Origin of the sequence: Methylobacterium ajmalii (assembly GCF_036448855.1) — a bacterium.
In the GTDB taxonomy this organism is placed as follows: domain Bacteria; phylum Pseudomonadota; class Alphaproteobacteria; order Rhizobiales; family Beijerinckiaceae; genus Methylobacterium; species Methylobacterium ajmalii.
The window spans coordinates 221,073-334,622 of record NZ_JAZFXT010000026.1; the positions used below are offsets into that span (position 1 = coordinate 221,073).

Sequence of the window (113,550 nt, forward strand, 5' to 3'; positions counted from 1 at the left end):
TGCCGCATTGCGCCCGGCACAGCTCGACGAAGGGCCGCAGGTGGTCCTCGACCAGGCCGGCGAGCCCGTCGGCACGGCACGGCGCCGGACCGGGCCGGACCAGGAAGCGGGCCGGGCGGCCGGCCGCGTCGAGCTCGAGGTTCGTCGTCGCGAAGGCGAGCGGCAGCGGCCGGCGCAGGCGCACCAGGGCGGTCAGCACCGGGGTCGCGAGCGGCGCGAGGTAGAACTGGCTCCAGTACGAGACCAGCGCCCGCCGGTCGGTCGTGCCGGGCGCGACCCCGAGCCCGGCCTCGAAGGCCGACAGCGTCGCGTCGAACACCGCGGGATCGTGGAGCGCGGTGAGCGGCGTCCCCCCGGTGCCGTCGGCCACGCCCCCGCGATAGGTCTCCAGGGAGGCGGGCACGTGCGGTGCGACCTCGCCGATCATCGGATCCGCTCCCGGTCGGCCCGCAGGGTGCGGGCGATGGTGACGGCGAGCCAGGCGAGGGCCGCGGCGTAGAGCGGCAGCGTGGCGGCGAAGTAGCCCGGCCAGCCGGCCCAGCCGGCGAGCGCCGGGGCGGCGACGCGCAGGGGCATCGCCGCGAAGAAGGCGGCGCCGAACAGGAGCGCGTAGTCGGTGGCCGGCCGCGGCCCCTCCGACCAGCGGTAGATCATGTTGAACACCGGCACCCCGAGGAAGCCGCCGAAGACGAAGTTGAGGATCGTGGCGGCTACCGCCAGCCCCTCGGAGCGCAGGAGGCAGGCCGCCGCCATCAGCCCGCCGGCGGCCAGCACCCCGGCGCCGCCGAGGACGACCAGCCGCACGGTGCCGAAGCGGGCCGCCAGGCCCCCGGCCATCAGCGCCATCACGAGGTTGACCGCCGGCAGGACGGTGCCGGTGAGGAGGCCGACCCGGGTGAGCGGCACCCCGAGATCGAGGAGCGCGAGGGTGTTCGGCCCCCCGATGAGGTAGGCCGCCGCGAAATAGGCGCCGAGCGCCGCGATCCGCCCGGCGAGTGCCCGCAGGCGCGCGAGCGACCCCGCGTGCCGCTCCCGGCTGCCCCCGGCACCCTGCAGCCGCGCTTCCGGGTAGGCGAGGATCGGCAGGAGGCAGAGCGCGTCGAGGAGCGCGCAGGCCAGCACCGCCGCCCGCCAGCCGAGGACGTCGTAGGAGCCGACCAGCACGCCGACCCCGAGGATGCCGCCCAGCGACGCGCCGCAGAGCTTGGCCGAGGCGACGAAGGCCCGCCGCTCCGCCGGCACCGTCTCGACGACGAGGGCCTCCAGGGCGATGTCCATGGTGGCGACGCAGGCGCAGGCTGCGACCGCGAGCGCCAGCAGCGCCCCGAGCGGCCAGTGCTCGCCGAGGCTCAAGGCCGCCAGCAGACCCACCGTGAGCCCTTGCGCCGCCACGATCCAGCCGAGGCGCCGGCCGAGGAACGGCAGCCGCACCCGATCGAGCAGGACCGCCCACAGGAAGGTCAGCCCGACCGGCAGGTTGATGATCTGCAGGAGCCCGACCCCCGCGAGGTCGAGCCCGCGCGCCCGCAGGATCAGCGGCGCCCCGCCCGACAGGAAGCCGAGCGTGGCCCCGAAGGTCACGTACAGGCAGAAGAACGGGGCGAGCGGGCGCAGGGCCGCGAGGGTGCCCCGGGCCTCGCGGACCGCGAGGGAGTGCGTCACCGGAGGACGGCCACGATGCGCGCGGTCCCGGTGCGGCCGTACTTTGGAATCACACTAATTCTTATTTGGTTGCAGTTACTTGCAGCTTACGGGCGTGCGTCCTGCGCCGCAAGGGCGGCCGAACCGGGCGCGGTGCCGCGGACCGGCCGGGGGTGCGGCGCGCCGCATCGAAGGCGGGGCCGGCGCCGTTCGAGCCGCGGACGGTCGGATCCCGGACGGGGCTTTGGCCGAGGTCAGGGAGGCGCTCGTTCTGGGCGATCTTGAAGTCGGAGCGGCCGGCCACCGCCGTGATGAGCGGGGGCCCGACAAGGTGCGCGGTGTGCTCGTGGCCGCTCAGCGTGAGGGCGATGCCGCCCGTGCCGCCGGCGATCGAGTTGGCGCCGGGGCTACCGGCGCCCCGCACGGCGACCGCATAGGGTCATCGTTCGGGTTGCCGCTCGACGACGGGTATCCGCGGGCCGGAGGGCCTGAGAGGACGCGGTCCCCACCCCCGAGGGCGACGCAGGACCCGGGATCGACGGCACCGAGCGGGTGACGGGGCGGACGGGATCGGGCGATCATCGACCCGATGCGATCCGCCGGCATCCGCGCCCGGTCGGCGTGAGCCCGATCCCGGGTGATTCCGGTCCCCCAGGTCCGGGCCCTCCGCGGCATCGGCCGGCTCACGCCGCCTGGATGTTGTCCAGGAAGGTGTCGACCTCCTGCTTGACGGTGAGCGACTGAACGGCGAGCTCGGCGGCCGCCGCGAGCACCTGGGCGGCCGCGCTGCCGGTCTCGCCGGAGGAGGCCAGCACCCGGGCGACATTGGCCGACACGTCCTGGGTTCCGCGCGCCGCCTCGCCGGCATTGCGCGAGATCTCGGTCGTCGCCGCGGTCTGCTGGGTGACCGTCGTGGCGATCGTGCCGGAGATCTCGTTGATCGCGCCGATCGTCGTCCCGATCCGCCGGATCGCTTCCGCCGCCCGGGCGCTCGCGCCCTGGATCGCCGCGATCTGCCCCGAGATCTCCTCGGTCGCCCGAGCGGTCTGGCCGGCCAGCGTCTTCACCTCGGCGGCCACCACGGCGAAGCCGCGGCCGGCTTCCCCGGCCCGGGCGGCCTCGATCGTGGCGTTGAGCGCCAGCAGGTTGGTCTGGCCCGCGATCGACGCGATCGTCGTCACGGCCGCCCCGATCTGGTCCGCGGCCTCGCCCAGCGCCGCCATCGCTCCGCCGGTGGCCTCCGCCTCGTGGGCGGCATGGGCGGCGACCTCGTTGGAGCGCAGCACCTGACGCTCGATCTCCCGGAGGGACGCGACCATCTCCTCGGCGGCGGCCGCGACCGTCTGGACGTTGACGGAGGTCTCCTCCGCCGCGGCGCTCGAGGCGAGGGCCTGCCCGTTGGTGCCGTCGGCGACCTGCGTCATCACCCGGGCCGTCGAGTCGAGCTCGGTCGCGGCGGAGGTCACGATCTCGAGCGACTGAGCGACCTTGCGCTGGAAGTCGCGCACCAGTCCGTCCACGCGATCGGCCCGGCGCTGACGCGCCGATTGCTCGGCGGCGTTCTGGCTCTCGAGCTCGCGGCGGGCCAGCGCGTTGGCCTTGAACACGTCGAGGGCCCGCGCCAGGGCGCCGATCTCGTCCCGGCGCTCGCGGCCCTCGACCGCGACGGCGAGATCTCCGGCGGCGATCGCCTGGACGGAGCGGTCGAGCGTCAGCAGCGGCCGGCTGATCGAACGGCCGAGCCACAGGGCCGCGGCCACGCCGAGGGCGAGGGCGAGCATCGAGACGAGCGCACCCACGGTCTGGCTCTGCGCCACCGCCTGCTGCGCGGACTGGATCTGGCCGTTGCGCGACGCGAGCATCCGGGTGCGCAGGCTCGCCGCTGCCGTGCCGGCCTCGCCGGCCGTCCGGATCCACGTCGCCACGTTCCGGTCGAAGGCCTGGGCGGCGGTCGCGGCGGCGTCGCTCGTCGTCAGCAGCCGCTCGACCGCGGCCGGGAGACCCGACGCCAGCTCCCGTGCCGTCGCCCCGACCGGCGGACCGGCCTTGAGCTCCGCCATGCCGCGCCGGACGCGCTCCTGCTCGGCGGCCAGGATATCGGCCTCTCCGCTATTGGGCCGCTGAGCGTAGCGGCGGGCCGAGGCCGCGAGCGACTGCACGGCCTGCTGGAGCCGCAGGGCGACGTCGCTCGACGGATCGGCGGCGGCGGCCATCTGCGTCGTCAGGGTGTTGGTGAAGTTGGTCAGCCGGGCCGTCGCCGCGGTCAGGCCCCCCAGGCCGGCTTCCCGTTGGCGCGTGCTGGAGACGACCTCGTTGAAGTTCGCCTCGAGGGAGGCGATCTCGCGCTTCAGCGCCGCGGCATCGTCGCCGATCAGCGCCTCGACGCGCTCGAAGCGCTCGCGCAGGGCCTTGTAGGCGCCGCGCGCCGCCACGAGCTCGGCGCCGCCGGGCGCGCGCAGGTAGCGGGTTGCCTGCAGCTCGACATCGGCGACGCCGTTGGCGAATTCGGACAGGGCATCCGATGCCCCGGCCGCCGCCGCGACCTCCGACACGGCACCGCCGAGGCGGTGCAGGCCGAAGCCGTTGAAGGTCGTGATCCCGCACAGGAGCAGAAGGACGAGGCCGAAGCCGAGGTTGATGCGGCTTCCGATGGGCCTGTCGGCCACGCGGGCGAGGAAGGAGGGCATGGCGGGCAATTCCGATGGTCGGAGAGGGTCTGATCGGGCATGGTCCGTCGTACCGGACGGCCACGGTTGGACGCGCAGCGGGGCGCGCCCCCGCCGGGAGAGCGCCGGGCCACCCGGACGGGGGTGGGCTCCGACGACCCCGAGCGCTGCTCTAGGTCTCTGGGCTTGCCGCGTTTTCCATCGACGAACCGGCATCCGGGCCGTCGGAAAACGCTCTAGCTGCGGACGGCGCGAATCGCCTCGAGCAACGGCTTGCCGTATTCCGTCTCGAACTGGGCGTCGGCACCCCGGATGGCCGTGGCGAAAGCGGCACGGTCGACGTCGGCGATCACCGTCATGCCGCGCTTGCCCAGCTCGGCGGTCAGGCGCGCCTCGTTGCGGTCGCCCGTCTCCCGGGCGGCCTGGGTCGCGGCGCGGGCCGCGGCGCGAACCATCGTCCGCTCGTCCTCCGAGAGCAGGTCGTAGGCCTGTCGCGACATGATCAGCATCGCGGCCGAGTAGATGTGGCCGGTCAGGCTGAGATACTGCTGCACCCGATCGAAATTGGCGCCCGCGATGTTGCCGAGGGGGTTCTCCTGGCCCTGGAACTCACCCGCGCTGAGCGCGCCATAGAGATCCGGGAACGCCAGGGGCCGCGCATCGGCGCCGAGCGCCTTGAAGCCCGTGATCATCGCGACGGACTGGGGGACGCGGATCTTCAGGCCGGAGAGATCCTTCGGGGACCGGACGGGCACCGATGCGGTCGTCAGGTGACGCAGGCCGTTCTCGCTCCAGGCGAGGCCGACGAGGCCGCCGGCCTCGACTTCCATGAGGGCCTTCTGACCGACCGGGCCGTCGAGGACCGCCCGCGCGTGGGCGACGTCGCGGAACAGGAAGGGGATGTCGAACACGCCGAGCTTCGGGGCGACAATCGCGAAGCCGACACTCGACACGATGGAGAGTTCCAGGGCGTTCTTCGCCACGTCCTGCGTCGTCTCCAGCTCGCCGCCGGAGACGCCCGCCGGATAGATCTCGACCCGCAGGCGGCCGCCGGACGAGGCCGCGACCCGCTCGGCGAATACCGTGGCGCCCTGACCCGTCTGCGAGGCGAGGGCGTTGGTGATGACGAGCCGCATGACCTTGGCGCGCCCGGTGGCCCGAGCCGGCTTCGGCAGGCCGAGTGTCGACAGGTTTGCGCCGCAGCCGGCGAGGACATGCCTGCGGTTGATCACGTTCAATTTCCCCCAGCGTGGCTTCGGATCTTGTCCGCCGAACCGACACCACTTCACTATCGCAGGGTTAGTTAAAAACATCCGAAGATACAGATTCCGCCATTCGTCGACCTGCACCGGTCAGGGTTTCGCAGATGTCGGAGCTGTTCGGTGCGCCGCCATCGGTCGGGCACGGCCGCGAAACCGCTCGGCAGCGCCTCATGTCGTCTGCTTCGGACATGTCGGGTGCCGACCCGATGGTTCGACACGCAGCCATGACTGATGTCGCAGCGCAATCCTGAATTGAATAAACGCTCGGTCGCGCGCTATTCATGCCATGCGCCGCACAAGTCGCGCCGTCCGGAGTCGTACAGCGCCGCAAGAAGCCGCCCTCGATCGTCGCTCCGGTGACGAAGATTGCGTCGTCCGGGCCGGGACGGCGACCCGCCGCGGCGATCTCGTTCGGCCGTCCGGCGTGCCCACTGGGATGGCGTCGATGATGCGGCGCCGCTGCACCCCGCGCATCGATCTTCGTCGCGTCGACCGAAGCGCCGCGCCCGGCCAGCAGGCGAGCGACGGACGCGCCGATTCCCGGCGCGGACGTCGGGCTGGATCGGCCATCGGGCGACCTGCCGCGCGAGCGCGCCAGCCGCCTCTACAAGACGTGACTTGAGGACGTGACTTGAGGACGGGACTTGCCCCGCGGCGTCACGGCGCCGGATCGGCCCGGAACTGCGACGCCCCGTCCTCGGGCTCCCGGCAGCGGCAGGCCGGGCGGCACTCCGTCGTTGCGGGCTCGGCTGCGCCGCCGACGAGGAGGCCGGCGAGCAGCGCCTCCAGCTCCGCCATCCGGTAGGGCTTCTGCATCACCGGGGCGGCCTGGTAGGCCGGGTCGACGCCCCGGCGGCCGTAGCCGGTGGCGAACAGGAACGGCACGCCGGTCTGGCGCAGCAGGTCGGCGACCGGGTAGCTGCGGGCCTCGCCGAGATTGACGTCGAGCACCGCGAGGTCGAAGGGCTGGGTCCGGGCCTGGGCGAGGGCCTGCTCGAGGCGCATCGCCACCACCACCTCGCAGCCGAGGTCGAGCAGCATGTCCTCGGCCATCATGGCGACGAGGCTCTCGTCCTCCACCAGCAGGACCCGGCAGCCGGGCAGCCCGCTCATCGCGGCGCCCCGCCCGCCGGGTCGCGGCCCTGGACGAGGGCCTGGCCGTCCCAGCCCGGAGGCGTCAGCGGGATCCGCATGCAACAGATGACGCCGCCGGGCGCGTAGGCGATCTCGGCGCTGCCGCCGAATTCCAGCGGCACCTGGCGCTCGACCAGCCGCGAGCCGAAGCCCCGGCGGGCCGGCGGCGCGACCGCGGGGCCTCCGGCCTCGCGCCAGTCGAGATCGAGGCGCTGGCGCCCGTCCTCGCCGGCGGCGAGCGCCCAGCCCATGACGACGCGGCCCTCCGGGACCGACAGGGCCCCGTGCTGCAGGGCGTTGGCGGCCAGCTCGTGCAGCGCCATGCCGAGGCTCACCGCCACCTTCGGGTGCAGGCGGGCGTCGGGCCCGTCGAGCTGCAGCCGGTCGGCGGGCAGCGGGGCGAGCACCCGCTCGATCACGCCGCGCAGGCTGGCGCTCTCCCAGTTGTCCGCCACCAGCACGTCGTGGGCGGTGGAGAGGGCGGAGAGCCGCGCCTCGAACAGGTCGCGGGCCGCCCCCTCGGCGCGGCCGCGGAAGGTCTGCGCGGCGATCGACTGCACGGTGGCGAGCGTGTTCTTCACCCGGTGGTTCAGTTCGTCGATGAGCAGGCGCTGGCGCTCCGCCGCGGCCTTCTCCTCGCTGATGTCGCGCACCTCGATGATGGTGCCGATGACCTGCGCGGCGTCGTCCCGGATCGGGCTCGCGGTGAAGCCGACCGGATAGAAATGGCCGTCGCGGTGGACGAAGACCTCCTCGCCGCGCTCCTGGTTGTTCTCCGGGAAGGCACGGTCGATGGCGCATTCGTGCAGCGGGAAGGGGCGCCCGTCCGGGTAGGTGTGGTGCACGATGTCGTGCAGCGGGCAGTCCCGCGCCAGCACCTCGGTGAGGGTCCAGCCGGTCAGCTGCTCGGCCGCACGGTTCATGTAGATGCAGTGCTGCCGGTCATCCATCAGGAAGATCGACACCGAAGCGTTGTCGAGCACGGCGTTAAGACGCCGCTCGGTCTCGAACAGCTGGTCGCCCCGTCGCAGGGTCGGCAGCGCCGTCGCCGCCGCGGCCGGCGATCGAAGCGGCTGGCGCGCATCCGTCACAAGCCCACCTCTCGTCGCGCCAGCCGAGGACGCCGCGTATCGAATCGGCAAGTAGGGCGGCCGCGGCCCGCGGCAATCCGGCAGCGCCCCCTCATCTGGCATCCCGCAGGCGCGCGCCGGCCTCGCCGTAGCCGAGGACCGCCGCCGCCCGGTTGGCGATGCCCCGGCTCAGGGTCACCCATTCGAGGTCGTTGATCGCCTTCACCAGCCGCTCGCGCTCGGGCGGCTCGACCTCGTCCGAGGCGGTCTCGGCCAGGGTCACGGCGGCGATCAGCACCCGGTCGCGCTCGTCCTCGATGCGCGGATCTCGCTCGACATGGCCGCGCACGTCCTCGTCGAAGCGCTTGACCACCACCCAGGGCAGCGCCGCGGCGCTGCAGCCCTCCGGGTAGGCCCGCGCGATGGCGCGCGCGCCGGCGGCGGCCTCCCGGACGAGTGCGACGAGCTTGGCGGGCATGGCGGCTCCATGTCGGGTTGTGCGAGGCGCCAACCCGCGAGGGGGCGTCCCGGGTCCCTCCCGTCCACCGATTCGCCCTAACGCGCCAGCCGGTCCTCCGCGGCCTCCCGCGCCATCTCGTCGGCATCGGCCGGCAGCAGCGTGCGCTCCGCCGCCATGCGCTCGGCCGCCGCCCGCACGGCCGCCGCGTAGGCGCCCGCCTCCGGGTAGCGCTCCTCGAGCGACGGCCGCGGGTCGTCGGGGGCTCGCGCGGCCTTCGTCGCCGCGAAGGGCAGCACGCCGCCCTTCTGGTTGCACAGGGTCGCGGCGGCGCTGCCGCGGGTCGGGTTCCAGGCGGTGTAGGTCGCCCGCGGCGCCTCGATCAGCGGCAGCCGGATGCCCGCCAGGGTGTTGCCGTCCGGGTCGACCTTCGGCAGCAGAAGCGGGTAGGTGGCACGCACCACCGGCGGGTCGAGGGGGCCGGCCCCGGGCTCGACCCACTGGGCCGGATTGTAGAGGCCGGCATAGGGAAGGCCGGGGATCGGCGGGTAGAGATGGGCCGGGGCGCCGAGCGTGCCGTCGGCCCGCGAGGGGTAGCGGCTTTCCGGCGGCGCCACCCCGTCGGCGATCCAGGATTCGAGGGCGACGAGGAGCGCCCGCGACGCCGCCCCGGCATGGACCGGGCTCACCGGCAGGGCGCAGCCCGGATCGCTCGCGGTCTTGGCGTCGGGGGCGGCGAAGTGCGGCGCGCCGGTGACCATGTAGACCCGGACCTCCGGCGGCTGGGCGAGGTCGGCGCCGCGCGTGTCGGTGGTCACCAGCGCCCCGCGGGAGCCCCACAGCTCGTACTCGCTGTCGACATGCATCAGGCGCGGGCAGGTGCTGGTGATCCGGCAGCGCAGGAACAGGCCGTCGCGCTTGCCCGTCAGCGCGTCGGTCGTCGTCGCGTAGGCGAAGGGGAACTGGTCGGCCGGGTAGTAGCGGTCGAGATGCGGCCCGGGATTGCGGCCGGGCTGGGCGAAGCGGGCATTGGTGAAGCTGCGCCGGCTGCCGGCGATGTGCGGCATCATCCCGTCGAACACCATCCGGCCGTGCTCGTCCTCGTTCATGCCGAGGTAGAGCAGGTCGCGCAGCACCCGGCCCGATTGCGAGATGCCGAAGCCGACCGCCCGGTCGACGGTGCTGCGCCCGTCCGTTGCGAGCGGGTTCCGGTCGCTCGCGTCGTGGCGCAGGAAGGTCGCGACGTCGCGGATCGCCGCGAGGCCGAGGCCCGTCACCGCCGGGTCGCGGGCGGTGTAGATCAGCTCGTAGAGGGCGCTGGCGTCGAAGCCCTCGGGCCGGGTGATCGCGATGCGCGTCGGGCCGACGAACCGGAACGACAGGCCGGGGGGCGTCGCGCGCGGATCCTCGGGCCGCGCCCGCACGGTGAGGCGCGCCTTCGACGGGTCGAGGTCGGCGGCCGGCCAGGTCAGCGGCGCCTCGACCGGGGAGGTCGTGTTCTCGAAGCTCCACTCCTCGCGGGACGGCCCGGTGACCCCGGCCAGCACCGGCAGGCGGATGCCCATGGGAGCGCCCGCCTCGCCGTTCCCCGGCGCGATGTCGCCCTGCCAGCCGATCCAGGCCAGGGTGTAGCCCCGCGACAGCAGGAAGCCCCGGCCGGCATCCTCCGGCCGTTCCAGTCGGCCCGACGCCTCGGTCGAGGTGCCCTCGACCAGCGGGCCGATCAGCTTGCGGCCGCGATTGGGGATCTCGACGAGGAGCAGTCCGTTCGGCCGCTCGGGCCGCAGCAGCACCACGTCGGCGGTCGCCTCGACCTTGCCGTCCGGGTTGCGGGGCGCGAGCGCGATGTCGGCGATGACCGCGTTGCGCGGGTCGGCGGGATCGAGCGCGATGGTCGCCCGCCCGGTGATCTTCCGGGCCTGGCCGCGCTCGCCGAAGGCGCGGCCCTGGAAGGCCGGCGCCTCGGTCGCGACGGTCTCGAATCGCGTCACCTCCGCGGCGGCCGGGCCGGCGGCGAGGCCGCCCCCGAGAAGCGCCACGGTCGCGGCGCGCTTGATCCCCGTCATCACGGTCTCCCCCTCGCGGCGCCTCGTCCCGGGCGTCTGCCCGGCGAGCGTAGCGGCGGGACGCGCCGCTGTGAACCGTGTCAGGTCTTGTTCCCGCGACGCGCTCAGGCGGTCCCCGCCAGCACGGCCTCGAGGTAGTGCCGCGCGAAGCCCGGCATCCGGGCGGGGTCGAGATCCGCTTCCGTGCGCACGGCGACGATGCCGGACAGTTCCGGCTCCGCCTCGGCGGCGAGGTGGGCGGCGATCCGCGCCCGCACCTGCGCCTCGTCCTCGGCGAGCGGCACCGGGCGCAGGAGCGCCATCAGGCCGCCGTCGCGCACGATCACCCAGCCGGGCTCGGGCCCCTCCGGGGCGACGAGGCCGGTCTCCTCCCGCAACTCGCGCAGCGCGCTCGCCGCGAGGTCGACCCGGCCGTCGGGGGCGATGTCGGTCGGGTCCGGGGTGCCGCAGGGGAAGTAGACCCGCCCGGCGGCGGCGGTGTGCGGGCCCATCTCGCCGAGCAGGAAGGCGCCGTCCCGGGTGCGCGGCACCGCCGCCGCGAAGACGTTGAGGACCTCCCCGTCCGGGAACCCCCAGTCCTTCAGGGCGAGGAGGGCGGCGAACTCGGCCTCGAACAGGTCGAGGTCCAGAACTCCGTCGGCGAGCGTCCAGCGCCGCAGCAGCAGAACGGTGCCGTTGAACATCGCCGGGCGGGCCGCCCGGCGGCGCTCCCAATGCGCCGCGATGGCCGCCCGGTTGTCGCGGGCCCAGGCCCAGTCGTGCGCGACCATCCGGGCCGCGACCGCGCGGGCCGGCGTGAGGCTGACGCCGGTCACAGGTGCAGCACGCCCTCGGAGACCAGGACGGCGCCACCGCCGATCTCCGCCGCCCGCAGGGCGCCGTCCTCGATCGTGAGCTGGAGCAGGATCTCGCTCGGCCGGCCCATCTCGAACCCTTGCGCGATGCGGAGGTCGTGGGTGCCGCTCCCCAGGGGCTCGAACTGCATCAGGGCGCCGGCGAAGGCCGCCACCGCCCCGCCGGTCGCCGGGTCCTCGACGATGCCGGCGGCGGGCGCGAACATCCGGGCCCGGAAGTCGTGAGCGGGATCCCCGGTCTCGCCGGTATAGAGAAACACCTTGGCGCCGGGCCCGAGGGCCTCGGCCAGGGAGGCGGCGCTCGCCCGCGCCCGCGCGAGGGCGTCGAGGTTGCGCACCGGCACGAGGTGGAACGGCGTGCCGGCGCTGTAGCGGCTCGGCCGGTGGCGGGCGAATCCGATCTCGGCGGGCGACAGGCCGAGCGCCCCGGCGAGCGCCGTGGCGTCCGGCTCCTCGCCCCAGCTCTCCGGCAGGCGCGGCAGGCGAAAGCGCGCCCGGCCGCGCCCCTCGCCGGCCTCGACGACGCAGGGCACCACGCCGACCTCTTCCTCGAGCCCGAACGCCACCGCGTCGGCGACCTCCGCCCGCTCGTCGCTGAGCGCGAGCAGCACCGCGGTACCGACGGTCGGGTGGCCGGCGAAGGCGAGTTCCTGGGTGGGCGTGAAGATCCGCAGCCGTGCCCGGTGCCGGCTCTCGGCGGGCGGCATCACGAACACCGTCTCCGACAGGTTGAACTCCCGGGCGATGGCCTGCATCGCGGCCTCGTCCAGCCCCTCGGCGTCGAGCACGACCGCCAGCGGATTGCCGGCGAGCGCGGTCTCGGTGAACACGTCCAGGGTGGCGTAGCGGCGTGCGGGCATTGGACCATCCATCCGTCTGGCGGCATGGCGCGAGGCAGCACGGATCGGGGGGAGGGCGCAAGGGGAAGGCGCAAGGTCTGACGGCCGGAGATGATGCGCCGCCCCCGGATGGTGTAGGCGTGCGGGACGATCCGCCGGAGCGCCCTGCCATGCCCCAAGCCCTCACCCCCGAGACCGGCGCCCGCTTCGCCGCGCTCACCCTCGGCCACGTCACCCGGGAATACCCGAACAAGCCCGACCACACCCTGGCGGGCCCCGAGGACGCGCGCACGCCGGCCGCCCTGCACCCGGTGTTCCACGGCAGCTTCGACTGGCATTCCTGCGTCCACGGCTACTGGCTGCTCGCGCGGGTGCTGCGGCTCTTCCCCGAGGGACCGCAGGCCCCCGCGATCCGCGCCCTGTTCGACCGGCAGCTGACGCCCGAGAAGGTCGCGGGCGAGTGCGCCTACCTGGAGGCCCCGACCGCGCGGGGCTTCAAGCGGCCCTACGGCTGGGCCTGGGCGCTGAAGCTCGCCGACGAGCTGGCGCGCCTGCCCGAGCCGCGCTGGGCGCGGGCGCTCGCCCCGATGGCGGAGATCTTCGCCCGGCGCTTCCGGGACTTCCTGCCGCTCTCGCCCTACCCGGTTCGGGTCGGCACGCATTTCAACACCGCCTTCGGGCTGCGCATGGCGGCGGATTACGCCGACGGGACCGGGGACACGGCGCTGACCGACCTCCTGCGCGCCACCGCCCTGCGCTGGTACGGCGAGGATGCCGACTGCCCGGCCTGGGGCGAGCCGAGCGGCGACGACTTCCTGTCCTCCGCGCTGATCGAGGCCGAGTGCCTGCGCCGCCTGCTGCCAGCCGACGCGTTCGCGCCCTGGTTCGACCGCTTCCTGCCGCGCCTCGCCGAAAGCCGGCCCGAGACCCTGTTTCGGCCGGCCACCGTCACCGACCGCAGCGACGGCAAGATCGCCCATCTCGACGGGCTCAACCTCAGCCGGGCCTGGTGCCTGCGGGCGCTCGCCGGTGCGCTGCCGGACGGCGACCCGCGGAGTCCGGTCCTGCACGAGGCGGCCGAGGCGCACCTCGCCGCCGCCCTGCCGCACCTCGCCGACGACTACATGGGCGAGCACTGGCTCGCGAGCTTCGCGCTCCTGGCGCTGGAGGCGTGATCGCTCACACCGCCTCGACCGGGAAGGTGCGGCTCGGGGCCACGAACTCCTCCTGCGCCGCGACCGTCAGGATCTCGCGGGCGCCGGCCTCCTCGGTGCGCCGCAAGAGGCCGAAGATCGAGGCGGCGGAGGCGCCGAGCGCCTCCCCGGCCGAGCGGGTGCGGGCGTAGTGCACCAGGAACAGGGCGGCGGTGGCGTCGCCCGCGCCGTTGACGCCGAGCGAGAGCCGCGGCGTGCGCAGGCGCCAGAACCGGCCGGCCTCGCCGGCCAGCATGTCGATGCTGTCCCCGGGCGTCTCCTCGGTGTGGAGCGAGGTCACCAGCACCACCTTCGGGCCGCTCGCCTGCACGGCGGCGACGGCCGCCTTCGCGTCGGCCAGCGTCCGGGTCTCGATCCCGCTCAAGTAATCGAGCTCGAACTGGTTGGGGGTGATGATGTCGGCCGCCGGCACGGCATGGTCGCGCATGAATTCCGGGATGCCGGGCCGCACGAACACGCCGCGGCCGACATCGCCGATCACCGGGTCGCAGCAATAGAGGGCCGCGGGGTTGGCCGCCCGCACCCGCTCGACCGCCCTGAGGATCGCGGTGCCGATATCGGCCGAGCCCATGTAGCCCGACAGCACCCCGTCGCAGGTCGGCAGCACCCCGCGCTCGGCGATGCCCTCGACCAGCTCCTCGATCGCCGGCCCGTCGAACACCCGGCCGCGCCAGGCGCCGTAGCCGGTGTGATTGGAGAACTGCACCGTGTGCACGGCCCAGACCTCGACCCCGAGGCGCTGCATCGGGAAGACCGCCGAGGCGTTGCCGACATGGCCGTAGGCGACGTGGGACTGGATCGACAGGACGTTCATCGCGACGCGGGACCCTCGCAGGGGCGCCCTCGGCCGGGGCCGGGGCGCGAGGCCCGCACGATCCCTGGATCGGGCCCTCCTGGCAACCGCCCCGAGCGGGGGGATTTACCCAGCGCTCACCGTGCCGGGCCGAGAGGGCTCGGCAGGGCGGAACGTCCTCGTGGGCTCGCGACTTGTCCCGGCTGCCCGTTCCCTCAAGGTCAAGGTTCCGATGGACTTCGAGAGCTTGCGCACCACGGTGCTCGATTTCGTGCGCGACCACCAGGCCTGGGCGCCGGTGATCACCGGGATCATCGCCTTCTGCGAATCCCTGGCGGTGCTCTCGCTCCTGGTGCCGGCGACCGTGATCCTGATCGGCATCGGGGCGCTGATCGGCTCGGGCGCGATCCCGTTCCTGCCGGTGATGGTGGGCGCGGCGATCGGGGCGATCCTGGGGGACTGGGTCTCCTACGAGGTCGGCCGCTACTACAAGGACGGCGCCAAGCGGATGTGGCCGCTCGGCCGCTACCCCGAGATGGTGCAGAAGGGCGAGGCGTTCTGCCAGCGCTGGGGCGCCTGGGCGATCGTCGTCGGCCGCTTCATCGGCCCGGCCCGGGCGGTGGTGCCGCTCATCGCCGGCGTGGCCCTGCTGCCGCGGCTGCCGTTCTGGCTCGCCAACGTCTCCTCGGCCTTCCTGTGGGCCTTCGTCTGGCTCGCCCCGGGCGCCGGGCTGATCGACTGGCTGCGGCGCGCCTGACGCAGGGAACGGCGGCACCGGAGGACGGATCCCGCTTGCAACGACCTTGCCGATCGTCCGGACAATGACGGGGCATGCGGATCGCGACATCGATTCTTAGGACGACATCGCCCAAACCACGTCCGAGGATGAGCGAGAGAGACGACCCGGCGACCGGAAATGTCCGATCCGATGCCGCCCCGCCCGTTGCCGGGATCTCCGCTGCCGCGCCGGCCGGGGGATCCGGGCCACGACGTGTCGGAGCCCGCGCCGCGTGACCTCGCCTCGGCTCCTCACGAAACAGATCGTCGAATCCCGCCCGGGAGCCACCGGTTTTACCTTACATGAAGATAACCCCGGTAGGGTATCTACCGGCGGGTCCGGAGCAGTACGATGACCGAGCGGAGCGGATGTGGGCAATGCCGGAGCGGTGAACCGCTTCCCTTCGCCTTCACGATGGCCTTTCACCCCATCGTCGACATCGAGAGGAACGAGATCTGGGGTTACGAGGCGCTGGTGCGCGGCACCGAGGGCCAGGGCGCCGGTTACATCCTCGGCCAGGTCAACGACGACAACCGCTACCGCTTCGACCAGGCCTGCCGCACCAAGGCGATCGAGCTGGCCGGCGGGCTGTTTCCGGCCGGCGACGTGCGGCTGTCGATCAACTTCCTGCCGAACGCCGTCTACGAGCCGGCGGCCTGCATCCGGGCGACGCTCGAGGCGGCGCGGCGGATCGGGTTCTCGCACCGGCGGATCATGTTCGAGTTCACCGAGAACGAGCGCATGACCGACGTCGCCCACGTCCAGCGCATCGTCGCCGATTACCGCCAGCGCGGCTTCCTCACCGCGCTCGACGATTTCGGCGCCGGCTACGCGGGCCTCGGCCTGCTGGCCCGGTTCCAGCCCGACCTGATCAAGCTCGACATGGAGCTGATCCGCGGCATCGCCGATTCCCCGGCGCGCCGCGCGATCGTGTCGGGCGTGATCGGCATCGCCCGGACCCTCGGCGTCGCGGTGATCGCCGAGGGGATCGAGACGGAGGGCGAGCTTTCCGCCCTGCGGGAGGCCGGCATCACCCTGTTCCAGGGCTACCTGTTCGCCCGGCCCGCGGTGGCGGCCCTGCCGGAGCTGAGCCCGGCGGGGATGCAGCAGGCGGCGTGAGGCTCACGCCTCCAGGAGCGCGTCGATGTCGGCCGGCGTCAGCGCGCTCGTCGGGGTGCCGTCGTGGTCGAACAAAGCCTCGGCGAGCGCGCTCTTGCGGGCCTTGAGCGCCTCCATCTTCTCCTCAATGCTGCGCGCCGCGACGAGCCGGTGGACGAAGACCGGCTTGTCCTGGCCGATGCGGTGGGCGCGGTCGATCGCCTGGGCCTCCACCGCCGGGTTCCACCACGGGTCGTACAGGATCACCGTGTCGGCGCCGGTGAGGTTGAGGCCGGTGCCGCCGGCCTTGAGGCTGATCAGGAAGACCGGAACCTCGCCGGCCTCGAAGCGGGCGAGCACCGCCTCGCGCTTGCGGGTGCGCCCGGTCAGTTCGGCATGCGCGATGCCGGCCGCCGCCAGGCGCGGCTTGATCAGGTCGAGCATCGCGGTGAACTGCGAGAACACCAGCACCCGGCGCCCCTCGGCGACCAGCGCCTCGAGCAGCTCCTCCAGCCGTTCGAGCTTGGCCGAGGCGGCCTCGGCCGCGTGGTCGAGCTTCAGCAGGCGCGGGTCGCAGCAGGCCTGGCGCAGCTTGAGCAGGGCGTCGAGGACGACGATCCGGCTGCGCTCCCAGCCCTTGGCGGCGATCGCCTCGCGCACCCGGGCGTGCATCGCTAGGCGGATCGACTCGTAGAGGGCGCGCTGGGCCTCGCCCATCTCGACCTCCTCGGTGATCTCGGTCTTGGCCGGCAGGTCGCGGGCGACCTCCTCCTTGGTCCGGCGCAGCAGGAACGGCCGGATCCGCCGCGCCAGCAGCCGGCCGCGCTCGGCGTCGCCGTGCTTCTCGATCGGCGTGCGCCAGTCCCGCGCGAAGGTCCGGCGCTCGCCGAGGAGCCCCGGGCAGGCGAAGGAGAACAGCGACCAGAGCTCCGCCAGGTTGTTTTCCAGCGGCGTGCCCGAGAGGCAGAACCGGTGCCGGGCGGCGAGCGAGCGGATGATCTGGGTCGTCGCCGCGTCCGGGTTCTTGATCGTCTGGGCCTCGTCGAGGACCAGGAGGTGCCACTCCTGCGCGCCGAGCACCGCCTGGTCGCGGGCGACGAGGGGATAGGTGGTGAGCACGAGGTCGTGTTGGGGAATCGCGTCGAAATGCTCCCGGCGGCCGAGCCCGTGCAGGACCAGCACCGCGAGGCCGGGGGCGAAGCGCTCCGCCTCCCGGCGCCAGTTCGCCATCAGGCTCGTCGGCGCGACCACGAGGGCCGGCCGGTCGAGGCGCCCCTCGGCCTTCTCGCGGGCGATCAGCGCCAGCGCCTGGACGGTCTTGCCCAGCCCCATGTCGTCGGCGAGGATCCCGCCGAGGCCGGCCTCGCGCAGGAAGGCGAGCCAGGACAACCCCTCGGCCTGGTAGGGCCGCAGCTGCGCGCGGAAGCTCTCCGGCGGGGCGACCGGCGGGATGCCGCCCTCGGCGAGCAGCCGCCGGCCCATGGCGCGCAGGGCCTCGCCGCCGCGCCAGGCCACCCTCGCGGCCTGGCTCGCCCGCTCCAACGCCGCGATCGTGGCGGCGTCGACGAGGCCGAGCCTCAGGCGCCCGCCCTCGCCGGAGCCGCCCAGGCTCAGTTCGCGCAGGGCGAGCAGGATCGGCTTGAGCCGGGCCGCCGGCAGCGCCAGCACCCGCCCGTCGGGCAGCGGCACCATCACGGGCTCGGGCGAGGCCTCGTCGAGCGCCTCGATCGAGAAGTCGGGCCGGGCCAGCAGCGCGGCCACCGGCTCGGCGAGGGGGATGCGCTCGCCCTCGACCTCGATCCCCAGATCGAGTTCGAGCCAGTCGATCCCGGTGCTCTCGCGGATCGCGAACTCGACCGCCGCATCCGGGCGCAGCACCCGGTTGCGGAAGCTGCGATCGGCGCCGATCTCGAACCCCTCCGCCGCGAGGGCCGGCAGCGCCTCGGCCTGGATCGCGGTCCAGGCCTCCTCGCCGGCATCGGGCAGGAAGTCCCGGGCATGGGCCTGGTGCTGGGCGTGGCCGAGGGCCAGGGGCGTGCGGCGCTCCTGGAGCGGCGACAGGCCGTGGGCGAGGAGCCGCGCCACCGCCCGCTGCTCGGCCCGGGCGTCGCGCTCCACGACGTGGAGCCGCCCGCCGGCGAGCTTGCTCGGCCGCTGCCGCGGGTCGCCGAACGGCACCGCCACCGGACCGTAGCGGAACGAGAGCGCCGCGAGGCGCACCGGCACCGGCGGCCGGCCGTAGAAATACGGTGCCGGCGCCTCGATCTGGAACAGGCGCAGCACCGGCACCGGCGGCGTGTCGACGATTCGCTCCCGCGGCGGCTCCGGCAGGCGCAGGGCGAGGCCGGGCACCGCCGCGGCCAGCGCCGCGTTGAGCGCCTGCGCCGAGGCCGCGGGCACGGCCGGCGCCGCCAGGAGGGCGGCGGCGAGGTGGGGCGGCATCCCGACCTCGATCGGCCCGACGAGCCCGGCCTCCGGGTCGAGATAGGCCGGCGGCTGGGCGGCGAGCGCCAGGACCGTCGCATCGTCCGTCGCTTCGCAGATCTCTTGGTCTGTCCCTCGGCCCGTGCCGTCCCCGTCCGCGAGGCGCGGGTGGGGCGTCAGGGTCTCCTCGCCCTCGACCCAGTCGATCCGGCCGGGCCGGGGCGGGCCCGCCGCCAGGGCCGGTCCCAGCACGGTCCCGAACCGGGCCCGGCCGGTCGCCAGGACCCGCTCCAGGATCTCGGCGCCGGTGCGATCGAGCAGCGGATAGGCCGGCGGCGCCTCGCCCTCGGCCTCGCGCTCCCGCCCGGCGAGGGCCTTGAGGATGCGCAGATCCGATGGGCGCAGGTAGGCACTCGGGGTCGCCGCGTGGACGACGCCGTAGGGTTCGACCGGGCGGGCCTTGGCCGATAGCGCCCCGCTCTTCAGGATCCGGGCCTGCATCGGCGCGATGCCGAGGCGGGAGGCCGTACCGCCGCGGCCGGGCAGGGCCAGGAGGACGTAGATCAGGCGCCGGTCGATCTCGGGCGGAAACGCCTCGCTGCCGGTCCGGCGGGCGCGGTCGAGGCTCTGGATCCAGCGTTCCAGCTCCTCCGGCAGGGCCTCGGGGTCGGCGCAGTCCCGGAGCTGGAGCAGCCGGGCCGCCCGCGTCTCGGGGGTCGGCGGGGGCGGGGGGCGCAGGGCGGTGCCCCGGAACGCCCCGAGCAGCACCGCCGCGACGTGCCGGCAATTGGTGCGGTCCCGGCAGGTGCAGAGCCCGCGGATGACGGTATCGCGGCCCGTCCTCTCGATCTCGATCGAGACGTTGTACACTGTCTTTCCGCTGCGGCTCTCGACGTCGCCCTCGAGGTAGCCGTCCCCGTCCGTCTCGACGTCGAGCACCTGGCCGTTCGCCAGGTCGCCCGCGCCGTCGTGGAAGGAGGCGTGCCCGCAGTTGCGCAGGATGTCGCGTTCGGTGAATGAGAGCGTCCTGCGCATCGAAACGGTGATCGCCTCCGGCCTGCCGACGGCAAAGGTAGGGAGGCGGGCCGGCGCTGGGAACCGGGGGGCGGCCGGGCAGGCGGAATCGCCCGTGGGCGGCCGGCATGCGGAACGGATGGCTCCGCTTGCCGTTCCGGCACTCGACACCGTTTGGCGTGCAGGAGGGAACGAGCGTCTCATGACCGGACAGGCCCGATGAGCGACGAGCACCCCGTGACCGGCGAACCCGCGGCCCTCGCGCCCGCGCGCGAGACCCTGTTTCAGCCCGGCCGCACCTGCTGGTGCGTGGCGCGGGCCGAGCGGGTCGCCGTGATGGTCGATTCCGCCGAGTATTTCGCCCGGCTGGAGGAGGCCCTGCGCCAGGCGCAATCCTCGATCCTGATCGTCGGCTGGGACTTCGACGGGCGCATCCGCCTGCGCCACGACGCGTCCCCGGAGGAATCGCCCCCGCTCGGGCCGCTCCTGCGCGACCTCGCGGCGCGGCGGCCGGACCTCCAGGTGCGGGTGCTGGTCTGGAGCGTCGCCACCCTGCACGGGCCGGGCGCGGCTCTGCCGCTCCTGTTCGGGGCCGAGTGGGAATCCCATCCGCGGGTCGAGCTGCGCCTCGACACCCATCACCCGCTCTACGCCGCCCACCACCAGAAGCTCGTCTGCATCGACGACCGCATCGCGTTTGCGGGCGGCATCGACCTGACGGTCGGGCGCTGGGACACCCCGGCCCACGAAGCCGGCGACCCCTTGCGCACGAACCCCGACGGGGAACTCTATCCGCCGGTCCACGACCTGCAGATGGCGGTGGACGGCGAGGCCGCGGCGCGGCTCGGCGAGATCGCCCGCGAGCGCTGGCGCGCCGCGACCGGCGAGGTGCTGGAGCCCGTGCGCGGCGCCGCGCCGGTCTGGCCGCCGGATCTGGCGCCGCTCTTCACCGACATGCCCGTCGCCGTCGCCCGCACCATGCCGCTCCAGGGCGACGAGCCCTCGATCGAGGAGGCGGCGGCGCTCACCGCCGCGTCGCTCGCCGCCGCGCGGAAGACCCTCTACCTCGAGGCGCAGTACCTCACCGCCGACTTCGTCGCCGACGCGCTCGCCGCCCACCTCACGGCGGAGGAGGGGCCGGAGATCGTCGTGGTGATCACGCGCCGCTCGCACAACTTCACCGAGCGCGTCGCCATGGGCACGCCGCGCGACCGGGTGCTGCGCCGCCTGCGCGCGGTCGACCGCTTCGGGCGCCTGCTCGTCGCCTACCCGGTGGTGCCGGGTGCGCAGGGCGCCGACGAGACCGACGAGGCCGGGGATTGCGAGATCGAGGTCCACGCCAAGCTCGTCATCGTCGACGACGGGTTCCTGCGCATCGGCTCCTCGAACCTCAACAACCGCTCGGTCGCACTCGACACCGAGTGCGACCTCGCGGTCGAGGCCCGGACCCCCGAGGAGCGCCGGGCGATTCTGTCCTTGCGCGACCGCTTGGCGGCCGAGCATCTGGGCGTCGCGCCCGAGGTGCTGGCGGAGGCCGCCGAGCGGGACGGCCTGATCGCGGCGATCCGGCGCCACATGGGCGGTCCCCGCAGCCTGCGGGTCTGCGAGGTGCCGGAGGAGGAGGGCCTGCTCGACCCCCTGGTCAGCTCCGAGCTGCTCGACCCCGAGCGGCCGTTCGGGACGGGGTAGCGGCGCCCGCCCTCCCCGCATCCCGCCACCGGAACACCGCCTCGGTCGCCGCGAAGGCGACGAGGCCGAGCGCCAGCGGGATCAGGAAGTAGATGCACCGGAAGGCGATCAGCGGGCCGATGACGTCGGTCTTCGGCAGCAGGTGCACGACCACGCTCTCGATCACCCCGACGCCGCCGGGGACGTGGGTGATGAGCACCGCCGCGTTGGCGATGACGAAGACCGAGGCGACGGCGAGGTAGCCGACGTCGGAGACCGCCATGAGCACCTGGTGCAGGCAGGCCGAGACCAGGGCGAAGTTGACGGCCCCCAGGGCCACCTGCGCGGCGGCGAGCGGCAGCGGCGGCATCTCGATCGACCAGCGCCGGAAGGTGAGCGGCTTGCGCCACCAGGCGGCGAGGCCGAGATAGCCCGCGACGAAAGCCGCGCAGGCCAGCCCCGCCGCCAGGACGGCGCCGGTGCCGAGCCCCGTCACCTCCCGGGCGAGGCCCGGATGGACCAGCACCGCGACTGCGCCGAGCGCCATCAGGCCGACCGCCACGGTGACGCCGCAGAACAGGACCGCCTTGGCGACGTCCGCGGTGCCGAGCCCCCAGCGGGTGTAGAAGCGGTAGCGGATCGCCCCGCTGCTCAGGCCCGCGAACCCGATGCTGTGGCCGAGCGAGAGGCTGATGAAGGCGGCGAGCGCCACCCGCCGGTAGGGCAGGGGCGTGCCGGCGGCGCGCAAGGCCAGCCAGTCGATGCCGGTGAGGCAGAGATAGCTCGCGGCGGCAAAGCCTCCGGCCGCGAGGAGCCGGCTCGCCGGCACGGCCCGCACCGCATCGACGAGCTGGCCCGGGCTGTAGCCGGACAGCGTGCGGTAGAGCAGGTAGCCGCCGAGCACGACGCTGACGAGCGTGGCGAGGATGGTCCAGAACCGGCGCCGACCGGAGGTCTTGTCGCGCGTGTCGTGGTCGTGTGGGGTCGTCACGCGGGTTCCTCCCGGAGCGCGGTGTGGCGGGGCGCGACGGCGGGCGCGAGGTCGAGGTCGGCGACGAGGGGCAGGTGGTCGGAGGCGGTCCGGGCGAGCCGGCCCTGGACCCGGCGCACCTCCCGCACCGCGACGCCGCGGCTGACGAAGACGTGGTCGATGCGCAGGAGCGGCAGGCGGGCCGGGAAGGTCGGCCGGGCCCAGGCCCGGCGGACGCTGCCCTCCGCGTCGGGCACGCGCTCCGAGAGGCGGCGGTGGACGGCCGAGCCCGGCAGGGCGTTGAAGTCGCCGAGCAGCACCACGGGATCGCGGCAGGCCGGATCGCCGAGGAAGCGCGGGCCGAGGAGCGCGTCGGTCTGCGCCGCCCGCTCGTGCCGGCCGAGGCCGAGATGGGTCGTGACGACCTGCACCTCGGCGTCTCCGACGGCGACGGCCGCCCAGAGCGCGCCGCGCGGCTCGCGGCCGGCCCGTTCCGGCAGCCCCTCCGCCCGCACCAGCCGGCAGGGGAGGGCGGTCAGGATCGCGTCGCCGTAGAGCTCCTCCATCACCCGCAGCGCCGGGTGGAAGTGCGAGCGCATCCCGAGCCGGGCGGCGATCGCCTCCGCCTGGTCGATCCCGCCGGAGCGGGCGCGCCCGACATCGAGCTCCTGGAGCGCCACCACGTCGGCCCGGCAGGCGGCGATCACCGCGGCGATGCGCGCCGGGTCGATGCGGCCGTCGCCGCCGAGGCAGCGGCGGACGTTGTAGGTGAGGACGCGGAGCAACCGGGCGGGGCCTTCCGTAGCGGGCATTCCCCTCAACGGCCGAGCCTGCACCCGGTTTCGCCGGTACGGCCACGCTTTACGCCGCGGGCGTGCTCAGGCGATGGTCGGCACGATCCCGCCCTCGACCCGCAGGCTCGCGCCGTTGGTGGCGGCGGCGAGCGGGCTCGCCAGGTAGGCGACGAGGCCGGCGATCTCGTCGGGCTCGATCATCCGGGCGAGCAGCGAGAGCGGGCGGTGGACCCGGAAGAATTCTTCTTCGAGCGCCGCCGCCGGGGCGTCCGGATCGGAGGCGACGCTCTTCAGGAAGTCGACGATGCCCTCCGAGCGGGTCGGGCCGGGCAGCACGGAATTCACCGTCACGCCGGTGCCCCGCGTGCGCTGCGCCAGGCCCCGCGCGATGGTGAGCTGGGCGGTCTTCGACACCGCGTAGTGCAGCATGTCGGGCGGCGGCACGAGGCCGGATTCGCTCGACACGAACACGATCCGTCCGGAGTTCCGCGCCAGCATGCCGGGGAAGTAGGCCTGGGCGAGCCGCGCCCCCGAGACCACGTTGACCTCGAACAGGCGGTGCCAGTCCGCGTCGGTGATCGCCTCGAAGGCCTTCGATTCGTAGATGCCGAGGTTGTTGACGAGGATGTCCACCTCCGGCACCGCCGCGATCAGCGCCGCCGCGCCCTCGGCGGTCGCCGGGTCGGCCTGCACCGTGCGGGGCGGCGTCGCGCCGGGCTCGGCCGCGATCGATCGCGCCGCCGCGTCGAGCTTGTCCCGGTTGCGGCCGGGCAGCACCACCGTGGCGCCCTCCGCCGCCAGGCGGCGGGCGATGGCGAGCCCGATGCCCGCGGTGGCACCGGTGACGAGGGCGGTCCGGCCGCCGATCCTGAGGTCCATGGCTGTGGTCTCCGTGCAAGGAGACCCCGAGATGACGATGCCGGCGATTGATGACCAGCGCGCGGGCCGGCACGATACTCGTGCATCGGACGCACCAATGGACCGGCCATGGACAACCGCCTGGGCGAGATGGAGGCCTTCGTCGAGGTGGCGCGGCGCGCCAGCTTCGCGGCCGCCGCCAAGGCGCTGCGGCGCACGCCCTCGGCGGTGAGCCGGGCGGTGGCGCGGCTGGAGGCGCGCCTCGGCGTCGCCCTGATCCGGCGCACCACCCGGTCGATGACCCTGACGCCGGAGGGCGAGCTCTACCTGCGCCGGGCCGCCGAGCTGATCGCCGAGTTCGCCGCGATCGAGGACGGGTTCGGCCGCGAGGCCGCGGTGCCGACCGGCCTCCTGCGGGTCAACGCCTCGGTGCCGTTCGGCACGAAGGTGATCCTGCCGGTGCTGCCGCGCTTCCTCGCCGAGCATCCCAGGATGCGGGTCGACCTCGCCCTCACCGACGACGTGGTCGATCTCGTCGAGGCCCGGGCCGACGTGGCGATCCGCATCGGCCCCTTGCGCGACACGAGCCTGCGGGCCAGGCGCCTCGGCCGCAGCCGCCTCGCGGTGGTGGCCTCGCCGGCCTATCTCGCGCGGGCCGGCACGCCCGCCCATCCGGACGCCCTCGCCGACCACAACTGCCTCGCCTTCAGCTTCCGCCGCTCCCTCGACACCTGGCCGTTCCTCGTCGACGGGGCGGTGTCGCAGCGGCCGGTGCGCGGCAACTTCCTGGGCAATTCCGGCGAGGTGGTGCGGCGGATGGCGCTCGGCGGGGCGGGGCTCGCCCGCCTCGCCCGCTTCCACGTCGAGGACGATCTCCTGGCCGGCCGCCTCGTGCCGGTGCTGGAAGCCTTCAGCCCCGGCGACGCCGAGGACATCCACGCGCTCTATGCCGGGCAGGAGCGGCTGTCCCGGCGCATCCGCTGCTTCGTCGATTTCCTCGCCGCGCACGCCGCCCTGCGGGACTGACCGGCGGCGACCGCCGCGGACGCGGGGTCAAGGAATCGGGACGCCCGATCATGGAACCGGTCGGGTTGGCGCGGCACAACGCTTGCTCCATCCGGGGGACCCCCCTGCTGCCGCCTTGCCGCCGCGGAGTCGCGTTCGATGATGTCGTCCTGGTTCTCTCGCCTCGCCGCCGCCCTGCGCGGCCTGCTGCCCGGCCGGCCGCAGCCCGATCCCGGCACCTGGATCCTGCTCGGCGACGGGCGCGGCGTCTCGTGGTCGGGCGACGCAAAGGCGCCCGCCCTCACCGGCCCCACTCCTCCGCCTGCGCGGTGATCCATGCGCGGAACGAGGCCACCTTCGGGGCGTCGGTCTCGGTCGGCGTGACGAGGAAGAAGCCGTAGGGGCTCGCCACCTCGTCGGGGAAGGGCCGCACCAGGCCGGTCGCGCCCTGCCCGATGCCGGCGACGAGGTCGCCCCCGAGCACCCGCGTGGCGAGGCCGACCCCGCCGCCGGCGGTGGCGCATTGCAGCACCATGAAGGTGTGGGTGAAGCGGGGGCCGCGCGAGGCGTCGATGCCGGGAACCCCGGCGGCGGCGAGCCATTGCGGCCAGCCCACCGCCTCGAGGTCGATCGGGTCGTCGTCGTGCAGCAGGGTGTGGCGCGCCAGGTCCTCGGGCGTGCGCAGCGGCGGCGAGCCGTCGCGAAGATGCGGACTGCAGACCGGAAACACCACGTCGTGCATCAGGAGGTCGGAGCGTAGGCCCGGATAGCGGCCGCGCCCGTGCCGGATCGCCAGGTCCGCGTCGTCGCGGGCGAAATCGACCAGGCGGTTGTTGGCGACCACCCGCACGTCGAGGTCGGGATGCCGCGCGCGGAAGCTGCCGATGCGCGGGATCAGCCACAGGCTGGCGAAGGAATGGGTGGTGCTCACCGTGAGCACGTGGTCCCGGCCCAGGCGCTGCAGCCGGGCGCTCGCCTCGGCGAGCTGGTCCAGGACCTCGCCGGCGGCGGCCGCGAAGCGCTGGCCGGCCGGCGTCAGGGCGACGCCGCGGCTCGGCAGGCGGCGGAACAGGGGAAGGCCGAACCAGCCCTCCAGGATCTTCACCTGCTGGGCCACCGCTCCGGCGCTGACCCCGAGCTCGTCCCCGGCCTCGTGGAAGGTCGCGTGGCGCGAGGCGGCCTCGAAGGCCCGCACGGCGTTGAGCGGCGGCAGGCGGCGGCGGGGTCCGAGATCGAGAGCCATGGTGCAGATCTCCCGCTGGCCCAGATTTCCTGAGGCGAAGGACGAGGCGATCTGGTTTGCGCGCGCGGTGCCCGAAAGGCAATCTCTCCCTCACGAACCCGATCGTCCGACCTGGAGAGAGCCATGACGAGCCTCGTCGCTGGCCGAGGAAACCTGCGCCTCGTTCCCACCCTCCGCCTCGCGCCGGCGCGCCGGCGCGACCCCGTCGCGCTCATCGAACGGCTCGAGCTCTGGGCCGACCGCCGCCGCGAGCGCCGCGCCCTGATGGCCTGCCCCGACGGGCTCCTCAAGGATGTCGGCCTGTCGCGGGCCGACGCGATGCGCGAGGCGGACAAGCCGTTCTGGCGCGATTGAGCGCCGGGCGGATTGCACCGCAAGGACCGGGATGCCGCCGAGGCATCCCGTGCGCCAAGGTGGGGCGTCCTCGCCCGGAGAATCCGATGCAGACCGTCGCCAACCGCCCGATGACCCCCGCCGAATGGGGCCTGCTCCTCGGCCTCTCGGTCCTGTGGGGCGGCTCGTTCTTCTTCGTCGGGGTCGCTCTGTCGGCGCTGCCGCCCCTCACCCTGGTGGTCCTGCGCGTCGGCCTCGCGGCCGCGATCCTCGCCGCGGTGCTGCGGCTGGGGGGCCTGCCGATGCCGCGGGGTGCCGCGACCTGGCGCGCCTTCCTGGGGGCGGCCTTCCTCAACAACGCGGTGCCGTTCTGCCTCATCGCCTGGGGCCAGACCCACATCGCCTCGGGCCTCGCGGCGATCCTCAACGCCACGACGCCGCTCTTCGGCGTGGTGGTGGCGCATCTCCTCACCACCAACGAGCGCCTGACGGCCCACCGCCTCGCCGGCGTGCTGGCGGGTCTCGCAGGCGTCGCCGTGATGATCGGGCCCTCGCTGCTCGCCGGCCTCGGCGCGGAGTTCTTGGCTCAGGGCGCGATCCTGCTGGCGGCCCTCTCCTACGCCTTTGCCGGAATCTACGGGCGGCGGTTCAAGCGCATGGGCATCCCGCCGCTCGCGGCCGCCGCCGGCCAGGTGACGGCCGCGACCGCCCTGCTGCTGCCCGTCGCCCTCGTGGTCGACCGGCCCTGGACCCTGGCGCTGCCCCCCGTCCCGGTGGTCGCGGCGGTCGTCGGCCTCGCCGCGCTCTCGACCGCCTTGGCCTACGTGATCTTCTTCCGCCTGCTGGCGAGCGCAGGGGCGACGAACCTGATGCTCGTCACCTTCCTGATCCCGGTCTCGGCGCTCATCCTCGGCGCCCTGGTGCTGGGCGAGCCGGTGGTGGGACGCCAGCTCCTCGGCATGGCGCTGATCGGCGCCGGGCTGGTGGCGATCGACGGGCGCTTGCTGCACCGACGGAAGGCGGAGGCCGTGCCCGGGAGGTCGTGACCTCGGCTCCGCCGGACGCGGGCCCGCCGTCGGCGGGCGGGCCCGGCCAAACGCCGGATCAGGCGACGGGGGCCTGCGGCCGCAGGGCAGCGTAGCTCGTCATCAGGTTGCGATAGTCCGGGATGTGGTCGCCGAGCAGCGTCGCCAGTCCCTCGACGTCGCGGCGCCAGTCGCGGTGCAGCTCGCAGGCGGCCGCGAACCAGTTCACCAGCTGCACGCCCGCCGCCGACATCCGGTTCCACGCCCCGTCCCGCACCAGCGGGTTGAATGTGCCGGAGGCGTCCGTGACGGCGAAGACCTCGTAGCCCTCCGCGATCGCCGACAGGGCCACGAAGGCGACGCAGACCTCGGTGACGACGCCCGCGATGACGAGCTGCTTGCGCCCCGTCGCCTTCACGGCGGCGACGAAATCGGGGTTGTCCCAGGCGTTGATCTGGCCCGGGCGGGCGATGAACGGCGCGTCCGGGAACTTCGCCTTCAGCTCCGGCATGATCGGGCCGTTCGGGCCGTCCTCGAAGCTGGTGGTGAGGATGGTCGGGAGCTTGAAGTAGGCGGCGAGGTCGGCCACCGCCAGCACGTTGTTCTTGAACCGGTCGGGATCGATGTCGCGCACCAGCGACATCAGGCCGGCCTGGTGGTCGACCAGGAGGACGACGGCCTGGTCGAGGTCGAGGCGATTGTACGGCTTGCTCATGGTCGTCTCCATCGGGGCGCCCGGCGGCGCGGCGTCGATGGAGGCAGTGTGTCCGCGGTGTTTCTGTTTGAAAATAGAAACGATCGAAACCGATCGTTTTCAAGATGTCGATCATGGGCGGGAAGAGGCCGCCGCGCCGATCGTGAGCCGCCTCACGCCATGACGGGCACGTGCACGTCGATGATGGTGTCGGGCCGGTCGGGGGCGAAGCGGCCGTCGTAGAGCTCGAAATCCGGGCTGTCGGCCACCGCGAGCCGCAAGGCCGGGCTCGGCGGCGAGGCGCCGGGCCGCCCGCACCAGGCGGCGCGCGCGGACATGCGCCATCGGCGCGAGACCCATCCGGGCGGTGAACAGGCGCGAGAAGTGGTAGGGCAAGAGCCCCGCCCGGTCGGCGAGGCGCGCAAGCGTCAGGCGCTCGTCGAGCCGGCCCTCGATCCAGGCGAGGGTGTCGGCGACGAGGACGGGGGTGGGCGGTCGGTCCATGCCGGTCACCATGCCGGAGCCGAGCCCCGTCCGTCCTGACCGGTCTTGCGGGCGGCGCCCCGGCGGGCGTTCCCCCGAGACCGACTGTCGAGATCGCCCACGCTGTCGTAGGATGCGGCCGGGACGGCCGTCGTCGCGCGCGTCGCGGCGGCCCGCCCGGCGCGAATGCCCGCGCTCCGCCGAAACGGCCTGGCCCCATCGATCCTGACGCACCGCGCGGCCAACGCGCGGGCTCATCTCCGGGAGGACGCCCCTTCATGCCCGATATCGAGACCCGGGACCCCGCCGCGCTGTTCGCGCGCCTTCCGGCCGCCCTCGCAGCCGCCCTGAAGGCCCCGGCCTACGCCACGCACCTCGCCGGCATCGACCCCGCCGCCGTCACCGACCGCGCCGCGCTCGCCCGCCTGCCGGTGCTGCGCAAGGGTGAGATGCCGGCGCGCCAGCGCGAGGCCCTGCCCTTCGGCGGCTTCGTGCCGGGGGCGGCAGGCGGGTTTGCCCGCCTGTTCACCTCGCCGGGGCCGATCTTCGAGCCGCAGCGGTCGGGCGAGGATCCGTGGGGCGGCGCGCCCGCGCTCAGGGCCGCGGGTTTCCGGGCCGGCGAGGTCGTCCTCAACACCTTCGGCTACCACCTCACGCCGGGCGGCTTCATCTTCGACACCGCCGCCCGGGCGCTCGGCTGCGCGGTGATCCCGGCCGGGCCCGGCAACACCGAGCAGCAGCTCGACCTGATCGAGGCCTACCGGCCCGCCGGCTACGTCGGCACGCCGGACTTCCTCAAGGTGCTGCTCGATTCGGGCCAGACGGCCGGGCGGGACGTGTCGTCGCTCACCAAGGCGCTGGTCTCGGGCGCCGCCTTCCCGCCCTCGCTGCAGGCCGAGTTCCGGGAGCGCGGCATCGCCGCCGCCCAAGCCTACGCGACCGCCGATGTCGGCTTCATCGCCTACGAGACGCCGGGAGAGCCGGGTCTCCTCGTCGCCGACGGGCTGATCCTCGAGATCGTGCGCCCCGGCACCGGCGATCCGGTGCCAGAGGGCGAGGTCGGCGAGATCGTCGTCACGGTGCTCGACCTCGACCGGCCGCTGATCCGCTACGCGCTCGGCGACCTCACGGCGGCCCTGCCGGGCGGCGCCCGCATCCGCGGCTGGATGGGCCGGGCCGACCAGGCCGCCAAGGTGAAGGGCATGTTCGTGCGCCCCGAGCAGGTCGCCGAGATCGCCCGCCGCCACCCCGAGCTCGGCCGCCTGCGCCTGGTAGTGACCCGGGCCGGCGAGGCCGACGCCATGACGCTGCGGGCCGAGGCCGGGAGCACGGACACCGCCCTGGCGGAGGCGGTGTCCGAGACCCTGCGGGCGGTGACGAAGCTGCGCGGCACCGTCGAGGTCGTGGCCCCCGGCAGCCTGCCGAACGACGGCAAGGTCATCGCCGACGAGCGGCCGGTGGGCTGAGGGCAGGGGCGGCCGGGCTTGGACGGCCGCCGGGCTTGGGCGGCCGTCCACTCCCGCGTGGGGCGTCAGGCCGCCCGGACCTGGGCCAGGAAGCGATCGACCTCCGCCGAGATGGCCTCGGACTGGCGCGACAGATCGGAGGCCGAGGCGAGGACCCGGGAGGCGGCCGCTCCCGTCGCCTCGGCGGCGCCCGCCACCCCGGCGATGTTGCCGGTGACCTCGCCGGTGCCGTCCGCCGCCTGCGCGATGTTGCGGACGATCTCCTGGGTCGCCGCGCCCTGCTCCTCGACCGCCGCGGCGATCGAGGTCGCGACGCCGGAGATCTCCTCGATCCGCGCGGTGATCGTCCCGATCGCGCCGGCCGCCTGCCCGGTCGAGGCCTGGATCGCGGCGATCTGCGAGGTGATTTCTTCCGTCGCCTTCGCGGTCTGGCCGGCGAGCTCCTTCACTTCCGCGGCCACCACGGCAAAGCCGCGGCCGGCGGCCCCCGCGCGGGCGGCCTCGATGGTGGCGTTGAGCGCCAAGAGATTGGTCTGCGCGGCGATCGACGAGATCAGCCCGACGACGTCGCCGATGCGGGCGGTGGCCTCGGTCAGTGCCCGGACCTGATGGGCGGTCTGCCCGGCCTCCGCGACGGCGGATCGCGCCAGCCGGGCCGAGCTGTCGACCTGGCGGCCGATCTCCTGGACCGAGGCGCCGAGCTCCTCGGCCGCCACCGCCACGGTGCCGACATTCGACGAGGCCTGCTCGGCGGCGGTCGCCGCGGTGGTGGATTGCACGGCAGTCTCGCGGGCGGTCGCCGTCATGGTCTCGGCGGTGCCGCGCAGGTCCCGCACGGCGGTCGCCACGGTCCCGACCACGCCGGTGATCGCGTCCTCGAAGCCCCGGATCAGCGCGTCGAGCGCGGCGGCGCGGCGCATCCGCCGCAGCTCCTCGGCGTCGGTCTCGCCCCGCAGCCGCTCGCGCTCGATCGCGTTGTCGCGGAAGACCAGCACGGTGCGGGCCATCGCCCCGACCTCGTCGCGCCGCCCGGTCTCCGGCACCGCGAGGTCGGTGCGTCCCTCCGACAGCGCGGTCATCGCGGCGCGCAGGCGCTCCATCGGCCGCACGATCGAGCGGACGATCATCAGCGAGGCGCTGCCGAGGACGAGCACGATGACGAGGGCCGCGAGGGCGAGGCGCTCGGCCTGGGCGACGACCATCGCCCGCAGGTCGCTGACGTAGTCGCTGGTCCCGATGTAGAAATCGTAGGGCGCGTAGAGGCGGAAGAGCCCGATCTTCGGCACCGCCGCGGTCTCGCCCTCGGGAATCCAGGTGTAGCGGAAGGTCGCCGCGCCGTCGCGCCTGGCCCGCGGCATCACGTCCGCGACGTAGCGGAACCCCGTCGGGTCGGTCACGCCCATCAGGTTGCGGCCGACCACCTTGGCGGCTGGATGCGCGATCACCGTGCCGGCGCTGTCGTTCACGAACAGATAGTTGTCGCGCCCGTGCCGCATCGCCGCGATGTCGGCGAGCGCGGCCTCGCGGGCCGCAGCCTCGGTGATCTCGCCCTTGACCGCCTTCTGCCGGTAGCGCTCGACGAGGTTGGCGGCGGCCTCGGTGATGAGCGACAGGCGCTCGATGCGCTGCGCCAGCATCGCCTCGTACTGATGGTTGAGCGCGATCCCGCCCAAGGCGACCAGGCTCGTGGCGGCGAGCGCGATCAGCAGCGCGAACTTGCGGGGAAGGGTGAGCACGAACATGGGGCGGCCACTCCGGATCCGGACCCTGCCGGATGTCCGCCGGGAAATAGAGGTCGGGAAGTGAAGACCTGGTTTATATTGTTAGCTCTTGTGGCGACGTTCGGATGCTCGCCGAAATCTTGCCGCTGCGGCAGCCTATGCGGAGATGCGGTCGCCCGCGCGGTTCGGCGTCGCCGGCTGCACGGTCGATAGACGATGCGGCGGCCTACCCGACCCCGGCCCGCAGGGGCCCGCGTCGGCGCACCGGTACCGCGACGGGCTCCGCGACCTCGCCCTGCATCTCGCCATGGGCGAGCGCCTGCGTCTCGCCATGGGCGAGCGCCAGGACCATGCCGGTGAAGATCTGCTGCAGCCCGTCGGTCGAGAGGCGCCCGCCCGGCTTGTACCAGGTGCAGATGCCAGACAGCATCGCGAGGATGGCGAGCGTCGCCATGCGGGTATCGGCGAGGCGGAACTCGCCGGTGGCGCGGCCGTGGTCCAGGATGTCGCCGAGCTTGCGCTCGTAGTCGCGCCGCATCGCCACCACGGCGGCGAGGTTGTCGGGCTCGAGGCTGCGCAGCTCCGAGTAGCAGATGAACACCTCCTGAGGCCGCGCGACGTGGTAGGCGACGTGGAACTCGGTGAACCGGGTCAGTCGCGCTTCCGCGCTGCCCTCCGCCAGCAGCGCCGCATCGAGCGCGGCGTGCAGATCGAGCATGTGGCCGCGGATGAGGTCGAACAGGAATTCCTGCTTGTTGCGGAAGTAGTTGTAGAGCGAGCCCTGCTGGATGCCGACCTCGGCCGCGAGCTGGCGCAGGCTCATCGCGGCGTAGCCGTGGGTGGCGATGAGGCTGAGCCCCGCCCGCCGGATGGCCTCCTCGGTCCGCGGTCCCGACGAGCCTGCGATACGCGCCATGCTGCCCTTGATCCTGCCCTCGCGGGGCTGACCGCCCCTCGACTTTCGTCGCGCCAGTGTAGCACTTGACGCTCGGAAAAAAACAGTCGAACGTATTTTCAAGGCGAATGACCCGGACGCATACCGGGCATCCGCCACAGGCAGAGCGGCGCCGGACACGAGCGCGGCCGCCATCCCAGGGAGGGTCAGGCGTGGCGGAAACCCTTGCGGTTCGCCAGATCTCGTTGCGCTTCGGCGGCGTGAAGGCGCTGACGGATGTCAGCTTCGCGGTCGAGAAGGGCGAGCTCTTTTCGATCATCGGCCCCAACGGCGCCGGCAAGACCTCGATGATCAATTGCATCTCGGGCCGCTACAAGCCGTCCGAGGGCCAGATCCTGCTCGACGGCCGCGACATCACGAAGGCGACGCCGAACCAGCGCCCGAAGCTCGGCATCGGCCGGACCTTCCAGAACCTCGCGCTGTTCCACCACATGAGCGTGCTCGACAACATCCTGGTCGGGCGCCACCACCTGATGCGCAACAACTTCGTCACCGGCTCGCTCTACTGGCTGCCGGGGGTGCGGAGCGAGGAACTGGCGCATCGCCGCCGGGTGGAGGAGATCGTCGATTTCCTCGACCTCCAGGCCTACCGCAAGGCGCCGGCCGGCACCCTCTCCTACGGCTTGCGCAAGCGGGTGGAACTCGCCCGCGCCATGGCGCTCGAGCCCAAGCTGATCCTCCTCGACGAACCGATGGCCGGCATGAACCTCGAGGAGAAGGAGGACATGGCCCGCTACATCGTCGACCTCAACGAGGAGTTCGGCATGACCGTCGTGATGATCGAGCACGACATGGGCGTGGTCATGGACATCTCGCACCGCGTCATGGTGCTCGACTTCGGCCGCCGCATCGCGCTCGGCCGCCCCGAGGCGGTGCTCGCCGATCCGCACGTCCGCAAGGCCTATCTCGGCGAGGACGACGACGAGCCCGCAACCCTCGAACCCGCGAGGGCCGCGTCGTGACGACCGATTTCGCTGCGATCGCGCAAGCCGCCGACACCTTCCCGAAGCTGCTGCGCCGCAACGCCGCCGCGCATCCGGACGAGGTGGCTTTGCGCGAGAAGATCTTCGGGCTGTGGCGCCCGACGACGTGGGGCGAGTACCACGCCCGCACCCGCGCCTTCGCGCTCGGCCTGTCCGATCTCGGCATCGACGGCGGCGACGTGGTCGGGCTCATCGGCGACAACCGGCCCGACTGGGTGGCCGGCGAGATCGCCGCCCACGCTCTCGGCGCCCTGTCGCTCGGCCTCTACCGCGACGCGCTCGAGGACGAGGTCCAGTATCTGCTGGCCTTCTCCGAGGTGAAGGCGGTGATCGCCGAGGACGAGGAGCAGGTCGACAAGCTCCTCAACCTCGCCGATCAGGTGCCGAGCCTGCGCCACATCGTGTATTGCGACCCCCGCGGGATGCGCAAGTACGACGATCCCCGGCTGATCTCCGCCGCCGCGCTCGCCGCCCGCGGCGAGGCGATGCACGCGGCCGATCCCGGCCTCTACGACCGCATGGTCGACGCCACCGACGCCGAGGCGGTGGCGATCCTCTGCACCACCTCGGGCACCACGGCGCGGCCGAAGCTCGCGATGCTGAGCGGCGGGCGGGTCTTGCGCCACTGCGCCCGCTACCTCGCCGCCGACCCGAAGGGGCCGCAGGACGATTACGTCTCGGTGCTGCCGCTGCCCTGGATCATGGAGCAGGTCTACGCGCTCGGCCAGGCGCTCCTCTCTCGCATGAAGGTCAACTTCGTCGAGGATGCCGACACGCTCATGCACGATTTTCGGGAGATCGCCCCGACCTTCGTGCTCTTCGCCCCCCGGGTCTGGGAGGCGGTGGCCGCCGACGTGCGCGCCCGGATGATGGACGCCTCTCCCTTCAAGCGCGCCCTCTACGAGCGCGGCATGAAGATGGGGCTCGCGGCCCTCGACCAGGGCACGCACTCCGCGGCCGCCGAGGCCCTGCTGTTCCGGGCGCTCCGCGACCGGCTCGGCTTCACGCGGCTCACGTCCGCCGCGACCGGCGGCGCGGCGCTCGGCCCCGACACGTTCCGGTTCTTCCGCGCCATGGGCGTGCCCTTGCGCCAGCTCTACGGCCAGACCGAGACGCTCGGCGCCTACACCCTGCACCGGGGGAAGACGGTCGATTTCGACACGGTCGGCGTGCCGTTCGACGACAGCATCGAGATCCGGGTGCTCGACCCCGACCGTAACGGCATCGGCGAGGTGCTGGCGCGCCACGCCAACATGTTCCACGGCTACTACAAGGCCGGTCCCGACACCCCGAGCGACGTGCGCGACGGCTGGATGCACACCGGGGACGCCGGTTACGTCGACAGGAAGGGCGAGCTCGTCGTCATCGACCGGATCAAGGACCTCGCCGTCAACATCCACGGCGAACGCTTCTCGCCACAATACATCGAGAACAAGCTGAAGTTCTCGCCCTACGTGGCCGAGGCCGTGATCCTGGGCGCCGGGCGCGAGTACCTGGCGGCGCTGGTCTGCATCCGCTACGCGGTGGTGGCGAAGTGGGCCGAGAAGAACCACATCGCCTTCACGACCTATTCCGACCTCGCCTCGAAGCCTGCGGTGATCGAGCTGATCCGCCGTGAGGTCGAGAAGGTCAATGCCGGGCTCACCGACGTGCAGCGCGTCGCCAAGTTCGTGCTCCTCTACAAGGAGCTCGACGCCGACGACGGTGAATTGACCCGCACCCGCAAGGTCCGCCGCGGCGTGATCAACGAGAAATACGCCGACCTGATCGACACGATCTATGCCGGCGCGCCGAGCTACCGGGTCGATACGGTGATCCGGTTCCAGGACGGCACGACCCAGCGCATCCGCACCACCCTGCCGGTGATCGACCTCACGGCGGCCCCCGCCATCCTCGCCGCCGCCGAATAGGGCTCGCTTGAGAAGGGGCTCGCGCCCATGAACACCCATCTCCTGCTCCAGCTCGTGGTCAACGGGCTGATCGTCGGCGCCCTCTACGGCGTGGTCGCGATGAGCTTCGTGCTGATCTACAAGGCGAGCCAGGTCGTGAACTTCGCGCAGGGCGAGTTCTTGCTGATCGGCGCCTGGGTGTGCTGGTGGCTGCTCACCACCTACCAGCTGCCGTTCCTCGTCGGCATGGGGATCACCTTCGCGTTCATGCTGGTCTTCGGCATCGCCATCCAGGTCGTGGTGCTGAGACCCCTGATCGGCGAACCGATCATCTCGGTCATCATGGTGACGATCGGCCTGTCGATCTTCTTCCAGGCCCTGTGCAAGTGGCTGTTCGGCGTCTTCGCCCAGCCCTTCCCGCCGATCTTCCAGACCCAGTCGGTGTCGTTCCTCGGGCTCGAGATCCAGACCGTGTACCTGATGAGCCTCGGCATCTCGGTCGCCATGATGGCGGGCTTCGCCTGGTTCTTCCAGTACTCGAAGCACGGGCTCGCCATGCGGGCCACCGCCTTCAACCAGCAGGTGGCCCAATCCCTCGGCATCTCGGTGCGCAACGTCTTCGCGCTCGCCTGGGCGATCTCGGCGGTGGTGTCGTCGGTCGCCGGCATCGTGGTCGGCATCGTCAACGGCGTGTCGTCCGCCCTGTCGCTTTACGGCATCAAGGTGTTTCCGGCCGTCATCCTCGGCGGGCTCGACTCGGTCGTCGGCGCGGTCATCGGCGGCCTCGTGATCGGGGTGCTGGAGAACGTCGCGCAATACGTCGACGGCCAGTACCTGCACTGGGGCAACCTCTACGAGATCGTTCCCTTCTACGTCTTGGTGGTGATCCTGATGATCAAGCCCTACGGCCTGTTCGGCACCCGCGACATCGAGCGCGTCTGATGGCGACCCAGAGCCTGATCCCCGCCGGCGACTACCGCACCACGTACGCCGCCGACACCACCATCTTCCCCACCGCCGGCAGCCGCTACGCGGTCTGGGCGGGGCTGGCGCTGCTCTGCTGCGCCCCCCTGGTGCTGGACCGCTACTGGCTGAGCCTGCTGATCCAGATCGGCTACTTCGCGGTCGCGGCGTTGGGCCTCAACATCCTGGTCGGCTTCACCGGGCAGATCTCGATCGGGCACGCGGCCTTCTTCGGCTTCGGCGCCTTCGCCTCCGCCTGGCTGTCGAACAATTACGGGATTCCCGTCTTCTTCGCGATCCCGCTCGCCGGCGTGATGACGACCGCGGTCGGCCTGATCTTCGGCCTGCCGGCGGCCCGGCTCAAGGGCCTCTACCTCGCCATCGCGACGCTCGCGGCGCAGTACATCCTGCAGGACTTCTTCGCCCGGGCGAACTGGTTCACCGGGGGCGTCGCCGGTACGGCGGCGGACCCCTTCTCGATCCTCGGGTTCAGTTTCGACACCGACCACCGCTACTTCTACGTGGTGCTCGCCTACCTGGTGCTGACCTTCGTGCTCGCCACCAACCTGATGCGCTCCCGCGACGGCCGGGCGCTGGTGGCGGTGCGCGACCACTACCTCTCGGCGGAGATGATGGGGATCAACCTCACCCGCTACCGCACCCTGTCCTTCGGCCTCTCGGCCTTCTTCGCCGGCATCGGCGGCGCGCTCTACGCCCATTACCTCCAATTTGTCTCGGTCGAGGGCTTCGGCATCCTGCTCTCGATCCAGTTCCTCGGCATGATCATCATCGGGGGCCTCGGCTCGATCATGGGCACGCTGATGGGCACCGCCTTCATGGTGCTGGTGCCCGAAGCGATGGGCTGGATCACCGATGCGGTCCGCGGCTCCGCCCTCGATCGCGCGCTCTCGCTCAAGGACAACCTGTCCTTCCTGCGCGAGATGGCGATCGGGCTGGTGATCGTACTCTTCCTGATGTTCGAGCCCGACGGGCTCGCCCACCGCTGGCGCCAGATCAAGGCGTACTGGAAGCTGTATCCGTTCTCGCACTAGAGCGCTTCACGATCGCGTTGCAATCGCGAAGCTCTCTAAGTCATTGTTTTGTCGCGTTTTCTTCGACGAACTGGCATCACTTCGTCGGAAAATGCTCTAGACCTTGTCTTGACCTGGGGCGGCAGCGCCGTGAGCATCCCTCTTGTCCCACCCGCGACCTCATCCTGAGGTGCCGCGTAGCGGCCTCGAAGGAGGGCTCCAGCAAGCTTCGAGACATCTGGAGCTCTCCTTCGAGGCTCGCTTCGCTCGCACCTCAGGATGAGGTCGCGGGTGGGATAGGACCGATCAATCCGGTCCACGAATTCTGAATTCACCGACGAGGCTGGCGAACCAGCCCACCTACCGGAGGAAACATCACCCATGCTTCGCCTGTCCCTCGCCTCGGCCGCAATCCTCGCCCTGGCCGTGCCCGCCCTCGCCGCCGAGATCCCGATCGGCCACCTCGCCGACCAGAGCGGCGCCACCTCCGACGTCGGCGTGCCCTACGCGCAAGGGGTGGCCGATGCCCTCGCCTACGTGAACCGCAAGGGCGGCATCAAGGGCGAGAAGATGAACGTCGAGTCGGTCGATTACGGCTACCAGGTGCCGCGCGCCGTCGCGCTCTACAAGAAGTGGACCGGCGGACGCGACAAGGTCGCGGCGATCCAGGGCTGGGGCACCGCCGACACCGAGGCCCTCTCCGCCTTCGTCACCAAGGACGAGATCCCCTACATCTCCGGCTCCTACGCCGCGCAGGTCAGCGACCCGACCGGCGCCAGCGGCAAGGCCAAGGCGGCGCCCTACAACTTCTTCTACGGCCCGTCCTACTCGGATGCGCTTCGCGCCATGCTGATGTGGGCCGCCGACGACTGGAAGGCCAAGGGCAAGACCGGCAAGCCGAAATACGTCCACATGGGCGGCAACCACCCCTATCCGAACTCGCCCAAGGAAGCCGGCGAGGCGATGGCGAAGGACCTCGGCTTCGAGGTGCTGCCGGCGATCGTCTTCGCGCTCGCGCCCGGCGACTACACCGCGCAGTGCCTCACCGCCAAGAATGCGGGCGCGAACTACGCCTATCTCGGCAATACCGGCGGCTCGAACATCTCGCTCTTGAAGTCCTGCAAGTCGGTCGGCACCGACATCCAGTTCATGGGCAACGTCTGGGGCATGGACGAGAACGCCGCCAAGGCGGCCGGCGAAGCGGCGAACGGCGTCGTCTTCCCGGTCCGCACCGCCGCGGTGAGCGGCAGCACCGCGCCCGGCATGGCGATGGCGGCCGAGATCTCGAAGGTGTCGGACGCCGCCGGCACCGCCTACCGGCCGGTGCACTACTATACCGGCATCTGCGCCGCCCTCTACATGACCGAGGCCCTGGCCTGGGCCAAGGACAACGGGGGGCTTGCCGGCCCCAACGTCCGCAAGGGCTTCTACCAGAAGAAGGACTGGGTGCCGGCCGGGATGGAGGGTGTCTGCGTCCCCTCGACCTGGTCGCCCACCGACCATCGCGGGATGATGGAGGTGCACATCTACCGCGCCAAGGTCTCGGGCCCGACCGACGGTGCGCTGCCCGACCTGATCAAGGCCGGCACGATCAAGCTCGAGCCGGTCAAGACCGTGACGCTGCCGCGCAAGAGCGAGTGGCAGGGGTGGTGAGGACCGCCGCTGGCGGGTGATCCGCCCGTAAACCCTCCCACAACCCAAGTCGGGCTTGCCCGGCTTGGGCACTTGGATGCGGAACTCGGGCTTCCCCGAGTTCCGCGGGGGGAAGTTTCGACGTCGCATCTTGCTGAAACGAAAGCCTTCCGATGTCGCAGGTCATGACCCTGGAGCGCCCGACTTCCGACGCCGCGCCGGCTCCCCTCCTCAGCTTGCGCAACGTCGAGGTCGTCTACGACGACGTGATCCTGGTCCTGCGGGGCCTGAGCCTCGACGTGCCGGCGGGCTCGATCACGGCCTTGCTCGGGGCCAACGGCGCCGGCAAGTCGACCACGCTGAAGGCCATCTCGGGCCTGCTGCGCTCCGAGGACGGCGAGGTCACCCGCGGCGAGATCGTGTTCGACGGCGCCCGCATCGACGGCATCGAGCCCGACAGGATCGTGCGCCGCGGCATCTTCCAGGTGATGGAGGGCCGCCGCATCGTCTCCGACATGACGCCGATGGAGAATCTGCGCCTCGGCGCCTTCTCGCGCCGCGACCGCGAGGTCGGCCAGGATCTCGAACGGGTCCTGACCTACTTCCCGCGCCTCAAGGAGCGCACGGGGGCCGCCGGCTACCTCTCGGGCGGCGAGCAGCAGATGCTGGCGATCGGCCGCGCCCTGATGGCCCGCCCCCGCCTGATCCTGATGGACGAGCCCTCGATGGGCCTCTCGCCGCTCCTGGTGAAGGAGGTCTTTTCCATCATCCGCCAGATCAACCGCGACCTCGGCGTCACCATCCTGCTCGTCGAGCAGAACGCCCGCGCCGCCCTCTCGGTGGCCGATCGCGGCTACATCATGGAGCAGGGCAAGGTGGTGCTCGACGGCACGGTCGAGGAGCTGCGCACCAACGAGGACGTGAAGGAATTCTACCTCGGCGGCGCCGGCGACCAGCGCAAGAGCTTCCGCAACCTGAAGAGCTTCAAGCGGCGCAAGCGCTGGATCTGACGAGGCGTCCCCCCGGGTATCGCTCGGCGGCCCCGGGGGGCGGGGGAGACGGCGTGCGCCGCCTCACGCCTGCCGCGCCAGCAGCCGTTCCGCCCGGCGCAGGTGCGGCCGGTCGAACATCTCGCCGTCGATCCCGACGACGCCCATGCCGGGCGCCTGCGCGAAGGCGGCCACGACCTTGCGCGCCTGGGCGATCGCCGCGTCGGTCGGCGTGAAGGCGTCGTTGATCACCGCCACTTGCGCCGGATGGATCGCCATCTTGCCGGTGAACCCGTCGCGCCGGGCGGCGCGGCATTCGCGGGCGAGCCCATCGAGGTCGCGAAACAGGGCGTTGATGGTGTCGATCGCATCGACCTCGGCGGCGGCGGCCGCCATCAGGGTCAGGTTGCGGGCAAGCTGGAACGGCCCGGTCCAGGCGCCGTCCTCGCCCCGGTTGGTCTCGGCGCCGAGATCGGCCGAGAGATCCTCCGCCCCCCAGGTGACGCCGGAGAGCCGTCGGCTCGCCCCCGGCAGGCTCTGGAGCGCGAAGACGGCGCGCGCCGTCTCGGTGGCGATCGGCAGGATGCGGGTGGCGCCGTCGGGCAGCCCGTGTTCGGCCTCGTGGACGGCGAGGCGGGCGCCGAGCTGCGCCACGCTCGGGCCGCCCTCGGCCTTCGGCAGCATGATCCCGTCGGGCGCGTGCGGCATCACCGCGGCGAGGTCGTCCTCGGTGAGCCCGGTATCGAGGGCGTTGACGCGCACGTAGAGCTTCGGCCGGCCGGCGACCGCCCGCATCCGTGCGAGAAAGCCGGCGGCGACCTCGCGGGCCTTGCCCTTCTCGGGCAACGCGACCGAATCCTCGAGGTCGAGGATCAGGGCGTCGGCGCCGACCTCCAGACCCTTCTCCTGCTTGCGGGGCGAATCGCCGGGGACGAACAGCAGAGAGCGCATGACGAAAAGCCTATTCGATCTCGTTGACAGGTTTTATCCCACTCGCGACCTCATCCTGAGAGCCTGTTTGAGCGGGATCGTCTTTCGTAAAGCCGGACATAGCAGGACATATCCTGCTCACGACCTCATCCTGAGGTGTCAGTTCATCGGAGATGGACTGACCTCGAAGGAGGGTTCCAGGGATCGCCGAGGTTTCTGGAGGGCTCCTTCGAGGTCAGTCGATCTTCGATCGACCAACACCTCAGGATGAGGTGAGAGGGTAGGATATCCTTGGTTATCTTGATGTCAGCAATAGAAAAACGACTCCAACAGACTCTGAGGTGCGGGCGATCCATGATCGCCAGCACCTCCGGATGAGGTCGCGGGTGGGACGGACAATGGCAGGTGCGAGCCGAACCCGCGCTCAGGCCTCCGCGACCGGCCGCTTGCGCATCATCGCCTGGCGGCGGCACTCGGCCACCAGGATGCCGTCCTGGTTGTAGGCGCGGTGGACGAGGTCGACGATGCCGGCGGTGGGCCGCGAGCGCGATTCGCGCTTGGCGGCGACCTCCGTCGTCACGCTCACGGTGTCGCCCTCGAAGAGCGGGGCGGGAAAGCGCGTCTCGGTCATGCCGAGGTTGCCGATGGTGGTGCCGACGGTCGTGTCGTTGACCGAGATGCCGATCATCAGGCCGAGCGTGAACAGCGAGTTTATCAGCGGTTTGCCCCACTCGGTCTCGGTCGCGCAGAAATGCGCGTCGATGTGGAGCGGCTGCGGGTTCAGCGTCATGTTGGAAAACAGCATGTTGTCCATCTGCGTCACCGTGCGGGTGAGGCGATGGCGGAGCGTCGCGCCGACCTCGAAATCCTCGAAGTACAGCCCGCCGCGCGGGTGGGTCGAAGTCAGAATCGTGCTCACGCGGCGTCCTCCGTGGTCAGGGTGATCAGGCGGGCGCCCTCGGCGACCTGCTGGCCGGCCTCCGCGGCCACCTCGGCGACCGTGCCGTCGCGGGGGGCGGTGAGCGCGTGCTCCATCTTCATCGCCTCGACCACCGCGAGGCGCTGGCCACGCACCACGGTGTCGCCGGGGGCGACCAGCACGGCGACGACGCGGCCGTGCATCGGCGCCTTGATGGTGCCGCCCTGGTCGATGTGGTCGAGGTCGACCGCGAAGGGATCGGGGGGGGAGAGCGCGATCTGCCGGCCCTCGGCGAGGACCAGCACGCCGGGCGGCGCCTCCACCACCGTGACGTCATCGGGCTCGGGGCCGGCGGCGCCGTATTCTACCGCGAGGCCGGTCGGGCCCCAGTGCAGGGCGGCCTCGGCCGGCTCGCCCTCGAGCACGAACGGATAGGCCTGGCGACGAGCCTCGCCGAGCTGGAACCCGTCCGCCGCGTCCCAGGGCGAGCCGGTGCCGGCGGGGGCCTCCCGCGTCACCAGGGCGCGAAGTCCGGCCCGGATCGCGGCGTCGCGGTGCGGGCTCGGTGCCGTCAGGGTCGCGAGATCGCGGTCGATGAAGCCGGTGTCGAAGCGGCCTTCGCGAAAATCCTGCGACTCGGCCAGCGCCTTCAGGAAGGCGACGTTGGTCTTCGGCCCCGCCACCAGGGTGCGGCCGAGCGCGCCGGCCAGCCGGTCCAGTGCTTCGTCACGGGTGGCGCCGTGGGCGATCACCTTGGCGATCATCGGGTCGTAGAAAGGGGTCACCCGGTCGCCGGCGCGCACGCCGGTATCGACCCGGATGCCCTCGCCCGATGGAAGGGTGAGCGCCCGCAAGGGGCCCGTCGAGGGCAGGAAGCCGTGATCCGGATCCTCGGCGTAGAGCCGCGCCTCGACGGCGTGGCCGTGGATCGCGAGCTCCGCCTGATCGACCGGCAGCGCCTCGCCGGAGGCGACGCGGAACTGCCATTCGACGAGGTCGTGCCCGGTGATCGCCTCGGTCACCGGATGCTCGACCTGGAGCCGGGTGTTCATCTCCATGAACCAGAAGCCGTCGGGGCGCAGGCCCTCGCGGCCGTCGGCGATGAACTCGACCGTGCCGGCGCCGACATAGCCCACCGCCTTCGCCGCCTCGACGGCGGCCCGGCCCATCGCCGTTCGGACCTCGTCGGGCATGCCGGGGGCGGGCGCCTCCTCGATCACCTTCTGGTGGCGGCGCTGGAGCGAGCAATCGCGCTCGAACAGGTGGACGGCGTTGCCGTGAGAGTCGCAAAAAACCTGGATCTCGACGTGGCGCGGCGACAGGACGTACTTTTCGACCAGCACCCGCGGATCGCCGAACGCATTCTGGGCCTCGCGCTGCGCCGAGGCGAGGGCGTCGGAAAAGCCCTCCGGCCCCTCGACCCGGCGCATGCCCTTGCCGCCGCCGCCGGCCACCGCCTTGATCAGCACCGGATAGCCGATGGAAGCCGCTTCCGCAGCGAGGAAATCGGCCTCCTGGCGCGCGCCGTGATAGCCCGGCACCACCGGCACGCCGGCTTCCGCCACCAGCGCCTTCGCCGCATCCTTGAGGCCCATGGCGCGGATGGCGGAGGCCGGGGGGCCGACGAAGACGATGCCGGCCTCGGCGCAGGCGTCGGCGAAGTCCGGCCGCTCCGACAGGAAGCCGTAGCCCGGATGGATGCTCTCGGCCCCGCTCGCCCGGGCGGCTTCCAGGATGCGGTCGATGCGCAGGTACGAATCGGCGGCGGGGGCCGGGCCGAGCAGGAAGGCCTCGTCGGCGAGCGCGACGTGCATCGCGTCGCGGTCGGCCTCGGAATAGACCGCGATGGTGCGCATCCCGAGGGCCCGGGCGGTGCGGATCACCCGGCAGGCGATCTCGCCGCGATTGGCGACGAGGACGGAGGCGAGGCGGCGTGTGGTCATGCTGTCCTCACATCCGGAACAGGCCGAACCGGGTCTCCGGCACCGGCGCGTTGAGGCAGGCCGAGAGCGACAGGCCGAGCACCCGGCGCGTCTCCTCGGGCAGGATGATGCCGTCGTCCCACAGCCGCGCCGTGGCGTAGTAGGGCGAGCCCTCCTCCTCGAACCCGGCGCGGATCGGCGCCTTGAACGCCTCCTCCTCCTCCGGGCTCCAGGCGCCGCCCCCGGCCTCGATGTTGTCGCGCTTGACGGTGGCGAGCACGCTCGCCGCCTGCTCGGCGCCCATCACCGAGATGCGCGAGTTCGGCCAGGCGAACAGGAAGCGGGGCGAGTAGGCCCGGCCGCACATGCCGTAATTGCCGGCCCCGTACGAGCCGCCGACGATCACGGTGAGCTTCGGCACCGCGGCGGTGGCCACGGCGGTCACGAGCTTGGCGCCGTTCTTGGCGATGCCGCCGGCCTCGACCTCGCGCCCGACCATGAAGCCGGAAATGTTCTGGAGGAAGACCAGCGGGATGCGGCGCTGGCAGCACAGCTCGATGAAGTGCGCCCCTTTCAGCGCGCTCTCCGAGTACAGGATGCCGTTGTTGGCCAGGATCCCGACCGGCATGCCGTGCAGCCGGGCGAACCCCGTGACCAGCGTGGTGCCGTAGAGCCGCTTGAACTCGTCGAATTCCGAGCCGTCGATGAGGCGGGCGATGAGTTCGCGGGCGTCGTACTGCTTGCGCAGGTCCGTGGGCACCAGGGCGTCGAGGTCGCCCGCCCCGTAGGCCGGCTTGACCGAGGCCGCGATGTCGAGGTCGGGCCGCTTGACGGTGTTGAGCCCCCCGACGATGCGGCGCAGGATCGCGAGCGCGTGGGCATCGTCGGTGGCGTAATGGTCGGCGACGCCCGACAGCCGCGCGTGCACGTCGGCGCCGCCGAGGTCTTCCGCGCTCACCACCTCGCCGGTCGCGGCCTTCACGAGCGGCGGACCGCCGAGGAAGATCGTGCCCTGGCGGCGCACGATCACGCTCTCGTCCGACATCGCCGGCACGTAGGCGCCGCCGGCCGTGCACGACCCCATCACGCAGGCGATCTGCGGGATGCCGGCGGCCGACATCTGCGCCTGGTTGTAGAAGATCCGGCCGAAATGCTCGCGGTCGGGAAAGACCTCGGTCTGCTGCGGCAGGTTGGCGCCGCCGGAATCGACGAGGTAGAGGCAGGGCAGCCGGTTCTGGAGCGCGATCTCCTGCGCCCGCAGGTGCTTCTTGACCGTCAGCGGGTAGTAGGTGCCGCCCTTGATGGTGGCGTCGTTGCAGACCACCATCACCTCGCGGCCCGCCACCCGGCCGATGCCGGTGATGATTCCGGCGGCGTGGATGTCGTCGCCGTACATCCCGTTCGCGGCGAGCCCCCCGACCTCCAGGAACGGCGAGCCCGGATCGAGCAGGCGCAGGACCCGGTCGCGGGGCAGGAGCTTGCCGCGGGCGACGTGGCGCTCGCGGGCCCGCGCCGGCCCGCCCGCCGCGGCCGTGGCCCGGTGGCTCTTGAGGGCGGAGCGCAACTCGCTCCAGGCCGCGCGGTTCTGCTCCGCCGCCCCGGAGGTGAGGTCGGCGCTGGTGGGGATGACCGGCATCGGCTCGAACCTCAGGCGGACTTATTGAAGAGCTCGCGGCCGATCAGCATCCGGCGGATCTCGCTGGTACCGGCGCCGATCTCGTAGAGCTTGGCGTCACGCAGGAGCCGCCCGGTCGGGTAGTCGTTGATGTAGCCGTTGCCGCCGAGCAACTGGATCGCGTCGAGGGCGCATTGCGTCGCCCGCTCGGCGGCGTAGAGGATCGCGCCGGCCGCGTCCTCCCGGGTGGTCTCGCCGCGGTCGCAGGCCTGGGCCACCGCGTAGACGTAGGCCTTTGCGGCGTTGGTCGAGACGTACATGTCGGCGAGCTTGCCCTGGACGAGCTGGAACTCGCCGATCGCCTGGCCGAACTGCTTGCGCTCGTGGACGTAAGGGATGACCACGTCGAGGCAGGCCTGCATGATGCCGAGCGGCCCCGCCGCCAGCACCGCCCGCTCGTAGTCGAGGCCCGACATCAGCACGTTGACGCCGCGTCCGACCTGTCCGAGCACGTTTTCCTCCGGGACCTCGCACTCCTCGAAGACCAGCTCGCAGGTGTCCGAGCCGCGCATGCCGAGCTTGTCGAGCTTCTGGGCGGTGGAAAATCCCTTCATGCCCTTCTCGACCAGGAAGGCGGTGATGCCGCGGGGGCCCGCCGCCGGGTCGGTCTTGGCGTAGACCACCAGGGTCTCGGCGATGGGACCGTTGGTGATCCACATCTTGGAGCCGGTCAGCACGTAGCGGTCGCCCCGCTTCTCGGCGCGGGTGCGCATCGACACCACGTCCGAACCGGCCCCCGGCTCGGACATCGCGAGCGCGCCGACATGCTCGCCGGAGATGAGCTTGGGCAGGTATTTCCGCTTCTGCGCGTCCGAGCCGTTGCGGGTGATCTGGTTGACGCACAGGTTGGAGTGCGCGCCGTACGACAGGCCGACCGAGGCGGAGGCCCGCGACACCTCCTCCATCGCCACGCAATGGGCGAGGTAGCCGAGGCCCAGGCCCCCATACTCCTCCTCGACCGTGATGCCGTGGAGGCCGAGCGCCCCCATCTCGGGCCAGAGGTCGCGCGGGAAGGTGTTGGTGCGGTCGATCTCCTCGGCCCGCGGCGCGATCTTCTCCTGCGCGAAGCTGCGCACGCTGTCGCGGATCGCCTCGGCGGTCTCGCCCAGGCCGAAATTGAACTCACGCGCGGCGTTCGGGATCATCGGCGCCTCCTCCCATTTTCTCCATTCATACGAACGATCGTTTTTTAAGACAAGCGGGGAGAGAGCGAAGGACGGACGTGAGACGGATGGTCCGGCACAGCGCCCGACCGATCGGGCGAGCCGGGGTCGAGCGCTCCCAAACTCACAGGGTCATCCCGGTGCCGCGAGGCGGAATCCGGGATCCATATCCATCAATCATGCCGGAAGATGTGGAGCGGCCTTCGCCGGCTTCTCAAGCCTCGGCGGATATGGATCCCGGGCGCCCGCCTTCGGCGAGCCCCGGGACCACCTGGAGGATTTCGGAACCTGTTTGACTTGCGGCGACATAATCGCGAGGGGATTTTCTATCCTACCCTCCACCTCAGGATGAGGTTGCTGATGGGATAGAGTATATCTATCGGTCGATCAGGCTCTCAGAAAATCGGCACGACACCGAAGTCCGGTGTTCGTGATCGCTTACCCCCGCGCCACCGCCCGGGCGATCCGGCCGGCGCCCGGCCCCGCCGCCGCGGCGTGCGTCGCCGCCCTGGCCCGCGACGCCCGGTGGCTCGCATGGGTGATCGCGATGGCGAGCGCGTCCGCCGCGTCCGCCGTGTCGGCGGTGGCCTTGGGCAGGAGGAAGCGCACCATCGCGCCGACCTGGTCCTTCTCGGCGTGGCCGGCGCCGACCACGGTCTTCTTGACGAGGTTGGCGGCATATTCGGCCACCGGCAGGCCGGCGAGGGCCGGCACCAGCAGGGCGACGGCGCGGGCGTGGCCGAGCTTCAGGGTCGCCTGCGCGTCCTTGTTGACGAAGGTTTCTTCCACGGCGGCCTCGTCGGGGAGCATCGTGGCGACGACCTTGGTCAGGCCCTCGTGCAGGCTGCACAGGCGGGTGGCGAGGTCGTCGTCGCCGTTCGACGTCACGGTGCCGCTCGCCACGAAGGCGAGGCGGGTGCCCGTCACGGTGATCAGGCCCCAGCCGGTACGGCGCAGGCCCGGATCGATGCCCAGGATGCGGATCGGTTCGCTCATCGCCGCTCAGGTGTCCTTGCCGTGGATGCGGGCGGCGCCCGCATCATGCCGAAAAACCGTCCCGGCGCGAAGAGCGCCGGTCTCTAGCCGGGAAAACGCTGCGCCGCTAGCACGGGACGTTCCGTGAACATGCCTGAAGCACCCTTGCGCCCGAGACCTTGACGAATCGTAGCCGGGGGGTGCGTGGTGACCTTATGTCACTCGATCCCGCCGCCCTCCTGCCGCTCGACGCCCGGGCCGCCACCCTGTTCCTCGCCGCGCTCGTCGGCGGGCTGGTGCGCGGCTTCACCGGCTTCGGCTTCGCGATGGTGTTCGTGCCGGTGGCCGCCGCCGCCGTCGGACCGGCGGCGGCGGTGGGGCTGATCTGGGTGGTCGACGCGCCGTTCTCGCTGTGGTTCGGCGCCCGCTCCGCGCCGCGGGCGGTCTGGCGCGAGGTGGTGCCGCTCCTGATCGGCTCCACCCTCCTGCTGCCGGTCGGCGTCCAGCTCCTCACCCATCTCGATCCGGCGCTGACCCGCTGGATCACCGCTTGCGCCATCCTGCTGGCGCTCGCCGCGCTCGTCTCGGGTTGGCGCTACAAGGGGGAACCGTCGCTGCCGCTCTCGCTCGCGACGGGGGGCGCCTCGGGACTGGCGAGCGGCTTTGCCGCGCTCGGCGGCATGCCGCTCGCCGTGTTCTGGCTCGCCAGCCAGCGCGCCTCGGCGCGTCAGGTGCGCGACAACCTGATGGCCTATTTCGGCCTCTCGACCCTGGTCTCCGGCGTCGTCTTCACGGCCACCGGCGTCCTCACCGGCCCCCGCTTCGCGGAGGCGGTGCCGCTGCTCCTGCCCTACGGGGTCGGCCTCTGGATCGGCTCGCACGGCTTTCGCCATGCCTCCGACCGGACGTTCCGGGTGATCGCCTACGCGGTGATCCTGGTGGCGGTGTGCCTGGCGTTGCCGCTGCGCTAGACCACTTCACGATCGCATTGCGATCGTGAAGCTCTCTAAGTCATTGTTTTGTCGCATTTTTTTGCAACGAACCGGTTTCCGCTTCGTCGGAAGATGCGCTAGGCCTTGTCCCACCAGCCCTTCTCGGCGTGGAGCCCGTGCTGGCCGCGATAGGGGGCCACCTCCGGGCTCCGCCAGCCCTCGGTCAATTCGGGCGCCAGCCGGTAGACCTCGACGGCGAGCGGCCGGCAGACCTCGATCGGGTCGCGGGCGTCCGGCCCCCAGAGCGGCACCGAGAGGTCGCCGCCCGGGCAGGTCGAGAGGGCGCAGAGCAGGTCGATCTCGGCGAAGAATTCCAGGTAGTCGCCGGCTTTCGCCGGGCAGTCGCGCATGAAGTACAGGTCGTCGTGGTTGAGCCCGGTGACCTGGAACACGTTGAGCACGTCGTGGACGTCGAACTCGGTCAGGCCGAACGGCATCACCGCGCGGGTGAGGTTCGAGTGGCAGTGGAAGTGGAAGTCCTGGCCGGTCAGCAGCTTGTTGACGTAGGGGTCGCAGCGGGTGCCGAGCAGGTCGTGGACCCGGCCGCCGTATTCGTCGGTGCCGTAATGCGCCAGCGTGTCGGCCGTGATGGTGACGAGCGGGCGCAGGAACGGCAGGGTCGACCACAGCCGGTCGAAGGTCGTGACGTGGGCACCCTGGAGCTGGCGGGTGCGCGCCGCCCACAGCCGCTCGCGGGGATCGTGCCGGTTCCAGATGTTGAGGTCGCCGACCTGCGGCCCCTCCGGCGCGACGATCCGGAAGACGTGGCCCGCCGGCACGCTCCAGGCCCGCCCGGTACGGATCGGGACGGTGAACGCATCGACCAGGGTGCGCCCGCCGGTCTCGGTGGCGATCCGCTCGTAGAACGGCCGGTCGACCGACAGGGCCGAGCCCTCGCTGACCTGATAGGCGGCGGGGAAGTCCTTCATGCCGGGGGCTCCGGGTGGGTGTGACGCGTGCCAGGAGTGGCAGAGGTGGAGGGGTGGGGCAATCCGAGACGGGCGCGGGTTACCCCTCCCCCCTCTGCGGGGGAGGGTGGCTCCTGCCTCAGCAGGGGCCGGGAGAGGGGCAGCGCGACGCGGGTCCAGGGAGCGCCCGTCACCACGGTCACGACATCTCCGGAAGCGGCGTCCCCTCTCCCGGCCCCCGTTCGGGGGCCACCCTCCCCCGCAGAGGGGGGAGGGGATAACCCGTGCTCTTCTCGTCTCGAGTGTGCCCCGGATAGCCCTGCCGGCCGCGGGGAGAGGGAGAAGGGAGCCTACTCCGCCGCCGTCGCGAGCGGGGCGTCGTCGGTGCGGAACCGCGCCAGAAACGCCGTCTCCTCGTCCCGCACCGCCTCCAGGTTCCTCGCCTTCACCGGTCCGTAGCCGCGGATGCGCTGGGGCAGACCGGCCAAGCCGACCGCGGCCGCGTGGTTGGCGGGCGTGAGGTCGCGGGCGATCTCCGTGAGCCGCGCCTCGAAGTCCTGGACCAGCCGCCGCTCCTCGCGCCGCTCCCGCGTGTAGCCGAACGGGTCGAGGGCGGTGCCGCGCAGACGCTTCATCCGGGCCAGCATCCCGAAGGCCGTCATCATCCAGGGCCCGAAGGTCATCTTGCGCGGCCGGCCGGTGGCGGGGTCGCGACGGGCGAGGAGCGGGGGCGCGAGGTGGAACTCGTAGCGGAGGTCGTCGCCCTCGAAGGTGCGCTGGACTTGCGCCTGGAAGCTTCCGTCGATGTAGAGCCGCGCGACCTCGTACTCGTCCTTGTAGGCCATCAGCCGAAAGAGCGAGCGGGCGGCGGCGTCGGTCAGGGCCGACTGGCCGGGCACGATCGCGGCTTCCCGCACCCGCACGGCGGAAACAGCCTTGGCGTAGCGCTCGGCGTACGCCGCGTCCTGGTAGGCGGTCAGAAAGGCGACGCGCTTGGCGATCACCCCGTCGAGGTCCGGCGCCAGGTCCGGGGCCGGGGCCTCGACCGCCCGCATGGTCTCAGGCGAGGCCGCCGCGCGCCGGCCCCAGGCGAAGGCCGCGCGGTTCATCGCCACCGCCTCACGGTTGAGCTCGATCGCCTTCAGGAGCGCGTCCCGCGACAGCGGCACCCGCCCGCGCTGCCAGGCGAAGCCCAGCATGAACATGTTGGCGGCGAGCGCATTCCCCAGCACCGAGACGGCGAGGCTCGTCGCGTCGGTGAAGTCCGCGTGCTCCGCGCCCGCGGCCTCGCGGATCGCCCGCTTGATCCGCTCGGCCGGCAGGGAGAAGTCGGGCCGGCGGGTGAACTCGCCGGGCATCACCTCGGCGGTGTTGACGACGAGGTGGGTGCGGCCCTTCGCGATCGCCGACAGCACCTTGCGGTTGCCGCTGACCACGAGGTCGCAGCCGAGCACGAGGTCGGCCGCGCCCGCCCCGACCCGGATGGCGTGGATGTCCTCCTGGTGGTTGGCCAGCCGCACGTGGCTGAACACCGCGCCGCCCTTCTGGGCGAGGCCGGCCATGTCGATCATGCCGAGGCCCTTGCCCTCGAGATGCGCCGCCATGCCGAGGATCGCCCCGACCGTCACCACGCCGGTCCCGCCGACGCCGGTGACGATCAGGTTGTAGGTGCCGTCGATCGCAGGAATCGCCGGCTCGGGGATCCCCGCATCCGGCGACGCCTCGGTCGCGACCGGGACACTGGCCGGCTTGCTACGGGGCTTGGCGCCGTGCACCGTCACGAAGGACGGGCAAAAGCCCTTCACGCAGGAAAAGTCCTTGTTGCAGCTCGACTGGTCGATGCGGCGCTTGCGGCCGAACTCGGTCTCGACCGGCTGCACCGCGACGCAGTTCGACTGCACCGAGCAGTCGCCGCAGCCCTCGCAGACGAGTTCGTTGATGATCACCCGCTTGTCGGGGTCGGGATAGGCGTTGCGCTTGCGCCGCCGGCGCTTCTCGGAGGCGCAGGTCTGGTCGTAGATCATCACCGAGACGCCCGGCACGGCGGCGAGTTCGCGCTGGACCGCGTCCAGCTCGTCCCGGTGGTGGATGGTGAGCCCGTGCGGCCAGCTCACGGTCGAGGGGTACTTGTCCGGCTCGTCGGTGACGAGCGCGATGCGCTCCACGCCTTCCGCCCGCACCTGCGCGGCGATGCGGTCGACGGTGAGCCCGCCCTCGTGCGGCTGGCCGCCGGTCATGGCGACCGCGTCGTTGAACAGGATCTTGTAGGTGATCGTCGTTCCGGTATCGACGGCCCAGCGCAAAGCCAGCGATCCCGAATGGTTGTAGGTGCCGTCGCCGAGATTCTGGAAGACATGGCCACGCTTGGAAAAGGCGTTCTCGCCGATCCAGTTCGCGCCCTCGCCGCCCATCTGGGTGAAGCCGTCGGTCTCGCGGTCCATCCACTGCGCCATGTAGTGGCAGCCGATGCCCGCATAGGCCCGCATGCCGTCGGGCACCTTGGTCGAGGAATTGTGCGGGCAGCCGGCGCAGAAATGCGGGACCCGGGCCGCGATATCGACGGTCTGGGCCAACCGCTCCTGCGCGCCTTTGAGCCGCGCGACGCGGCCCGCGAGGTCGTCGTTGCGGTGGTAGCGCAGCAGGCGCTCGCCCAAAGCCACCGCGATGTCGTTGGGATCGAGCGCGCCCTTCACCGGGAAGAGCCAGTGGCCCGCTTCATCCCGCTTGCCGATGCAGACCGGCTGGTTGGCCGATCCGTACAGCTCCTCGCGCAGCTGCACCTCGATCAGCGAGCGCTTCTCCTCCACCACCATCACGAGGTCGAGGCCCTCGGCGAACTCCGCCAGTTCGCGCCGCGACAGCGGCCACGGGCAGGCGACCTTGTAGAGGCGCAAGCCCATGTCGTTGGCCTTGACCTCGTCGAGGCCGAGGTCGTCCATCGCCTGGCGCACGTCGAGATAGGATTTTCCGACCGTGATGATGCCGATCTTCGGCTGGCGCCCGCCCGAGAGCACGATCCGGTTGAGCCCGTTGGCGCGCACGAAGGCCATCATGGCGTCGCGCTTGAAGTCCTGGAGGCGGGCCTCCTGCTCCAGGATGCCGTCCGGCGTGCGGATGTTGAGCCCGCCCGGCGGCATCAGGAAGTCGTCGGGCAGCACGATCTTCACCCGGTCGAGGCGGGCGTCGACGCTCGCGGTCGATTCGATGTTCTCCTTGATGCACTTGAAGGCGACCCAGGTGCCGCAATAGCGGCTCATCGCGTAGCCGTAGAGCCCGTAATCCAGGATCTCCTGGACGCCGGCCGGGTTGAGGATCGGCGACATCACGTCGACGAAGTGGAACTCCGACTGGTGCGCGACGGTGGAGGATTCCGCCGTGTGGTCGTCGCCCATCAGCGCCAGCACGCCGCCGTGGCGCGAGGTGCCGGCCATGTTGGCGTGGCGGAAAACGTCGCCGGAGCGGTCGACGCCCGGGCCCTTGCCGTACCAGAGGCCAAAGACGCCGTCGTAGCGGCCCTCGCCGCGCATCTCGGCCTGCTGGGCGCCCCACAGGGCGGTGGCGGCCAGCTCCTCGTTGAGGCCGGGCTGGAAGACGATGCCGGCCTGGTCGAGCACCTTCTTGGCCCGCACCAGGTTCTGGTCGAGCCCGCCGATCGGCGAGCCGCGATAGCCCGACACGAAGCCCGCGGTGTTGAGCCCCGCCGCCCGGTCGCGGGCCTGCTGCATCAGCAGCATCCGGATCACGGCCTGGGTGCCGGTGACGAAGACCCGATCGCGGGAGAGGTCGTACTTGTCGTCGAGGTTGACCGACCGAAGGGACGGGGTGGTCGCGGGCGAACCCATCGCGTGTTCCTCCTCCTGGCGCGGTGGGGGCCGGTTCCTCCGGCCTCTCGGGACCACGCAAATATGGCAGCAAGGCTGACATTCGCGGCCGGCCCCGTCAACGCGGCCTGGAGGCATTCCAGACAGGCGACGTCCGCTCGCGCCGCCCGGGAGAGGGAGCGCCCGTCGCATGGCTCTCGCCCGGAGGCGCCAGGTTCGGCAGCCCGACAGAGATCCTGAGATATCCCGCCCTCCCACCTCGTCCCGAGGTGGGAGGGCGGGATAGTCTCGATTATTTTCTCAAAAAGGCTCTCATTGTAATCATCAATTCGGGAATCGCTACGATAGATGGATTTGGATTTCGTTAGATTGATATTCGATCGCCATCGCCTCAAGATAAAATCGACAAATGGCGAAAATCTCGAAATCGAGCCAGGCAGGCTCCGAGGTCCGATGCTCGCCGCGGGGGAGCCGGCCATCGAGCCGCCGATCACGGCCACGCCCGGTCGCGTCGTCCGCCCTGCCCATCCGCGGCTGTCTCCCGGCGCGGCGCACCCTCGACAGCGACCCCGCCGGCCGGTCCGGCCTTCGTCATATCATGTAGTCCTTGCGCAGCATGCAGTGGACGCCCTTGTGCTGGTTGACCGTCTGGGTCACCCGGAGGTCGGCGGCGATGCTGCACAGGGCGTAGGCCTCGTCGCGGGTGACGCCGACACGGCCGACCACGAGGTCGATCATCTCCCGCAGGGCGCGCTCGGCGCAACGGTCGAGGTCGGGGTCGAGGCCCATCGTGATCACGTGGGTCGGCGTCTCGGCCCGGGGATACGCGAGCGCCAGGTCCTGGCGCAGGACGAGTTCGAACGTCCCGGAGAGCGCCGTCTCGATCGCCGTGACGTTGACCTCGCCGTCGCCTTGCGCGCCGTGGCCGTCGCCGCAGGAAAAGAGCGCGCCCTCGGCGAGGACCGGCAGGAAGAGGGTGGTGCCGGCCACCAGCTCCTTGTTGTCGAGGTTGCCGCCGAAGGCACGCGGCACGATCGAGGTGCAGCGGCCCCAGGCCGGCGGCGGGGCCACCGCCATCACGCCGAAGAACGGCGCGAGCGGGATCTCGAGCCCCCACGGCATCCGGGCGGTCAGGCGCCCGCGGTCGAGCGGCAGGGTCATGTGGTGGAAGGCCGGGAAGTCGTCCGGCAGGGTGCCGGCGAGCGGCCGGTGCCGGTTGTAGCCCCAGTCCTGGCGCAGCGACACGTCGAGGATCCGCACCTCCAGCACGTCGCCGGGCCGCGCGCCCTCGATTGCCACCGGTCCCGTCAGGATGTGGCCCGAGGGGATGCCGGTCTCGGCGGCGTGGATCGCCCGCAGCTCCGGTGGCACGTGGAAGCCCTCCGGCGGCAGGGCGTCGGGCCCGCCCGAGACGGTCTCGATCGTCACCCGCTCGCCGCTGCGGATCGTCAGGACCGGCGGTACGGTCGCGTCGAGGTAACCCCAGCGGCAGGTCTCGGGCGAGGCGGGGAGGCGATGCGTCATGGCTCGGGATCCGGGATCGGCGGGCGCGGAAGGAGCAGCATCGCCCGGCGCCGGCGGCGCGTCGAGCGAGGCGGACCCGGAATCGCGCCGGGACGCGCCGCCGGCCGGCGCGGTCCGTCGGGAGGCCCGAGGGGCGAGGCCCCGGGGCCGCGCCGCCCCCCGGGCCGCATCGATCCCGCCACGCCTTCCTGTCGCCGCGTCCCGAGCGTACCCTCGCGGTCCCGAGACGCCGAAGGAGGATCCCGGTGCGCACCCTTGCGGCCCGACATGGTTTCGACGCGCAGGGCGCGGTCCGGGATCTCGCCATCACCATCGCGGACGGGCGGATCGCCGCCCTCGAGGCCGCGGCGGCTCCCGGAGCCGCGGCGGTTTCGGAGGACACCGTCGTCCTGCCGGCGCTCGCCAATGCCCACGACCATGCCCGGCCCCTGCGGCCGAGCTCTGTCGGCGGCTTCAACAAGCCGCTGGAGACCTGGCTCCACCGCCTGGCGCTCCTCGCGCCGGTCGATCCCTACCTGGCGACCCTGGCGCCCCTGGCCCGGGCGGCGCTCGGCGGCCAGGGCGCGGTGATGATCCATCAGGTCCGGCCGACGGGGCTGACCGACTATCCCACCGAGGCGGAGGCGATGGCCCGCGCCGCCCGCGACGTGGGGGTGCGCATCGCCCTCGGCATCGGCCTGCGCGACCGCAACCCTCTGGTCTACGGCGACCACGCCGCGGTGCTCGACGCTCTCGACCCGGCCACGCGGTCAGAGATCGAGTCGCGGTTCCTGAGTCCGATGGCGCCGCTCGCCGAGCAGCTCGCCCGGGTCGAGGCGACGGCGGACGCGGTCGGCGGACCGATGGTCGACGTGCAATACGCCCCGAACGGGCCGCAATGGGGCTCGGACGGGCTCTGGGAGGCGGTCGCCGAGGCCTCCGCCCGCACCGGTCGCCGGGTCACGACCCATCTGTTCGAGACCCGCTACCAGCGCGACTGGGCCGACCGGACCTATCCGGGCGGCCTCGTGCGGCGCTGGCGCGAGATCGGGCTGCTCTCGCCGCGGCTGACCCTCGCCCATTGCGTCCATGCGCGACCGGACGAGCTCGAGATGATCGCCGAGGCCGGCTGCGTGATCGCCGTCAACACCTCGTCCAATCTGGCGCTCCGCTCCGGGATCGCGCCGGTGGCCGAGATGGTGCGCCGCGGCTGCCGCGTGGCCCTCGGCCTCGACGGCCAGGCCTTCGACGAGGACGACGACGCCCTGCGCGAGCTGCGCCTGCTCTGGTCGCTGCATGGCGGCTGGGGCTTCGACGCCGAGATCGCGCCGCGCCGGGCCCTGGCGATGGCGCTGGAGACCGGCCGCATCGCGGTCGGCGCGCCTGAGGGCGGACGGATCGCGGTGGGCGCCCCCGCCGATCTCCTCGTCCTCGACCGCGCCGCGCTCGACGAGGACGCTCTGGCGGAGGTCGACCCCCTCGACCTGCTGTTCGCCCGTGCCACCAAGCGCCACGTCCGGGAGCTGATCGTCGCCGGGCGCACGGTCGTGCGGGACGGGGTCGTCCTCGGCGTCGACCTTGATGGCGCGCACCGGGCCCTGCGCGATGCCTGCCGGGCGGCGATGCCCGCGCGCGCGGGCCTCTGGCGGGCCATGCCGGGCTTCGAGGCGGCCGTTGCCGGCTATTACCGCCGCCTCGGCTGCTGCTGACGACCGGTGCGGGTCCGTGCCGCCGGCTCCCGCGCCCGGCATCGGAGCCCCGGGATCGCGGTCCGGTTGTGCGGTCGCCGATTTCTGCGTAAGTCGCCGGGCCCGCTCCGTTTCGGTCGAGGACGGGACGACGGATGACGGCGGCGGCACCCGCCCGGGTCGGGAGGCGGTGTGAGCGACGCGCGCGGATCCTCGGCGGATCGCAACGGGGAGGCCCGGGGAGCGGCCCTGATCTCGCGCCTCGTGGATGCCGTGTCGCTGCGCTCGGGCGGCTTCATCGTCACCCTCTACGGCGACGTCGTCGAGCCGCGCGGCGGCCGGCTGTGGATGGGCAACATCGTCGAGACCTGCCGGATGGTCGGCATCAGCGAGACGCTGGTGCGGACCGCGGTGTCGCGGCTCGTGGCCGCCGGGCAGCTCACCGGCGAGCGCCAGGGCCGGCGCAGCTTCTATCAGCTCACCGCGGCGGCGCGGCGCGAGTTCCTGTCGGCCGCCCGGACCCTGTTCGAGCCGCAGCCCGAGACCGGCTGGCTGCTCGTCTGGCTCGGGGCGGAGCCGGACGGCGAGGCAGGGCCGGCGCTGGAGCGGGCGGGCTTCGTCCGCCTCGGGCCGCAATGGCTGCTCGGGCCGGACCATCACCGGCCGGCGGATCCCGCCCTGGTGGTCTTCGAGGTCGGGCCGAAGGCCGACCGGGCGGCGGGGTCGCGGCTCGCGGACCTCGTCGCCGCGCATTGGGACCTCGCCGCCTTCGAGGCCGCCTACGCGGCCTTCCTGGCGACCTTCGCGGGCATCGACGAGGCGCTCGCGGCCGGGCTGTGCCCGACCGACGCCGAGGCGCTGCAACTGCGGCTGCTCCTCGTCCACGCCTACCGCCACGCGGCGCTCAGGGATGCGCGCCTGCCCGCCGCGACCCTGCCGCCCGACTGGAGCGGGCACCGCGCCCGCCGGCTCTTCGCCGACCTCTACCTGCGCCTCTCGCCCGCCGCCGACCGCTATGTCGGGCAGCATCTCCTGGCCGGCGACGGCCCGTTGCCCGCGCGAACGGCCGAGACCCTCGGGCGCACCGCCTCCCTGACCCGGGTCCGAGACGCCTGACCCGCCCTGCGGTACCGGCCGCCGCCCTTCGAGGCCGGATCGAAACATCACAATAAATCTGCAAAACCGCGTTGTGATGTGATGCTTTCGGTGGTAGGGACTGTCGCAGACGATCGGCCTCCATGGGCCGACGACAAGGGCCGCCGCGCCCGGGAGGACGGCTCGAAGCCCGATCGCGTCGGAGCACGCACCGGGCGGCGTTCGGAACCCCGTCACGGTCCGCAACCGGCAGGAGGGTCACGGCATGTACGCGCAGCTGGTGAAGACCGACAGCACCCATGTCCGCGGCCGCGACGAGATGTCGGCCGAGGAGCGCGCCTTCCAGGAGCGGATCGACCGCGGCGAGAAGATCGAGCCGAAGGAGTGGATGCCCGAGGGCTACCGCAAGACCCTGATCCGGCAGATCGGACAGCACGCCCATTCGGAGATCGTCGGGCAGTTGCCGGAGGGCAACTGGATCACCCGGGCGCCGACGCTGGAGCGCAAGGCGATCCTGCTCGCCAAGGTCCAGGACGAGGCCGGGCACGGCCTCTACCTCTACTGCGCCGCCGAGACGCTCGGCGTCAGCCGCGACGAGCTGATGGAACGGCTCCACGCCGGCACGATGAAGTACTCGTCGATCTTCAACTACCCGACCCTGACCTGGGCCGACATGGGCGCGGTGGGCTGGCTGGTCGACGGCGCGGCGATCATGAACCAGGTGCCGCTGCAGCGGACCTCCTACGGCCCCTACAGCCGGGCGATGATCCGGATCTGCAAGGAGGAGAGCTTCCACCAGCGCCAGGGCTACGACCTCATGATGAGGATGGCGCGCGGCACCCCGGCCCAGAAGCACATGGCGCAGGATGCCCTCAACCGGTTCTGGTACCCGGCGCTGATGATGTTCGGACCGTCCGACAAGGACTCGGTCCACTCGGCCCAGTCGATGGCCTGGAAGATCAAGATGAACACCAATGACGAGCTGCGCCAGAAGTTCGTCGACCAGACCGTGCCGCAGGCCGAGCATCTCGGCCTGACGGTCCCGGACGAGGGGCTGCGCTGGAACGAGGAGAAGGGCGGCTACGATTTCTCCGAGCCGGACTGGAACGAGTTCTACGAGGTCATCGCCGGCAACGGCCCGTGCAACCGCGAGCGGCTGGGCGCCCGGGTGAAGGCCTGGGAGGACGGCGCGTGGTTTCGCGACGGGCTCAAGGCCCATGCGGACAAGCAGGTGCGCCGCTCCGCCATGGCGGTGGCGGCCGAGTAGCCGGGCGCCCGGCACGAGCCGCCCCGCAACACGACATCCCGGGAGGATCGAGCATGTCCAGCGAATGGCCGTTATGGGAGATCTTCATCCGCGGTCAGCACGGCCTGAACCACCGCCACGTCGGCAGCCTGCACGCGCCCGACGCGGCGCTCGCGATCAAGAACGCCCGCGACGTCTACACGCGGCGCAACGAGGGCGTGAGCATCTGGGCGGTGCGGTCGAGCGACATCGTGGCGTCGAGCCCGAGCGACAAGGGCCCGCTGTTCGAGCCGGCCAACAGCAAGGTCTACCGGCACCCGACCTTCTACGACATCCCGGACGAAGTGGGGCATATGTGATGTCGTCCCTGCCCGACGTGATGACCAAGGACGCCGCCGCCCTCGCCGCGGCGGCCGCGGCCGGGGCTCACCCGGCTCCCGAGGCGGCCCGGGACGCCCCGCTGGCGCCGGCCCGCGCCGCGCTGTTCGAGTTCCTGACCCGGATGGGCGACAACACCCTGGTCCTCGGCCACCGCCTGTCGGAATGGTGCGGCCACGGCCCGGTGCTGGAGGAGGACATCGGCGTCGCCAACATCGCCCTCGACCTGATCGGCCAGACCCAGTTCTGGCTCGGCCTTGCCGGCGAGGTCGAGGGGAGGGGGCGCACCGCCGACGACCTCGCCTTCCTGCGCGACGTCTGGGACTTCCGCAACGTCCTCATGGTCGAGCTGCCGAACGGCGATTTCGGCCAGACGGTCATGCGCCAGTTCCTGTTCGACGCCTGGCACGTCGCGATGCTGCGCGCCCTGACCGCATCGTCGGAGCCGCGCGTCGCCGAGATCGCCGCGAAGGCGATCAAGGAGGCGCATTACCATCTCGAGAAGTCGGCCGACCTGGTCGTGCGGCTCGGCGACGGCACCGAGGAGAGCCATCGCCGGATGCAGGCGGCGCTCGACATCCTGTGGCCCTATGCGGGCGAGCTCTTCTTGAGCGACGCCGCGGACGCGACCCTGGCCGAGGCCGGCATCGCCCCCGATCCGGCCAGCCTGCGCGCCGCCTTCGACGCCGCGGTGCTGCCGGTCCTGGCCGAGGCGACGCTCGCGGTGCCGCCCGGGTCGTTCGCCCAGAAGGGCGGCCGCCGGGGCGTCCACACCGAGCATCTCGGGCGCATGCTGGCCGAGATGCAGTTCCTGCAGCGCGCCTATCCCGGCGCGACCTGGTAGGGCGCCATGCAGGCTCACGCCCGGCCGGCGCCCGACGAGATCCGCGGCTGGCTCGCCGCGGTGCCCGACCCCGAGATCCCGGTGATCTCGGTGGTCGATCTCGGCATCGTCCGCGATCTGACCTGGGACGGCGACACCCTGGTGGTCACGGTGACGCCGACCTATTCGGGCTGCCCCGCGACGGCCGCGATCAACGTCGCGATCGAGGTGGCGTTGCACGAGCATGGGATCGCGCGCGTGCGCATCGAGCGATCGCTGACGCCCCCTTGGACCAGCGACTGGATCGGCGAGGCCGCCCGGGAGAAGCTGCGGGCCTATGGCATCGCCCCGCCGATCGACGGGACGGCGGCGGACGGCCGGCTGCTCGGGCGGGTCGGCCGGCTCGCCGGCGGCTCGAACCTCGCGGTCGCCTGCCCGCGCTGCGGCTCGAACCGGACCGAGCGGGTCAGCCAGTTCGGCTCGACGCCCTGCAAGGCGAGCTGGCGCTGCACGGACTGCCTCGAGCCGTTCGACTACTTCAAGTGCATCTAAGCGGATTTCGCCGAAATGGTTGCCGGTTCGGCGCCGACAATCTGCGACGAAACAGGAACCTAAGCGGGCGAAGCGTTGGCCTGCCAACGCAAGTCTGCTCGGAGCGGCGCGTTCGAGCGCCGTTCCCGGCCTCGATTCGACAGCATGGTCCGCGACGACACGGTCTCGACGTCGGCGGACACTTCTCAAACCTGGGACGACCGGCGGTCATGGCACGCTTCTATCCCCTCGACGTCGCGGAGGTCCGGCGCGAAACCCGGGACGCGGTGGTCCTCACCCTCAGGCCCCGCGACGGCGATGCTGACGCCTTCGCGTTCACCCAAGGCCAGTACCTGACCTTCCGGCGCGCCTTCGACGGCGTCGAGTTGCGCCGCTCGTACTCGATCTGCGCCGGCCGGGACGAGGGGGCGCTCAAGGTCGGCATCAAGCGCGTCGAGGGCGGCGCGTTCTCGACCTGGGCCAACCAGGAGCTGAGGCCCGGCGACGTGCTCGAAGCCATGCCGCCGATGGGTACGTTCCACGCGCCGATCGAGCCGGAGGTCGCCAAGCACTATCTGGGATTTGCCGGCGGCAGCGGCATCACGCCCGTCCTGTCGATCCTCAAGACGGTGCTCGCCCGCGAGCCGCGCTCGCGCTTCACGCTGGTCTACGCCAACCGCCAGATCTCCTCGATCATGTTCCGCGAGGAGCTGGACGACCTCAAGAGCGCGCATCTCGGCCGGCTGTCGGTCGTCCACGTGCTCGAGAGCGAGACGCAGGAGATCGACCTCTTCACCGGGCGCGTCGACGCCGACAAATGCGCCGCGCTGTTCCGCCTCTGGATCGATGTCGGGTCGGTCGACACCGCCTTCATCTGCGGGCCGGAGCCGATGATGCTGGCGATTGCCGCGTCCCTGCGCGAGCACGGCCTGTCGGACGCGCAGATCAAGTTCGAGCTCTTCGCCTCGGGCCAGCCGGGCCGGGCCAGGGCGCGGGCGGCCGGGACGGCGGCATCGGCCGCGGAGGCCCAATGCGAGGCGACCGTGACCCTCGACGGTGCGACGCGCACCTTCCGGATGCCCAAGCAGGGCGAGAGCCTGCTCGACGCCGCGTTGGCGAACAGCCTGGACGCGCCCTACGCCTGCAAGGCCGGCGTCTGCTCGACCTGCCGCGCCAAGGTGCTGGAGGGCGAGGCCGAGATGATCACGAACCACGCGCTGGAAGATTACGAGGTGCGCCAGGGCTACATCCTGACCTGCCAGTGCTACCCGACGACGGACAGGCTGGTGGTCAGCTACGATCAATAGAGGCGGCGGGGAGGGTGCCCGGGGCCGAGGGCGACCGAGGCTTGCCGCCCGCAGGGCAGCGTCCCGGTCGACAGCAGGCCTGGTCTCCAGGTGCGAATCCGGGCCTCGAGGATCGCGCTTCGAGACGGCCGAGCGCGGCGGGCGCGTGCTCGGCCCGACCGGATCGACGGCTCGCCGCAGCGGCGTCTACTTCTCCACCCGGCTCGGGTTCTTCACCTGCCCGTAGACCACGCCGGCGAAACTGCCGATCGTCGTCGGCCAGTCGAGGCCGGTGGCCTTGTGGTCGGCCACCTGGCAGAAGGTGGCGGTCAGCCCGTTGACCAGGTCGGCCGAGCTCGCCTGCGGCGCGGCCTGGCGCAGGGCCGGCAGCAGGGCGCTCACCCGCGGCAGCATCTGCTCGGCCTTGAGGTCCTTGAGCTGGCCCGCCGCGTCGACGGTCTTCAGCGCCTCGACCAGCTTCGGGTTCGAGACGGTCTCGCACGGGGCGTTTCCGGCCAGCATGCTCTGGGTCTCGGCGCGCAGGCTCGCCACCTGGCCGGGCTCGGCGGTCGGCGGGGCCTCGTTGCCGAAGGTCTGGCGGACGTAGTTCGTCACCGCCGCCACGTCGGCATCGGTCATGCCGACGCCCACCGCCGGCATCGCCGCGTACTCGCCCTTGGCGTCGAGGCCGCCGAGAATCACCCGGATCACCGTCTCGGGTCCCTTGGCCAGCACCGCGCCGTTGCCGGCCAGCGCCGGGATCGCTCCGGGCTGGCCCTGGCCGTCCGGCCGGTGGCAGGCGACGCAGCGGTTGAGATAGACGTCCGCCCCCGGGGCCGAGGCCTGCTTGAAGTCGGACTTCACGTCGGGCGTATAGGTGGGCTTGGGCGCCAGCGTCTTGAGGTAGACCGCGATGGCGCGTACGTCCTCGTCGGTCATCTTGCTCAGGCTCTCCTCGATCACCTGCCGCATCGGCCCGGCGACCACGCCGGCCCGGCCGGGCGCCGCACCGGTCTTGAGGTAGGTGAAGAGCTGGTCCTCGCTCCACTTGCCCAGCCCCTCCTTGTCGTCGCCCGAGAGGTTGGGCGCGTACCAGCCGTCGATCGTGCCGCCCTCGAGGTAGCCGCTCCATTGCGAGGCGCCGACGAGCTTGCTGCCGTTGTGGCAGGCGCCGCAATGGCCGGGGCCTCCGACCAGGTAGGCGCCGCGGTTGACCTGTTCGCTCGCCTGCGGATCGGGCTTGAACCGCCCTTCGGTGAAGAAGGCGAGGCGCCAGGCGAGCAATCCCTCGCGGATGCTGAACGGGAAGGCGATGTCGGTCGGCTTGCGCGGCGCGTTCACCGGCTCAAGGGAGAACAGGTAGGCCTTGATCGCCTGCACGTCCTCGTCGCTCAGGCGGGTGTACCAGGGAAAGGGAAACGCCGGGTAGAGGTAGCTGCCGCTCTTGGTGATGCCCTGGTGCATCGCGCGCTTGAAGTCGTCGTCGCTCCAGCTGCCGATGCCGGTCTCCTTGTCGGGGGTGATGTTCGGGGTCGCGAGCTTGCCGATGCCGCCCGGGAAGTTGATGTAGAGCCCGCCCGCATAGGGCTTGCCCCCCGGCGCCGTGTGGCAGGCGACGCAGTCGCCGGCGGTGGCGAGATAGCGGCCCTTCTCGACGAGGTCGGAGCCGGCCGGCTGTGCCAGGGCCGCGCCGGCCGCGAGGCTGAGCGCGCCGGAGCCGGCAAGAGCGGTGAGCAGGCGGCGGGTGACGGGCTGGCGGCGCATCGGGGCTTCCTCCGGGGTTATGGGGCGGCGGAGCGCAACCGCAGCCAGAGATCGGCGACGTGGGCGGCGCCCGCCCCCGCGAGGGCGGCGGCGAGCCAGAATCCGGGAGCCCCGGCAAGGACGAGGCGCAGGGCGAGCATCAGGCAGGCCCCGGAGGCGAGATTGATCAGGAGGGCGGTCCGTCCCGGCCCGCGCCGCCACAGGGCGAGGTATCCGGCCTCCGCGGCGACGATCAGCAGCGCGACGTCGACGATGTGACCGCTGGTGAGGAGGTCAGGCACGCATCAATCCTCCTGCAGGCACCGAAGATGCGCAGTCGACCGGGAAGGTAACGTAGGTGACGACCGGTTCCAGCCCTGCAAACTCGAAAAACAGGGTGCGCGTTCACCGAAATCGCGTCGCGGTTCACGATGTCGCATCCGTCTCAATCGATCCCGTACGATCCGATTTTTCGCCAGCGAAGAACTCCGTCGAGGAGTGGACAGAACGAGGCCGGGCGGCCGACCCGCCGATGCTTGCGAGGTCCGATCAGAACGGTCCGTTCAGCCGCACGATCGACCGGTTGAGCAGGGCCGCGATGCCGACCCAGGCGAGGTAGGGCAGAAGCAGCGCCGCCCCGAGGCCGGAATGCCGCCCGACGACCACGATCAGCCCCAGCACCGACAGCCACAGGGCGGCGACCTCGACGAGCGCCCAGTCCGGCCGGCGCAGGCGGAAGAACACCCCGCTCCAGGCGATGTTGAGGAGACCGTTCACCCCGAAGGCGGCGATGAGCCAGGTCCGCTCGCGCCCGTCCGGGGCGGCGTTCCAGGCCAGGACCCCGGCGATGGCGGTGAGCGTGAAGATGGTGGTCCAGACCGGCCCGAACGCCCAGTCGGGCGGCTTCCAGGACGGGACCCGCAGGCTGCGGTACCAGGGACCGAGGGCGGTGAGCCACGCGCCGGCCGCCGCCACCACGATGGCGGCGAGCGCCGCCACGACGATCGGGGTCCAGCCCCCGCTCACGGCGACACCCAGCGGAAGAGATGCGCGAGGTCCTTGAAGAAGATCCGGGCATGCGCGGCGGGTTTGGCCCGCACCAGTTCCTTGTTCATGTAGGCGTCCCAGGTCAGCGACTGCACGTCGGGGTCGCGGCAGATGCTGACGAAGCGCTCGCGCAAGGCATCGTTGCGGTACCAGACCGACTGCATCAGCCGCAGGATCCAGAACACCCGGCCATGCGTCCGGAGGAAGCGGCGCCGCGCCTGGCCCAGGGCGCGGGGGTTGCCGGTGGCGAGGAAGTCGTGCGCGGCCTGCGCGGCGAGGCGCCCGCCGAACATCGCGTAGTAGATGCCCTCGCCCGAGGCCGGGGCGACGAGGCCGGCGGCGTCGCCGGTCAGCAGCACGTCGCGGCCGTTGTCGAAGCGCGCGAGCGGCTTGAGCGGCAGCGGCGCGCCCTCGCGCCGGATCGTCTCGCCGCGATCGAGCCCGGTCGCGGCGCGCAGGCGGCCGACCGCCCCGCGCAGCGAGAATCCCTTCCTCGCGCTGCCGGTGCCGATGCTCAGCGTGTCGCCGTGCGGAAAGATCCAGGCGTAGAAGTCCGGCGACAGGACGCCCTGATAGTAGACGTCGCAGCGCGTATCCTCGACGGCGCCGCCGGGCGGCGTGCGGACGATCTCGTGATAGGCGAAGACCTGCCGCATCCGGGCATGCGCGGGAACCTCCTGGCGGCCCACCGCCGAGTTGGCGCCGTCGGCCCCGATCACCAGGCGGGTGCGCAGGGACGCCTCCGCCCCGGCGGCGTCGCGGTACCGCACGGTCACCGGCCCGTCGCCGGCGCGGGAGAGGCGCAGGTAGGTGCCGGTCACCCGCTCGGCCCCGGCGAGCGCCGCGCGCACGCGCAACCACTCGTCGAACGGGCCGCGGTCGACCATGCCGACGAAGCCCTCGCCGACCGGCATGTCGACCGCGCGGTCCTTGGGCGAGACCATCCGGGCGGAGCGGATCTTCGCCACCAGGAGCTCGTCGGGAATCGCGAAGTCGCGGATCAGCCGGGGCGGGATCGCGCCGCCGCAGGGCTTGATGCGTCCGGCCCGGTCGAGCAGCACGACCCGGCGCCCGAGCCGCGCGAGGTCCGCCGCCGCCGTCGCCCCGGCCGGCCCGCCTCCCACCACCACCGCGTCGAGGATCGTCTCGTCCATGGCCGTGCCTCCCGTCCGGGCCGGCTCGCGGCCGGATCGTTTCGTGTCAGACGATTTCCGGCTGATCGCTTCGCGACGCGGAAATCGGCTTCGCTCAGACCGCGTGCCGCACCGACAAGCCTTCGAGCGGCCGCGGATCCCGGGCCGGACGGCCGATCCGGGCGGCGAGCCCGGCCGCGACGAGGAACAGGGCCGCCTCGGTGACGAACACCGTCGCGTAGGCCGGCACCACCGTGCCGAAGGCGAGGCGGGCGAGGTCGACGCCCGCCGCGCCCAGGAAGCCGCCGAGCCCGAAGGCGATGCCCTGGGCCGCGCCCCACACCCCCATCCGGGTGCCGTGGCGGCTCTCGCCGTCGGGAGCCCCGCCATGGCCGGCGAGCGCCATCATCGAGCCGATCGCCGCGACCGCGAACATGCCGTTGAACAGGCCGAGCCCGGCGACGCAGGTCCGCAGCGGCGCGCCCGGCCCCGCAAGGCCGCAGGCCGCGATGGCGGCGAGCGCCGCCGCCGAGCCGAGGCAGCCGGCGACGGTCCAGAGCCGCAGCGAGGCCAGCTTCCCGCGCCCGTTGGCGGTGACGAGCGCCACCAGGATCATGCCGGCGAGCACCCCGCCGTTCTGGAGACCCGAGAGCTTGGTGGTCGCCCCAGGCGAGAGCGCGAAGACGAGGCCGGCGAAAGGCTCGAGAATCAGTTCCTGCGCGCTGTAGGCGAGCATGGCCAGGAAGACGAACACCGTGAAGCGGCGCGCCTCCGGCTCGGCCCAGACCTCGGCCAGCACCCGGGCGAAGGGCCGTGCCGGCCCGGGCGGCTGCGGGGCCGCCGGGGCGCGGGCCGGCTCGACGCCCCACACCGCCGCGAGCGCGACCAGGAAGGCGATCAGCGACACGCTGCCCGAGACCGCGACGAGGCGCTCGCCCGAGAACGGGTCGAGGAGGTGCCCGGCGGTCGGCGCGGTGACGACGAAGCCGGCGATCATCATGATCCAGACGATCGTCGCGGCCGCGCCGCGGCGGTGGGGCGCGACGCCGGTGGAGAGCAGCACCAGGAGGGAGGTGCCGGCCGCCCCGACCCCGATGCCGACGGCGAGGAAGGACACGACGAGGACGACGAAGCCGAGCGCCGGCTGCCCGGCGACGAGCGCCGTGCCGAGGGCCGCCCCGAGCCCGCCGAGCGCCAGCAGCGCCATGCCGCCGACGATCCACGGCGTGCGGCGCCGGCCGAGATCCGAGCCGTAGCCCCAGCGCGGGCGCAAGATCTGCACGGCGTAGTGCAGCGCCACGAGCCCGCCGGGCAGGGCGGCGGGGAGTGCCAGTTCCACCACCATCACCCGGTTGAGGGTCGAGGTGATCAGCACCACGATGGCGCCGAGGGCGGTCTGGACGAGGCCGAGGCGCACGATGGTGCCCCAGCCGAAGCCGGTCGTCGCGCTCATGCGGCGCCTCCCTGCAGGGCGAGCGCCGCGGTGAGCATGCCGAGCACCGAGAGCAGCGTGCCGGTGCCGTTGTACCAGGCGGCCCACCGGTGCGGATCGGACAGGAAGCGGCGCATCAGGACGCCCTGGCCGGCGAGCAGGGCGGCGACGAGGGCGGCGTGCCAGGGCATTCCCCAGGCTGCCAGCGCCGCGACGACCACGACCTGCGGCGCCGCCATGACGAGGCAGGCGAGGCGGGCGGCGCGGCCGGCGCCGAGCTGGACCGGCAGCGAGCGGATGCCGGTGCGCCGGTCGCCCTCCATCGACTTGAAGTCGTTGAGGGTCATGATGCCGTGGGCGCCCAGGCTGTAGAGCGCGGCGACGAGCACGATCCGCCCGTCCGGCAGGGCGCCCGCCATCACGGCGGCGCCGGTGAACCAGGGCAGGCCCTCGTAGCAGAGGCCGCAGGCGGCGTTGCCCCACCAGCCGTTGCGCTTCAGCCGGAGCGGCGGCGCGCTGTAGGCCCAGGCGAGCGCCAGGCCGAACACGCCCGCGCCGAGCACCCAGGGACCGAGCAAGGCCGCGACGGCGAGCGACAGCAGCGTCCAGGCGAGCGCGACGAAGAGGCCCCAGCGGCCCGGCATGCGGCCCGAGGGGATCGGCCGGTCCGGCTCGTTGATGGCGTCGACGTGCCGGTCGAACCAGTCGTTCGCGGCCTGGCTGGTGGCGCAGACCAGGGGGCCGGCGAGCAGGATCCCGGCGAGGATCACCGGCCAGCGCCCCTGGACCGGGACGCCGGACGAGACCACCCCGCAGGCGAAGGCCCACATCGGGGCGAACCAGGTGATCGGCTTGAGCAGTTCGAGGAGCGCGCCCGGCTCCGGCACCGCCGACGGCTTTGCCAGGAGCGGCGGCTTCGGCAGGGGCTTGAGCAGGGGCTCGGTCGACATGCCGGGAGGGTGGAACCGCCCCGCGCGAGTGTCAAGCGGACTTTACACTTCCGGCCGTGCCGTCACGCAAGCGTGCGCGGCTCAGGCGTCGGCGTCGTCGGGTTCCTCGGAGCCGTCGAGGTCGCCGAGGCCGTAGCGGCGCATCTTGGCGTAGAAGCCCTGGCGGCTCAGGCCCAGCATCTCGGCCGCCGAGGCGCGGTTGTCGTGGGTGATGCGCAAAGCCGCCTCGATGCACAGCCGCTCGATCAGGTCGGTGGTCTCGCGCACCAGCGCCTTCATCGAGACGCGGCCGACGAGCTCGGTCATGTGCTCGACCGAGCGCGGCAGCTCGCGCCCGCCCGGCAGGCTCCCGGGCATCGCGGCGGCGACGCGCCGGGGCAGGCTGCGCAGGGTGAAGCCGAAGCAGGGCCGGTCGCCCCCCGGCACCGAGACCGCCGCGACCTCGACCTCGTCCACCGCCCCGAACTCGCCCCGCACCACGGTGGCGAAGTGGCGCACCGCGCCGTGCTCGGCGAGCGTCGTGAAGAGCGCCGCGATCTCGGTGCCCTCGCGCCCCAGCCAGCGATCGAGCGATTCGCCCTTGGCCTGGTGCTCGGTGGCGAGCTGGGCGAGGTCGAGGAAGGCGGCGTTGACCCCGATGATGCGACGGTCGCGGTCGGTGACGACGAAGCCCTCGGGCATCGCCTCGATCACGTCGAGCGCCCCGGAGCGCAGGGCCGCCGGGCTCTCGACCGGCGCGAGCGGGCTGAGGCGGACGAGAACGCTCGTCCCCGCCTCCTCGCGGAACAGGGTGGCGGAGACCCGCGCCTCGCCGCGCCGCTGGGCGAGCCGGGCGGCGAGGTCCTCGGCCTGGCCGGTCAGGCGCAGGCCGACGAGCAGCGCCTGGACGGCGCGGGCGCTCTCGGGCTCGAACAGGTCGACGAGGTCGCGCCCGACGACGCGCTTGACCGCCCGGCCGAGCAGGCGGGCGGCGGCCGGGTTGACCTCGCCGATGCGGCGGGTCGCGGCGTCGACGATCAGGATCGGCTCGCCGGCGAGCTGGAACAGCACCCGGTAGCGGGTCTCGGCACCGCGCAGGCGGGCGTAGTCGCGCTCGAGCGCCTGCTGCGAGTCCGTCAGCCGCTGCTGCAGGGCCGAGAGCGCCCGCAGGTCGCGGCCGATCACGATGATGCGGTCGTCGTCGGGCACCCGCAGGGCCGCGTAGCGGATCGGCACGTCGGCGCCGCCCTGCGCCGAGGGGTGGTTGACCTGGCGCCAGCGCGTGACGGCGCCGGGCTCCGCATCCTCGATCAGGCGCAGGACCTTGGGCCGGCTCTCCACCGTCACGGTATCGATCCAGCGCCGCCCGAGCCAGGTCTCGCCGGCCTCCTCGGACAGGCCGTCGGCTCCGAAGGCGGCGTCGCGGATCACCCCGTCGCCGTCGACCACGAGGGACACGTCGCTGGCGGCAGCGACGAGGCTGCCCGTCATCCGGGGATCGAGGCGGGAGACGGCATCTCGAAGCACCGCGAAAGATTCCTTCGCAGCAGGGCTCACGGGTCTGTTCAAGGGCCACCAAAACGCCGGACCGCACCGAACAGGTCTTTCAGCAGGCTCTAATCCGCAGATCAAGCAAGCTTTGCAAGATTCCGGGCGCCTGTCGCGCATCCTCGACAGCCGCGTCGGCGCCGACGAGCCGGATCCGGTCCGGCCGGCCGGCGAAGGCGGGGCCGCCGACGACCACCCGCAGGTCGCGGTTGCGCGAGGCGCGCCGCAGCACCGGGACCGCCAGCGCCAGGCGCTCGACGTGGACGTCGCAGGACAGCGACAGGCCGAGCACGTCGAACCATTCGGCGCGCAGCCGCTCGATCGCGTCGGTGAGGCAGGGCTCGAAGCTCGTCGCCACGTCCCAGCCGGTCTCGCCGAGGAAGTGGGCGGTCAGCGTCAGCCCGAAGGTGTGGGTCTCCCCGGGAGCGGGCGCGAGCAGGACCCGCCGGCTCGCCGGATCGACCGGCCGCGGATCGAGGCAGTGCGTCTCGAGGTCGTGGACGAGGCGGCGCAGGCGGGCCATCGCGGTCGTCACCTGGACGAAGTCGCAGACGTCCTCCTCCCACAGCCGGCCGATATGCCGGGCCGTGGGGGCGAGGAGCCCGGTCAGCACCTCCTCGAGGCTCATGCCCTCGTCGAGGAGGCGGCGGACCTCGGCCAGCACGTCCCGGTCCTCGGGCAGCAGCAGCAGGGTGCCGAGGCGGAGGATGTCGTCGGCCGCGCACGGGCGTGATGAGAGCCGGCGCACCGGGCGCTCGCCGCGATGGGCGAGCATCAGTCGCGGGATGATCTCGGCCTCGACGACCTCGGCGAGGTCGTCGCGCCACCGTAGCCTCCTGCGTACTCCCCCGGAGTTTACTTCGCAGGAAGGCCTGTCGTGAGAAGACCTGTCGTGGAAGGTCTGCTCGCGGGCACCCGTCCTACCGCTTGGCCTGGTGCCGTGCTGCGCTTGATCTCCCACCAGCACCTCCCCGATGCGCAGGAAAACCGGTTCTGCTCGACCTTGTATCGGGTTCTTCTACGCTGGGAGCGCCTTAGGTCGGGTGGCGTCATCCGCTTTCCTTGCAGGATACATCTCCGGCGTGCGGCTGCAAGGCACTTTCGCGAGAGGTTCCGAGGATTGTCACGATCACTAACTGTCAACTTAGGTTGACACTCCGGGCTCACCGGTCCTAGGCTTCCCTCATCGGCATCCGCGGTCAACGCGGGTCGGCCAGGAGGGCAGGCGCGATGGCGACGTCCACGGATCGGCCGTTTCTCTACAGCGAGGCCGAGCGCCGCCGCCGCGACGCCTCGCCCTGGACCCTGGTCCAGGGCGTGCTCGCCCCGCTGCAATTCGCGGTCTTCCTGGTGAGCCTCGCCCTGGTCTCGCGCACGCTGGCCACCGGCGAGGGCGTGGCGCTTGCCAACGCCTCGGTCGTCGCCAAGACCCTGGCGCTCTACGCCATCATGGTCACCGGCTCCCTGTGGGAGAAGGCGGTGTTCGGGCGCTACCTCTTCGCCCCGGCCTTCTACTGGGAGGACGTGGTGAGCATGCTGGTGCTGGCGCTCCACACCGCCTACCTGGTGGCGCTGGCCACCGGCGCGCTCGCCACCACCGGGCTGATGCTGCTCGCGCTCTCGGCCTACGCCACCTACCTGGTCAATGCCGGCCAGTTCCTGCTCAAGCTGCGGGCGGCCCGCCTGCAGGCACCCGCCTACGCGATGGGGGCGGCGCGATGACGGCGCTGGCGTCCGCTCACCCGTCCGCGGTCCCCTGCGGCCCCGAGATCCGCCACGAGCGCGGCCAGCGGGCGGTCTTCTGCGGGCTCACCGGCATCGTCTGGCTGCACCGCAAGATCCAGGACGCCTTCTTCCTGGTGGTCGGCTCGCGCACCTGCGCGCACCTGATCCAGTCGGCGGCGGGCGTCATGATCTTCGCCGAGCCGCGATTCGCCACCGCGATCATCGAGGAGCGTGACCTCGCCGGCCTCGCCGACGCGCACGAGGAGCTGGACCGCGTCGTGCGCCGCCTGCTGGAGCGCCGGCCCGACATCAGGCTCCTGTTCCTCGTCGGCTCCTGCCCCTCCGAGGTGATCAAGCTCGATCTCGGCCGGGCCGCGACGCGCCTCTCCGGCACCTTCGCGCCCGACGTGCGGGTCTTGAGCTACTCCGGCAGCGGCATCGAGACGACCTTCACCCAAGGGGAAGACGCCTGCCTCGCCGCCCTGGTGCCGGATCTGCCCCGGAGCCAGGATGCCTCTCTCCTCGTCGTCGGGGCGCTCGCCGACGTGGTCGAGGACCAGTTCGCGCGGCTCTTCGGCGATCTCGGCATCGGCAACGTCCGCTTCCTGCCCGGGCGCCGGGCGGCGGACCGGGCGCCGGTCGGCCCGAACACCCGCTACCTCCTCGCCCAGCCCTTCCTCACCGACACCGCCCGGGCGCTGGAGGATCGCGGTGCCGCCCGCATCCCGGCCCCGTTCCCGCTCGGCGCCGAGGGCACGACCCTGTGGCTCTCGGCCGCCGCCCGCGCGTTCGGGATCCCGTCCGCCCGCCTCGCCGCGGTCACCGAGGCCGGCCGCGCCCGCGCGGCGCGGGCGCTCGCGGCCCATCGCGACCGGCTCGCCGGCAAGCGGGTGTTCTTCTTCCCCGATTCGCAGCTCGAAGTGCCGCTCGCCCGCTTCCTGTCGCGGGAGATGGGCGCGGCGCTGATCGAGGTCGGCACGCCCTACCTGCATCGCGGCCACCTCGCCGAGGACCTGGCGCTCCTCCCCGACGGCACCCGGGTGACCGAGGGCCAGAGCCTCGACGACCAGCTCGACCGCTGCCGGGCGGCCCGGCCCGACCTGACGATCTGCGGGCTCGGCCTCGCCAACCCGCTCGAGGCCGAGGATCTGGCCACCAAGTGGTCGATCGAGCTCCTGTTCACCCCGATCCAGGGCTACGAGCAGGCCGGCGACCTCGCCGGGCTGTTCACCCGCCCCCTCGCGCGCCGCGCGCGGCTGGAGGGTTGACGCCATGCAGCTCACGCTCTGGACCTATGAGGGGCCTCCCCATATCGGCGCCATGCGGGTCGCCACCGCGATGCGGGGCCTGCACTACGTGCTGCACGCGCCGCAGGGCGACACCTATGCCGACCTGCTCTTCACCATGATCGAGCGGCACGGCGCCCGCCCGCCGGTGACCTACACCACCTTCCAGGCCCGCGACCTCGGGTCCGACACCGCCGAGATCTTCAAGCAGGCGGTCGCCGCCGCCTATGGCCGCTTCCGGCCCCAGGCGATGATCGTCGGCGCCTCCTGCACCGCCGAATTGTTGCAGGACGATCCGGGCGGGCTGTCGAAGGCGCTCGGCCTGCCGATCCCGGTGATCCCGCTGGAGCTGCCCGCCTACCAGAAGAAGGAGAACTGGGGGGCGTCGGAAACCTTCTATCGCCTCGTGCGCACGCTCGCCCCCGCCGCGCCCGCCCCGGCGCGGCCCAAGGCCAGCTGCAACATCCTCGGGCCGACCTCGCTCGGATTCCGCCACCGCGACGACCTGCGCGAGGTGCGCGGGCTGCTCGCCGAACTCGGCATCGCCGTCAACGTGGTGGCACCGCTCGGCGCCACGCCGGCCGATCTCGGGCGGCTCGGGCAGGCGGCCTTCAACGTCGTGCTCTATCCGGAGGTGGCGCGGGCCGCCGCGCAATGGCTGGAGCGGAGTCACGGCCAGCCCTTCGTCGAGACCGCACCGATCGGCGTGAAGGGCGCCACCGCCTTCGTCGAGGCGGTGGCGGCGCTCGCCAGTATCGACCCGGCGCCGGTCCTCGACGGCGAGGGCTCGCGCCTGACGTGGTACGCGCGCTCGGTCGATTCGACCTATCTCACGGGCAAGCGCGTCTTCGTCTTCGGCGACGCCACCCACGCCATCGCGGCGGCCCGGGTCGCCGCGCGCGAGATCGGCTTCTCCGTCGTCGGGCTCGGCACCTATTCGCGCGAATTCGCCCGCGAGGTCCGGGCGGAGGCCGCCGAGCACGGCATCGAGGCGCTGGTCACCGACGATTACCTCGCGGTCGAGGCGGCGATCGCCGCGGCGCAGCCGGAGCTGGTGCTCGGCACCCAGATGGAGCGCCACGTCGCCAAGCGGCTCGGCATCCCCTGCGCGGTGATCTCGGCGCCGATGCACGTCCAGGACGTGCCGGCCCGCCACGCCCCCCAGATGGGGTTCGAGGGCGCGAATGTGCTCTTCGACACCTTCGTCCACCCGCTGATGATGGGGCTGGAAGAGCACCTGCTGGCGATGTTCCGGGACGACCCGGAATTCCATGACGGCGTCGCCCCTTCAGATCTCGGCGGAGCGCCGCGCGAGGAGGCCGAGACCGCGGTCGTTGCCGCGCCTGTCACCGCCGCGACGCCGGTGGTCTGGTCGATCGAGGCCGAGCGCGAGCTGAAGAAGGTCCCGTTCTTCGTGCGGGGCAAGGCCCGCCACAACACCGAACGCTACGCCCGCGAACGGGCGCTCCCGCTCATCACCGTCGAGACCCTGTACGATGCCAAAGCGCATTTCAGCCGGTGACGGACCGGGCGCGCTGCCGGAGCTGCGCGTCGTCATCGTCACCCTCGACAACCACCTCGCCGGGGCGGTGGAGCGGGCGCGCCGGGTGCTGGCCGTGAGCGCGCCCGGCCTCGTCCTCGGCTTCCACGCCGCCGCCGAGTGGGAGACCGATCCGTCGGCCGTCGAGGCCTGCCGGGCCGACATCGCCCGGGCCGACATCGTGCTCTCGGCGATGCTGTTCATGGACGAGCACGTCCGGGCGGTGCTCCCCGCGCTGCTCGCTCGGCGCACCGAGTGCGACGCGATGGTGGGCTGCCTCTCGGCCGCCGAGGTGGTGCGCACCACCCGGATGAACCGCTTCGCCATGGACGGCTCGCAGCGCGGCGCGCTCGACTTCCTCAAGCGATTGCGCGGCAAGTCGGGGCCGGGCGGCACGCAAGGGAACGGTGCGCGCCAGATGGCGCTGATCCGCCAGATCCCCCGCATCCTGCGCTTCATCCCGGGCTCGGCCCAGGACGTGCGGGCGTACTTCCTGACGCTGCAATACTGGCTCGCCGGCTCGGACGAGAACGTCGTCAATCTCGTGCGCTTCCTCGCCGGCCGCTACGCCGCCGGCCCGCGCACCGCCTGGCGCCGGCACCTCACGGCGGCCGAGCCGCTGAGCTACCCCGAGACCGGCCTCTACCATCCGCGCCTGGCGGAGCGGGTGACCGAGCGCCTCGACCGGCTGCCGGCCTCCGGCAAGGCCGGCCGGGTCGGGCTCCTGCTGATGCGCTCCTACGTGCTCGCCGGCAACACGGCGCATTACGACGGGGCGATCGCGGCGTTGGAGGCCCGCGGGCTCAGCGTCGTGCCGGCCTTCGCCAGCGGGCTCGACAACCGTCCCGCAGTCGAAAAATTCTTCCTGCGCGACGGCCGGCCGGCGATCGATGCGCTGGTCTCGCTCACCGGTTTCTCCCTCGTCGGAGGCCCGGCCTACAACGACGCCGCCGCCGCGAGCGCGATGCTGGCGCGGCTCGACGTACCCTACCTCGCCGCGCAGGCGGTCGAGTTCCAGACCCTGGAGCAGTGGGAGGCCTCGGCCCGGGGCCTGTCGCCGGTCGAGGCGACCATGATGGTGGCGATCCCCGAACTCGACGGCGCCACCGCCCCGATGGTGTTCGGCGGCCGCGCCGCCGGGGGGAGCGAGTCCCGCGACATGGCGGTGCATCCCGAGCGAACCGCGCGCCTCGCCGAGCGGGTGGCGCGTCTCGTCTCGCTCCGGGCCCGCGCGCGTGCGGAGCGCAAGGTCGCGATCGTCCTGTTCAATTTCCCGCCGAATGCCGGCGCCACCGGCACCGCCGCCTTCCTGTCGGTCTGGGACTCGCTCCACCGCGTGCTCCAGGGCCTGAACGCGGACGGTTATTCCGTCGAGGTGCCCGAAAGCGTCGATGCGTTGCGCGCCCGGGTCCTGGAGGGCAACGCCGCCCGCTTCGGCACGCAGGCCAACGTCGCCCACCGCATCACGGCCGACGACCACGTCCGGCGCGAGGCGCATCTCGCCGAAATCGAGGCGCAGTGGGGCCCGGCGCCGGGCCGGCACCAGAGCGACGGTTCGACGATCCTGGTGCTCGGCGCACATTTCGGAAACGTCTTCGTCGGGGTGCAGCCGGCCTTCGGCTACGAGGGCGACCCGATGCGCCTGCTGTTCGAGCATGGCTTTGCCCCGACCCACGCCTTCTCGGCCTTCTACCGCTACCTGCGCGAGGACTTTTGTGCCGACGCGGTGCTGCATTTCGGCACCCACGGGGCGCTCGAATTCATGCCCGGCAAGCAGACCGGGCTGTCGGCCGCCTGCTGGCCCGAGCGGCTGATCGGGGCTCTTCCCAACGTCTACCTCTACGCCGCCAACAACCCGTCGGAGGGCACGCTGGCCAAGCGCCGGGCCGCCGCGACGCTGGTGAGCTACCTGACCCCGAGCCTCGCCCAGGCCGGGCTCTATCGCGGGCTGATCGACCTCAAGGCGTCGCTCGAGCGCCGCCGCGCCCTGCCGCCGGAAGAGGCCGCGGAGCGGGGCAAGCTCGCGGCGCTCATCCACGGCCAGGCACTCGCCCTCGACCTCGCCGCGGGCGACGGCTGGGGCGAGGACGCGGAAGCGCGCATCGCCGATCTCGCGGTCCGGCTGATCGAGCTCGAACACACCTTGATCCCGCATGGGCTGCACGTGGTCGGGCAGGGGACGCCGCCCGAGGAGCGCATCGACCTGCTCCTGGCGCTCGCCGAATCGGTCCACGGCCTCGCGCCGGATCGCGCCGGCATCGCACGGCTGGTGGCCGGTGCCACGCCGGAGGAGGCCGCCGGTCCCGGCGCCGCCGAGGCGACTCTTGCGGCCTTCCGGGCGCTCGCCGAGACCGACCGGCTGCTCGCCGAGGATCACGAGATCCCGGCCCTGCTGCGCGCCCTCGACGGCCGCTTCGTCGCCCCGGTGGCCGGCGGCGACGTGCTGCGCTCGCCCGCGATCCTGCCGACGGGGCGCAACCTGCACGGTTTCGATCCCTACCGGATCCCGAGCGCCTTCGCCCTCGCCGACGGAAGGGCCCAGGTCGAAAAGCTGCTCGCCCGTCATGCCGCCGATGGCGGCGCCTATCCGGAGAGCATCGCCCTGGTGCTGTGGGGCAGCGACAACCTGAAGAGCGAGGGCGCGCCGGTCGCCCAGGCGCTGGCGCTGATGGGTGCCCAGCCCCGCTTCGACGGCTACGGCCGGCTCTGCGGCGCGGTGCTGATCCCGCTCGAGGACCTTGGGCGCCCGCGCATCGACGTCGTCGCGACCCTGTCCGGCATCTTCCGCGATCTCCTGCCGCTCCAGACCAAGCTTTTGGCCGAGGCCGCCTGGCTCGCCGCCAGCGCCGACGAGCCGCAGGACATGAACTTCGTGCGCAAGCACGCGCTGGCGCACCAGGCGGCGCAGGGCATCGATCTCGAGACGGCGGCGCTCCGGGTCTTCAGCAACGCGGAGGGGGCCTACGGCGCCAACCTCAACCACCTCGTCGATTCCGGGCGCTGGGAGGACGAGACCGAGCTGTGCGAGACGTTCTCGCGCCGCAAGAGTTTCGCGTACGGGCGCGACGGCCGTCCGGAGCCCCGCCGTGCCCTGATGCAGGCGGTGCTGGCGGGGGTCGATCTCGCCTACCAGAACCTCGATTCGGTCGAGGTCGGCGTGACCAGCGTCGACCATTACTTCGACGGGCTCGGCGGCATGGCCCGCGCCGTGGCGAAGGCCCGGGGGACCTCGGTCCCCGTCTATATCAGCGACCAGACCCGCGGCGAGGGCCGGGTGCGCTCGCTCTCCGAGCAGGTCGCTCTGGAGACCCGCACCCGCATGCTCAACCCGAAATGGGTCGAGGGGATGCTGGGCCACGGCTACGAGGGCGTGCGCCAGATCGACCAGCACCTCACCAACACGGTCGGCTGGTCGGCCACCACCGATCAGGTCGCGCCCTGGATCTACCAGCGCATCACCGAGACCTACGTCCTCGACGAGGCGATGCGCGAGCGCATGGCGGCGCTCAACCCCGCCGCCTCGGCCAAGGTCGCCCACCGCCTGATCGAGGCGCATCGGCGCGGCTTCTGGACCCCAGACCCCGAGACCCGGGCCGCCCTCGACCGGGCCGAGGAGGCCCTCGAGGACCGGCTCGAAGGCATCACCGCGGAGGCTGCCGCATGAACATCGCGATCCGAAACCCCGTCCCCGCCCGACGGGAAGAGGGAAGCCTCCAGGTCGCCCTCGATCCGGACATCCGCATCGAGACCGCCAAGGTCTTCGCCGTCTACGGCAAGGGCGGCATCGGCAAGAGCACGACCTCGTCGAACCTCTCCGTCGCGTTCTCGAAGCTCGGCAAGCGCGTCCTGCAGATCGGCTGCGACCCCAAGCACGATTCGACCTTCACGCTGACGAAGCGCCTGGCGCCCACCGTCATCGATGCCCTGGAGGCGGTGCAGTTCCATTCGGAGGAACTGCGCGTCGAGGACTTCGTGGTCGAGGGATACAACGGCGTGCGCTGCGTCGAGGCGGGAGGCCCGCCGGCCGGCACCGGCTGCGGCGGCTACGTCGTCGGGCAGACGGTGAAGCTCCTGAAGGAGCACCACCTCCTGGAAGATACCGACGTGGTGATCTTCGACGTCCTCGGCGACGTCGTCTGCGGCGGCTTCGCCTCGCCGCTCCAGCACGCCGACCGGGCGCTGATCGTCACGGCGAACGACTTCGATTCGATCTTCGCGATGAACCGGATCGTCGCGGCGATCCACGCCAAGTCGAAGAATTACGGCGTGCGCCTCGGCGGCGTCATCGCCAACCGCTCGGCGAAGACCGACGAGATCGACCGCTTCAACGACGCGGTGGGCTTGAAGCGCCTGGCGCATTTCCAGGATCTCGACGTGGTGCGCCGCTCGCGCCTGAAGAAGGCGACGCTGTTCGAGATGGATCCCTCGCCGGAACTGCTCGCGGTGCAGGCCGAGTACCTGCAACTCGCCGAACAGCTCTGGGCCGGTGTCGATCCGCTTCCGGCGGTGCCGATGAAGGATCGGGACCTCTTCGAATTTCTCGGGTTCGACTGATGACCAGCTCCACCTACGCCGCTCGCCGGGCCCAGCTCGAAACCTATTTCGACCGCACCGCCGTCGAGGCCTGGGCGCGGCTGACCTCCGACGCGCCGGTGAGCCGCATCCGCGCCACCGTGCGCGCCGGCCGCGACGCGATGCGGGCCGAGCTCCTGTCCTGGCTGCCCGCCGACCTCTCGGGCCGGCGCCTGCTCGATGCCGGCTGCGGCACCGGGGCGCTCGCCGTCGAGGCGGCGCGGCGCGGCGCCGAGGTCGTGGCGGTGGACGTCTCGCCGAACCTCGTGGAACTGGCCCGCGAGCGCCATGCCGGCCTTCGGCTGTCCGGCCGGCTGCATTTCCAGGTCGGCGACATGCTCGACGACACGCTCGGGCGCTTCGACCACGTCGTGGCGATGGACTCGCTGATCCATTACCGCACCCCCGACATCGTCCGGGCGCTCGCTCGGCTGGCCCGCCGCACCGATACCTCGGTGCTGTTCACGGTGGCGCCGCGCACCCCGCTGCTCACCGTGATGCACGCCGCCGGCCGGCTCTTCCCCCGCGGCGACCGGGCGCCGGCGATCGAGCCGGTCGGGGAGGGGGCGCTGCGCCGCCGCGTCGCCGCCGAGCCGGGTCTTCAGGGCTTCGCCCTCGCCCGCAGCCGCCGGATCAACTTCGGCTTCTACCTCTCCAACGCCCTGGAGCTGGTGCGCCGATGAGCGCCGCCCGCCGCCTCGCCCGGGTGCTGGCCGATCTCGGGCCCCGCTACCTGCCCTTCGCGGATGCCGCGACGAAGGAGCTGCCGCTCGGCCGGCTCCTGCGCCTGTCGCTGTTCCAGGTCACGGTCGGGATGGCGGCGGTTTTGCTGATCGGCACCCTCAACCGGGTGATGATCGTCGAGCTCGACGTGCCGGCCTGGATCGTCGCCGTGATGCTGGCGCTGCCGCTGCTCGCCGCCCCGTTTCGCGCCCTGGTGGGCTTCCGCTCCGACACCCACCGCTCGGTGCTGGGCTGGCGGCGCGTCCCCTACCTGTGGTTCGGCACGCTGCTGCAATTCGGCGGCTTCGCGATCATGCCGTTCGCGCTCCTGATCCTGTCGGGGGACACGACCGGTCCGATCGTGATCGGGCAGGTGGCGGCGGCGCTCGCCTTCGTGCTCGTCGGCGCGGGCTTGCACACCACGCAGACGGTGGGGCTCGCTCTCGCCACCGATCTCGCACCCGCGTATGCCCGCCCGAAGGTCGTGGCGCTGCTCTGCGCCATGCTGCTCGCCGGCATGATGGCGAGCGCCGTGGTGTTCGGGCTGGCGCTGCACGACTTCTCGGCCATCCGCCTGATCCAGGTGATCCAGGGCGCGGCGCTGGCGACGCTCCTCCTCAACGGCATCGCCCTGTGGAAGCAGGAGCCGCGCGACACCTCCCGCAAGTCGGTGCCGGCGCGCCGCTTCGGCGAGGCCTGGGAGGCCTACGCGACCCAGCCGCAGGCGCGCCGCCGCCTCATCGCCACCGGCCTCGGCACGGCGGGGTTCAGCATGCAGGACATCCTGCTCGAGCCCTATGGCGGCCAGATCCTGCACCTGCCGGTCGCGGCGACCACCGCGCTCACCGCCGTACTCGCCGTCGGCGGCGGGATCGGGCTGCTGACGGCCGCGCGCTGGCTCAACCGCGGCGGCGATCCGTTCCGGGTCGCGGCGGCCGGCGCGGTCGTCGGCATCGCGGCCTTCTCGGCGGTGGTCTTCGCCGCCCCTCTCGGCTCCGGCGGGCTCTTCGCCTGCGGCGTCGCGCTGATCGGGCTGGGCGGCGGGCTCTTCGCCCACGGCACGCTGACCGCCTCGATGGCCGGGGCGGCCCCTGAGCAGTCCGGCCTCGCCCTCGGCGCCTGGGGGGCCGTCCAGGCGACGGCGGCCGGTGCGGCGATCGCCGCGAGCGGCATCCTGCGCGACGCGGGCTCGGCGCTCGCAGTCTCGGGCCGCCTCGGCGAGGCGATGTCCGAGGCCTCCACCGGCTACCTCGTCGTCTACCACATCGAGATCGGGCTCCTGTTCGCCACCCTGGTGGCGATCGGTCCGCTGGTGCGCCGGCCCGCTCTTCCCCCGCTCTCCGCCCGTCCGGCTCTGTCCTAGAAGGAGGCCGTCATGCCCAAGGGTGCCCTCACGAGCTATCTCGACGTCGCGCAAGTGGTGCTCTACGCGTTCTGGATCTTCTTTGCCGGCCTGGTCTTCTACCTGCGCCGCGAGGATCGCCGGGAAGGCTATCCGCTCGAATCCGAGGTCCATGGCGGCCTGAAAGGGTGGGACTGGCTGTTCGTGCCGTCCCCCAAGACCTTCCTGCTCGCCGACGGCTCGGCCGTGCTGGCGCCGCGTCCGCACGAGGGGCCGGTCGGCGAGCTCAAGGCGGTCAAGCTCGAGCCCTGGCCCGGCGCCCCGATCGTCCCGACCTCGACGGACGATTCGCGGCTCGCCGACGGCGTCGGCCCGGGTGCCTACGCGCTGCGCGCCGAGCGGCCGGACCTGACCTGGGAGGGCAAGACCCGCATCGTACCGATGCGCGTCGCCGACGAGTTCACGGTCTCGGCGGACGATCCCGATCCCCGCGGCATGCCGGTCTACGGCGCCGACCGGGTGCTCGCCGGCACCGTCACGGAGATCTGGGTCGATCGCGGCGAATCGCTGCCGCGCTACTACGAGATGGAACTGGAGGGCGCCCGCGACCGCACCGTGCTGATCCCGGTGACCTTCGCGGACGTGCAGCGCTTCAGCCGGCACAAGAAGATCATCGTCGAGGCGCTCCTCGCCCGCCAGTTCGCCGGCGTGCCACCGCACCGCGACCCCGACAGCATCACCCTTCGGGAGGAGGAGCGGGTCATCGCCTATTACGGCGCCGGCACGCTCTACGCCACCGACGACCGCCAAGAACCGCTGTTGTGACAGGAGCCGCTGCTGTGACGGATCTGCTGCCCCACGGGCTGCCCGGCCCGCTGCCCAAGGGCGAGCGCCTGCTGTGGCAGGGCCGCCCGGCTCTCGTCAGCCTGGCCCGCCGCGCCTTCCACGTCGATCTCGTGGCGCTGTATTTCGGCGGGCTCGCGGGTTTCCAGGCCTATTCCTCCGGGCGGGTCTCGGCGGCCTGGCCGGTGCTGCTCGCCGGTGCCCTGGCGCTGGTGATCCTGTTCGCGCTCGCCTGGGGCACCTGCCGCACCACGGTCTACACCTTGACCGACAGGCGGCTGATGCTGCGCATCGGTATCGCGCTCCAGATGGACGTCAACCTGCCGTTGAAGGAGATCGAGGGCGCCGCGTTCCATCGTTTCGGCGACGCCAGCGGCGACCTGCCGCTTCGGCTCAAGCCCGGCGTGAGGCTCGCCTACCTGCATCTCTGGCCCCACGCCCGGCCCTGGCGCCTGACCCGGCCCGAGCCGATGCTGCGCTGCGTGCCGGAGGCCGAGACGGTGGCCAAGCGCATCGCCACGGCGCTGGCCGAGGCGAGCGGCCAGCCCGTCCAGGCGCTCCCGCCGGCCCCCGCCGCCAGCCCCGTCCTGCCCGGCCGCCTCGCTGCCGCGGGCCACTAGGGAGAGGGCGATGGCGCACGACATCCCGATACCCCGGCCGCTCCTGCGCAATGCCGGCCTCCTCGTCGCCTTCTCGCTCGCCGCCGTGGCGATCGGGCGTTTCGGCGGCGTCGGCATCACCCAGATGCCGCCGGCGCTCGCCGTCCAGGTGCTCGACCTCGCGGTCGAGGACCGGCCGGACGGCCGCGTCTCCCTGCGCAACGCCGGGAGCGGGCGCCTCGTCGCCGAGGTGCAGCCCGGCGAGGACGGCTTCCTGCGCGCGACCCTGCGGGTGATGGCCCAGGCCCGCCTGCGCGAGGGCCTGCCCCGCGACCCGCCGTTCCGGCTCACCCGCTGGGACAACGGCACGCTGACCCTCGACGACGTCGCATCGGGCCGGCGGATCAACCTCGAGGCCTTCGGGCTCGACAACGCGGTCGCTTTCGCGCGGCTGCTCGAACAGGGGAGGGGCGCATCGTGATGCAGTGGCTGAGCGGCAAACGCCGCATCGAGGTGCCGTGCACGGTCGAGATCGAGCAGACGGCCGAGAGCCTGCACGCCCACGTCACGCTGGACGGCGGGCTCCTGATCGCCCCGGGCGACGAGGTGACGGTGCACGACGCCCCCACCTCCGTGCCCTACGGCGACCGGATCGTGGTGCGCCGTACCGCCACCGTGGTGCGCGCCGGCGCCATCGAGCGCCTGTGGACCCGCATCGCGGGCCATTTCGAACTCACCGAACTCTACGAAGTCAGCTTCTCGGAAAGGACGCGGCTATGAGCCCGACGACCCTGAAGACCCCGAACGAGAGCACCAAGTCGGCCCAGGAAACCACGTTCCTGAGTCCGCGCTTCTACACCACCAACTTCGAGGAGCTCGACCGCACGAATGTCGAGCCGGTGCGGGCCGAGTGGGACGTGCTCCTCGCCGAGATGCGCTCGGACCCCAACAAGCGCCACTTCGTGCGCAATTCCGACTTCGACCTCGACCTATCGGGCCTCGACCCGGAGCTGCGCAAGGAATTCCTCGACTTCCTCGTCTCGTCGATCACCGCCGAGTTCTCGGGCTGCGTGCTCTACGCCGAGATGCGCAAGCGCGCCAAAAACAAGGACATCCGCGAGCTCTTCGCCTTCATGAGCCGTGACGAGGCGCGCCACGCCGGCTTCATCAACGACACGCTGAAGGATTTCGGCGTCGGCATCGATCTCGGCTTCCTCACGAAGGCCAAGAAGTACACCCATTTCCGGCCGAAATTCATCTTCTACGCGACCTACCTGTCGGAGAAGATCGGTTACGCCCGCTACATCACGATCTTCCGCCACCTCGAGCGCAATCCGGACAACCGCTTCCACCCGATCTTCAAGTGGTTCGAGAAGTGGTGCAACGACGAGTTCCGCCACGGCGAGGCCTTCGCGCTCCTGATGCGCGCCAACCCCAAGCTCCTCACCGGCATCAACTACTACTGGATCAAGTTCTTCCTGCTCGCCGTGTTCTGCACGATGTACGTGCGCGACCAGTGCCGGCCGGCCTTCCACAAGGCACTAGGGATCGACCCGAAGGAGTACGACTTCCAGGTCTTTGCCATTACCTCCGAGATCTCGCGCCAGGTCTTTCCGCTTACCCTCGATCTCGATAACCCGGGCTTCCGGGCAGGCCTCGAACGCCTGCTCTCCTGTGCCCGCGGCATCGAGGAGGCCAAGGCGCAGGGCGGCCTGATCGGCAGGATCAAGCATGCCGGCCACGCCGCCAGGGCGGCCCTGGCTTTCGGCCGGCTGATGGTGATGCCGGCGAAGGCCAACCCGATGCCAGCGCAGATCCGCCTCAGCCCCGCCTGGTAGCGCCCGCATGTCCGACTACGCCGCGCCGATCCTCTATGCCGTCGTGATCTGGTGGTTTTTGACCGGGGCGATCCTCTGGCTGAACCACCGGCCGCGCCGCACCCATGCCTGGAGCTTCGGCGCGACGACCGTGGCGCTCTTCGGAGCGCTGTGGGTGATCGGCTGGAGCACCAACCAGGAGAGCGAGGCGGGGGCCTACGCGGCCTTCACGGCGGCCCTGATCGTCTGGGGTTGGCAGGAGATGGCCTTCTACATGGGCTATGTCGCCGGCCCCCGGCGCACCCCGGGCGTTCCCACCGACCGGGGGCTCGCCCGGTTCGGCGCGGCCGCCGCGACCAACCTCTGGCACGAGGCGGCGATCATCCTCGGCTTTGCCGCCATCGCCTGGCTCACGGCGGGCGGACCGAACCGGATGGCGCTCTGGACCTACCTGGTGCTGTGGGGGATGAACCTCAGCGCCCGGCTCAACCTGTTCCTCGGCGTGCGCAACCTCCACGCCGAGTTCCTGCCCGAACACCTTCGTTACCTCGGCAGCTTCTTCCGTCGCGCGCCGATGAACGCGCTGTTTCCGGTGGCGATGATCCTCGCCACCGGCTTCCTGCTGGTGCTGCTCCACCCCGCCGTCACCGAGAGCGCCTCGGCCTTCAAGCGCTCCGGCCACACCATGATGGCGACCCTGATGGCGCTCGCCATCCTGGAGCACGGCTTCCTGATGCTGCCCTTGCCCTCCGCCGCGCTCTGGGGCTGGGGGCTGCCCGCCCGCCGCCCCGGGGCCGACGCCGCGCCGTGACCACCGAAAGAAACCGACCACAAGAACACCGCACGAGGGGACGCCCGATGGACTACGAAGCGCACTTCTCCGCCGCTCTCCAGGGTCTGCACCGCGAGGGCCGCTACCGGGTCTTCACCGATCTGGAGCGGCAGGCCGGCCGGTTCCCCTACGCCACCCAGCACGGCGCCCACGGCACCCGCGAGGTGACCGTGTGGTGCTCGAACGACTATCTCGGCATGGGCCAGCACCCGGCGGTGACCGGCGCCATGCACGAGGCGATCGACCGCTGCGGCGCCGGCGCGGGCGGCACCCGCAACATCTCGGGCACCAACCACTACCACGTGCTCCTCGAGCAGGAGCTCGCCGATCTGCACGGCAAGGAGGCGTCCCTCCTCTTCACCTCGGGCTACGTCTCGAACTGGGCCGGGCTCGGCACCCTCGCCTCGAAGCTGCCGGGCTGCGTCGTGTTCTCCGACGAGGGCAACCACGCCTCGATGATCGAGGGCATCCGCTCGAGCCGGGCCGAGCGCCACATCTTCCGCCACAACGATCCCGACGACCTCGACCGCAAGCTCCGTCTCGTCGATCCGAAGCTCCCGAAGCTCGTCGCCTTCGAATCGGTCTACTCGATGGACGGCGACATCGCGCCGATCGCCGAACTCTGCGACGTGGCCGAGGCGCACGGCGCCATGACCTATCTCGACGAGGTCCACGCCGTCGGCCTCTACGGGCCCCGCGGCGGCGGCATCGCCGAGCGCGAGGGGCTGATGCACCGGCTCACGGTGATCGAGGGCACGCTCGGCAAGGCCTTCGCGGTCTCGGGCGGCTACATCGCGGCCTCGACCGCGCTCTGCGACTTCGTGCGCAGCTTCGCCTCGGGCTTCATCTTCACCACCTCGCTGCCGCCGGCCATCGCGGCGGGCGCGGCGGCGAGCATCCGCCACCTCAAGGCGAGCGGCGCGGAGCGCGCCCGCCACCAGGACCGCGTCGCCGCGGTGCGCCGGCGGCTGTCGGCCATCGGCATCCCGCTCCTCGACAATCCGAGCCACATCGTGCCGGTGATGGTCGGCGATCCCGTACTGTGCAAGCAGATCAGCGATACGCTGCTCGACGAGTTCGGCATCTACGTCCAGCCGATCAACTACCCGACGGTGGCCCGCGGCACCGAGCGCCTGCGGATCACGCCCTCGCCGCTGCACAGCGACGCCGACATCGATCACCTGGCCCTGGCGCTCGGAACGATCTGGGGCCGGATCGGGCTCGCCCGGGCGGCGTGAGACGCGACATCTGAACCCTCCCCCTGCAGGGGAGGGTTCTCTACGCGCGACCGTCTCGGCTACTCGATCGGTAACGTGTGTCGCTGTCAGAAAAGATAGCCGTCAATTTCATTAGACAATCGCGACGTCCCGGCCGATCCTGCCCGTACTCCATCCGCGAGGACCCGCACCGTGGCCCCCACCCAATCGGCCCTGTCCCGGCGGGCGTCCAAGCCGGGCTTCCCGAAGCCGACCGTCGTGGATCCCGCCGCTCTCGCCGAGGCCGGACCGCGCCCAGCCTATCCGTTCGCGGCCATCGTCGGGCAGGAGGCGATGCGCCGCGCGCTCCTCGTCGCGGCGGTCGATCCGGCGGTCGGCGGGGTGCTGGTCTTCGGCGACCGCGGCACCGGCAAGTCCACCGCCGTGCGGGCGCTCGCCGCCCTGCTGCCGCCGATGCGGGCGGTGGCGGGCTGCCCCTATGCCTGCGATCCGGTCGAGGCCGCGGCGATGTGCCAGGCCTGCGCCGCCCGCCGGGGGCAGGGCCTCGCGGTGAGGACCGTGCCGGTGCCGGTGGTCGACCTGCCGCTCGGCGCCACCGAGGACCGGGTCGTCGGGGCGCTCGACATCGGCCGGGCGCTCGGGGCCGGCGAGAAGGCGTTCGAGCCGGGGCTGCTCGCCCGCGCCAATCGCGGCTTCCTCTACATCGACGAGGTCAATCTGCTCGAGGACCACCTCGTCGACCTGCTGCTCGACGTGGCGGCGTCCGGGGTCAACACCGTCGAGCGCGAGGGCCTGAGCCTGCGCCACCCGGCGCGCTTCGTCCTCGTCGGCAGCGGCAACCCGGAGGAGGGCGAATTGCGCCCGCAGCTCCTCGACCGCTTCGGGCTCGCCGTCACCGTGACGACGCCGACCGATCTTCCCACCCGCATCGCCATCGTGCGCCGGCGCGACGCCTACGAGCGCGACCCCGCCGCCTTCGCGGCCGAGTGGGCGGGCGAGGAAGCACGGCTGTCGGGCCAGATCCTGGCGGCGCGGGCGCACCTGCCGGAGGTCGCGGTGCCGGACACGATCCTGGAGGCGGCGGCCCGGCTGTGCCTGGCGCTCGGCACCGACGGGTTGCGCGGCGAGCTGACCCTGATGCGCACCGCCCGGGCGCTGGCGAGCCTCGACGGCGCGGCGACCGTCACCCTCGATCACCTGCGCGAGGTCGCCCCGAGCGCCCTGGGCCACCGCCTGCGCCGCAACCCCCTCGACGAGGCCGGCTCCGAGGCGCGGATCGCCCGCGCCCTCGCCGAGGTCGTCGGGTGAGCGCCAGCCCCGACGCGACCTGGCTCCAGGCCTGCCGCGCGGCGGCGCTCCTCGCCCTCGATCCCGCGGGCACCGGGGTCGTGCTGCGGGCCCGGCCCGGCCCGGTGCGGGAGGCCTGGCTCGACCGGCTGCGCGCCCTCCTTCCCGCCGGCGCACCGGTGACGCGCCTGCCGGCGGGCATCGCCGACGACGCTCTCCTCGGCGGGCTCGACCTGCCGGCCACCCTGCGGACCGGACGCCCGGTGGCGCAGGCGGGCCTGCTCGCCCGCAGCGACGGCGGCGTGGTGCTGGTGCCGATGGCCGAGCGGCTGGCGCCCGGCACCGCCGCGCGGATCGCCCAGGGGCTCGATGCCGGCGCCGTCGAGGTCGCGCGCGACGGCGTCGCGACCCGTTGCCCGGCCCGCTTCGGCCTCGTGCTCCTCGACGAGGGGGAGGGCGACGACGAGGCCGTGCCGGCCGGCCTCGCCGACCGGATCGCCCTCCATCTCGACCTCGACGCGGTGCCCATCCTTGCGCTGGGGGCAGCGCCGCCGCTCCCCGATCTCGCCGCCGCCCGCGAGGTCCGTCCCGAGACCACCCCCGACGCGTCCGAAACCCTCTGCGCCCTCGCGACGCGCCTCGGGATCGCCTCGTTGCGCGCACCGCTCCTCGCCCTGCGCGTCGCGCGGCTGCACGCGGCCCTGGAGGGCCGCGCGGCGGTGGGCGAGGCCGACCTCGCCGCCGCGGCCGCCCTCGTGCTCGCCCCCCGCGCCCGGGCCTGGCCGCAGGAGGAGGAGCAGGACGAGCGGACGGGAGAGGACGCGCTGCCCGCCGACGAGGCCGAGGGCGACGACGACCGGCACGAGGGCCGGCAGGGCGAGGAAGACCGCCTCCTCGCCGCGGTCGCGGCCAGCCTGCCGCCCGGCCTCCTCGCCCGCCTGCTCGCCGGGGACGGACCGCGCATCCGCAGCGCCGGGGCCGGCCGCGCCGGGGCGGTCGCGGCGGCGCCGCGCGGCCGTCCGGTCGGGGCCCGGCCGGGCGATCCGCGCCGCGGGCGCCTCGCCCTGATCGAAACCCTGCGGGCGGCTGCCCCCTGGCAGCGCCTGCGCCGCGGCGACGGCGAGGCCCGCCTGCGCATCACGGCGGACGACCTGCGCATCCGCCGCCTCGTGCAGCGGCGCGAGACCACGACGATCTTCGCGGTCGACGCCTCCGGCTCCGCCGCCCTGGAGCGACTGGCCGAGGCCAAGGGCGCGGTCGAGCAGCTGCTCGCCGAATGCTACGTCCGCCGCGACCGCGTCGCCCTGGTGGCCTTCCGGGGCCGGGTCGCCGACCTGCTGCTGGTGCCCACCCGCTCGCTGGTGCGGGCCAAGCGCGCGCTCGCCGCGCTGCCGGGCGGCGGTGGAACCCCGCTCGCCTGCGGCATCGAGGCGGCCGCCCGCCTCGCCGCTACTGAGCGCCGCGGCGGTCGCAGCCCGGTCGTGCTGCTCCTCACCGACGGCCGCGCCAACATCGACCGCGCCGGCCGGCCCGGACGGGTGCAAGCGGGTGCCGACGCCCTCGCGGCCGCCCGGGCCCTGGCCGCCGAGGGGACCCGGGCCCTCGTCATCGATACCGCCGCCCGGCCGCAGGACTCCGCCCGGGCGCTCGCCGCCGCGATGCGCGCCCGCTACCTCGCCCTGCCGCAGGCCGATGCCGCACGCCTCGCGAGGGCCGTGCGCGAGGCCGCTCCGGCGGCATGAGCCCGATGACGAGCGCGAGGGCGTCCGACGACAGGCCCGATTTCGCCCGCCAGGGCCGCGACTGGCCGAACCGGGAGACGAGCCGTTTCGTTGCCGCCGGCGGCCTGACCTGGCACGTCCAGGAGGCCGGGGCGGGCCCGGTCCTGCTCCTCGTGCACGGCACCGGCGCGGCGACCCATTCCTGGCGCGGGCTCTTGCCCCTGCTCGCCCGCGACTTCCGGGTGATCGCCCCCGATCTGCCGGGCCACGGCTTCACCGATCCGCTGCCGACCCCCTCCCTGCCGCGCATGGCCCGCGCGCTCGCCGCTCTGCTGCGCACCCTCGACGCCGCCCCGCAGATCGTCGTCGGTCATTCCGCGGGAGCCGCGATCCTGGCTCGCCTCTGCCTCGACGGGGTGCTCGCCCCCCGCCTTCTCGTCGGGCTCAACGCCGCGCTCAAGCCGTTTCCGGGCATGGCCGGCTTCCTGTTCCCGGCGATGGCGCGGGCGCTGTTCCTCAACCCGGTCACGCCGCGCGTCTTCGCCTGGTCGGCCGACCGCGCCGCGGTGGAGCGGCTGATCCACGGCACCGGCTCGACCCTCGACCGCGCCGGCCTCGACCTCTACCGCCGCCTGTTCCAGACCCCCGGCCACGTCGCCGGGGCACTCGGCATGATGGCGAACTGGGACCTCGTGTCCCTCGACCGCGACCTGCCCCGCCTCGCGGTCCCGCTCCTGCTGATCGTCGGCAGCCAGGACCGCACCATCGCGCCCGACGTCTCCATCGCCCTCGCCGACCGCCTCGGCGGCCGCGCCCGGGTGGAGTGGCTGCGCGGCCTCGGGCATCTCGCCCACGAGGAGAAGCCGGAGGTGGTGGCGGAGCTGATCCGGGCGGACGCGGCGCGCGCCTGACGCTCGCCGTTCGATCGTGCGGCGGCCCTCGTTTCCCCCTTGCCACCCGCCCCGACCGGGACAATAGTGTCAACCTATGTTGACACTCGACGATGCGCCGCCGCGGGTCACGTCCGCCCGGCGCCGGCCTCGTGCGGTGGTGATCGGCAGCGGCTTCGGCGGGCTCGCGGCGGCGGTGAGGCTCGGCGCGCGGGGCTACCGGGTCAGCGTGCTCGAGCGGCTCGACCAGCCGGGCGGACGGGCGCGGGTCCACCGGCAGGACGGCTTCACGTTCGATGCCGGGCCGACCATCGTCACCGCGCCGTTCCTGTTCGAGGACTTGTGGGCCCTGTGCGGCCGGCGGCTTTCCGACGACGTCACCCTGGTGCCGATGCGGCCGTTCTACTGCATCCGCTTCGACGACGGCGCCACCTTCGCGATGTCCGGCGATCCGGCGGCGATGCGCGACGAGGTCGAGCGGCTGAGCCCCGGCGAGGCGCCCGCCTACGACCGATTCATGAGGCTCTCCGACGAGTTGTGCCGGGTCGGCTTCGAGCAGCTCGGGGCGGTGCCGTTCGGCCGCGTCACCGACATGCTGCGCATCGCCCCCGACCTCCTGCGCCTCGGCGGGCACCGCAGCGTCTATTCCCTCGTCTCCTCGGTCTTCCGCGACGAGCGCCTGCGTACCGCCTTCAGCTTCCACCCTCTCCTGATCGGCGGATCGCCGTTCCGGGCGAGCGCGCTCTACTGCCTGATCGCGTCGCTGGAGCGGCGCTGGGGCGTGCATTCGGCGCTCGGCGGCACCGGCGCCCTGGTGCGCGGCCTCGTCCGGCTGATCGAGGGCCAGGGCGGCGAGGTGCGGTGCGGATCGGAGGTCGCGCGCATCCTGGTCGAGGACGGCACGGCGCGCGGCGTGGCGCTCGCCGACGGCACGGCGATCCGGGCCGACATCGTGGTGTCGAACGCCGATTCCGTCGCCACGGCGCTGCACCTGCTGCCGCCGGAGGTCCGGGGGCGGGGATCCAGGCGTCTCGCCCGGGCGCATTCCTCGATGGGGCTGTTCGTCTGGTATTTCGGGACGCGGCGTACCTACCCGGAGCTGCCGCACCACACGATCGTGCTCGGGCCGCGCTATCGCGGGCTTCTCGACGACATCTTCTCCCGGAAGGTGCTGGCCGAGGACATGAGCCTCTACCTCCACCGCCCGACCGCGACCGACCCGAGCGTGGCGCCGCCGGGCCACGATGCCTTCTACGTGCTCGCCCCGGTGCCGAACCTCGCCGGCGGCCAGGATTGGGCGGCGCTCGCCGAGCCGTACCGGCAGCGCATCGCCGCGCGCCTGGAGGCGACGGTGCTGCCGGGCCTGTCGGACGCGCTCGCGACCTCCCGGGTGACGACGCCGCAGGATTTCTCCGACGATTTCCTGGCCTTCCGCGGCTCCGGCTTCGGGCTCGAGCCGATCCTGACCCAGAGCGCGTATTTCCGCCCGCACAACCGCTGCGGCGCGGTGCGCCACCTCTACCTCGTCGGCGCCGGCACCCATCCGGGGGCCGGGCTTCCGGGCGTTCTGTCCTCGTCGAAGATCCTCGATCGCGTGGTGCCGGATGCTGCCGTCTTCGCCTGATGCACCTCTCGGAGGGTGTACCGCCCGCCCCGCCGACCACGCCGCCTGCCGGGCGGCGATCCGGGCGGGGTCGCGCAGCTTCTACGCCGCCTCGTGGCTGCTGCCCCGGGCGGTGCGCCGCGACGCCTACGGGCTCTACGCCTTCTGCCGCCTCTCGGACGATGCCGTCGACGGGGCGGGCGCCCAGGCCGACGCGGTGCCCCGCCTGCGGGCGCGCCTGGCTGCGGTCTATGCCGGCCGGCCCGCCGACGCGCCCGCCGACCGGGCGCTCGCCGAGATCGTCGCCCGCCATGCGATCCCCCAGGCCCTGCCCGCCGCGCTCCTCGAGGGCCTGGCCTGGGACGCCGCCGGGCGCCGTCACCCGGATCTCTCCTCCCTCGTCGCCTACGCGGCCCGGGTCGCCGGCTCGGTCGGCGCGATGATGACGCTGGTGATGGGCGAGCGCTCGGGCGAGGCGCTGGCCCGGGCCTGCGACCTCGGCATCGCCATGCAGCTCACCAACGTCGCCCGCGACGTCGGCGAGGATGCTCGCGCCGGGCGCCTCTACCTGCCGGAATCCTGGCTGCGCGACGCCGGAATCGACCCCGACGCGTTCCTGGCCCGGCCGGAGCAGAGCCCCGCGCTCGCCGCCGTGGTCGCGCGCCTGCTCGCCGCGGCCGACCTGCTGTACGCGCGGGCCGATTCCGGCATCGCGCAGCTTCCCGCCGCCTGCCGGCCGGCGGTGCGGGCCGCCGGCCTGATCTACGCCGAGATCGGTCGCGACCTCGCCCGCGGCGGCCTCGATCCGGTCAGCCGCCGGGCCCGGGTTCCGGGATCCCGCAAGGCGCAGCTCCTCGCCCGTGCGGCGCTGACGGGCTCGCTGCGCCGTGCCGACCGGCCGGTCCTGCCGGAGGCCGCCTTCCTGGTCGAGGCGGTGACGGCGATGCCCAGGCCCGCCTCCGTCCCCCCGGTCGCCGTCTCCCCGGTCGTCCTGCCTCCGCTCGCCGGAGCGCGTCCGGCCTGGTGGAACCTCGCCGCGCGGGTCGTGCGCGTCCTCGACCTCATCGAGGTGCTGCGCGAGCGGGAGCGCTTCGGCGGCGCGGCGCCGTCGTGAACGAGACGCTGTTCGCGCTGCTCGATTTCGGGCTCGTCTTCGGGGCCGTGCTCGGCTTCGGCTTCTGGCAATTGTGGGTGCTGCGGCGCGATCGGCGCCGGAGCGAGGCGGCCCGGCGCAGGGACGAGCCGGGCCGGGAGGGGTGAGGGGAGGCGCCGGGGCCCGCTCGAAGGCCGTCGCGCATCCGGACGTCAACCAGGACGGTCCCGCCCAGCCGGACCGCACTACCAGGGAGGAACGCCATGACGGGCCTGCGCACGACGCGTCGGGACACCCTCGTTGCCGGGCTCGCCCTCTGTCTCGCGGCCTCCGCCGCGCGCGCCGAGGTGAAGGCGGGGCCGGTTCTGATGCATTGGGGGACCTGCCAGGCCTCCGGCGCCGTCCCATACCCGGCCGGCAGCTTCGGCGACCGCGTCCTGGTGGTGAGCGACGCGGACAACAGCTTGCGCCTCTACCGGGCGAACGAGTCCGGTCCGCCGCTCGCCCTGAAGGGCGGCGACCTCGATGCGGCCCTGGCGACCGATGCCCGCGAGGAGCCGGGCCAGGCCGACCTCGAGGCGCTGACCTGGCTCGGCAGCGACCTCGTGGCGATCGGCTCGCACGGCCGCGACGCCGAAGGCCGGACCCGCGAGGCGACCCGCCAGGTCCTCGCCCTGTCGGTCGGCGGCGACGCCGCCGCGCCCACGGTGGCGCCGAAGGGCAAGGCGTTCCGGGGGCTCGCCAAGGCGATCGCCGACCTCGATCCGGCGCTCGCCGACCGCATCGCCGTCGATCTCGCGGCGAAGCCGAACCTCAGCCCGCAGCGGCGGGGCCTCGCGATCGAGGGCCTGAGCACGGCTCCGGACGGGCGCGGCCTGTTCGTCGGCCTCGGCAACCCGCTCAACGCCGACAACGACGCCCTGGTGGTGCCGGTCGAGAACCCGGCCGCGATGCTGGGGGAGGGGGCGGCCCCGAAGCTCGGCAAGCCGATCGCCCTCGACCTCAAGGGCCGCGGCATCCGCGACATCGCCTATGCGGGCGGGATCAAGGCCTACTTCATCGTGGCGGGCGGCCGCGGCGGCGCCTTCGACCTCTACCGCTGGTCGGGGCGTGCCGGCGAGGCCCCGGCCCGGGTTCCCGGCGCCGCCGAGGCGTTGGCGGCGATCCCCGACTTCCAGCCCGAAGGCCTCGTGGTGGCAGCGGACGGCACCAAGGTGCAGCTTCTGGCCGACGACACCGACATCTGCCCGGCGCGTAAGCCGCAAGGGTTCCGCAGCGTGGTGCTGGAATTGCAGTGACGGGCGCGCGGCGGGTCCGGCCCCCGAACGATCAGGCCTCCCGCTCCGGCTCGCCGGTACGGGAGGCCTGCGCGGCGACGTAGCGGCGGCGCGCCTCGGCCGCCTCCCGGAAGGTCCTGGACCGCGGCGGCACCTCGGCGAGCTTGCGGATCTCGCGCAGGATCAGCTCGGCCTCGAAGGCGGCGGCGCGCTCGGCCGCGGCGGCCCGGCTGTCGGCGCCGTGGGAGGCGCTGTAGCGCTCGAGCCCGTCGCGGCAGACCGCGACGCGGTAGTCGAGCCAGTCGATCACGTCGAGGAAGGCCCGTTCGCGGATCTCCGCGGCCGTGGCCCGGCGCTTCTTCTCGCTCACCCCTGGTCCCTCAGGGACGACGGTCTCCTGCATCGCCCGGCCCGTCCGATCTCGGCCCTCGGTTCCGGCGGCCGCGCCGGTCGGTATAGCGCGCGGCCACCCCATCCGCGAAGGCGGTGCGCCGCCCGGACAGGATTCGTTAGGATTCGAGCGATATTCTCGACACGATCGAAAGGGCCGGGTCTTGCCGGCCCGGGACGCGACTACCGGAAGCCGACGACCTTGCGGTCGCGCTTGCGCTCGGCGGCGGGCTGGTAGGCGATGCGGCTGTGGTGGGTGCAGTAGGGCAGGCCGGTGATCGCCCGGTCGCCGCAGAAACGGAAATCCGGGGTCGAGGGGTCGCCCATCGGCCAGCGGCACATGAAGTCGCGCAGCTCCATGATGGTGACGCGGGAACTCTCCGGCAGCGCGACGGCGGACGGCACCGATGTCGGCTGGATCAGCGCGAGGGCCGGCGGCGCGGGGGCGAGGACGGTCGGCGCGACGGAGGCGCCTGGGGACTCGGCCTCGGCGCGCGGACGGCGGCCGGACGCCGCCTGAGCCCCATTGGGTTTCGTCACCCGCCCGGCGAGACCGAGGCGGTGGACCTTGCCGATGACCGCATTGCGGGAGACTCCGCCGATCTCGGCGGCGATCTGGCTGGCGCTGTGGCCGTCGCTCCAGAGCCGCTTGAGAAGCTCGACGCGTTCATTCGTCCAGCCCGGACCCGCATCCATCATCGCCGCCTCCACTCCCCCGACATCACCCATGGAATCGGCGCGCAGCCGCGAGCGGCCCGCCGTTCGACCGCGCGTTCAGTCCATCCGATCCTGCTGGTGATCGCCGCCACGCCATGGGCGCTGGCGACGGGGTGAACCTACAGGACGCCCTAACATCCGCGCAAGAGTCCGGCCCGCGGCCGCGCCGGTTTTTCCCCGAGCCCGCGCCCCCCGGCAAAACCGGGTGCGACGGTCGCACCGCGCGGCCGGCCCATCGTCGCGCCGCCGCGCAACATATCGAAAAAAAACATTATATATCAGATCTTTAATTGGACTTCTCAGCGCCCGGTCGCCGGCGCAGGGGGCGATGCGCCTGGGTTGAACCGCCGCCGCGCGCCGCGACCTGTGCGCGTTTCCGGTGCGGTCTCGGACAAGCGTGGCCGCGCTGCCACGGCCCGCGCCGCCACCGGCCGGGCGGGCACGTTGCCGGGTGGCGGGGCGGGACCTATCTTGACCCGGACAATAGGGCCAACGCCATCACCGGCGGCCCGTCCGGGAGATTTCATGCGGACACTCCTCGCGTGCGTCGTGCTCGCGCTCTCGTCGCCCGTTCTCGCGGCGGAGAGCGTGCATCTCGCGCCCCATCGCGCCGTCTACGACCTGTCGCTGTCCGGCAGCTCCGGCACCCGCGCGGTCGAAAGCGCCCGCGGCCGGATCGTGTTCGATTTCACCGGCGACGCCTGCAAGGGCTTCGCCCTGCAGTACCGCCAGGTCACCGTGCTGGAGAGCTCGGAGAGCGGCAGCCGCACCTCCGACCTGCGCAACACCACCTTCGAGAGCGGCGACGGGCGCAGCTTCCGCTTCCGCACCCAGTCCGACCTCAACGGCAAGACGACCGCCCCGGTGGACGGCAATGCCGAGCGGGGCGACAAGGGCCTCTCGGTCAGCCTCAAGCAGCCCAAGCGCGGCGAGATGAGCGTGCCCGGGGAGGTGCTGTTTCCCGCCGCCCACATGAGGCGGCTGATCGAGGCCGCGCGTGCGGGGCAGTCCACGGTCGCCATCAAGGTGTTCGACGGGTCCGACGACGGCCGCAAGGTCTACGACACCCTGGCGGTGATCGGGGCGCAGCGCGGCTCGGACAAGACCAAGACGGAGGTCAAGCCCGAGACCAGGCCCGACGCCCCGGCGCCCAAGCCCGTCCCGGTCGAGGCGGCGTTGCGCGACGGCGCGATGGCGACGATGCCGCACTGGCCGGTGACCCTGAGCTACTTCTCGCCCGGCGAGGGCGAGCGCACCCCGGTCTACGTGCTCGCCTTCGACCTCTACGAGAACGGCGTCAGCGCCGCCCTGCGGCTCGATTACGGCGAGTTCTCCCTCAAGGGCGAGCTGTCGCGCATCGACCTCCTGCCCGAGAGCAAGGACTGCAAGCCCTGATCGTGCGGGCCTTGGCCGTGGTCCGACCCTAGGGCTCCCGCCCGGTCCGGTCCGGCTTGGCCCGGGCCGGCCGCTCGGCTTCCTGCGGCGTGAAGCCGAGGCCGCGCTGCACCGCCGCGGCGCCGAAGCGGTCCCGCAGGGCGTCGATGGCGGCGGCCCGGCTGGCGTCGCGCAGGGCCGACACGTCGGCGAGGTCGCCCCGGTCGGCATGCGCCGCCCCGCACAGGTCGCCGGCCCCGATCCCGATCAGCCGGTAGGCGGTGCCGTCGCAGGCCTCGCGCAGGAGCGCCTCGGCCGGGCGGAATAGCCGCTCGGCGACCTGCGTCGGGGCGAGGCCCGAGCGGGTGCGGGTGCGCAGCCGGAAATCCCGGTCCTTCAGCTTCAGCGTGACGCTGCCGGCGGCGAATTCCGCCCGCTTCAGGCGCCGCGCCACCTTCTCGCAGAGCTGCCACAGGATCGGGCGCAGCTCCGAGAAGCCGCGCAGGTCCTCCGCGAAGGTGGTCTCGCCCGAGATGCTCTTCGTCTCCCGCACGGGCTGCACCCGGCGCGGATCCTCGCCGCGGGCGAGCGCCAGCAGCCGGGAGGCGTCGCGCCCCAGCCCCGCATGCAGCCGCTCCGGCGCGACCCGGGCGATGTCGCCGACCTGGCGGATGCCGAGCGCGGCGAGGCGCTCGGCCGCCGCCTGGCCGATGCCCGGGAGGATCCGCACCGGCTTTCCCGCCAGGAAGGCGGCGGCCTCGGCGCGACCGATGATCGAGAAGCCGCGGGGCTTCTCGAAGTCCGAGGCGATCTTGGCGAGAAACTTGTTGGGCGCGAGCCCGACCGAGACCGTGATGCCGACCTCGTCCTCGACCCGGCGGGCGAAGCGCGCCAGCGTGACGGCGGGCGGCGCCCCGTGCAGCCGGTCGGTGCCCGACAGATCGAGGAAGGCCTCGTCGATCGAGACCGGCTCGACCAGCGGCGTGAGGTCCTGCATCATCGCCCGGACCTCCCGGCCGACCCGGGCATACTTCTCCATGTCGGGCCGCAGCACCACCGCGTCCGGGCAGGCCTCGAGGGCACGGTACATCGGCATCGCCGAATGCACCCCGCGGATGCGGGCGATATAGCAGGCGGTCGCCACCACGCCGCGCCGGCCCCCGCCGATGATCAGCGGCCGATCCCGCAGGGCGGGATCGTCCCGCTTCTCGACCGCGGCGTAGAAGGCGTCGCAATCGACGTGGGCGATCGACAGCGCGTCGCGCTCCGGATGGGCGAGCAGGCGCGGCGAGCCGCAGGCCCGGCAGCGCGGGGTGCCGGGCGGAACCGTCTCGCCGCAATCGCGGCAGAGCGGCGCGCCGCTCACGCCCCGAACTCGCCCGCGTCCGGCGGGCCGAGGCGGCGCCAGGCCTGGGTGATCTGCTCGGGCGCGACTTCGAGGGCGCCCGCGCAGGCGAGCAGCAGCTCCTCGTCCGCCACGACGTGGTCGAGGAGGCCGGCCGCGAGCTCGGGCGTGCCGGCCGCCTGCCGCAGGGCATCGGGCGACAGGCCGGAGCTCTCCATGAAGCGCAGCAGCCGGCCCGGATCCCCCGTGACGTAGTCGAAGACACGGGCTCCCAGCGCCTCCGCGGCGGATTCGCTCAGCACTCCGCCACGGGGACTCGTCCCCCTGGCAAATCCATCGAATTTGCGTTTCATCAACATGTGTCGCTTAACAGTGTTGCGGTTCCGGTCGCAGCCGGGGTGTGACGCGGCCCGCTGGAGCGCCGGAGACAGTGAGCCATGACGAAGACGGTGCTCATCGTCGAGGACAACGAGCTGAACATGAAGCTCTTCAACGACCTGTTGGAGGCTCACGGCTACGCGACCCTCAAGACGGCCAATGGGATCGAGGCGATCGAGCTGGCGCGCCGGCATCGGCCTGACCTGATCCTGATGGACATCCAACTCCCCGAAGTGTCGGGCCTCGAAGTCACTAAATGGCTCAAGGAGGACGACGACCTCAAGGGCATTCCGGTGATCGCCATCACGGCCTTCGCCATGAAGGGCGACGAGGAGCGCATCCGCGAGGGTGGCTGCGAAGCGTATCTGTCGAAACCGATCTCGGTCGCGAAGTTCCTCGCGACGGTGCGGACCTACGTTGGCGACGAGCGCCAGAGCTGAGCAGAAGCTGAGAGAGGCCTGTCCTTCCATGTCGGCACGTGTTCTCATCGTCGACGACCTCTTTCCGAACATCAAGCTGCTCGAGACGAAGCTGACGCTCGAATATTTCGATGTCGTCTCGGCGATGAACGGGCCCGACGCCCTCGCGATCTGCGAGAAGGGCCTGTGCGACATCGTGCTGCTCGACGTGATGATGCCGGGGATGGACGGGTTCGAGGTCTGCCGCCGGATCAAGGCGACGCCGACCACCGCCCACCTGCCGGTGGTGATGGTCACCGCCCTCGACCAGCCGAGCGACCGCCTGCGCGGGCTCGATGCCGGCGCCGACGATTTCCTGACCAAACCCATCGACGACACCGCCCTGATGGCCCGGGTGCGCAGCCTGGTGCGCCTCAAGGCGGTGACCGACGAGTTGCGCAGCCGCGCCATGGCCTCGCGGGTCGGCGATCCCCTGGCGGCGGCCGCCGCCGAGACCGGGCACAACGCCAACGTGCTCATCGTCGAGGACCGCCGCTCCGCCGCCGACCGCCTCTCCGCGGCCTTGGGCCAGTACCACTGCGTCGAGACCGTGGCGACGCCCCAGGAGGCGCTGGAGCGGGTCAAGGCCGGCGAGTACGACGTGGTGCTGGTCAGCCTCGACCTGCAGGACCATGACGGCCTGCGCCTGTGCAGCCAGCTGCGCTCCCTCGACCGCACCCGCACCGTGCCGGTGGTGATGCTGGCCGATGCCGGCGACCGCGCCCGCATCATGCGCGGCCTCGACCTCGGCGTGCACGACTACCTGGTCCGCCCGATCGACCGCAACGAGCTCGTCGCCCGGGTCCGCACCCAGGTAAAGCGGAAGCGCTTCTCGCACTCGCTGCGCGAATCGGTCCAGGCCTCGATGGACCTCGCCGTCACCGACGGGCTCACCGGCCTTCACAACCGGCGCTACCTCGACAGCTACCTCGCCGGCCTCTTTTCCGAGCCGTCCCTGCGCGACCGGCCGGTCGCGCTGCTGATCCTCGACATCGACCGCTTCAAGTCGATCAACGACCGCTTCGGGCACGATGCCGGCGACGAGGTCTTGAAGGAATTCGCCACCCGCATCCGCTCCCAGACCCGCGGCATCGACGTGGTGGCGCGGTTCGGCGGCGAGGAGATCGTGGTGGTGGTGCCCGATACCGCGCTCGAGGCCGCCCGCCAGGTCGCCGAGCGGATCCGCGAGCGGATCGAGGCGGCGCCGTTCGTGGTCCAGCGCGGCACCTGCTCGATCGACGTCACGGTCTCGATCGGCGTCGCCGCCCGCCAGGCCGGCGACGGCGAGCCGGGCGCGCTGCTCAAGCGCGCCGACCTCGCGCTCTACGAGGCCAAGCAGACCGGCCGCAACCGGGTGGTCGCGGCGGCGGCGTGAAAGGCCGGTCCCGACCCGGCGTTTCGCCGTCGTCCTCCGATCGGTCCCGCGGACCGCAGGGGCGCGAGGCCGCGCCCGCGCCCCGCCATCTCACGCTGCGCCGAGCCGCTCCAGGAACGCCCGCAGCACCGCCGGCATCTGCTCCGGCAAATCCTCCGAGATCAGGCCCGGCCCGTACCGGTGGCCGGCCTCGGCGTGGAGCCAGACTGCGGCCGCCGCGGCCTCGAAGGCCGGCATGCCCTGCGCCAGCAACCCGCCGACGAACCCGCACAGCACGTCGCCGCTGCCGGCGGTGCCGAGCCAGGGCGTGCCGTTGGCGTTGATGGCGGCGCGCCCGTCGGGGGCGGCGATCACCGTGTCGGCGCCCTTCAGCACCACGACGGCGTCGAGGAAGGCCGCCGCGGCGCGGGCCCGGGCGAGGCGCGAGCCCTCCGCCGGCACCGCCGCCACGCCCTTGAACAGGCGCGCGAACTCGCCGTCATGCGGCGTCGCGACCGCCTGGGACCCGCCCGCCGCGATCATCTCGACGAGTTCGTCGGCCCGGCCCGAGAAGCTCGTCAGGGCATCGGCGTCGAGGACGAGGCCGCGGCCGGCCTCGCAGGCCACCCGCACGAGATCGCGGGTCGGCGCGCCGTTGCCGAGGCCGGGTCCGGCGACGATGGCGTTGAGGCGCTCGTCGGTGAGGGTGTCGTCGAGGTCGTCGGCGCCGTCGCAGGGGCGCAGCATGATCGCGGTGATCTGGGCGGCGTTCTCGGCGAGCGCCGGGGTCGGGGACAGGAGCGTGACGAGGCCGGCGCCGATCCGCAGGGCGCCCCGGGCGGCGAGACGCGCCGCGCCGGTGCGGTGGGCCGGGCCCGACAGCACGACGGCGTGGCCGCGGGTGTACTTGTGGCTCTCGGCGCTCAGGCGCGGAAAGGCGGCGCCCCACAGGTCCGGCCCGTTGTCGTGGGCCTGCGCCCCGATCCCCGTCACGACCGCGTCGGGGATGCCGATCTCCGCCACCGTCACCGGTCCGCACAGGCGCCGGCCCGGCAGCAGCCGGTGGCCGGGCTTCGGCCGCGCGAAGGTCACCGTCTCGGTCGCGGTCACGACCGGCCCGAGGGGAGCGCCGGTATCGCCGTCGAGGCCCGAGGGCACGTCGACCGCCAGCACCGGCACGCCGGAGGCGTTGATGCGCCCGACCAGAGCGGCCGCCGCGCCGTCGAGCGGGCGGGAGAGACCGGCGCCGAACAGGGCGTCGACCACAAGCGCGAAACCCGCCGGCTCGGCGCCGGCCGCGTCCGCGACCGGGCCGGTCCACTCGGCGGCCGCTGCGGCGGCATCGCCCCGAAGCGCCGCACGATCCCCGAGGAGCGCGACCTCGACCGCGATCCCTGCCGCGGCGAGGAGGCGGGCGGCGACGAACCCGTCGCCGCCGTTGTTGCCCGGCCCGCACAGGACCAGGACCCGGCCCTCGCCGGCGCTCGCCCCCGCCATCGCCATCGCCTCCGCGCGTTCGGCCACTGCGGCGCCGGCCCGGCGCATCAGGTCGAGGCCCGGCGTCCCGGCGGCGATCGCCGCGGCGTCGGCCCGGCGCATCTCGTCCGTTGTCAGCAATTCGGTTCCGGCCATCGCGTCATACTCCGAGGAACGCCCGAGGGGTCCCGCCTTGCCGCGGCACCCGGGTTGGGAACGTCGAATTGCGCAACAAACGCGCAGCAATTGCTTACGGATTGAGCATTCCCGATCTGCTCCTGGGAAATCCCCCGTGGCGGTCGGCGCGGCACGATGCTAGGAAGGCCGCCGGAACCGTTGCAGACTAGGCCCGCCCGGCATGAAGAAGATCGAAGCGATCATCAAGCCCTTCAAGCTCGACGAGGTGAAGGAGGCCCTGCAGGAGGTCGGCCTTCAGGGCATCACGGTGATCGAGGCCAAGGGCTTCGGCCGCCAGAAGGGCCACACGGAGCTCTATCGGGGCGCCGAGTACGTGGTCGACTTCCTGCCCAAGGTGAAGCTCGAGATCGTGCTGCCCGACACGCTGGTGGACGGCGCCGTCGAGGCGATCCGCAAGTCGGCCCAGACCGGCCGGATCGGCGACGGCAAGATCTTCGTGTCCTCGATCGAGGAAGCGATCCGCATCCGCACCGGCGAGACCGGTCAGGACGCGATCTGATCGAGGCGCGACCTGACCGCCGGCCCCCTCTCTGCGACGACGAAAACCGCGGCCTGACCCCCAGGACCGCGGCTTCACGGCGGCCTCGACGCCGTTCTAGGAAGGGATCAAACGAGAATGTCTAAGACCGCGACGGACGTCCTCAAGGAAATCAAGGAAAACGACGTCAAGTACGTCGATTTCCGCTTCACCGATCCGCGGGGTAAGTGGCAGCACGTCACCTTCGACGTGTCGCTGGTCGACGAGGACATCTTCGCCGAGGGCACGATGTTCGACGGCTCGTCGATTGCCGGCTGGAAGGCGATCAACGAGTCCGACATGCTGCTGATGCCGGACCCGGCGACGGCCTGCATGGATCCGTTCTTCTCGGCCTCGACCATGTCGATCGTCTGCGACGTGCTCGAGCCGATGACCGGCGAGCCCTACGGCCGCGACCCGCGCGGCATCGCCAAGAAGGCCGAGGCCTTCGTCAAGGCCAGCGGCATCGGCGACACCATCTTCGTCGGCCCCGAGGCCGAGTTCTTCGTCTTCGACGACGTGCGGTTCTCCGCCGACCCGTACAACACCGGCTTCAAGCTCGATTCGGTTGAGCTGCCGATCAACGGCCAGACCGAGTACGAGGGCGGCAACCTCGGCCACCGCGTGCAGATCAAGGGCGGCTACTTCCCGGTCCCGCCGCAGGATTCGGCCCAGGACATGCGCGGCGAGATGCTGGCCGCCATGCAGTCGATGGGCGTGAAGGTCGAGAAGCACCATCACGAGGTCGCCTCGGCCCAGCACGAGCTGGGCATGAAGTTCGACACGCTCACCCTGATGGGTGACCAGATGCAGATCTACAAGTACTGCATCCACAACGTCGCCCAGAGCTACGGCAAGACCGCGACCTTCATGCCGAAGCCGGTCTACGGCGACAACGGCTCGGGCATGCACGTCCACCAGTCGATCTGGAAGGACGGCAAGCCGGTCTTCGCCGGCAACAAGTACGCCGACCTGTCGCAGGAGTGCCTGTGGTACATCGGCGGCATCATCAAGCACGCCAAGGCGCTCAACGCCTTCACCAACCCGTCGACCAACTCGTACAAGCGCCTGGTCCCGGGCTACGAGGCGCCGGTGCTGCTGGCCTACTCGGCCCGCAACCGCTCGGCTTCGTGCCGGATTCCGTGGACGACCTCGCCGAAGGCCAAGCGCGTCGAGGTCCGCTTCCCCGATCCGATGGCGAACCCCTACCTGGCGTTCGCCGCCATGCTGATGGCCGGCATCGATGGCATCAACAACAAGATCGATCCCGGTCCGGCGATGGACAAGGACCTCTACGACCTGCCCCCGGCGGAGCTCAAGGAGATCCCGACCGTGTGCGGCAGCTTGCGCGAGGCGCTCACCAGCCTCGACGCCGACCGCGAGTTCCTCAAGGCCGGCGGCGTGTTCAGCGACGACTTCATCGACTCGTTCATCGAGCTGAAGATGACCGAGGTGATGCGCTACGAGATGACCCCGCACCCGATCGAGTTCGTGAACTACTACTCGCTGTAAGCCGTCACCGGCTGCTGGAACGAGAGACGAGGGGGCCGGAGCGATCCGGCCCCTTTTTCGTTGGTCGTCGCCGCACCGTCACGCCGGGGCGGTGAGCGGGATGCTCTGCGGGAACCTGAACACGTTGTCGGGGTCGTAGCGGCGCTTGACCTCGCAGAGCTTGCCGACGTTCTCGCCGTAATAGGCGTTGAGCCAGTTCGGCAGGTCGCGGCTCGGGAAGTTGACGTAGGATTGCGGCTTCACGAAGCGCTGCATCGCCGCGAAGTACTCGGTGAGCCAGGCCTGCTGGCGCGCGACGGTGTCGGGCGTGTCGAGCGGGCTCCAGGACGTCTCCATCTCGACGATGAAGTCGGAATCGCGGTGGACATAAGCCGTGTCGGTCGGCTTCACGGCCTTCACCTGACCGCCGGCGGCGAACAGGATGCCCATGTTGTCCTGGCGCACGGAGCCGCCCGGCCATTTCTCCATCCAGCCGATCATCGCCTCGATCGCCTCGCCGCCGAGCCCGCCGGCCACGTAGCTCGAGCGCATGTCGTAGAGGCCGCCCGGGTCGTCGGTGACGAGGTAGTCGCGGGCGCTCCAGTAGTTCATCGCGTTGATCTCGGCGACGATCGGGCGGGAGCGCGAGAGGGGGCGGTCGAGCACGGCCCGCAGCTGGTCGGGCGAGCCGAAGAACTGGCCGAGGGTCTGCACCCGCAGGCCGCCGCGGCTGACCGGGCCGGCGGCGGCCGGCGCGAGCTTGCTGCGGGTCGAGATCAGCCCCGGATTCCTGAGCTGGATGTCCTGCAGGTCCAGCATCAGCTCGACCTGATGGCGGGCCGGCCAGACGATGTTGAACACCGTGACGTCGTAGACCGGGTGCGGCTCGAAGGTGAAGGCGGTGTGGACCGCGAAGTTGCCGCCGCCGCCGCCGCGGGCGGCCCAGAACAGCGCGGCGTCGTCGCGGGCGCTGGCGCGCCGCAGGACGCCGTCCGCCGTCACCGCGTCGGTCGCCCGCAGGGCGTCGCAGGTCAGGCCGTTGCGCGTCGCCGAGAACCCCCAGCCGCCGCCGAGGGTGAGCCCGCTGATGCCCACCGTCGGGCAGCGGCCCGAGGGGATCGCCAGGCCGGTGGCCCGGAACGCGTCGGCCATGTCCTGGTTGCTGGCCCCGGCCCCGACCGTCACCAGCCCGGTCTTCGGGTCGAAGGTGATCGCGCTCATCGGCTTCACGTCGATGAGCAGGCCGCTCGTCGTCGAGAAGCCCGCGTAGTTGTGGCCGCCGCAGCGCACCGCGAAGGTCTGGCGCTCCTGGCGCGCCCAGGCCAGGCAGGCGCGCACGTCCCGGTCGTCGACGCACATCGCCACCGCCAGCGGCAGCACGTCGGCCCAGCGGCCGTTGTTCGGCCACGCCGCGACCCGGAAGCCCGGCTCGTTCGGGCGGATCAGGCGGCCCTTCAGGTCGCGCGCCAGGGCGTCGAGCCCCCGCGGCGCCGGGCCCTCCAGGGCGGCGGCGCCGGGGATCCGGCTGCCGAGGGCGGCGCCGGCCGCCAAGGCGCCCGACTGGAACAGCCGGCGACGGCTGAGGGCGGTGGACGCGGATGCGCGCCCGGCGAATCTGTTGGTCATCGCAGTCTCGGGATCTGATGTCTTGATGTGATCGATGCCCGATTCGGGCGACATCATCTGGAGACTTGCTGACATTATGGTCAAGGCAACTGGCGCGAAAATCTGTTTTCGATTGTCGACCGTTTTGAAGCGAATGATTAACGATGTTTTGCAGGAGTAACCGATTCGACTGCCTGTCTGCTTGTCTGGTACGCCGGAATGCTGTGACGACCGACCTGCGGCGATCCTGCTCCGGGATCACGCCCCGCCCGCGGGAGCCGACCGTTGCCCCGTGGCCGCACTCGGCCCATATTTCGCAGGAGCGGCCGCGGCTCGCCCGCCGGGCCTTGAGCGCGTCACGCCGCCTGGATCGAGTTGTTGGCCAAGAGACTTCACCCCGGGGACCATCCCCAGGCGGGCCCTTCCCCGAAGAGCAAGCCCGCGCACGCGCCGCTGCCCACCCGCGAGGCGGTGCTCGCCTTCATCGAGGATTCGCCCCAGAAGGTCGGCAAGCGCGAGATCGCGCACGCCTTCGGGATCAAGGGCTCCGACAAGATCGAGCTGAAGCGCCTGCTCAAGGAGATGCAGGAGGAGGGCGCGATCGAGAAGGACCGCGCCGGCCTGCGCAAGGCCGGCCGCCTGCCCCCGGTCGTGGTCGCCGACATCGACAGCCGGCGCGACCGCGACGGCGAATTGCTGGCGCGGCCCGCGCAGTGGGACCCGGAGGCCGGACCCGCCCCCGTTATCACCGTGCTGACGCCGCGCGGGCGCCGGGCCGACGGGCCGGCGCCGGGCACCGGCGACCGGGTGCTCGTCAAGGTCGAGCCCGACGGCGACACGCCCGGGCGCTACCTCGGCCGGGTCATCAAGGTGATCGGCCGCAACAAGGCCGAGACGCTCGGCGTGTTCCGGGCGCTCCCCACGGGCGGCGGGCGCATCGTGCCCGTGGACAAGAAGGCGCAAGGGCGCGAGATCGCGGTGCCGCCGGGCGGGGAGGGCGACGCGCTGGACGGCGACCTCGTCACCGTGGCGCTCGGCCGCGAGGACCGCTTCGGGCTGACGCAGGGGCGCGTCAAGGAGCGCCTCGGCAGCCTCGGCTCCGAGAAGGCGGTCAGCCTGATCGCGATCCATGCCCACGGCATCCCGCACGTCTTCCCGCGCGAGGTGCTGGCGGAGGCGGACGCCACCCGCGAGGTCGGCCTGGAGGGCCGCGAGGACTGGCGCGAGCTGCCGCTGGTCACCATCGACCCGCCGGATGCCAAGGACCACGACGACGCCGTGATGGCCCTGCCCGATCCCGATCCGGCCAATCCGGGCGGGTTCGTGATCACCGTCGCCATCGCGGACGTCGCGGCCTATGTCCGGCCCGGCTCCGCCCTCGACCGCGAGGCGCTGATCCGCGGCAACTCGGTCTACTTCCCCGACCGGGTGGTGCCGATGCTGCCCGAGCGGATCTCGAACGACCTCTGTTCCCTGCGGCCCGGCCAGGACCGGCCGGCGCTCGCCGTGCGGATGATCATCACGGCGGAGGGGCGAAAACTTCGCCACAGCGTCCACCGGGTCATGATGCGCTCGCGCGCCAAGCTCGCCTACGCGCAGGCGCAGGCCGCGATCGACGGCCGGCCCGACGAGGTGACGGGCCCGATCCTCGACGGGGTGCTGCGCCCGCTCTGGGCCGCCTACGACGCGCTGGCCGTCGCCCGCGACGCCCGCGGCCCCCTGGCGCTCGACCTGCCCGAGCGCAAGGTGATCCTCAACGCCGAGGGCGGGGTCGACCGGGTGATCGTGCCGGAGCGCCTCTCCGCCCACCGGCTGATCGAGGAGTTCATGATCCAGGCCAACGTCGCGGCGGCCGAGGTCCTGGAAGCCGCGCGCCAGGCCCTGATCTACCGCGTCCACGAGGAGCCCTCGCTCGAGAAGATGCGGGCGCTCGGCGAGGTGATGGCCTCGATCGGCCTGAAGCTTCCCAAGGAGGCGAACCTCCGCCCGGCCCTGTTCAACCGCATCCTCGGCATGGTCGAGGGCAGCGAGCACCAGCTCTTCCTCAACGAGGTGGTGCTGCGCTCCCAGGCCCAGGCGGTCTACGCCGCCGAGAATGCCGGCCATTTCGGCCTGGCGCTCCGCCGCTACGCCCACTTCACCTCGCCGATCCGGCGCTACGCCGATCTCGTCGTCCACCGCGCCCTGATCCGGGCCCTGCGGCTCGGCGACGACGGCCTGCCGTCGGGCATGGAGGGCGGTGCGCTCGCCGAGATCGGCCAGCAGATCTCGGCCGCCGAGCGCCGCGCCATGGCGGCGGAGCGCGAGACGATCGACCGCCTGATCGCCCACCACCTCGCCGACCGGGTCGGCGCGACCTTCGCGGGCCAGGTCTCGGGCGTCACCCGCTCGGGGCTGTTCATCAAGCTCGACGAGACCGGGGCGGACGGCTTCGTGCCGATCTCGACGCTCGGCGCCGAGTATTTCCGCCACGAGGAGGGCCGCCACGCCCTCGTCGGCGAGCGCACGCGCCAGACCTTCCGCCTTGGCGACAAGGTCGAGGTGCAGCTGATGGAGGCCGCGCCGGTGGCCGGGGCCCTGCGCTTCGCGATCGCCGGCGGCGACCGTACCGCAGCCCCCGCGCCGGCCCGCGGCGGGCCGCGCAAGGGCCGGCCGGCGCCCGAGCGCCGCGAGAGCCTGACCAAGCGCCGCGGGAGACGCGCATGATCGAGATCCATGCCGGACCCGCCGCCGAGCCCGTGGGCGGGGCCCGCCCGCCCGCGGTGGCGCAGGCGCCGGAGCAACCGTCCTGGGCGCTCGCGATGTGGCGCGGCTTTCGCAACCGCTGCCCGCATTGCGGCGAGGGGCGCCTCTTCCACCGCTTCCTCAAGGTGCGGGAGGCTTGCGAATCCTGCGGGATGGAGCTGCATCACCACCGGGCCGACGACCTGCCGCCCTACCTGGTGATCTTCGTCGTCGGACACCTCGTCGGCTGGGCCGTGCTCGAGACCGATATGCGCTACGACGTGCCGCTCTGGCTCCAGATGACGGTCTGGCCGACGGTCGCTCTCGTCGCCTCGCTCCTGCTGCTCCAGCCGACCAAGGGGGCGGTGGTCGGGCTGCAATACGCCCTTGGCATGCACGGCTTTTCCGCGATACGCCGCGCCGGGGCCCGCCCGGTGGACGGGCCGGCCCGGAACGAGACGGAGACGCGCCATGGCGGCGGGACCGACGCACGACCCATCGGCTCCGGCCGCGCCTGAACGCAAGGCGCGCCCGCTGCGGATCCGCAACGCCGCGACGCTGATCATCCTCGACCGCTCGGGCGAGCGGCCGAAGGTGCTGATGGGCAAGCGCCACGCCGGCCACAAGTTCATGCCCGGCCTGTTCGTGTTTCCGGGCGGCCGGATCGAGCTCGGCGACCGCTCCATGCCGGTCGCCGGCACCCTCAACGACCGGGCGGAAGCCGCGCTCGCCGAGCAGGTCCACCCGCCGCTGTTCCATCTCGGCCGGGTCCTGGCGCTCGCGGCGATCCGCGAGACCTACGAGGAGACCGGGCTGATGATCGGCTCCCTCGATTACGGCCCGCCCGAGATGGCGCCGCCCGGCGCCTGGTCGGCCTTCCGCGAGGCCGGGGTGATGCCCGATCTCGAACTGCTGCAGTTCGTCGCCCGGGCGATCACCCCGCCCTCGCGTCCGAAGCGCTTCGACACCCGGTTCTTCGCCGTCGACCGCGAGGCGGTGGTAGCCGAGACCCCCGGCATCGTCGGCCCCGATTCCGAGCTGACCGAGCTCGCCTGGGTCGACCTGACCGAGGCGCGCCGGCTCGACCTGCCGCGCATCACCGGCATCGTCCTCGACGAGCTGGAGGCGAGGCTCGAGGCGGGCTTCTCGCCGATGCTGCCGGTGCCGTTCTTCCGCGACGTCGACGGCGAGCACACGAGGGTGGAGCTCTAGGAAGCGGGCCGCAGGGTGGTCTTCCAGGGGCGGCTGGTCCATACGGACCCGCCCTGCCGGCGACCCCGCGTCATGACCAGCCTTCCCTCCGATTCCGAATTCGGGCGTGCGCGCCTCGCGGCCATCGCGGCGGCCATCGCCTGCGTGGCCGTGGTCGGCATCGGGCTCAGCCTGTCGATCCCGCTCCTCTCCCTGGAGATGGAGCGGATGGGCCTCTCCAACACCTGGATCGGCGTCAACACGGCGGTGGCCGGGGTGGCGAGCATCGTCGTCCTGCCCTTCGTGCCGCGGGTGGCGGCGCGGCTCGGGGTGATGCCGCTCCTGCTCGGCGCCATCGCGGTCGCGGCCGTGGCGCTCCTTGGCTTCCGGGCGGTGCGCGACTTCGCCTGGTGGTTCCCGCTCCGCTTCGTGTTCTCGGCCGCGCTCGGCGTGCTGTTCGTGCTCTCCGAGTTCTGGATCAACCAGGCGGCGCCCCCGACCCGGCGTGGGCTGGTGATGGGCGTCTACGCCACCGTCCTGGCGCTCGGCTTCGCCATCGGCCCGGCCCTGCTGCGCTTCCTCGGCACCGCCGGCTGGGCCCCGTACCTGGCGGGGGCGGCCCTGTTCTGCGCCGGCACGCTGCCGCTCTTCCTCGCCCGTGACCTGTCGCCGGAGATCCCGCGCAAGGGCGGGCGCGGCTTCCTCGGCTACCTGCGGGTGGCGCCCTCGGCGACGCTCGCCGCCCTGATCTACGGCGCGGTCGAGACCGGGGGCTTCGCCATCCTGCCGATCTACGGCCTGCGCCTCGGCCTCACGGCGGAGCAGGCGGCCGGGCTCGTCAGCGTCGCGGCGCTCGGCAACGTGCTGTTCCAGATCCCGGTCGGGCTGCTGGCCGACAAGGTGGACAAGCGCCGGCTCCTGCTCGCCGCCGCGTTCTTCGGCGCCCTCGGCGCCGCCGCGCTCCCGCTCGGCGCCGACGACGTGCGGCTGCTCGCCGTCATCCTGTTCGCCTGGGGCGGCATCGCCGGCACGCTCTACACCGTCGGGCTCGCCCATCTCGGCGCCCGCTTCGACGGTGCGGCGCTGGCCGGCGCCAACGCGGCCTTCCTGGTCCTCTACAATATCGGGCTGGTGCTCGGTCCGCCGCTCGTCGGCGGCGGGATGGACCTCGCCTCGCCGCACGGCTTCGCCTGGGCGCTGGCCCTGCTCTTCGTCGCCTATCTGGCGGTGGTCGGCGGGCGGATGATCCGGGCCGCGCCGTGAGAAGCGGCGCCGCGTCGCGCGGGCTTGACGCGGACGGCGCGTGCCCCGGGAGCGTCGGGCCGCCGGGCTTGACGCCCGCGGGGTGATGGGGCAGGAAGGCGCCGCGTTCTGGCCGGGCCTGCCCGGCCGTTTTGCGTTTCGGTCTTCCGGGCGCAACCCCCTTTCATCATACGAGGTCGCGCCATGGCCAAGGCCGTCACCATCAAGATCAAGCTGCTCTCGACCGCCGATACCGGCTTCTTCTACGTCACGAAGAAGAACTCGCGGACCAAGACCGACAAGCTGTCGTTCAAGAAGTACGACCCGATCGCGCGTAAGCACGTCGAGTTCAAGGAGACCAAGATCAAGTAATCCTTGGTCTTCTGAGGTTGGGCCGCCTTCGCGCGGCGTGAAAAAGGCCGCCCGCCAGGGCGGCCTTTTTCCGTTGCGGGTCCGGCTCAACCGAACAGGAGCAGGGTTCCCGGCAGGGCGACGAGGCCGGCGGCGCCAGCGTAGGCGAGCCACAGGCCCGGTCGGCGGGCGGCGAGGCGGCGCAGGCGCTTGGCGGTCGGGCCGGCCTTGACGCTGCGCCCGTTCACGCAGGAGCAGAGCAGGCGGTGGGCCTCGCCGGTACTCAGGCCGAAGAAGCGCCGCGCCTCCCCGAACGTGTCGTCGGCAAGCCCGTTCGCCCGCAGGACCGGGTCGGCCGCGGCGAGTGCGAGGGGCGAGTTGTCGGCCCGGATGCCGGCGCGCATCCCCCGCGGCACGAACTCGATCTCCTCCAGGGTGAGGAAGCTGCGGTCCGGGTCGCGCTCGAGGATCGTGGCGAAGCGTTCGAGCCGGGCCCGGCGGCCCTCGAGGACGGGATCGTCGAGGAGGGGCGGGACCGTCCCGATATCGGCGATGTCGCGGATGTGGCGAAGCGGCTGATGTTCCATGCTGGGCACCTCGTCGATGCGCTGCAGGCCGGTACGCACTGCTGCGACCGAGCATGCGCCCAGCATTCCGCCGATGCATTCACCGGCGTTAACACGTTTTCTCGATCGGACGACTGCCAAGTCTCAAGCAAAGTCCGGCATGTCGACCCGCATCAAGGACTTGGATGCGGGCCGAAAGCTTGGCGGACGCGCGAGGTGCGACCGCCCGACGCAGGCGGTCAGCTGACCTCGAACCAGCCCCACAGGCCGGTATCGAACCGCTCGAGCGCCGTCGCGCTGACGAGCCACTTCCCTGGATTGTCGGCCAGGAAGGCGATTCGGGCGGTGCGGCCCTCCAGCAGCTGGAACGTGTCGAGCCAGTAGGGCTCCCAGCCGTCGTCGAGGGGATGGAGCAGGCGGAAGGCGTGGCCATGCAGGTGGAGCGATTGCGGGAAGGCCGTGGTGTTGGTGAGCGCCAGCACCACCGCGGTGTTGCGCTTGACCGTGAACAGGGGAGGGTTCTCGGCCCGGCCGGCGGCGCCGTTGAGCGTCCAGATCCGGGTCGGGTCGCCGGTGAAGGCCGGGGCGGCGTCGGGCTTGGCCTTGTCGAAGGTCGCCCCGCCGGCGATCGCGATATCGCGCCGGAAGGCGTTCTGGAGCTTGATCTCCGGCGGCAGCAGCTTGTTCTCGCCGATCGGCGCGACGGCGGGGCGCGCCGCCACCGGCTCGCCCTTGGCGATGATGCGGGCGAGCGGCATTCCGGCGCCGATCAGCGCCACCACGGCGCCTGCCGGCTCGGCGGCGCCCGGCACGTCGAGCAGGATGTCGTAGCGGGTGCCGGGCGGGAAGGGCAGGGTGGCGCGCAGGGGCTCGAACGTGTCGGTCGGCTGCCCGTCGACGGCCGCCACCCAGGCCTTGAGCCCGTCGAAGCGGATCCGGGTCGCCCGCGCGTTGCAGGCATTGGCGAGGCGCAGCCGCAGCCGCGTGCCCGGCGCCGCCTCGATCGTCTCCGGGGCGGGCCGGCCGTTGATCGTCAGCGCGTTGCCGAGCCGGCCGGAACTCGCCGCGAAGGCCGCCTGGCCGAACGGCGCGAGCGTGCCGTCGGCTTCCAGGCGCCAGTCCTGCAAGAGGAGCGGCACGTCGCGGTCGACGACCGGCGGGGTCTTCTCCTCGACCGCCAGCATTCCGGCGAGACCCCGGCCAGAGGGCTCGCTCGCCCCCCCGACCACGAGCGGCCGGATCAGGAAGGTGCCGGCATCCGGCGGGGTGAACTCGTAGACGAAGCTGCCGCCCGGCGCGACCGGGGCCTGCGTCACCCCGCCGACCCCGTCCATGGCGTTGCGGTTGCGCACCCCGTGCCAGTGCAGCGACAGCGGCTTCTCGGTCCTGTTCTCGAGGCGCAGGCGCACCGCCTCGCCGAGCTTGACCCGGATCACCGGAGGGGCGGACCGGCCGTCGAAGGCCCAGACCGGGGTCTCGGGCGCGGGCTCCGGCTTGAGCCGGGCGCGGGCGGCCTGCGCGGTCAGGGGCCGGGCCTCCGCCCCGGGGCCGGGCGCGACCGCGGCACCCGGCGCAGCGGTACCGGCCTGCGGGGCGCCGCCCTGCGCCCGGACGAGGGCGGGCGCGAGCGAGAGCGCGGCGCCGGCAAGCAGCGCGCGGCGCGAGGGCGGCAGGGACGACGGCATGGCACCTCGCTCTGTGCGGGAGAAGGGCGGTCCGCGGGCGGGATGGGCCCGGTGACGGCGAGCCGCCTTGTAGCCGGGGTGCGGACGCGGGGCGAGGCCGGGCCCAAAATTCTTGCTGCGTGACCGATCCACCATGCTATAGAGCCGCGCCCGGGTGCGTACAGCGCCGGGCGCGAGCGTCGCGGGCGTGGCGGAATTGGTAGACGCGCTGGATTTAGGTTCCAGTGACGAGAGTCGTGGGGGTTCGAGCCCCTCCGCCCGCACCATCTCCGCCAGGCGACACGACGGATTGGGTTCAAGCAGCAGGGCCGGCTCCTTGTCCTGAGGGTCCCGTCGCACGGTGCAAGCCAGCGCCGTCCGGGTCCGCAGCCAGGCCGGATTCGAGAGCGCAAGGCGGAATGACGACGATGCAGGTGACCGAG

The 113,550-nt window shown here is 72.3% G+C and carries 100 protein-coding genes and 1 tRNA gene (2 of these 101 running past the window's edge); 56 read left to right on the top strand and 45 right to left on the bottom strand.

The window, feature by feature from the left end:
- From fhuF to V3T34_RS12740, 10 genes are all read right to left on the bottom strand, one after another.
- Positions 1–427 carry the 5' portion of a siderophore-iron reductase FhuF gene (fhuF, locus tag V3T34_RS12695; protein WP_305076464.1) on the bottom strand. It extends 293 nt beyond the left edge of the window, so only the first 427 of its 720 coding nucleotides appear in the window; it begins with the start codon at positions 425–427; its stop codon lies beyond the left edge, outside the window.
- Positions 424–1,662: an MFS transporter gene (locus V3T34_RS12700; RefSeq protein WP_305076463.1), complete on the bottom strand. Its 1,239-nt coding sequence runs from the start codon at positions 1,660–1,662 to the stop codon at positions 424–426. Before V3T34_RS12700 ends, fhuF begins: the two co-directional genes overlap by 4 nt.
- 662 nt (positions 1,663–2,324) lie before the next feature.
- Entirely contained in the window at positions 2,325–4,328 is a 2,004-nt protein-coding gene (locus V3T34_RS12705; RefSeq protein WP_305076462.1) for a methyl-accepting chemotaxis protein, read from the bottom strand.
- Between the two features lie 215 nt (positions 4,329–4,543).
- Complete coding sequence (locus tag V3T34_RS12710; RefSeq protein WP_305076461.1) at positions 4,544–5,656, bottom strand: TRAP transporter substrate-binding protein; 1,113 nt, start codon at positions 5,654–5,656, stop codon at positions 4,544–4,546.
- Positions 5,657–6,226: 570 nt separating this feature from the next.
- The gene (locus tag V3T34_RS12715; RefSeq protein WP_060845402.1) at positions 6,227–6,682 is read right to left on the bottom strand and encodes a response regulator; all 456 of its coding nucleotides are present in this window, start codon (positions 6,680–6,682) and stop codon (positions 6,227–6,229) included.
- Positions 6,679–7,794, bottom strand: coding sequence for a sensor histidine kinase (locus V3T34_RS12720; RefSeq protein WP_060845403.1), 1,116 nt, complete (start codon positions 7,792–7,794; stop codon positions 6,679–6,681). The genes V3T34_RS12715 and V3T34_RS12720 overlap by 4 nt, the downstream gene beginning before the upstream one ends.
- A 91-nt stretch (positions 7,795–7,885) precedes the next feature.
- Positions 7,886–8,251: a hypothetical protein gene (locus tag V3T34_RS12725; protein WP_060845404.1), complete on the bottom strand. Its 366-nt coding sequence runs from the start codon at positions 8,249–8,251 to the stop codon at positions 7,886–7,888.
- A gap of 77 nt (positions 8,252–8,328) precedes the next feature.
- Complete coding sequence (locus V3T34_RS12730; protein ID WP_305076460.1) at positions 8,329–10,296, bottom strand: alpha/beta hydrolase domain-containing protein; 1,968 nt, start codon at positions 10,294–10,296, stop codon at positions 8,329–8,331.
- Positions 10,297–10,400: 104 nt separating this feature from the next.
- A complete protein-coding gene (locus V3T34_RS12735) occupies positions 10,401–11,111 on the bottom strand; it encodes an NUDIX hydrolase (RefSeq protein ID WP_305076459.1) in 711 nt (236 codons plus the stop codon).
- Positions 11,108–12,010: a PhzF family phenazine biosynthesis protein gene (locus tag V3T34_RS12740; RefSeq protein WP_060845405.1), complete on the bottom strand. Its 903-nt coding sequence runs from the start codon at positions 12,008–12,010 to the stop codon at positions 11,108–11,110. The genes V3T34_RS12735 and V3T34_RS12740 overlap by 4 nt, the downstream gene beginning before the upstream one ends.
- A 149-nt stretch (positions 12,011–12,159) precedes the next feature.
- Between V3T34_RS12740 and V3T34_RS12745 the strand changes: the two genes are divergently transcribed.
- Positions 12,160–13,164 (top strand): DUF2891 domain-containing protein, encoded by a 1,005-nt coding sequence (locus V3T34_RS12745; RefSeq protein WP_305076458.1) that lies wholly within the window; start codon positions 12,160–12,162, stop codon positions 13,162–13,164.
- A 4-nt stretch (positions 13,165–13,168) separates the two neighbouring features.
- Here V3T34_RS12745 and pdxY read toward each other — a convergent pair whose 3' ends face one another.
- Positions 13,169–14,017 carry a pyridoxal kinase PdxY gene (gene pdxY / locus V3T34_RS12750; protein WP_060845407.1) on the bottom strand — a complete coding sequence of 283 codons (849 nt, stop codon included), beginning with the start codon at positions 14,015–14,017 and terminating at the stop codon, positions 13,169–13,171.
- A 211-nt stretch (positions 14,018–14,228) separates the two neighbouring features.
- Between pdxY and V3T34_RS12755 the strand changes: the two genes are divergently transcribed.
- Both V3T34_RS12755 and V3T34_RS12760 read left to right on the top strand, forming a co-directional pair.
- Entirely contained in the window at positions 14,229–14,753 is a 525-nt protein-coding gene (locus V3T34_RS12755) for a DedA family protein (RefSeq protein WP_060845408.1), read from the top strand.
- 372 nt (positions 14,754–15,125) lie between these two features.
- Positions 15,126–15,893 carry an EAL domain-containing protein gene (locus V3T34_RS12760; protein ID WP_305076457.1) on the top strand — a complete coding sequence of 256 codons (768 nt, stop codon included), beginning with the start codon at positions 15,126–15,128 and terminating at the stop codon, positions 15,891–15,893.
- 3 nt (positions 15,894–15,896) lie between these two features.
- Here V3T34_RS12760 and V3T34_RS12765 read toward each other — a convergent pair whose 3' ends face one another.
- Positions 15,897–19,331 carry a DEAD/DEAH box helicase gene (locus V3T34_RS12765; protein WP_305076456.1) on the bottom strand — a complete coding sequence of 1,145 codons (3,435 nt, stop codon included), beginning with the start codon at positions 19,329–19,331 and terminating at the stop codon, positions 15,897–15,899.
- Positions 19,332–19,529: 198 nt separating this feature from the next.
- Here V3T34_RS12765 and V3T34_RS12770 point away from each other — a divergent pair, with 198 nt between their 5' ends.
- Positions 19,530–20,999, top strand: coding sequence for a phospholipase D-like domain-containing protein (locus V3T34_RS12770; RefSeq protein ID WP_305076455.1), 1,470 nt, complete (start codon positions 19,530–19,532; stop codon positions 20,997–20,999).
- On the opposite strand, the gene V3T34_RS12775 is transcribed toward V3T34_RS12770, so the two are convergent.
- From V3T34_RS12775 to V3T34_RS12785, 3 genes are all read right to left on the bottom strand, one after another.
- A complete protein-coding gene (locus tag V3T34_RS12775; RefSeq protein ID WP_305076454.1) occupies positions 20,953–21,969 on the bottom strand; it encodes a lysylphosphatidylglycerol synthase transmembrane domain-containing protein in 1,017 nt (338 codons plus the stop codon). The two genes, V3T34_RS12770 and V3T34_RS12775, sit on opposite strands and share 47 nt — an antisense overlap.
- Positions 21,966–22,733 carry an endonuclease/exonuclease/phosphatase family protein gene (locus tag V3T34_RS12780; RefSeq protein ID WP_060845411.1) on the bottom strand — a complete coding sequence of 256 codons (768 nt, stop codon included), beginning with the start codon at positions 22,731–22,733 and terminating at the stop codon, positions 21,966–21,968. The genes V3T34_RS12775 and V3T34_RS12780 overlap by 4 nt, the downstream gene beginning before the upstream one ends.
- Before the next feature lie 93 nt (positions 22,734–22,826).
- The gene (locus tag V3T34_RS12785; protein WP_060845412.1) at positions 22,827–23,621 is read right to left on the bottom strand and encodes an SDR family NAD(P)-dependent oxidoreductase; all 795 of its coding nucleotides are present in this window, start codon (positions 23,619–23,621) and stop codon (positions 22,827–22,829) included.
- A gap of 108 nt (positions 23,622–23,729) precedes the next feature.
- Between V3T34_RS12785 and V3T34_RS12790 the strand changes: the two genes are divergently transcribed.
- Together V3T34_RS12790 and V3T34_RS12795 are read left to right on the top strand one after the other, a co-directional pair.
- Entirely contained in the window at positions 23,730–24,626 is an 897-nt protein-coding gene (locus V3T34_RS12790) for a LysR substrate-binding domain-containing protein (protein WP_060845413.1), read from the top strand.
- A 138-nt stretch (positions 24,627–24,764) separates the two neighbouring features.
- Complete coding sequence (locus V3T34_RS12795) at positions 24,765–24,938, top strand: hypothetical protein (protein WP_167543869.1); 174 nt, start codon at positions 24,765–24,767, stop codon at positions 24,936–24,938.
- Here the strand turns inward: V3T34_RS12795 and gcvA are convergent.
- Positions 24,907–25,848: a transcriptional regulator GcvA gene (gene gcvA / locus V3T34_RS12800; RefSeq protein ID WP_060845414.1), complete on the bottom strand. Its 942-nt coding sequence runs from the start codon at positions 25,846–25,848 to the stop codon at positions 24,907–24,909. The genes V3T34_RS12795 and gcvA overlap by 32 nt on opposite strands.
- A gap of 123 nt (positions 25,849–25,971) precedes the next feature.
- Between gcvA and V3T34_RS12805 the strand changes: the two genes are divergently transcribed.
- Together V3T34_RS12805 and V3T34_RS12810 are read left to right on the top strand one after the other, a co-directional pair.
- On the top strand, positions 25,972–26,202 hold the full coding sequence (locus tag V3T34_RS12805; RefSeq protein ID WP_091883111.1) for a DUF1127 domain-containing protein: 231 nt from the start codon (positions 25,972–25,974) through the stop codon (positions 26,200–26,202).
- A gap of 86 nt (positions 26,203–26,288) precedes the next feature.
- Positions 26,289–27,227 carry a DMT family transporter gene (locus tag V3T34_RS12810; protein ID WP_305076453.1) on the top strand — a complete coding sequence of 313 codons (939 nt, stop codon included), beginning with the start codon at positions 26,289–26,291 and terminating at the stop codon, positions 27,225–27,227.
- A 58-nt stretch (positions 27,228–27,285) separates the two neighbouring features.
- Here V3T34_RS12810 and ycaC read toward each other — a convergent pair whose 3' ends face one another.
- A complete protein-coding gene (ycaC, locus tag V3T34_RS12815; protein ID WP_305076452.1) occupies positions 27,286–27,921 on the bottom strand; it encodes an isochorismate family cysteine hydrolase YcaC in 636 nt (211 codons plus the stop codon).
- Between the two features lie 152 nt (positions 27,922–28,073).
- Entirely contained in the window at positions 28,074–28,238 is a 165-nt protein-coding gene (locus V3T34_RS12820) for a hypothetical protein (RefSeq protein WP_305076451.1), read from the bottom strand.
- A gap of 423 nt (positions 28,239–28,661) precedes the next feature.
- On the opposite strand from V3T34_RS12820, the gene V3T34_RS12825 reads away from it, so the two are divergent.
- Positions 28,662–29,849, top strand: a complete 1,188-nt coding sequence (locus V3T34_RS12825) for a phenylacetate--CoA ligase family protein (RefSeq protein ID WP_060845418.1) — start codon at positions 28,662–28,664, stop codon at positions 29,847–29,849.
- 65 nt (positions 29,850–29,914) lie between these two features.
- Here V3T34_RS12825 and V3T34_RS12830 read toward each other — a convergent pair whose 3' ends face one another.
- Positions 29,915–31,591, bottom strand: a complete 1,677-nt coding sequence (locus V3T34_RS12830) for a methyl-accepting chemotaxis protein (RefSeq protein ID WP_305076450.1) — start codon at positions 31,589–31,591, stop codon at positions 29,915–29,917.
- Positions 31,592–31,796: 205 nt separating this feature from the next.
- Positions 31,797–32,486 carry a TetR/AcrR family transcriptional regulator gene (locus V3T34_RS12835; RefSeq protein ID WP_082742357.1) on the bottom strand — a complete coding sequence of 230 codons (690 nt, stop codon included), beginning with the start codon at positions 32,484–32,486 and terminating at the stop codon, positions 31,797–31,799.
- 191 nt (positions 32,487–32,677) lie between these two features.
- Here V3T34_RS12835 and V3T34_RS12840 point away from each other — a divergent pair, with 191 nt between their 5' ends.
- The 6 genes from V3T34_RS12840 to V3T34_RS12865 all read left to right on the top strand — a co-directional run bounded on the left by V3T34_RS12840 (position 32,678) and on the right by V3T34_RS12865 (position 40,033).
- Positions 32,678–33,487, top strand: a complete 810-nt coding sequence (locus tag V3T34_RS12840) for an ABC transporter ATP-binding protein (RefSeq protein ID WP_060845420.1) — start codon at positions 32,678–32,680, stop codon at positions 33,485–33,487.
- A complete protein-coding gene (locus V3T34_RS12845; protein WP_305076449.1) occupies positions 33,484–35,418 on the top strand; it encodes an AMP-binding protein in 1,935 nt (644 codons plus the stop codon). The genes V3T34_RS12840 and V3T34_RS12845 overlap by 4 nt, the downstream gene beginning before the upstream one ends.
- Before the next feature lie 27 nt (positions 35,419–35,445).
- Positions 35,446–36,339 carry a branched-chain amino acid ABC transporter permease gene (locus V3T34_RS12850; RefSeq protein ID WP_091745244.1) on the top strand — a complete coding sequence of 298 codons (894 nt, stop codon included), beginning with the start codon at positions 35,446–35,448 and terminating at the stop codon, positions 36,337–36,339.
- Positions 36,339–37,412 carry a branched-chain amino acid ABC transporter permease gene (locus tag V3T34_RS12855; RefSeq protein ID WP_060845423.1) on the top strand — a complete coding sequence of 358 codons (1,074 nt, stop codon included), beginning with the start codon at positions 36,339–36,341 and terminating at the stop codon, positions 37,410–37,412. The genes V3T34_RS12850 and V3T34_RS12855 overlap by 1 nt, the downstream gene beginning before the upstream one ends.
- A gap of 360 nt (positions 37,413–37,772) precedes the next feature.
- On the top strand, positions 37,773–39,044 hold the full coding sequence (locus V3T34_RS12860; RefSeq protein WP_060845424.1) for an ABC transporter substrate-binding protein: 1,272 nt from the start codon (positions 37,773–37,775) through the stop codon (positions 39,042–39,044).
- Between the two features lie 152 nt (positions 39,045–39,196).
- Positions 39,197–40,033 (top strand): ABC transporter ATP-binding protein, encoded by an 837-nt coding sequence (locus tag V3T34_RS12865; RefSeq protein WP_060845425.1) that lies wholly within the window; start codon positions 39,197–39,199, stop codon positions 40,031–40,033.
- A 63-nt stretch (positions 40,034–40,096) separates the two neighbouring features.
- On the opposite strand, the gene V3T34_RS12870 is transcribed toward V3T34_RS12865, so the two are convergent.
- The 6 genes from V3T34_RS12870 to ruvC all read right to left on the bottom strand — a co-directional run bounded on the left by V3T34_RS12870 (position 40,097) and on the right by ruvC (position 47,617).
- A complete protein-coding gene (locus tag V3T34_RS12870; protein ID WP_305076448.1) occupies positions 40,097–40,963 on the bottom strand; it encodes an HpcH/HpaI aldolase/citrate lyase family protein in 867 nt (288 codons plus the stop codon).
- 403 nt (positions 40,964–41,366) lie between these two features.
- Positions 41,367–41,861, bottom strand: coding sequence for a MaoC family dehydratase (locus tag V3T34_RS12875; RefSeq protein WP_305076447.1), 495 nt, complete (start codon positions 41,859–41,861; stop codon positions 41,367–41,369).
- Positions 41,858–43,804: an acetyl-CoA carboxylase biotin carboxylase subunit gene (locus V3T34_RS12880; RefSeq protein WP_305076446.1), complete on the bottom strand. Its 1,947-nt coding sequence runs from the start codon at positions 43,802–43,804 to the stop codon at positions 41,858–41,860. The genes V3T34_RS12875 and V3T34_RS12880 overlap by 4 nt, the downstream gene beginning before the upstream one ends.
- 7 nt (positions 43,805–43,811) lie before the next feature.
- The gene (locus V3T34_RS12885; RefSeq protein ID WP_305076445.1) at positions 43,812–45,419 is read right to left on the bottom strand and encodes a carboxyl transferase domain-containing protein; all 1,608 of its coding nucleotides are present in this window, start codon (positions 45,417–45,419) and stop codon (positions 43,812–43,814) included.
- An 11-nt stretch (positions 45,420–45,430) separates the two neighbouring features.
- On the bottom strand, positions 45,431–46,603 hold the full coding sequence (locus V3T34_RS12890; RefSeq protein ID WP_060845429.1) for an isovaleryl-CoA dehydrogenase: 1,173 nt from the start codon (positions 46,601–46,603) through the stop codon (positions 45,431–45,433).
- A 456-nt stretch (positions 46,604–47,059) separates the two neighbouring features.
- Complete coding sequence (gene ruvC, locus V3T34_RS12895; protein ID WP_060845430.1) at positions 47,060–47,617, bottom strand: crossover junction endodeoxyribonuclease RuvC; 558 nt, start codon at positions 47,615–47,617, stop codon at positions 47,060–47,062.
- A gap of 194 nt (positions 47,618–47,811) precedes the next feature.
- Between ruvC and V3T34_RS12900 the strand changes: the two genes are divergently transcribed.
- Positions 47,812–48,567, top strand: a complete 756-nt coding sequence (locus tag V3T34_RS12900; protein WP_091883141.1) for a sulfite exporter TauE/SafE family protein — start codon at positions 47,812–47,814, stop codon at positions 48,565–48,567.
- A gap of 98 nt (positions 48,568–48,665) precedes the next feature.
- Here V3T34_RS12900 and V3T34_RS12905 read toward each other — a convergent pair whose 3' ends face one another.
- From V3T34_RS12905 to V3T34_RS12915, 3 genes are all read right to left on the bottom strand, one after another.
- On the bottom strand, positions 48,666–49,517 hold the full coding sequence (locus V3T34_RS12905; RefSeq protein WP_305076444.1) for an urea carboxylase-associated family protein: 852 nt from the start codon (positions 49,515–49,517) through the stop codon (positions 48,666–48,668).
- 329 nt (positions 49,518–49,846) lie between these two features.
- Positions 49,847–53,338, bottom strand: coding sequence for an indolepyruvate ferredoxin oxidoreductase family protein (locus V3T34_RS12910; RefSeq protein WP_305076443.1), 3,492 nt, complete (start codon positions 53,336–53,338; stop codon positions 49,847–49,849).
- A 570-nt stretch (positions 53,339–53,908) separates the two neighbouring features.
- A complete protein-coding gene (locus tag V3T34_RS12915; RefSeq protein ID WP_305076442.1) occupies positions 53,909–54,841 on the bottom strand; it encodes an acetamidase/formamidase family protein in 933 nt (310 codons plus the stop codon).
- A 245-nt stretch (positions 54,842–55,086) separates the two neighbouring features.
- On the opposite strand from V3T34_RS12915, the gene V3T34_RS12920 reads away from it, so the two are divergent.
- The 7 genes from V3T34_RS12920 (at position 55,087) to paaE (ending at position 61,888) form a co-directional block, all read left to right on the top strand.
- Positions 55,087–56,529, top strand: coding sequence for an amidohydrolase family protein (locus V3T34_RS12920; protein WP_305076441.1), 1,443 nt, complete (start codon positions 55,087–55,089; stop codon positions 56,527–56,529).
- 171 nt (positions 56,530–56,700) lie between these two features.
- A complete protein-coding gene (locus V3T34_RS12925) occupies positions 56,701–57,624 on the top strand; it encodes a PaaX family transcriptional regulator C-terminal domain-containing protein (protein ID WP_305076440.1) in 924 nt (307 codons plus the stop codon).
- A gap of 244 nt (positions 57,625–57,868) precedes the next feature.
- Positions 57,869–58,870, top strand: coding sequence for a 1,2-phenylacetyl-CoA epoxidase subunit PaaA (gene paaA / locus V3T34_RS12930; protein WP_060845436.1), 1,002 nt, complete (start codon positions 57,869–57,871; stop codon positions 58,868–58,870).
- Between the two features lie 53 nt (positions 58,871–58,923).
- The gene (gene paaB, locus V3T34_RS12935; protein ID WP_060845437.1) at positions 58,924–59,208 is read left to right on the top strand and encodes a 1,2-phenylacetyl-CoA epoxidase subunit PaaB; all 285 of its coding nucleotides are present in this window, start codon (positions 58,924–58,926) and stop codon (positions 59,206–59,208) included.
- Complete coding sequence (gene paaC, locus V3T34_RS12940; protein ID WP_331369188.1) at positions 59,208–60,071, top strand: 1,2-phenylacetyl-CoA epoxidase subunit PaaC; 864 nt, start codon at positions 59,208–59,210, stop codon at positions 60,069–60,071. Before paaB ends, paaC begins: the two co-directional genes overlap by 1 nt.
- 6 nt (positions 60,072–60,077) lie before the next feature.
- Positions 60,078–60,602, top strand: a complete 525-nt coding sequence (gene paaD / locus V3T34_RS12945) for a 1,2-phenylacetyl-CoA epoxidase subunit PaaD (RefSeq protein WP_305076437.1) — start codon at positions 60,078–60,080, stop codon at positions 60,600–60,602.
- 209 nt (positions 60,603–60,811) lie between these two features.
- Entirely contained in the window at positions 60,812–61,888 is a 1,077-nt protein-coding gene (paaE, locus tag V3T34_RS12950) for a 1,2-phenylacetyl-CoA epoxidase subunit PaaE (RefSeq protein WP_091883157.1), read from the top strand.
- 186 nt (positions 61,889–62,074) lie between these two features.
- Here paaE and V3T34_RS12955 read toward each other — a convergent pair whose 3' ends face one another.
- The 8 genes from V3T34_RS12955 to V3T34_RS12990 all read right to left on the bottom strand — a co-directional run bounded on the left by V3T34_RS12955 (position 62,075) and on the right by V3T34_RS12990 (position 70,474).
- Positions 62,075–63,631, bottom strand: a complete 1,557-nt coding sequence (locus V3T34_RS12955) for a c-type cytochrome (RefSeq protein WP_305076436.1) — start codon at positions 63,629–63,631, stop codon at positions 62,075–62,077.
- A 17-nt stretch (positions 63,632–63,648) separates the two neighbouring features.
- A complete protein-coding gene (locus tag V3T34_RS12960) occupies positions 63,649–63,912 on the bottom strand; it encodes a hypothetical protein (protein ID WP_060845441.1) in 264 nt (87 codons plus the stop codon).
- A 247-nt stretch (positions 63,913–64,159) separates the two neighbouring features.
- Entirely contained in the window at positions 64,160–64,648 is a 489-nt protein-coding gene (locus V3T34_RS12965; protein WP_091883283.1) for a TspO/MBR family protein, read from the bottom strand.
- The gene (locus tag V3T34_RS12970) at positions 64,633–65,811 is read right to left on the bottom strand and encodes a geranylgeranyl diphosphate reductase (RefSeq protein ID WP_305076435.1); all 1,179 of its coding nucleotides are present in this window, start codon (positions 65,809–65,811) and stop codon (positions 64,633–64,635) included. Before V3T34_RS12970 ends, V3T34_RS12965 begins: the two co-directional genes overlap by 16 nt.
- 94 nt (positions 65,812–65,905) lie before the next feature.
- A complete protein-coding gene (locus V3T34_RS12975) occupies positions 65,906–67,243 on the bottom strand; it encodes a BCD family MFS transporter (RefSeq protein ID WP_305076434.1) in 1,338 nt (445 codons plus the stop codon).
- Positions 67,240–68,172, bottom strand: coding sequence for a chlorophyll synthase ChlG (chlG, locus tag V3T34_RS12980; protein WP_305076433.1), 933 nt, complete (start codon positions 68,170–68,172; stop codon positions 67,240–67,242). The genes V3T34_RS12975 and chlG overlap by 4 nt, the downstream gene beginning before the upstream one ends.
- 81 nt (positions 68,173–68,253) lie before the next feature.
- Positions 68,254–69,678 carry a transcriptional regulator PpsR gene (ppsR, locus tag V3T34_RS12985; RefSeq protein WP_060845445.1) on the bottom strand — a complete coding sequence of 475 codons (1,425 nt, stop codon included), beginning with the start codon at positions 69,676–69,678 and terminating at the stop codon, positions 68,254–68,256.
- 79 nt (positions 69,679–69,757) lie between these two features.
- A complete protein-coding gene (locus tag V3T34_RS12990) occupies positions 69,758–70,474 on the bottom strand; it encodes a cobalamin B12-binding domain-containing protein (RefSeq protein WP_060845446.1) in 717 nt (238 codons plus the stop codon).
- 455 nt (positions 70,475–70,929) lie between these two features.
- Between V3T34_RS12990 and bchF the strand changes: the two genes are divergently transcribed.
- The 21 genes from bchF (at position 70,930) to V3T34_RS13095 (ending at position 94,087) form a co-directional block, all read left to right on the top strand.
- On the top strand, positions 70,930–71,421 hold the full coding sequence (bchF, locus tag V3T34_RS12995; protein WP_060845447.1) for a 2-vinyl bacteriochlorophyllide hydratase: 492 nt from the start codon (positions 70,930–70,932) through the stop codon (positions 71,419–71,421).
- Positions 71,418–72,692, top strand: a complete 1,275-nt coding sequence (locus tag V3T34_RS13000; protein ID WP_305076432.1) for a ferredoxin:protochlorophyllide reductase (ATP-dependent) subunit N — start codon at positions 71,418–71,420, stop codon at positions 72,690–72,692. The genes bchF and V3T34_RS13000 overlap by 4 nt, the downstream gene beginning before the upstream one ends.
- Before the next feature lie 4 nt (positions 72,693–72,696).
- The gene (bchB, locus tag V3T34_RS13005) at positions 72,697–74,232 is read left to right on the top strand and encodes a ferredoxin:protochlorophyllide reductase (ATP-dependent) subunit B (RefSeq protein WP_305076431.1); all 1,536 of its coding nucleotides are present in this window, start codon (positions 72,697–72,699) and stop codon (positions 74,230–74,232) included.
- Positions 74,207–77,914, top strand: a complete 3,708-nt coding sequence (locus V3T34_RS13010) for a magnesium chelatase subunit H (RefSeq protein ID WP_305076430.1) — start codon at positions 74,207–74,209, stop codon at positions 77,912–77,914. The genes bchB and V3T34_RS13010 overlap by 26 nt, the downstream gene beginning before the upstream one ends.
- Positions 77,911–78,804: a ferredoxin:protochlorophyllide reductase (ATP-dependent) iron-sulfur ATP-binding protein gene (gene bchL / locus V3T34_RS13015; RefSeq protein ID WP_048451562.1), complete on the top strand. Its 894-nt coding sequence runs from the start codon at positions 77,911–77,913 to the stop codon at positions 78,802–78,804. Before V3T34_RS13010 ends, bchL begins: the two co-directional genes overlap by 4 nt.
- Positions 78,804–79,505 (top strand): magnesium protoporphyrin IX methyltransferase, encoded by a 702-nt coding sequence (gene bchM / locus V3T34_RS13020; RefSeq protein WP_305076429.1) that lies wholly within the window; start codon positions 78,804–78,806, stop codon positions 79,503–79,505. The genes bchL and bchM overlap by 1 nt, the downstream gene beginning before the upstream one ends.
- Complete coding sequence (locus tag V3T34_RS13025) at positions 79,502–80,908, top strand: BCD family MFS transporter (protein WP_305076428.1); 1,407 nt, start codon at positions 79,502–79,504, stop codon at positions 80,906–80,908. Before bchM ends, V3T34_RS13025 begins: the two co-directional genes overlap by 4 nt.
- A gap of 12 nt (positions 80,909–80,920) precedes the next feature.
- Positions 80,921–81,712 carry a photosynthetic reaction center subunit H gene (puhA, locus tag V3T34_RS13030; RefSeq protein WP_091883187.1) on the top strand — a complete coding sequence of 264 codons (792 nt, stop codon included), beginning with the start codon at positions 80,921–80,923 and terminating at the stop codon, positions 81,710–81,712.
- A 14-nt stretch (positions 81,713–81,726) separates the two neighbouring features.
- Positions 81,727–82,350 (top strand): photosynthetic complex putative assembly protein PuhB, encoded by a 624-nt coding sequence (gene puhB / locus V3T34_RS13035; RefSeq protein WP_305076427.1) that lies wholly within the window; start codon positions 81,727–81,729, stop codon positions 82,348–82,350.
- 10 nt (positions 82,351–82,360) lie between these two features.
- Complete coding sequence (gene puhC / locus V3T34_RS13040; RefSeq protein ID WP_177202190.1) at positions 82,361–82,810, top strand: photosynthetic complex assembly protein PuhC; 450 nt, start codon at positions 82,361–82,363, stop codon at positions 82,808–82,810.
- Entirely contained in the window at positions 82,810–83,109 is a 300-nt protein-coding gene (locus tag V3T34_RS13045) for a hypothetical protein (protein WP_060845457.1), read from the top strand. The genes puhC and V3T34_RS13045 overlap by 1 nt, the downstream gene beginning before the upstream one ends.
- Positions 83,106–84,167: a magnesium-protoporphyrin IX monomethyl ester (oxidative) cyclase gene (acsF, locus tag V3T34_RS13050; RefSeq protein WP_305076426.1), complete on the top strand. Its 1,062-nt coding sequence runs from the start codon at positions 83,106–83,108 to the stop codon at positions 84,165–84,167. Before V3T34_RS13045 ends, acsF begins: the two co-directional genes overlap by 4 nt.
- A 7-nt stretch (positions 84,168–84,174) precedes the next feature.
- Positions 84,175–84,957: a putative photosynthetic complex assembly protein PuhE gene (gene puhE, locus V3T34_RS13055; RefSeq protein WP_091883197.1), complete on the top strand. Its 783-nt coding sequence runs from the start codon at positions 84,175–84,177 to the stop codon at positions 84,955–84,957.
- 47 nt (positions 84,958–85,004) lie between these two features.
- Complete coding sequence (gene hemA / locus V3T34_RS13060) at positions 85,005–86,216, top strand: 5-aminolevulinate synthase (protein ID WP_091883199.1); 1,212 nt, start codon at positions 85,005–85,007, stop codon at positions 86,214–86,216.
- Between the two features lie 312 nt (positions 86,217–86,528).
- Positions 86,529–87,503: a magnesium chelatase ATPase subunit I gene (gene bchI, locus V3T34_RS13065; RefSeq protein WP_407942703.1), complete on the top strand. Its 975-nt coding sequence runs from the start codon at positions 86,529–86,531 to the stop codon at positions 87,501–87,503.
- Positions 87,500–89,224 (top strand): magnesium chelatase subunit D, encoded by a 1,725-nt coding sequence (locus V3T34_RS13070; protein WP_305076425.1) that lies wholly within the window; start codon positions 87,500–87,502, stop codon positions 89,222–89,224. Before bchI ends, V3T34_RS13070 begins: the two co-directional genes overlap by 4 nt.
- Positions 89,225–89,229: 5 nt before the next feature.
- A complete protein-coding gene (gene bchO / locus V3T34_RS13075; RefSeq protein WP_305076424.1) occupies positions 89,230–90,114 on the top strand; it encodes an alpha/beta fold hydrolase BchO in 885 nt (294 codons plus the stop codon).
- A gap of 76 nt (positions 90,115–90,190) precedes the next feature.
- Entirely contained in the window at positions 90,191–91,717 is a 1,527-nt protein-coding gene (crtI, locus tag V3T34_RS13080) for a phytoene desaturase family protein (protein ID WP_305076423.1), read from the top strand.
- Positions 91,698–92,810, top strand: a complete 1,113-nt coding sequence (locus tag V3T34_RS13085) for a phytoene/squalene synthase family protein (protein WP_305076422.1) — start codon at positions 91,698–91,700, stop codon at positions 92,808–92,810. Before crtI ends, V3T34_RS13085 begins: the two co-directional genes overlap by 20 nt.
- Positions 92,807–92,956: a hypothetical protein gene (locus V3T34_RS13090; protein WP_305076421.1), complete on the top strand. Its 150-nt coding sequence runs from the start codon at positions 92,807–92,809 to the stop codon at positions 92,954–92,956. The genes V3T34_RS13085 and V3T34_RS13090 overlap by 4 nt, the downstream gene beginning before the upstream one ends.
- A gap of 96 nt (positions 92,957–93,052) precedes the next feature.
- Positions 93,053–94,087 (top strand): DUF3616 domain-containing protein, encoded by a 1,035-nt coding sequence (locus tag V3T34_RS13095; protein ID WP_305076420.1) that lies wholly within the window; start codon positions 93,053–93,055, stop codon positions 94,085–94,087.
- Between the two features lie 31 nt (positions 94,088–94,118).
- Here V3T34_RS13095 and V3T34_RS13100 read toward each other — a convergent pair whose 3' ends face one another.
- Positions 94,119–94,436 (bottom strand): hypothetical protein, encoded by a 318-nt coding sequence (locus tag V3T34_RS13100; protein ID WP_305076419.1) that lies wholly within the window; start codon positions 94,434–94,436, stop codon positions 94,119–94,121.
- Between the two features lie 203 nt (positions 94,437–94,639).
- Positions 94,640–95,155 (bottom strand): GcrA family cell cycle regulator, encoded by a 516-nt coding sequence (locus V3T34_RS13105; protein ID WP_060849158.1) that lies wholly within the window; start codon positions 95,153–95,155, stop codon positions 94,640–94,642.
- 543 nt (positions 95,156–95,698) lie between these two features.
- Between V3T34_RS13105 and V3T34_RS13110 the strand changes: the two genes are divergently transcribed.
- Positions 95,699–96,568 carry a cell envelope integrity EipB family protein gene (locus V3T34_RS13110; protein ID WP_060845468.1) on the top strand — a complete coding sequence of 290 codons (870 nt, stop codon included), beginning with the start codon at positions 95,699–95,701 and terminating at the stop codon, positions 96,566–96,568.
- A gap of 28 nt (positions 96,569–96,596) precedes the next feature.
- Here the strand turns inward: V3T34_RS13110 and V3T34_RS13115 are convergent, their stop codons facing one another.
- Together V3T34_RS13115 and V3T34_RS13120 are read right to left on the bottom strand one after the other, a co-directional pair.
- Positions 96,597–97,913: a DNA polymerase IV gene (locus V3T34_RS13115; protein WP_091883212.1), complete on the bottom strand. Its 1,317-nt coding sequence runs from the start codon at positions 97,911–97,913 to the stop codon at positions 96,597–96,599.
- Positions 97,910–98,194 carry a DUF3572 domain-containing protein gene (locus tag V3T34_RS13120; protein ID WP_244533422.1) on the bottom strand — a complete coding sequence of 95 codons (285 nt, stop codon included), beginning with the start codon at positions 98,192–98,194 and terminating at the stop codon, positions 97,910–97,912. Before V3T34_RS13120 ends, V3T34_RS13115 begins: the two co-directional genes overlap by 4 nt.
- Before the next feature lie 135 nt (positions 98,195–98,329).
- Here V3T34_RS13120 and V3T34_RS13125 point away from each other — a divergent pair, with 135 nt between their 5' ends.
- On the top strand, positions 98,330–98,710 hold the full coding sequence (locus tag V3T34_RS13125; RefSeq protein WP_060845470.1) for a response regulator: 381 nt from the start codon (positions 98,330–98,332) through the stop codon (positions 98,708–98,710).
- Positions 98,711–98,738: 28 nt separating this feature from the next.
- Complete coding sequence (locus V3T34_RS13130) at positions 98,739–100,103, top strand: PleD family two-component system response regulator (RefSeq protein WP_305076418.1); 1,365 nt, start codon at positions 98,739–98,741, stop codon at positions 100,101–100,103.
- Positions 100,104–100,193: 90 nt separating this feature from the next.
- On the opposite strand, the gene V3T34_RS13135 is transcribed toward V3T34_RS13130, so the two are convergent.
- Positions 100,194–101,714 carry an NAD(P)H-hydrate dehydratase gene (locus tag V3T34_RS13135; protein WP_305076417.1) on the bottom strand — a complete coding sequence of 507 codons (1,521 nt, stop codon included), beginning with the start codon at positions 101,712–101,714 and terminating at the stop codon, positions 100,194–100,196.
- 202 nt (positions 101,715–101,916) lie between these two features.
- On the opposite strand from V3T34_RS13135, the gene V3T34_RS13140 reads away from it, so the two are divergent.
- Together V3T34_RS13140 and glnA are read left to right on the top strand one after the other, a co-directional pair.
- Entirely contained in the window at positions 101,917–102,255 is a 339-nt protein-coding gene (locus tag V3T34_RS13140) for a P-II family nitrogen regulator (RefSeq protein ID WP_060845473.1), read from the top strand.
- A gap of 117 nt (positions 102,256–102,372) precedes the next feature.
- Positions 102,373–103,785, top strand: a complete 1,413-nt coding sequence (gene glnA, locus V3T34_RS13145) for a type I glutamate--ammonia ligase (protein WP_060845474.1) — start codon at positions 102,373–102,375, stop codon at positions 103,783–103,785.
- Between the two features lie 78 nt (positions 103,786–103,863).
- On the opposite strand, the gene V3T34_RS13150 is transcribed toward glnA, so the two are convergent.
- Positions 103,864–105,390, bottom strand: coding sequence for an FAD-binding oxidoreductase (locus tag V3T34_RS13150; protein WP_305076416.1), 1,527 nt, complete (start codon positions 105,388–105,390; stop codon positions 103,864–103,866).
- Positions 105,391–105,747: 357 nt separating this feature from the next.
- Between V3T34_RS13150 and rnr the strand changes: the two genes are divergently transcribed.
- The 5 genes from rnr to rpmG all read left to right on the top strand — a co-directional run bounded on the left by rnr (position 105,748) and on the right by rpmG (position 110,898).
- A complete protein-coding gene (gene rnr, locus V3T34_RS13155; protein WP_407942700.1) occupies positions 105,748–108,075 on the top strand; it encodes a ribonuclease R in 2,328 nt (775 codons plus the stop codon).
- Positions 108,072–108,611, top strand: a complete 540-nt coding sequence (locus V3T34_RS13160; RefSeq protein WP_407942701.1) for a DUF983 domain-containing protein — start codon at positions 108,072–108,074, stop codon at positions 108,609–108,611. The genes rnr and V3T34_RS13160 overlap by 4 nt, the downstream gene beginning before the upstream one ends.
- On the top strand, positions 108,565–109,305 hold the full coding sequence (locus tag V3T34_RS13165; RefSeq protein WP_060845475.1) for an NUDIX hydrolase: 741 nt from the start codon (positions 108,565–108,567) through the stop codon (positions 109,303–109,305). Before V3T34_RS13160 ends, V3T34_RS13165 begins: the two co-directional genes overlap by 47 nt.
- Before the next feature lie 72 nt (positions 109,306–109,377).
- A complete protein-coding gene (locus V3T34_RS13170; protein WP_060845476.1) occupies positions 109,378–110,547 on the top strand; it encodes an MFS transporter in 1,170 nt (389 codons plus the stop codon).
- 183 nt (positions 110,548–110,730) lie between these two features.
- Positions 110,731–110,898, top strand: a complete 168-nt coding sequence (rpmG, locus tag V3T34_RS13175) for a 50S ribosomal protein L33 (RefSeq protein WP_060845477.1) — start codon at positions 110,731–110,733, stop codon at positions 110,896–110,898.
- Between the two features lie 86 nt (positions 110,899–110,984).
- Here rpmG and V3T34_RS13180 read toward each other — a convergent pair whose 3' ends face one another.
- Positions 110,985–111,464, bottom strand: a complete 480-nt coding sequence (locus V3T34_RS13180; RefSeq protein ID WP_060849163.1) for a hypothetical protein — start codon at positions 111,462–111,464, stop codon at positions 110,985–110,987.
- Positions 111,465–111,682: 218 nt separating this feature from the next.
- Positions 111,683–113,128: a multicopper oxidase family protein gene (locus V3T34_RS13185; RefSeq protein WP_305076415.1), complete on the bottom strand. Its 1,446-nt coding sequence runs from the start codon at positions 113,126–113,128 to the stop codon at positions 111,683–111,685.
- A 181-nt stretch (positions 113,129–113,309) separates the two neighbouring features.
- On the opposite strand from V3T34_RS13185, the gene V3T34_RS13190 reads away from it, so the two are divergent.
- Positions 113,310–113,394, top strand: a tRNA-Leu gene (locus V3T34_RS13190).
- A gap of 141 nt (positions 113,395–113,535) precedes the next feature.
- Positions 113,536–113,550, top strand: partial view of a trigger factor gene (gene tig, locus V3T34_RS13195; RefSeq protein ID WP_305076548.1) — the start only. The gene runs 1,407 nt beyond the window's last position; only the first 15 of its 1,422 coding nucleotides appear in the window; it begins with the start codon at positions 113,536–113,538; its stop codon lies off the right edge, out of view.

Excerpts from the sequence above, each read along its gene's own strand:
- V3T34_RS12705 (WP_305076462.1), bottom strand. The coding sequence starts at position 4,328 with ATGCCCTCCTTCCTCGCCCGCGTGGCCGACAGGCCCATCGGAAGCCGC.
- V3T34_RS12715 (WP_060845402.1), bottom strand. The coding sequence starts at position 6,682 with ATGAGCGGGCTGCCCGGCTGCCGGGTCCTGCTGGTGGAGGACGAGAGC.
- V3T34_RS12725 (WP_060845404.1), bottom strand. The coding sequence starts at position 8,251 with ATGCCCGCCAAGCTCGTCGCACTCGTCCGGGAGGCCGCCGCCGGCGCG.
- V3T34_RS12730 (WP_305076460.1), bottom strand. The coding sequence starts at position 10,296 with ATGACGGGGATCAAGCGCGCCGCGACCGTGGCGCTTCTCGGGGGCGGC.
- V3T34_RS12740 (WP_060845405.1), bottom strand. The coding sequence starts at position 12,010 with ATGCCCGCACGCCGCTACGCCACCCTGGACGTGTTCACCGAGACCGCG.
- V3T34_RS12745 (WP_305076458.1), top strand. The coding sequence starts at position 12,160 with ATGCCCCAAGCCCTCACCCCCGAGACCGGCGCCCGCTTCGCCGCGCTC.
- pdxY (WP_060845407.1), bottom strand. The coding sequence starts at position 14,017 with ATGAACGTCCTGTCGATCCAGTCCCACGTCGCCTACGGCCATGTCGGC.
- V3T34_RS12755 (WP_060845408.1), top strand. The coding sequence starts at position 14,229 with ATGGACTTCGAGAGCTTGCGCACCACGGTGCTCGATTTCGTGCGCGAC.
- V3T34_RS12760 (WP_305076457.1), top strand. The coding sequence starts at position 15,126 with ATGACCGAGCGGAGCGGATGTGGGCAATGCCGGAGCGGTGAACCGCTT.
- V3T34_RS12765 (WP_305076456.1), bottom strand. The coding sequence starts at position 19,331 with ATGCGCAGGACGCTCTCATTCACCGAACGCGACATCCTGCGCAACTGC.
- V3T34_RS12770 (WP_305076455.1), top strand. The coding sequence starts at position 19,530 with ATGAGCGACGAGCACCCCGTGACCGGCGAACCCGCGGCCCTCGCGCCC.
- V3T34_RS12785 (WP_060845412.1), bottom strand. The coding sequence starts at position 23,621 with ATGGACCTCAGGATCGGCGGCCGGACCGCCCTCGTCACCGGTGCCACC.
- V3T34_RS12790 (WP_060845413.1), top strand. The coding sequence starts at position 23,730 with ATGGACAACCGCCTGGGCGAGATGGAGGCCTTCGTCGAGGTGGCGCGG.
- V3T34_RS12795 (WP_167543869.1), top strand. The coding sequence starts at position 24,765 with ATGATGTCGTCCTGGTTCTCTCGCCTCGCCGCCGCCCTGCGCGGCCTG.
- gcvA (WP_060845414.1), bottom strand. The coding sequence starts at position 25,848 with ATGGCTCTCGATCTCGGACCCCGCCGCCGCCTGCCGCCGCTCAACGCC.
- V3T34_RS12805 (WP_091883111.1), top strand. The coding sequence starts at position 25,972 with ATGACGAGCCTCGTCGCTGGCCGAGGAAACCTGCGCCTCGTTCCCACC.
- V3T34_RS12810 (WP_305076453.1), top strand. The coding sequence starts at position 26,289 with ATGCAGACCGTCGCCAACCGCCCGATGACCCCCGCCGAATGGGGCCTG.
- ycaC (WP_305076452.1), bottom strand. The coding sequence starts at position 27,921 with ATGAGCAAGCCGTACAATCGCCTCGACCTCGACCAGGCCGTCGTCCTC.
- V3T34_RS12820 (WP_305076451.1), bottom strand. The coding sequence starts at position 28,238 with ATGTCCGCGCGCGCCGCCTGGTGCGGGCGGCCCGGCGCCTCGCCGCCG.
- V3T34_RS12825 (WP_060845418.1), top strand. The coding sequence starts at position 28,662 with ATGCCCGATATCGAGACCCGGGACCCCGCCGCGCTGTTCGCGCGCCTT.
- V3T34_RS12830 (WP_305076450.1), bottom strand. The coding sequence starts at position 31,591 with ATGTTCGTGCTCACCCTTCCCCGCAAGTTCGCGCTGCTGATCGCGCTC.
- V3T34_RS12835 (WP_082742357.1), bottom strand. The coding sequence starts at position 32,486 with ATGGCGCGTATCGCAGGCTCGTCGGGACCGCGGACCGAGGAGGCCATC.
- V3T34_RS12850 (WP_091745244.1), top strand. The coding sequence starts at position 35,446 with ATGAACACCCATCTCCTGCTCCAGCTCGTGGTCAACGGGCTGATCGTC.
- V3T34_RS12855 (WP_060845423.1), top strand. The coding sequence starts at position 36,339 with ATGGCGACCCAGAGCCTGATCCCCGCCGGCGACTACCGCACCACGTAC.
- V3T34_RS12860 (WP_060845424.1), top strand. The coding sequence starts at position 37,773 with ATGCTTCGCCTGTCCCTCGCCTCGGCCGCAATCCTCGCCCTGGCCGTG.
- V3T34_RS12865 (WP_060845425.1), top strand. The coding sequence starts at position 39,197 with ATGTCGCAGGTCATGACCCTGGAGCGCCCGACTTCCGACGCCGCGCCG.
- V3T34_RS12870 (WP_305076448.1), bottom strand. The coding sequence starts at position 40,963 with ATGCGCTCTCTGCTGTTCGTCCCCGGCGATTCGCCCCGCAAGCAGGAG.
- V3T34_RS12880 (WP_305076446.1), bottom strand. The coding sequence starts at position 43,804 with ATGACCACACGCCGCCTCGCCTCCGTCCTCGTCGCCAATCGCGGCGAG.
- V3T34_RS12885 (WP_305076445.1), bottom strand. The coding sequence starts at position 45,419 with ATGCCGGTCATCCCCACCAGCGCCGACCTCACCTCCGGGGCGGCGGAG.
- V3T34_RS12890 (WP_060845429.1), bottom strand. The coding sequence starts at position 46,603 with ATGATCCCGAACGCCGCGCGTGAGTTCAATTTCGGCCTGGGCGAGACC.
- ruvC (WP_060845430.1), bottom strand. The coding sequence starts at position 47,617 with ATGAGCGAACCGATCCGCATCCTGGGCATCGATCCGGGCCTGCGCCGT.
- V3T34_RS12900 (WP_091883141.1), top strand. The coding sequence starts at position 47,812 with ATGTCACTCGATCCCGCCGCCCTCCTGCCGCTCGACGCCCGGGCCGCC.
- V3T34_RS12905 (WP_305076444.1), bottom strand. The coding sequence starts at position 49,517 with ATGAAGGACTTCCCCGCCGCCTATCAGGTCAGCGAGGGCTCGGCCCTG.
- V3T34_RS12910 (WP_305076443.1), bottom strand. The coding sequence starts at position 53,338 with ATGGGTTCGCCCGCGACCACCCCGTCCCTTCGGTCGGTCAACCTCGAC.
- V3T34_RS12915 (WP_305076442.1), bottom strand. The coding sequence starts at position 54,841 with ATGACGCATCGCCTCCCCGCCTCGCCCGAGACCTGCCGCTGGGGTTAC.
- paaA (WP_060845436.1), top strand. The coding sequence starts at position 57,869 with ATGTACGCGCAGCTGGTGAAGACCGACAGCACCCATGTCCGCGGCCGC.
- paaB (WP_060845437.1), top strand. The coding sequence starts at position 58,924 with ATGTCCAGCGAATGGCCGTTATGGGAGATCTTCATCCGCGGTCAGCAC.
- paaC (WP_331369188.1), top strand. The coding sequence starts at position 59,208 with ATGTCGTCCCTGCCCGACGTGATGACCAAGGACGCCGCCGCCCTCGCC.
- paaD (WP_305076437.1), top strand. The coding sequence starts at position 60,078 with ATGCAGGCTCACGCCCGGCCGGCGCCCGACGAGATCCGCGGCTGGCTC.
- paaE (WP_091883157.1), top strand. The coding sequence starts at position 60,812 with ATGGCACGCTTCTATCCCCTCGACGTCGCGGAGGTCCGGCGCGAAACC.
- V3T34_RS12955 (WP_305076436.1), bottom strand. The coding sequence starts at position 63,631 with ATGCGCCGCCAGCCCGTCACCCGCCGCCTGCTCACCGCTCTTGCCGGC.
- V3T34_RS12970 (WP_305076435.1), bottom strand. The coding sequence starts at position 65,811 with ATGGACGAGACGATCCTCGACGCGGTGGTGGTGGGAGGCGGGCCGGCC.
- V3T34_RS12975 (WP_305076434.1), bottom strand. The coding sequence starts at position 67,243 with ATGAGCGCGACGACCGGCTTCGGCTGGGGCACCATCGTGCGCCTCGGC.
- chlG (WP_305076433.1), bottom strand. The coding sequence starts at position 68,172 with ATGTCGACCGAGCCCCTGCTCAAGCCCCTGCCGAAGCCGCCGCTCCTG.
- V3T34_RS12990 (WP_060845446.1), bottom strand. The coding sequence starts at position 70,474 with ATGCTCGCCCATCGCGGCGAGCGCCCGGTGCGCCGGCTCTCATCACGC.
- bchF (WP_060845447.1), top strand. The coding sequence starts at position 70,930 with ATGGCGACGTCCACGGATCGGCCGTTTCTCTACAGCGAGGCCGAGCGC.
- V3T34_RS13000 (WP_305076432.1), top strand. The coding sequence starts at position 71,418 with ATGACGGCGCTGGCGTCCGCTCACCCGTCCGCGGTCCCCTGCGGCCCC.
- bchB (WP_305076431.1), top strand. The coding sequence starts at position 72,697 with ATGCAGCTCACGCTCTGGACCTATGAGGGGCCTCCCCATATCGGCGCC.
- V3T34_RS13010 (WP_305076430.1), top strand. The coding sequence starts at position 74,207 with ATGCCAAAGCGCATTTCAGCCGGTGACGGACCGGGCGCGCTGCCGGAG.
- bchL (WP_048451562.1), top strand. The coding sequence starts at position 77,911 with ATGAACATCGCGATCCGAAACCCCGTCCCCGCCCGACGGGAAGAGGGA.
- bchM (WP_305076429.1), top strand. The coding sequence starts at position 78,804 with ATGACCAGCTCCACCTACGCCGCTCGCCGGGCCCAGCTCGAAACCTAT.
- V3T34_RS13025 (WP_305076428.1), top strand. The coding sequence starts at position 79,502 with ATGAGCGCCGCCCGCCGCCTCGCCCGGGTGCTGGCCGATCTCGGGCCC.
- puhA (WP_091883187.1), top strand. The coding sequence starts at position 80,921 with ATGCCCAAGGGTGCCCTCACGAGCTATCTCGACGTCGCGCAAGTGGTG.
- puhC (WP_177202190.1), top strand. The coding sequence starts at position 82,361 with ATGGCGCACGACATCCCGATACCCCGGCCGCTCCTGCGCAATGCCGGC.
- V3T34_RS13045 (WP_060845457.1), top strand. The coding sequence starts at position 82,810 with ATGCAGTGGCTGAGCGGCAAACGCCGCATCGAGGTGCCGTGCACGGTC.
- acsF (WP_305076426.1), top strand. The coding sequence starts at position 83,106 with ATGAGCCCGACGACCCTGAAGACCCCGAACGAGAGCACCAAGTCGGCC.
- puhE (WP_091883197.1), top strand. The coding sequence starts at position 84,175 with ATGTCCGACTACGCCGCGCCGATCCTCTATGCCGTCGTGATCTGGTGG.
- hemA (WP_091883199.1), top strand. The coding sequence starts at position 85,005 with ATGGACTACGAAGCGCACTTCTCCGCCGCTCTCCAGGGTCTGCACCGC.
- bchI (WP_407942703.1), top strand. The coding sequence starts at position 86,529 with ATGCGCCGCGCGCTCCTCGTCGCGGCGGTCGATCCGGCGGTCGGCGGG.
- bchO (WP_305076424.1), top strand. The coding sequence starts at position 89,230 with ATGACGAGCGCGAGGGCGTCCGACGACAGGCCCGATTTCGCCCGCCAG.
- crtI (WP_305076423.1), top strand. The coding sequence starts at position 90,191 with ATGTTGACACTCGACGATGCGCCGCCGCGGGTCACGTCCGCCCGGCGC.
- V3T34_RS13085 (WP_305076422.1), top strand. The coding sequence starts at position 91,698 with ATGCTGCCGTCTTCGCCTGATGCACCTCTCGGAGGGTGTACCGCCCGC.
- V3T34_RS13095 (WP_305076420.1), top strand. The coding sequence starts at position 93,053 with ATGACGGGCCTGCGCACGACGCGTCGGGACACCCTCGTTGCCGGGCTC.
- V3T34_RS13105 (WP_060849158.1), bottom strand. The coding sequence starts at position 95,155 with ATGATGGATGCGGGTCCGGGCTGGACGAATGAACGCGTCGAGCTTCTC.
- V3T34_RS13110 (WP_060845468.1), top strand. The coding sequence starts at position 95,699 with ATGCGGACACTCCTCGCGTGCGTCGTGCTCGCGCTCTCGTCGCCCGTT.
- V3T34_RS13125 (WP_060845470.1), top strand. The coding sequence starts at position 98,330 with ATGACGAAGACGGTGCTCATCGTCGAGGACAACGAGCTGAACATGAAG.
- V3T34_RS13130 (WP_305076418.1), top strand. The coding sequence starts at position 98,739 with ATGTCGGCACGTGTTCTCATCGTCGACGACCTCTTTCCGAACATCAAG.
- V3T34_RS13135 (WP_305076417.1), bottom strand. The coding sequence starts at position 101,714 with ATGGCCGGAACCGAATTGCTGACAACGGACGAGATGCGCCGGGCCGAC.
- V3T34_RS13140 (WP_060845473.1), top strand. The coding sequence starts at position 101,917 with ATGAAGAAGATCGAAGCGATCATCAAGCCCTTCAAGCTCGACGAGGTG.
- glnA (WP_060845474.1), top strand. The coding sequence starts at position 102,373 with ATGTCTAAGACCGCGACGGACGTCCTCAAGGAAATCAAGGAAAACGAC.
- V3T34_RS13150 (WP_305076416.1), bottom strand. The coding sequence starts at position 105,390 with ATGACCAACAGATTCGCCGGGCGCGCATCCGCGTCCACCGCCCTCAGC.
- V3T34_RS13160 (WP_407942701.1), top strand. The coding sequence starts at position 108,072 with ATGATCGAGATCCATGCCGGACCCGCCGCCGAGCCCGTGGGCGGGGCC.
- V3T34_RS13165 (WP_060845475.1), top strand. The coding sequence starts at position 108,565 with ATGGCGGCGGGACCGACGCACGACCCATCGGCTCCGGCCGCGCCTGAA.
- V3T34_RS13170 (WP_060845476.1), top strand. The coding sequence starts at position 109,378 with ATGACCAGCCTTCCCTCCGATTCCGAATTCGGGCGTGCGCGCCTCGCG.
- rpmG (WP_060845477.1), top strand. The coding sequence starts at position 110,731 with ATGGCCAAGGCCGTCACCATCAAGATCAAGCTGCTCTCGACCGCCGAT.
- V3T34_RS13180 (WP_060849163.1), bottom strand. The coding sequence starts at position 111,464 with ATGGAACATCAGCCGCTTCGCCACATCCGCGACATCGCCGATATCGGG.
- V3T34_RS13185 (WP_305076415.1), bottom strand. The coding sequence starts at position 113,128 with ATGCCGTCGTCCCTGCCGCCCTCGCGCCGCGCGCTGCTTGCCGGCGCC.